The 108,027-nt window shown below is 69.5% G+C and carries 125 protein-coding genes, 3 tRNA genes, 2 pseudogenes and 1 riboswitch (1 of these 131 only partly in view); of the genes and pseudogenes, 55 read left to right on the top strand and 75 right to left on the bottom strand.

Annotated features, from left to right (window positions below; translation table 11 throughout):
• Nucleotides 1-506 precede the first annotated feature (506 nt).
• Together AB0J69_RS31375 and mgrA are read left to right on the top strand one after the other, a co-directional pair.
• A complete protein-coding gene (locus AB0J69_RS31375; protein WP_364124404.1) occupies nt 507-2,597 on the top strand; it encodes a S9 family peptidase in 2,091 nt (696 codons plus the stop codon).
• Nucleotides 2,594-3,592 carry an L-glyceraldehyde 3-phosphate reductase gene (mgrA, locus tag AB0J69_RS31380; RefSeq protein WP_364124406.1) on the top strand — a complete coding sequence of 333 codons (999 nt, stop codon included), beginning with the start codon at nt 2,594-2,596 and terminating at the stop codon, nt 3,590-3,592. Before AB0J69_RS31375 ends, mgrA begins: the two co-directional genes overlap by 4 nt.
• On the opposite strand, the gene AB0J69_RS31385 is transcribed toward mgrA, so the two are convergent.
• Nucleotides 3,561-5,936: a lysylphosphatidylglycerol synthase transmembrane domain-containing protein gene (locus tag AB0J69_RS31385; RefSeq protein ID WP_364124409.1), complete on the bottom strand. Its 2,376-nt coding sequence runs from the start codon at nt 5,934-5,936 to the stop codon at nt 3,561-3,563. The two genes, mgrA and AB0J69_RS31385, sit on opposite strands and share 32 nt — an antisense overlap.
• 215 nt (nt 5,937-6,151) lie before the next feature.
• Here AB0J69_RS31385 and AB0J69_RS31390 point away from each other — a divergent pair, with 215 nt between their 5' ends.
• Nucleotides 6,152-8,164, top strand: a complete 2,013-nt coding sequence (locus AB0J69_RS31390; RefSeq protein WP_364124412.1) for a molybdopterin oxidoreductase family protein — start codon at nt 6,152-6,154, stop codon at nt 8,162-8,164.
• 42 nt (nt 8,165-8,206) lie between these two features.
• Here the strand turns inward: AB0J69_RS31390 and AB0J69_RS31395 are convergent, their stop codons facing one another.
• Nucleotides 8,207-8,674: a GNAT family N-acetyltransferase gene (locus tag AB0J69_RS31395; RefSeq protein ID WP_364124843.1), complete on the bottom strand. Its 468-nt coding sequence runs from the start codon at nt 8,672-8,674 to the stop codon at nt 8,207-8,209.
• Nucleotides 8,675-8,716: 42 nt separating this feature from the next.
• A pseudogene (locus AB0J69_RS31400) lies at nt 8,717-9,130 on the bottom strand (GNAT family N-acetyltransferase); the annotation flags it as partial.
• Nucleotides 9,131-9,205: 75 nt separating this feature from the next.
• Between AB0J69_RS31400 and AB0J69_RS31405 the strand changes: the two are divergent.
• Nucleotides 9,206-9,655: a hypothetical protein gene (locus AB0J69_RS31405; RefSeq protein ID WP_364124415.1), complete on the top strand. Its 450-nt coding sequence runs from the start codon at nt 9,206-9,208 to the stop codon at nt 9,653-9,655.
• A gap of 7 nt (nt 9,656-9,662) precedes the next feature.
• Here the strand turns inward: AB0J69_RS31405 and AB0J69_RS31410 are convergent, their stop codons facing one another.
• From AB0J69_RS31410 to AB0J69_RS31420, 3 genes are all read right to left on the bottom strand, one after another.
• Nucleotides 9,663-10,049: a VOC family protein gene (locus AB0J69_RS31410; protein ID WP_364124418.1), complete on the bottom strand. Its 387-nt coding sequence runs from the start codon at nt 10,047-10,049 to the stop codon at nt 9,663-9,665.
• 32 nt (nt 10,050-10,081) lie between these two features.
• Nucleotides 10,082-10,396, bottom strand: coding sequence for a multidrug efflux SMR transporter (locus AB0J69_RS31415; RefSeq protein ID WP_364124421.1), 315 nt, complete (start codon nt 10,394-10,396; stop codon nt 10,082-10,084).
• A gap of 30 nt (nt 10,397-10,426) precedes the next feature.
• Nucleotides 10,427-10,487, bottom strand: a riboswitch (guanidine-III (ykkC-III) riboswitch).
• Nucleotides 10,488-10,512: 25 nt separating this feature from the next.
• Complete coding sequence (locus AB0J69_RS31420; RefSeq protein WP_364124424.1) at nt 10,513-11,310, bottom strand: methyltransferase domain-containing protein; 798 nt, start codon at nt 11,308-11,310, stop codon at nt 10,513-10,515.
• Nucleotides 11,311-11,412: 102 nt separating this feature from the next.
• On the opposite strand from AB0J69_RS31420, the gene AB0J69_RS31425 reads away from it, so the two are divergent.
• The 3 genes from AB0J69_RS31425 to AB0J69_RS31435 all read left to right on the top strand — a co-directional run bounded on the left by AB0J69_RS31425 (nt 11,413) and on the right by AB0J69_RS31435 (nt 14,578).
• Nucleotides 11,413-13,218: an acyl-CoA dehydrogenase gene (locus AB0J69_RS31425; RefSeq protein ID WP_364124427.1), complete on the top strand. Its 1,806-nt coding sequence runs from the start codon at nt 11,413-11,415 to the stop codon at nt 13,216-13,218.
• A gap of 125 nt (nt 13,219-13,343) precedes the next feature.
• A complete protein-coding gene (locus tag AB0J69_RS31430) occupies nt 13,344-14,282 on the top strand; it encodes an MBL fold metallo-hydrolase (protein WP_364124430.1) in 939 nt (312 codons plus the stop codon).
• 32 nt (nt 14,283-14,314) lie between these two features.
• Nucleotides 14,315-14,578 carry a hypothetical protein gene (locus AB0J69_RS31435; protein WP_364124433.1) on the top strand — a complete coding sequence of 88 codons (264 nt, stop codon included), beginning with the start codon at nt 14,315-14,317 and terminating at the stop codon, nt 14,576-14,578.
• Here AB0J69_RS31435 and AB0J69_RS31440 read toward each other — a convergent pair.
• From AB0J69_RS31440 to pdhA, 4 genes are all read right to left on the bottom strand, one after another.
• Nucleotides 14,575-14,868, bottom strand: coding sequence for a Dabb family protein (locus AB0J69_RS31440; RefSeq protein ID WP_364124436.1), 294 nt, complete (start codon nt 14,866-14,868; stop codon nt 14,575-14,577). The genes AB0J69_RS31435 and AB0J69_RS31440 overlap by 4 nt on opposite strands.
• 130 nt (nt 14,869-14,998) lie before the next feature.
• Nucleotides 14,999-16,492: a dihydrolipoamide acetyltransferase family protein gene (locus tag AB0J69_RS31445; RefSeq protein WP_364124439.1), complete on the bottom strand. Its 1,494-nt coding sequence runs from the start codon at nt 16,490-16,492 to the stop codon at nt 14,999-15,001.
• Nucleotides 16,493-16,502: 10 nt separating this feature from the next.
• The gene (locus AB0J69_RS31450; RefSeq protein WP_364124442.1) at nt 16,503-17,483 is read right to left on the bottom strand and encodes an alpha-ketoacid dehydrogenase subunit beta; all 981 of its coding nucleotides are present in this window, start codon (nt 17,481-17,483) and stop codon (nt 16,503-16,505) included.
• Entirely contained in the window at nt 17,480-18,571 is a 1,092-nt protein-coding gene (gene pdhA / locus AB0J69_RS31455) for a pyruvate dehydrogenase (acetyl-transferring) E1 component subunit alpha (RefSeq protein ID WP_364124445.1), read from the bottom strand. Before pdhA ends, AB0J69_RS31450 begins: the two co-directional genes overlap by 4 nt.
• A gap of 222 nt (nt 18,572-18,793) precedes the next feature.
• On the opposite strand from pdhA, the gene purS reads away from it, so the two are divergent.
• The 4 genes from purS to purL all read left to right on the top strand — a co-directional run bounded on the left by purS (nt 18,794) and on the right by purL (nt 22,709).
• Nucleotides 18,794-19,039 carry a phosphoribosylformylglycinamidine synthase subunit PurS gene (gene purS / locus AB0J69_RS31460; protein WP_364124448.1) on the top strand — a complete coding sequence of 82 codons (246 nt, stop codon included), beginning with the start codon at nt 18,794-18,796 and terminating at the stop codon, nt 19,037-19,039.
• Between the two features lie 219 nt (nt 19,040-19,258).
• The gene (locus AB0J69_RS31465; protein WP_364124846.1) at nt 19,259-19,645 is read left to right on the top strand and encodes an ATP-binding protein; all 387 of its coding nucleotides are present in this window, start codon (nt 19,259-19,261) and stop codon (nt 19,643-19,645) included.
• 134 nt (nt 19,646-19,779) lie between these two features.
• The gene (purQ, locus tag AB0J69_RS31470; protein WP_364124451.1) at nt 19,780-20,463 is read left to right on the top strand and encodes a phosphoribosylformylglycinamidine synthase subunit PurQ; all 684 of its coding nucleotides are present in this window, start codon (nt 19,780-19,782) and stop codon (nt 20,461-20,463) included.
• The gene (gene purL / locus AB0J69_RS31475; RefSeq protein ID WP_364124453.1) at nt 20,460-22,709 is read left to right on the top strand and encodes a phosphoribosylformylglycinamidine synthase subunit PurL; all 2,250 of its coding nucleotides are present in this window, start codon (nt 20,460-20,462) and stop codon (nt 22,707-22,709) included. The genes purQ and purL overlap by 4 nt, the downstream gene beginning before the upstream one ends.
• A 58-nt stretch (nt 22,710-22,767) precedes the next feature.
• On the opposite strand, the gene AB0J69_RS31480 is transcribed toward purL, so the two are convergent.
• Entirely contained in the window at nt 22,768-23,571 is an 804-nt protein-coding gene (locus AB0J69_RS31480) for a hypothetical protein (protein ID WP_364124456.1), read from the bottom strand.
• Nucleotides 23,572-23,826: 255 nt separating this feature from the next.
• Between AB0J69_RS31480 and AB0J69_RS31485 the strand changes: the two genes are divergently transcribed.
• The 3 genes from AB0J69_RS31485 to AB0J69_RS31495 are packed head-to-tail and all read left to right on the top strand — an operon-like array spanning nt 23,827 to nt 28,014.
• The gene (locus tag AB0J69_RS31485; RefSeq protein ID WP_364124459.1) at nt 23,827-25,794 is read left to right on the top strand and encodes an adenylate/guanylate cyclase domain-containing protein; all 1,968 of its coding nucleotides are present in this window, start codon (nt 23,827-23,829) and stop codon (nt 25,792-25,794) included.
• Nucleotides 25,795-25,827: 33 nt separating this feature from the next.
• Nucleotides 25,828-26,490, top strand: coding sequence for a Crp/Fnr family transcriptional regulator (locus AB0J69_RS31490; protein ID WP_364124462.1), 663 nt, complete (start codon nt 25,828-25,830; stop codon nt 26,488-26,490).
• Between the two features lie 54 nt (nt 26,491-26,544).
• Nucleotides 26,545-28,014: an MFS transporter gene (locus AB0J69_RS31495; protein ID WP_364124464.1), complete on the top strand. Its 1,470-nt coding sequence runs from the start codon at nt 26,545-26,547 to the stop codon at nt 28,012-28,014.
• Here the strand turns inward: AB0J69_RS31495 and AB0J69_RS31500 are convergent.
• Complete coding sequence (locus AB0J69_RS31500) at nt 27,975-28,721, bottom strand: methylenetetrahydrofolate reductase (RefSeq protein ID WP_364124467.1); 747 nt, start codon at nt 28,719-28,721, stop codon at nt 27,975-27,977. The two genes, AB0J69_RS31495 and AB0J69_RS31500, sit on opposite strands and share 40 nt — an antisense overlap.
• 10 nt (nt 28,722-28,731) lie before the next feature.
• Complete coding sequence (locus tag AB0J69_RS31505; RefSeq protein ID WP_364124849.1) at nt 28,732-29,385, bottom strand: TetR family transcriptional regulator; 654 nt, start codon at nt 29,383-29,385, stop codon at nt 28,732-28,734.
• Between the two features lie 72 nt (nt 29,386-29,457).
• Here AB0J69_RS31505 and AB0J69_RS31510 point away from each other — a divergent pair, with 72 nt between their 5' ends.
• Nucleotides 29,458-30,870, top strand: a complete 1,413-nt coding sequence (locus tag AB0J69_RS31510; RefSeq protein WP_364124470.1) for a DHA2 family efflux MFS transporter permease subunit — start codon at nt 29,458-29,460, stop codon at nt 30,868-30,870.
• Here AB0J69_RS31510 and AB0J69_RS31515 read toward each other — a convergent pair.
• Entirely contained in the window at nt 30,831-32,711 is a 1,881-nt protein-coding gene (locus AB0J69_RS31515) for an ABC transporter ATP-binding protein (RefSeq protein ID WP_364124473.1), read from the bottom strand. The two genes, AB0J69_RS31510 and AB0J69_RS31515, sit on opposite strands and share 40 nt — an antisense overlap.
• Nucleotides 32,712-32,745: 34 nt before the next feature.
• Complete coding sequence (locus tag AB0J69_RS31520; protein ID WP_364124476.1) at nt 32,746-34,821, bottom strand: PhoX family phosphatase; 2,076 nt, start codon at nt 34,819-34,821, stop codon at nt 32,746-32,748.
• 129 nt (nt 34,822-34,950) lie between these two features.
• Here AB0J69_RS31520 and AB0J69_RS31525 point away from each other — a divergent pair, with 129 nt between their 5' ends.
• Nucleotides 34,951-35,373, top strand: a complete 423-nt coding sequence (locus AB0J69_RS31525; protein WP_364124852.1) for a sterol carrier family protein — start codon at nt 34,951-34,953, stop codon at nt 35,371-35,373.
• Here the strand turns inward: AB0J69_RS31525 and AB0J69_RS31530 are convergent.
• A complete protein-coding gene (locus AB0J69_RS31530) occupies nt 35,370-36,413 on the bottom strand; it encodes a hypothetical protein (RefSeq protein WP_364124479.1) in 1,044 nt (347 codons plus the stop codon). The genes AB0J69_RS31525 and AB0J69_RS31530 overlap by 4 nt on opposite strands.
• A gap of 142 nt (nt 36,414-36,555) precedes the next feature.
• Here AB0J69_RS31530 and AB0J69_RS31535 point away from each other — a divergent pair, with 142 nt between their 5' ends.
• From AB0J69_RS31535 to purM, 4 genes are all read left to right on the top strand, one after another.
• Nucleotides 36,556-36,978: a MarR family transcriptional regulator gene (locus AB0J69_RS31535; protein ID WP_364124482.1), complete on the top strand. Its 423-nt coding sequence runs from the start codon at nt 36,556-36,558 to the stop codon at nt 36,976-36,978.
• Nucleotides 36,979-37,048: 70 nt separating this feature from the next.
• Nucleotides 37,049-37,792 carry an SDR family NAD(P)-dependent oxidoreductase gene (locus AB0J69_RS31540; protein WP_364124485.1) on the top strand — a complete coding sequence of 248 codons (744 nt, stop codon included), beginning with the start codon at nt 37,049-37,051 and terminating at the stop codon, nt 37,790-37,792.
• Nucleotides 37,793-37,843: 51 nt separating this feature from the next.
• The gene (gene purF, locus AB0J69_RS31545; RefSeq protein WP_364124488.1) at nt 37,844-39,280 is read left to right on the top strand and encodes an amidophosphoribosyltransferase; all 1,437 of its coding nucleotides are present in this window, start codon (nt 37,844-37,846) and stop codon (nt 39,278-39,280) included.
• Complete coding sequence (purM, locus tag AB0J69_RS31550; protein ID WP_364124491.1) at nt 39,277-40,302, top strand: phosphoribosylformylglycinamidine cyclo-ligase; 1,026 nt, start codon at nt 39,277-39,279, stop codon at nt 40,300-40,302. The genes purF and purM overlap by 4 nt, the downstream gene beginning before the upstream one ends.
• A 44-nt stretch (nt 40,303-40,346) precedes the next feature.
• On the opposite strand, the gene AB0J69_RS31555 is transcribed toward purM, so the two are convergent.
• Nucleotides 40,347-40,907, bottom strand: a complete 561-nt coding sequence (locus tag AB0J69_RS31555) for a CGNR zinc finger domain-containing protein (protein WP_364124494.1) — start codon at nt 40,905-40,907, stop codon at nt 40,347-40,349.
• Between the two features lie 226 nt (nt 40,908-41,133).
• Here AB0J69_RS31555 and AB0J69_RS31560 point away from each other — a divergent pair.
• Both AB0J69_RS31560 and AB0J69_RS31565 read left to right on the top strand, forming a co-directional pair.
• A pseudogene (locus AB0J69_RS31560) lies at nt 41,134-41,511 on the top strand (alpha/beta fold hydrolase); the annotation flags it as partial.
• Between the two features lie 95 nt (nt 41,512-41,606).
• Nucleotides 41,607-41,837, top strand: coding sequence for an alpha/beta fold hydrolase (locus AB0J69_RS31565; protein ID WP_364124861.1), 231 nt, complete (start codon nt 41,607-41,609; stop codon nt 41,835-41,837).
• 91 nt (nt 41,838-41,928) lie between these two features.
• Here AB0J69_RS31565 and AB0J69_RS31570 read toward each other — a convergent pair whose 3' ends face one another.
• Both AB0J69_RS31570 and AB0J69_RS31575 read right to left on the bottom strand, forming a co-directional pair.
• A complete protein-coding gene (locus AB0J69_RS31570; RefSeq protein WP_364124497.1) occupies nt 41,929-42,159 on the bottom strand; it encodes a DUF3073 domain-containing protein in 231 nt (76 codons plus the stop codon).
• 151 nt (nt 42,160-42,310) lie between these two features.
• Complete coding sequence (locus AB0J69_RS31575; protein ID WP_364124500.1) at nt 42,311-43,390, bottom strand: Glu/Leu/Phe/Val dehydrogenase dimerization domain-containing protein; 1,080 nt, start codon at nt 43,388-43,390, stop codon at nt 42,311-42,313.
• 108 nt (nt 43,391-43,498) lie between these two features.
• Here AB0J69_RS31575 and AB0J69_RS31580 point away from each other — a divergent pair, with 108 nt between their 5' ends.
• Nucleotides 43,499-44,362, top strand: a complete 864-nt coding sequence (locus AB0J69_RS31580; RefSeq protein ID WP_364124503.1) for a hypothetical protein — start codon at nt 43,499-43,501, stop codon at nt 44,360-44,362.
• A 322-nt stretch (nt 44,363-44,684) separates the two neighbouring features.
• Nucleotides 44,685-44,888, top strand: a complete 204-nt coding sequence (gene bldC / locus AB0J69_RS31585; protein ID WP_013133571.1) for a developmental transcriptional regulator BldC — start codon at nt 44,685-44,687, stop codon at nt 44,886-44,888.
• Between the two features lie 163 nt (nt 44,889-45,051).
• Here the strand turns inward: bldC and AB0J69_RS31590 are convergent, their stop codons facing one another.
• A complete protein-coding gene (locus AB0J69_RS31590) occupies nt 45,052-45,702 on the bottom strand; it encodes a TetR/AcrR family transcriptional regulator (RefSeq protein WP_364124506.1) in 651 nt (216 codons plus the stop codon).
• 245 nt (nt 45,703-45,947) lie between these two features.
• On the opposite strand from AB0J69_RS31590, the gene AB0J69_RS31595 reads away from it, so the two are divergent.
• From AB0J69_RS31595 to AB0J69_RS31610, 4 genes are all read left to right on the top strand, one after another.
• A complete protein-coding gene (locus AB0J69_RS31595) occupies nt 45,948-46,919 on the top strand; it encodes a LacI family DNA-binding transcriptional regulator (RefSeq protein WP_364124855.1) in 972 nt (323 codons plus the stop codon).
• A 121-nt stretch (nt 46,920-47,040) separates the two neighbouring features.
• A complete protein-coding gene (locus tag AB0J69_RS31600; protein ID WP_364124509.1) occupies nt 47,041-47,289 on the top strand; it encodes a hypothetical protein in 249 nt (82 codons plus the stop codon).
• A gap of 77 nt (nt 47,290-47,366) precedes the next feature.
• Nucleotides 47,367-48,194: an N-acetylmuramoyl-L-alanine amidase gene (locus AB0J69_RS31605; RefSeq protein WP_364124511.1), complete on the top strand. Its 828-nt coding sequence runs from the start codon at nt 47,367-47,369 to the stop codon at nt 48,192-48,194.
• Nucleotides 48,191-49,783 (top strand): beta-N-acetylhexosaminidase, encoded by a 1,593-nt coding sequence (locus tag AB0J69_RS31610; protein ID WP_364124514.1) that lies wholly within the window; start codon nt 48,191-48,193, stop codon nt 49,781-49,783. The genes AB0J69_RS31605 and AB0J69_RS31610 overlap by 4 nt, the downstream gene beginning before the upstream one ends.
• A 3-nt stretch (nt 49,784-49,786) precedes the next feature.
• Here the strand turns inward: AB0J69_RS31610 and AB0J69_RS31615 are convergent, their stop codons facing one another.
• Genes AB0J69_RS31615 through AB0J69_RS31625 form a run of 3 tightly spaced genes read right to left on the bottom strand, consistent with a single transcriptional unit; the run spans nt 49,787 to nt 52,080 of the window.
• Nucleotides 49,787-50,341 (bottom strand): GNAT family N-acetyltransferase, encoded by a 555-nt coding sequence (locus AB0J69_RS31615; RefSeq protein ID WP_364124516.1) that lies wholly within the window; start codon nt 50,339-50,341, stop codon nt 49,787-49,789.
• 29 nt (nt 50,342-50,370) lie between these two features.
• The gene (locus tag AB0J69_RS31620) at nt 50,371-51,423 is read right to left on the bottom strand and encodes a quinone-dependent dihydroorotate dehydrogenase (RefSeq protein ID WP_364124519.1); all 1,053 of its coding nucleotides are present in this window, start codon (nt 51,421-51,423) and stop codon (nt 50,371-50,373) included.
• 6 nt (nt 51,424-51,429) lie between these two features.
• Nucleotides 51,430-52,080, bottom strand: coding sequence for a response regulator transcription factor (locus AB0J69_RS31625; RefSeq protein WP_364124522.1), 651 nt, complete (start codon nt 52,078-52,080; stop codon nt 51,430-51,432).
• A 34-nt stretch (nt 52,081-52,114) separates the two neighbouring features.
• Between AB0J69_RS31625 and AB0J69_RS31630 the strand changes: the two genes are divergently transcribed.
• From AB0J69_RS31630 to AB0J69_RS31640, 3 genes are all read left to right on the top strand, one after another.
• Nucleotides 52,115-52,489 (top strand): tautomerase family protein, encoded by a 375-nt coding sequence (locus AB0J69_RS31630; RefSeq protein WP_364124525.1) that lies wholly within the window; start codon nt 52,115-52,117, stop codon nt 52,487-52,489.
• A 39-nt stretch (nt 52,490-52,528) separates the two neighbouring features.
• The gene (gene lpdA / locus AB0J69_RS31635) at nt 52,529-53,908 is read left to right on the top strand and encodes a dihydrolipoyl dehydrogenase (RefSeq protein WP_364124528.1); all 1,380 of its coding nucleotides are present in this window, start codon (nt 52,529-52,531) and stop codon (nt 53,906-53,908) included.
• A 179-nt stretch (nt 53,909-54,087) separates the two neighbouring features.
• Complete coding sequence (locus AB0J69_RS31640; RefSeq protein WP_364124531.1) at nt 54,088-54,618, top strand: helix-turn-helix domain-containing protein; 531 nt, start codon at nt 54,088-54,090, stop codon at nt 54,616-54,618.
• 82 nt (nt 54,619-54,700) lie between these two features.
• On the opposite strand, the gene AB0J69_RS31645 is transcribed toward AB0J69_RS31640, so the two are convergent.
• A complete protein-coding gene (locus AB0J69_RS31645) occupies nt 54,701-55,471 on the bottom strand; it encodes a hypothetical protein (protein WP_364124534.1) in 771 nt (256 codons plus the stop codon).
• A gap of 46 nt (nt 55,472-55,517) precedes the next feature.
• Nucleotides 55,518-56,240: a HemK2/MTQ2 family protein methyltransferase gene (locus AB0J69_RS31650; RefSeq protein ID WP_364124536.1), complete on the bottom strand. Its 723-nt coding sequence runs from the start codon at nt 56,238-56,240 to the stop codon at nt 55,518-55,520.
• Nucleotides 56,241-56,404: 164 nt separating this feature from the next.
• Here AB0J69_RS31650 and AB0J69_RS31655 point away from each other — a divergent pair, with 164 nt between their 5' ends.
• The 3 genes from AB0J69_RS31655 to AB0J69_RS31665 all read left to right on the top strand — a co-directional run bounded on the left by AB0J69_RS31655 (nt 56,405) and on the right by AB0J69_RS31665 (nt 58,451).
• Nucleotides 56,405-56,959, top strand: a complete 555-nt coding sequence (locus tag AB0J69_RS31655) for an exonuclease (RefSeq protein ID WP_364124539.1) — start codon at nt 56,405-56,407, stop codon at nt 56,957-56,959.
• Nucleotides 56,960-57,057: 98 nt separating this feature from the next.
• Complete coding sequence (locus AB0J69_RS31660) at nt 57,058-57,549, top strand: hypothetical protein (RefSeq protein WP_364124542.1); 492 nt, start codon at nt 57,058-57,060, stop codon at nt 57,547-57,549.
• Nucleotides 57,550-57,650: 101 nt separating this feature from the next.
• Nucleotides 57,651-58,451: a hypothetical protein gene (locus AB0J69_RS31665; protein WP_364124545.1), complete on the top strand. Its 801-nt coding sequence runs from the start codon at nt 57,651-57,653 to the stop codon at nt 58,449-58,451.
• Nucleotides 58,452-58,475: 24 nt separating this feature from the next.
• Here AB0J69_RS31665 and AB0J69_RS31670 read toward each other — a convergent pair whose 3' ends face one another.
• The 3 genes from AB0J69_RS31670 to AB0J69_RS31680 are packed head-to-tail and all read right to left on the bottom strand — an operon-like array spanning nt 58,476 to nt 60,638.
• Entirely contained in the window at nt 58,476-59,336 is an 861-nt protein-coding gene (locus AB0J69_RS31670; RefSeq protein ID WP_364124548.1) for a fructosamine kinase family protein, read from the bottom strand.
• Nucleotides 59,333-59,905, bottom strand: coding sequence for a class I SAM-dependent methyltransferase (locus tag AB0J69_RS31675; protein WP_364124550.1), 573 nt, complete (start codon nt 59,903-59,905; stop codon nt 59,333-59,335). The genes AB0J69_RS31670 and AB0J69_RS31675 overlap by 4 nt, the downstream gene beginning before the upstream one ends.
• Before the next feature lie 25 nt (nt 59,906-59,930).
• Nucleotides 59,931-60,638 (bottom strand): HAD family hydrolase, encoded by a 708-nt coding sequence (locus tag AB0J69_RS31680; RefSeq protein WP_364124553.1) that lies wholly within the window; start codon nt 60,636-60,638, stop codon nt 59,931-59,933.
• A 186-nt stretch (nt 60,639-60,824) separates the two neighbouring features.
• Here AB0J69_RS31680 and AB0J69_RS31685 point away from each other — a divergent pair, with 186 nt between their 5' ends.
• The 3 genes from AB0J69_RS31685 (at nt 60,825) to AB0J69_RS31695 (ending at nt 64,321) form a co-directional block, all read left to right on the top strand.
• A complete protein-coding gene (locus AB0J69_RS31685) occupies nt 60,825-62,864 on the top strand; it encodes a cellulose binding domain-containing protein (protein ID WP_364124556.1) in 2,040 nt (679 codons plus the stop codon).
• A gap of 396 nt (nt 62,865-63,260) precedes the next feature.
• A complete protein-coding gene (locus AB0J69_RS31690) occupies nt 63,261-63,686 on the top strand; it encodes a hypothetical protein (RefSeq protein WP_364124559.1) in 426 nt (141 codons plus the stop codon).
• 320 nt (nt 63,687-64,006) lie between these two features.
• Nucleotides 64,007-64,321 carry a hypothetical protein gene (locus AB0J69_RS31695; RefSeq protein WP_364124561.1) on the top strand — a complete coding sequence of 105 codons (315 nt, stop codon included), beginning with the start codon at nt 64,007-64,009 and terminating at the stop codon, nt 64,319-64,321.
• A 435-nt stretch (nt 64,322-64,756) separates the two neighbouring features.
• On the opposite strand, the gene AB0J69_RS31700 is transcribed toward AB0J69_RS31695, so the two are convergent.
• The 6 genes from AB0J69_RS31700 to AB0J69_RS31725 form a co-directional block, all read right to left on the bottom strand.
• On the bottom strand, nt 64,757-65,164 hold the full coding sequence (locus AB0J69_RS31700) for a PIN domain-containing protein (RefSeq protein WP_364124564.1): 408 nt from the start codon (nt 65,162-65,164) through the stop codon (nt 64,757-64,759).
• A complete protein-coding gene (locus AB0J69_RS31705; RefSeq protein ID WP_364124567.1) occupies nt 65,149-65,409 on the bottom strand; it encodes a type II toxin-antitoxin system prevent-host-death family antitoxin in 261 nt (86 codons plus the stop codon). The genes AB0J69_RS31700 and AB0J69_RS31705 overlap by 16 nt, the downstream gene beginning before the upstream one ends.
• A 264-nt stretch (nt 65,410-65,673) precedes the next feature.
• A tRNA-Phe gene (locus tag AB0J69_RS31710) sits at nt 65,674-65,750 on the bottom strand.
• Between the two features lie 5 nt (nt 65,751-65,755).
• Nucleotides 65,756-65,830, bottom strand: a tRNA-Asp gene (locus tag AB0J69_RS31715).
• A gap of 99 nt (nt 65,831-65,929) precedes the next feature.
• Nucleotides 65,930-66,002, bottom strand: a tRNA-Glu gene (locus AB0J69_RS31720).
• Nucleotides 66,003-67,505, bottom strand: coding sequence for a metallophosphoesterase (locus AB0J69_RS31725; protein WP_364124570.1), 1,503 nt, complete (start codon nt 67,503-67,505; stop codon nt 66,003-66,005). It lies immediately after the preceding tRNA gene.
• Between the two features lie 102 nt (nt 67,506-67,607).
• Here AB0J69_RS31725 and AB0J69_RS31730 point away from each other — a divergent pair, with 102 nt between their 5' ends.
• Together AB0J69_RS31730 and AB0J69_RS31735 are read left to right on the top strand one after the other, a co-directional pair.
• Entirely contained in the window at nt 67,608-67,949 is a 342-nt protein-coding gene (locus AB0J69_RS31730) for a metallopeptidase family protein (RefSeq protein ID WP_364124858.1), read from the top strand.
• 110 nt (nt 67,950-68,059) lie between these two features.
• Nucleotides 68,060-69,343 (top strand): MFS transporter, encoded by a 1,284-nt coding sequence (locus AB0J69_RS31735; protein ID WP_364124573.1) that lies wholly within the window; start codon nt 68,060-68,062, stop codon nt 69,341-69,343.
• Here AB0J69_RS31735 and AB0J69_RS31740 read toward each other — a convergent pair whose 3' ends face one another.
• A complete protein-coding gene (locus AB0J69_RS31740; protein WP_364124575.1) occupies nt 69,344-69,631 on the bottom strand; it encodes a PspC domain-containing protein in 288 nt (95 codons plus the stop codon).
• A 91-nt stretch (nt 69,632-69,722) separates the two neighbouring features.
• On the opposite strand from AB0J69_RS31740, the gene AB0J69_RS31745 reads away from it, so the two are divergent.
• A complete protein-coding gene (locus AB0J69_RS31745; RefSeq protein WP_364124579.1) occupies nt 69,723-70,877 on the top strand; it encodes an acyl-CoA dehydrogenase family protein in 1,155 nt (384 codons plus the stop codon).
• Nucleotides 70,878-71,354: 477 nt separating this feature from the next.
• Here the strand turns inward: AB0J69_RS31745 and AB0J69_RS31750 are convergent, their stop codons facing one another.
• Both AB0J69_RS31750 and AB0J69_RS31755 read right to left on the bottom strand, forming a co-directional pair.
• Entirely contained in the window at nt 71,355-71,672 is a 318-nt protein-coding gene (locus AB0J69_RS31750; protein ID WP_364124582.1) for a winged helix-turn-helix domain-containing protein, read from the bottom strand.
• 74 nt (nt 71,673-71,746) lie between these two features.
• Nucleotides 71,747-72,010, bottom strand: coding sequence for a GntR family transcriptional regulator (locus AB0J69_RS31755; protein WP_364124585.1), 264 nt, complete (start codon nt 72,008-72,010; stop codon nt 71,747-71,749).
• 178 nt (nt 72,011-72,188) lie between these two features.
• Here AB0J69_RS31755 and AB0J69_RS31760 point away from each other — a divergent pair, with 178 nt between their 5' ends.
• The 14 genes from AB0J69_RS31760 to AB0J69_RS31825 all read left to right on the top strand — a co-directional run bounded on the left by AB0J69_RS31760 (nt 72,189) and on the right by AB0J69_RS31825 (nt 81,452).
• Complete coding sequence (locus AB0J69_RS31760; protein WP_364124587.1) at nt 72,189-72,470, top strand: hypothetical protein; 282 nt, start codon at nt 72,189-72,191, stop codon at nt 72,468-72,470.
• Nucleotides 72,467-72,715, top strand: coding sequence for a hypothetical protein (locus tag AB0J69_RS31765; protein WP_364124590.1), 249 nt, complete (start codon nt 72,467-72,469; stop codon nt 72,713-72,715). The genes AB0J69_RS31760 and AB0J69_RS31765 overlap by 4 nt, the downstream gene beginning before the upstream one ends.
• Nucleotides 72,716-72,794: 79 nt before the next feature.
• The gene (locus tag AB0J69_RS31770) at nt 72,795-74,090 is read left to right on the top strand and encodes a hypothetical protein (protein ID WP_364124592.1); all 1,296 of its coding nucleotides are present in this window, start codon (nt 72,795-72,797) and stop codon (nt 74,088-74,090) included.
• Nucleotides 74,087-74,554, top strand: a complete 468-nt coding sequence (locus AB0J69_RS31775) for a transcriptional regulator (RefSeq protein WP_364124595.1) — start codon at nt 74,087-74,089, stop codon at nt 74,552-74,554. Before AB0J69_RS31770 ends, AB0J69_RS31775 begins: the two co-directional genes overlap by 4 nt.
• Nucleotides 74,551-76,653 carry a hypothetical protein gene (locus AB0J69_RS31780; protein ID WP_364124598.1) on the top strand — a complete coding sequence of 701 codons (2,103 nt, stop codon included), beginning with the start codon at nt 74,551-74,553 and terminating at the stop codon, nt 76,651-76,653. The genes AB0J69_RS31775 and AB0J69_RS31780 overlap by 4 nt, the downstream gene beginning before the upstream one ends.
• A gap of 209 nt (nt 76,654-76,862) precedes the next feature.
• A complete protein-coding gene (locus AB0J69_RS31785) occupies nt 76,863-77,078 on the top strand; it encodes a hypothetical protein (RefSeq protein ID WP_364124601.1) in 216 nt (71 codons plus the stop codon).
• Entirely contained in the window at nt 77,078-77,275 is a 198-nt protein-coding gene (locus tag AB0J69_RS31790; RefSeq protein WP_364124604.1) for a hypothetical protein, read from the top strand. Before AB0J69_RS31785 ends, AB0J69_RS31790 begins: the two co-directional genes overlap by 1 nt.
• 14 nt (nt 77,276-77,289) lie before the next feature.
• A complete protein-coding gene (locus AB0J69_RS31795; RefSeq protein ID WP_364124607.1) occupies nt 77,290-77,463 on the top strand; it encodes a hypothetical protein in 174 nt (57 codons plus the stop codon).
• Nucleotides 77,464-77,548: 85 nt separating this feature from the next.
• Entirely contained in the window at nt 77,549-78,727 is a 1,179-nt protein-coding gene (locus AB0J69_RS31800; RefSeq protein ID WP_364124610.1) for a helix-turn-helix transcriptional regulator, read from the top strand.
• A 142-nt stretch (nt 78,728-78,869) separates the two neighbouring features.
• On the top strand, nt 78,870-79,145 hold the full coding sequence (locus AB0J69_RS31805) for a hypothetical protein (protein ID WP_364124613.1): 276 nt from the start codon (nt 78,870-78,872) through the stop codon (nt 79,143-79,145).
• Nucleotides 79,142-79,414 (top strand): hypothetical protein, encoded by a 273-nt coding sequence (locus tag AB0J69_RS31810; protein ID WP_364124614.1) that lies wholly within the window; start codon nt 79,142-79,144, stop codon nt 79,412-79,414. The genes AB0J69_RS31805 and AB0J69_RS31810 overlap by 4 nt, the downstream gene beginning before the upstream one ends.
• Before the next feature lie 279 nt (nt 79,415-79,693).
• Nucleotides 79,694-79,936, top strand: coding sequence for a hypothetical protein (locus tag AB0J69_RS31815; RefSeq protein ID WP_364124617.1), 243 nt, complete (start codon nt 79,694-79,696; stop codon nt 79,934-79,936).
• Entirely contained in the window at nt 79,933-80,235 is a 303-nt protein-coding gene (locus AB0J69_RS31820) for a hypothetical protein (protein WP_364124620.1), read from the top strand. The genes AB0J69_RS31815 and AB0J69_RS31820 overlap by 4 nt, the downstream gene beginning before the upstream one ends.
• A 53-nt stretch (nt 80,236-80,288) precedes the next feature.
• The gene (locus tag AB0J69_RS31825; protein ID WP_364124622.1) at nt 80,289-81,452 is read left to right on the top strand and encodes a methyltransferase domain-containing protein; all 1,164 of its coding nucleotides are present in this window, start codon (nt 80,289-80,291) and stop codon (nt 81,450-81,452) included.
• 71 nt (nt 81,453-81,523) lie between these two features.
• Here the strand turns inward: AB0J69_RS31825 and AB0J69_RS31830 are convergent, their stop codons facing one another.
• From AB0J69_RS31830 to AB0J69_RS31855, 6 genes are all read right to left on the bottom strand, one after another.
• A complete protein-coding gene (locus AB0J69_RS31830; protein ID WP_364124625.1) occupies nt 81,524-81,895 on the bottom strand; it encodes a hypothetical protein in 372 nt (123 codons plus the stop codon).
• Nucleotides 81,896-82,023: 128 nt separating this feature from the next.
• Nucleotides 82,024-82,686 (bottom strand): CHAP domain-containing protein, encoded by a 663-nt coding sequence (locus AB0J69_RS31835; RefSeq protein WP_364124628.1) that lies wholly within the window; start codon nt 82,684-82,686, stop codon nt 82,024-82,026.
• Complete coding sequence (locus tag AB0J69_RS31840; protein WP_364124630.1) at nt 82,683-82,832, bottom strand: hypothetical protein; 150 nt, start codon at nt 82,830-82,832, stop codon at nt 82,683-82,685. Before AB0J69_RS31840 ends, AB0J69_RS31835 begins: the two co-directional genes overlap by 4 nt.
• The gene (locus tag AB0J69_RS31845; RefSeq protein WP_364124633.1) at nt 82,813-83,154 is read right to left on the bottom strand and encodes a hypothetical protein; all 342 of its coding nucleotides are present in this window, start codon (nt 83,152-83,154) and stop codon (nt 82,813-82,815) included. The genes AB0J69_RS31840 and AB0J69_RS31845 overlap by 20 nt, the downstream gene beginning before the upstream one ends.
• The gene (locus tag AB0J69_RS31850; protein WP_364124636.1) at nt 83,141-83,350 is read right to left on the bottom strand and encodes a hypothetical protein; all 210 of its coding nucleotides are present in this window, start codon (nt 83,348-83,350) and stop codon (nt 83,141-83,143) included. The genes AB0J69_RS31845 and AB0J69_RS31850 overlap by 14 nt, the downstream gene beginning before the upstream one ends.
• Complete coding sequence (locus AB0J69_RS31855) at nt 83,347-83,688, bottom strand: hypothetical protein (protein WP_364124639.1); 342 nt, start codon at nt 83,686-83,688, stop codon at nt 83,347-83,349. The genes AB0J69_RS31850 and AB0J69_RS31855 overlap by 4 nt, the downstream gene beginning before the upstream one ends.
• A 156-nt stretch (nt 83,689-83,844) precedes the next feature.
• Here AB0J69_RS31855 and AB0J69_RS31860 point away from each other — a divergent pair, with 156 nt between their 5' ends.
• Nucleotides 83,845-84,597 carry an MmpS family transport accessory protein gene (locus tag AB0J69_RS31860; protein ID WP_364124641.1) on the top strand — a complete coding sequence of 251 codons (753 nt, stop codon included), beginning with the start codon at nt 83,845-83,847 and terminating at the stop codon, nt 84,595-84,597.
• A 2-nt stretch (nt 84,598-84,599) separates the two neighbouring features.
• Here AB0J69_RS31860 and AB0J69_RS31865 read toward each other — a convergent pair whose 3' ends face one another.
• The 32 genes from AB0J69_RS31865 to AB0J69_RS32020 all read right to left on the bottom strand — a co-directional run.
• The gene (locus AB0J69_RS31865) at nt 84,600-85,124 is read right to left on the bottom strand and encodes a hypothetical protein (RefSeq protein ID WP_364124644.1); all 525 of its coding nucleotides are present in this window, start codon (nt 85,122-85,124) and stop codon (nt 84,600-84,602) included.
• The gene (locus AB0J69_RS31870) at nt 85,125-85,574 is read right to left on the bottom strand and encodes a hypothetical protein (RefSeq protein WP_364124647.1); all 450 of its coding nucleotides are present in this window, start codon (nt 85,572-85,574) and stop codon (nt 85,125-85,127) included.
• Between the two features lie 6 nt (nt 85,575-85,580).
• Entirely contained in the window at nt 85,581-87,974 is a 2,394-nt protein-coding gene (locus tag AB0J69_RS31875; protein ID WP_364124650.1) for a hypothetical protein, read from the bottom strand.
• Nucleotides 87,971-91,336 (bottom strand): hypothetical protein, encoded by a 3,366-nt coding sequence (locus AB0J69_RS31880; protein WP_364124653.1) that lies wholly within the window; start codon nt 91,334-91,336, stop codon nt 87,971-87,973. Before AB0J69_RS31880 ends, AB0J69_RS31875 begins: the two co-directional genes overlap by 4 nt.
• A gap of 173 nt (nt 91,337-91,509) precedes the next feature.
• Nucleotides 91,510-91,857 carry a hypothetical protein gene (locus AB0J69_RS31885; RefSeq protein ID WP_364124656.1) on the bottom strand — a complete coding sequence of 116 codons (348 nt, stop codon included), beginning with the start codon at nt 91,855-91,857 and terminating at the stop codon, nt 91,510-91,512.
• Nucleotides 91,858-92,424 (bottom strand): hypothetical protein, encoded by a 567-nt coding sequence (locus tag AB0J69_RS31890; RefSeq protein WP_364124659.1) that lies wholly within the window; start codon nt 92,422-92,424, stop codon nt 91,858-91,860.
• Nucleotides 92,425-93,456: a phage tail tube protein gene (locus AB0J69_RS31895; RefSeq protein ID WP_364124662.1), complete on the bottom strand. Its 1,032-nt coding sequence runs from the start codon at nt 93,454-93,456 to the stop codon at nt 92,425-92,427.
• The gene (locus AB0J69_RS31900; RefSeq protein ID WP_364124665.1) at nt 93,456-93,677 is read right to left on the bottom strand and encodes a hypothetical protein; all 222 of its coding nucleotides are present in this window, start codon (nt 93,675-93,677) and stop codon (nt 93,456-93,458) included. The genes AB0J69_RS31895 and AB0J69_RS31900 overlap by 1 nt, the downstream gene beginning before the upstream one ends.
• Nucleotides 93,678-93,691: 14 nt before the next feature.
• Nucleotides 93,692-94,156, bottom strand: coding sequence for a hypothetical protein (locus AB0J69_RS31905; RefSeq protein WP_364124668.1), 465 nt, complete (start codon nt 94,154-94,156; stop codon nt 93,692-93,694).
• On the bottom strand, nt 94,153-94,965 hold the full coding sequence (locus tag AB0J69_RS31910; protein ID WP_364124670.1) for a hypothetical protein: 813 nt from the start codon (nt 94,963-94,965) through the stop codon (nt 94,153-94,155). The genes AB0J69_RS31905 and AB0J69_RS31910 overlap by 4 nt, the downstream gene beginning before the upstream one ends.
• A complete protein-coding gene (locus tag AB0J69_RS31915) occupies nt 94,962-96,446 on the bottom strand; it encodes a hypothetical protein (protein WP_364124673.1) in 1,485 nt (494 codons plus the stop codon). Before AB0J69_RS31915 ends, AB0J69_RS31910 begins: the two co-directional genes overlap by 4 nt.
• Before the next feature lie 26 nt (nt 96,447-96,472).
• Nucleotides 96,473-96,772: a hypothetical protein gene (locus AB0J69_RS31920; RefSeq protein ID WP_364124675.1), complete on the bottom strand. Its 300-nt coding sequence runs from the start codon at nt 96,770-96,772 to the stop codon at nt 96,473-96,475.
• 2 nt (nt 96,773-96,774) lie between these two features.
• A complete protein-coding gene (locus AB0J69_RS31925; protein ID WP_364124677.1) occupies nt 96,775-97,176 on the bottom strand; it encodes a hypothetical protein in 402 nt (133 codons plus the stop codon).
• A 63-nt stretch (nt 97,177-97,239) separates the two neighbouring features.
• Nucleotides 97,240-97,473, bottom strand: a complete 234-nt coding sequence (locus tag AB0J69_RS31930) for a hypothetical protein (protein ID WP_364124679.1) — start codon at nt 97,471-97,473, stop codon at nt 97,240-97,242.
• A gap of 4 nt (nt 97,474-97,477) precedes the next feature.
• Nucleotides 97,478-97,885 carry a hypothetical protein gene (locus tag AB0J69_RS31935; RefSeq protein ID WP_364124682.1) on the bottom strand — a complete coding sequence of 136 codons (408 nt, stop codon included), beginning with the start codon at nt 97,883-97,885 and terminating at the stop codon, nt 97,478-97,480.
• A 15-nt stretch (nt 97,886-97,900) separates the two neighbouring features.
• Nucleotides 97,901-99,145 carry a phage major capsid protein gene (locus tag AB0J69_RS31940; protein ID WP_364124686.1) on the bottom strand — a complete coding sequence of 415 codons (1,245 nt, stop codon included), beginning with the start codon at nt 99,143-99,145 and terminating at the stop codon, nt 97,901-97,903.
• Between the two features lie 60 nt (nt 99,146-99,205).
• The gene (locus AB0J69_RS31945) at nt 99,206-100,006 is read right to left on the bottom strand and encodes an HK97 family phage prohead protease (protein ID WP_364124688.1); all 801 of its coding nucleotides are present in this window, start codon (nt 100,004-100,006) and stop codon (nt 99,206-99,208) included.
• A 2-nt stretch (nt 100,007-100,008) separates the two neighbouring features.
• The gene (locus tag AB0J69_RS31950; protein ID WP_364124691.1) at nt 100,009-101,265 is read right to left on the bottom strand and encodes a phage portal protein; all 1,257 of its coding nucleotides are present in this window, start codon (nt 101,263-101,265) and stop codon (nt 100,009-100,011) included.
• Nucleotides 101,262-101,480 (bottom strand): hypothetical protein, encoded by a 219-nt coding sequence (locus AB0J69_RS31955; RefSeq protein WP_364124694.1) that lies wholly within the window; start codon nt 101,478-101,480, stop codon nt 101,262-101,264. Before AB0J69_RS31955 ends, AB0J69_RS31950 begins: the two co-directional genes overlap by 4 nt.
• A 13-nt stretch (nt 101,481-101,493) precedes the next feature.
• Nucleotides 101,494-102,984 carry a terminase TerL endonuclease subunit gene (locus AB0J69_RS31960; RefSeq protein WP_364124697.1) on the bottom strand — a complete coding sequence of 497 codons (1,491 nt, stop codon included), beginning with the start codon at nt 102,982-102,984 and terminating at the stop codon, nt 101,494-101,496.
• A 6-nt stretch (nt 102,985-102,990) separates the two neighbouring features.
• Nucleotides 102,991-103,551: a P27 family phage terminase small subunit gene (locus AB0J69_RS31965; protein WP_364124701.1), complete on the bottom strand. Its 561-nt coding sequence runs from the start codon at nt 103,549-103,551 to the stop codon at nt 102,991-102,993.
• A gap of 222 nt (nt 103,552-103,773) precedes the next feature.
• Nucleotides 103,774-103,914 carry a hypothetical protein gene (locus AB0J69_RS31970; protein ID WP_364124704.1) on the bottom strand — a complete coding sequence of 47 codons (141 nt, stop codon included), beginning with the start codon at nt 103,912-103,914 and terminating at the stop codon, nt 103,774-103,776.
• Nucleotides 103,914-104,687, bottom strand: a complete 774-nt coding sequence (locus tag AB0J69_RS31975; RefSeq protein WP_364124707.1) for an AAA family ATPase — start codon at nt 104,685-104,687, stop codon at nt 103,914-103,916. Before AB0J69_RS31975 ends, AB0J69_RS31970 begins: the two co-directional genes overlap by 1 nt.
• 206 nt (nt 104,688-104,893) lie before the next feature.
• Nucleotides 104,894-105,112 carry a helix-turn-helix domain-containing protein gene (locus AB0J69_RS31980; protein WP_364124709.1) on the bottom strand — a complete coding sequence of 73 codons (219 nt, stop codon included), beginning with the start codon at nt 105,110-105,112 and terminating at the stop codon, nt 104,894-104,896.
• Nucleotides 105,109-105,327: a hypothetical protein gene (locus AB0J69_RS31985; protein ID WP_364124712.1), complete on the bottom strand. Its 219-nt coding sequence runs from the start codon at nt 105,325-105,327 to the stop codon at nt 105,109-105,111. Before AB0J69_RS31985 ends, AB0J69_RS31980 begins: the two co-directional genes overlap by 4 nt.
• 4 nt (nt 105,328-105,331) lie before the next feature.
• On the bottom strand, nt 105,332-105,469 hold the full coding sequence (locus AB0J69_RS31990) for a hypothetical protein (protein WP_364124714.1): 138 nt from the start codon (nt 105,467-105,469) through the stop codon (nt 105,332-105,334).
• A 12-nt stretch (nt 105,470-105,481) separates the two neighbouring features.
• Nucleotides 105,482-106,189: a hypothetical protein gene (locus tag AB0J69_RS31995; protein WP_364124717.1), complete on the bottom strand. Its 708-nt coding sequence runs from the start codon at nt 106,187-106,189 to the stop codon at nt 105,482-105,484.
• A gap of 32 nt (nt 106,190-106,221) precedes the next feature.
• Complete coding sequence (locus tag AB0J69_RS32000) at nt 106,222-106,626, bottom strand: hypothetical protein (protein ID WP_364124719.1); 405 nt, start codon at nt 106,624-106,626, stop codon at nt 106,222-106,224.
• A gap of 186 nt (nt 106,627-106,812) precedes the next feature.
• A complete protein-coding gene (locus tag AB0J69_RS32005; RefSeq protein WP_364124722.1) occupies nt 106,813-107,187 on the bottom strand; it encodes a hypothetical protein in 375 nt (124 codons plus the stop codon).
• Between the two features lie 151 nt (nt 107,188-107,338).
• Nucleotides 107,339-107,599: a hypothetical protein gene (locus AB0J69_RS32010; RefSeq protein ID WP_364124723.1), complete on the bottom strand. Its 261-nt coding sequence runs from the start codon at nt 107,597-107,599 to the stop codon at nt 107,339-107,341.
• Nucleotides 107,596-108,003: a DUF6221 family protein gene (locus AB0J69_RS32015; RefSeq protein ID WP_364124726.1), complete on the bottom strand. Its 408-nt coding sequence runs from the start codon at nt 108,001-108,003 to the stop codon at nt 107,596-107,598. The genes AB0J69_RS32010 and AB0J69_RS32015 overlap by 4 nt, the downstream gene beginning before the upstream one ends.
• A protein-coding gene (locus tag AB0J69_RS32020) for a hypothetical protein (protein WP_364124729.1) crosses the window boundary here: on the bottom strand, nt 108,000-108,027 show its end. The gene runs 332 nt beyond the window's last position; 28 of the gene's 360 nt are visible here — the last part of the coding sequence; its start codon lies off the right edge, out of view; it ends in the stop codon at nt 108,000-108,002. Before AB0J69_RS32020 ends, AB0J69_RS32015 begins: the two co-directional genes overlap by 4 nt.

A 108,027-nucleotide genomic window follows, 5' to 3' on the forward strand; every position in this document is an offset into this window, starting at 1 on the left:
CCACGATGGACATCAACCAAAGGAATCCGTCACAATCAATCCATGACGGGGTTGTGCATCATGCACTGGCTTTTAACACACTGTTGAGTTCTCAAGAAACGGACGCGTACACCCTCACCAGAACCACTTCACGCGGTCCCCGCTCGGAGGCGCTCATTTCGTTTTGTTGTGCTTCGTTCGTTGTGTCTTAATTCTTTCAGCCGTTCAAGTCCCTGTCAAATTGACCGGACCCGCTCGACCTGCAGGAATTAAGCCGCGCCCCCTTTCGGAGACAACCCCTCTAACTTACCAGCCCGTTGACCGATCTGCGAATCGATCTCCGGACCCGCGAGTCTGAAGGGATTGCCGACGACCACGACACAACACACCAAAGTCACCGGAGTGAAGGAGGAGGGTTGCGCCGCACCGCGTCGGCTCCTAAAGATTAGCAGCGCTCCCGACCTCTCGTGCCGCTTCGCCGCGTTCTCCGGCAACAGAACGATCACGACCGAACATAGACTCCCCCCGTGAGCAGTAACACGCCGCCAGTGGCGAAGAAGGTCCCTACGGAGCGCACCCATCACGGCGACACCGTCATCGACGAGTACGCCTGGCTGAGCAACAAGGAAGATCCAGACACCACCGCCTATCTGGAGGCGGAGAACGACTTTCTCAAACAGGAGACCGCTCACCTCTCCGAGCTCCAGGAGCAGGTGTTCCAGGAGATCAAGGGCCGCACCCAGGAAACTGACCTGTCGGTGGCCAGCCGGAAGGGCGCGTGGTGGTACTTCACCCGCACCGAGGAGGGCAAGCAGTACGCGGTCTCCTGCCGTGTCCCCGCCGACAGCGACGCGCCCCCGGAGATCACCCCGGGCGTGCGGCTCGAACGGGAGCAGGTGATCCTCGATGGCAACGAGCTCGCCGGCGACAGCCCGTTCTTCTCGATCGGCACCAGCTCCGTCACCCCTGACGGGACGATGCTGGCCTACTCGACCGACTTCAAGGGCGACGAGCGTTTCACGCTGAGGTTCAAGAACCTTGAGACGGGCGAGCTGCTCCCCGACGAGATCGCCGACATCTTCTACGGAGGCGCCTGGTCGGCCGACGGCTCGGCGTTCTTCTACACCCGCGTCGACGACGCCTGGCGTCCCTACCAGGTCTACCGGCACACCCTGGGCACCCAGGAGGACGTGCTGGTCTACGAGGAGAGCGACGAGCGTTACTGGGTGGGCATCGGGCTGACCCGCAGCGAGCGGTACCTGGTGCTGGGTGCCGGCAGCAAGATCACCAGCGAGGTGCGCATCCTCGACGCCACCGACCCCACGGGCGAGTTCCGGGTGGTCCGTCCCAGGACGACCGGCGTCGAGTACGGCGTCGAGCACGCGGGCGACTTCTTCTACGTGCTCCACAACGAGAACGCCGAGAACTTCGAGCTGGCCACCGCCCCGCTCGACGACCCGGCCTCCTGGACCCCGCTGATCGCGCACAGGGACGACACCAGGCTCCTGGAGATCGACGCGTTCTCCGACCACGCCGTCGTGCACTTCCGCCGCGACGGCCTGACCGGCCTGCGCGTGCTCCCCTACAGCTCCGCCGGGGACACCTGGCGCGAGCGGGTCGAGGCGTCGGAGCGGAACGCGTACGAGATCGACTTCCCCGAGCCGCTCTACGACGTCGGCCCGGCCGGGAACCCGGAGTTCACGACCAGGCGGCTGCGCCTGGCGTACACCAGCATGGTCACCCCGCCCAGCGTGTACGACTACGAGCTGGACACCCACGAGCTGATCCTGCTCAAGCAGCGGCCGGTGCTGGGCGGCTACGACGCGAACGACTACGAGCAGTTCCGCGAGTGGGCCGTCGCCGAGGACGGCACGAAGATCCCCGTGTCCATCGTCAAGCGCAAGGACGCCGCCAAGCCCGCGCCGACCGTGCTGTACGGGTACGGCAGCTACGAGACCTCGATCGACCCCGGGTTCTCCGTCCCGAGGTTGTCGCTGCTCGACCGCGGATTCGTGTTCGCCGTCGCGCACGTGCGGGGCGGCGGTGAGATGGGCCGCCGCTGGTACGAGGACGGCAAGCTCACCAGGAAGCGCAACACGTTCACCGACTTCGTGGCCGCGGCCAGGCACCTGAAGGCGACCGGCTGGAGCGAGCGGGTCATCGCCAGGGGAGGCTCGGCGGGCGGCCTGCTGATGGGCGCGGTGACGAACCTGGCGCCGGAGGAGTTCGCGGGTGTCGTGGCCGAGGTGCCGTTCGTGGACGCGCTGAACACCATCCTCGATCCGTCGCTCCCGCTGACCGTGATCGAATGGGACGAGTGGGGCGACCCGCTGCACAACCCCGACGTATACGCGTATATGAAGAGCTACTCACCGTACGAGAACGTGGACGGCCGGCCGTACCCGCCGATCCTGGCGATCACGAGCCTGAACGACACGCGCGTGCTCTACCACGAGCCGGCGAAGTGGATTGCCAGGCTGCGGGCGACCGCGAGCGGCGGGCCGTTCCTGCTGAAGACGGAGATGGGCGCGGGGCACGGCGGGCGCAGCGGGCGTTACGACGCCTGGCGGGAAGAGGCATTCGCGCTCTCCTGGATCATTGAGAGGGGCACGTCATGACGTATCAGGCCGACGAGGGGCGCTACGAGCGCCAGCCGTACAACCGCAGCGGGCGCAGCGGGCTCAAGCTCCCCGCGGTGTCGCTGGGCCTGTGGCACAACTTCGGCGACAACCGGCCGATCGAGAACTCCCGGGCGATCCTGCGCCGGGCGTTCGACCTCGGGGTGACGCACTTCGACCTGGCCAACAACTACGGCGTGCCGTACGGCTCGGCGGAGCGGAACTTCGGCCGGATCCTGCGCGAGGACTTCCTGCCGTACCGTGACGAGCTGATCATCTCCACCAAGGCCGGCTACGACATGTGGCCCGGCCCGTACGGCGAGTGGGGCTCGCGGAAATACGTCCTGGCCAGCCTCGACCAGTCGCTCCAGCGCATGGGCCTGGACTACGTGGACATCTTCTACAGCCACCGTCCCGACCCGGAGACGCCGCTGGAGGAGACCATGGGCGCGCTGGACCGGGCGGTGCGCTCGGGCAAGGCGCTGTACGCGGGCATCTCCAACTACTCGGCCGAGCAGACCGCCCAGGCCGCGCGCATCATGCGCGAGCTGGGCACCCCGCTGCTCATCCACCAGCCGTCCTACTCCATGATCAACCGGTGGATCGAGGGCGGGCTGCTGGACGCGCTGGAGGAGGCGGGGATGGGCTGCATCGTGTTCTCGCCGCTGGCGCAGGGGCTGCTGACCGACCGCTACCTCGACGGGGTGCCGGCCGACTCGCGGGCGGCCACCAGCAGGTTCCTGAGCGAGGACAAGATCGACCGGGAGCTGGCGCGCGACCTCAACGAGATCGCCGGGGCCCGGGGGCAGACGCTGGCTCAGATGGCGCTGTCGTGGACGCTCAGGGATCCGCGGGTGACCAGCGTGCTGATCGGGGCCAGCAGCGTCAGGCAGCTGGAGGACAACGTGGCGTGCGTGGACGGCCCGGCCTTCACCGAGGACGAGCTGCAGGCCATAGACAAGATCACAGGGCTTCGGACCGCTGGAGGTAGGTGAAGGCGGCCCAGCCGGGCAGCACCGGCAGCCAGAAGGTGAGCAGCCGGTACAACAGCACGGCCGAGGTGGCCAGTTCCTTGGGCACCCCGGCCAGCACCAGGCCGCCCACCAGCGCCAGCTCGACCGCGCCCAGACCGCCCGGTGTGGGCGCGGCCGAGCCGATGGCGTTGGCCGTGAGGAAGACGACCGCCACGGCGGTGAAGCTGATCTCGTAACCGAACGCGGCGATGCAGGCGTCCAGGCACAGCACGAACATGAGGGTGATCATGAGTGTGCCGAAGGACGCCTCGATCATCTTGCGCGGCGACTGCAGCACGTCGAGCAGCCTGGGAAGCACGTTCGAGAAGAGCTTGCGCAGCCGCGAGGTCACCAGGCGGCGCAGCGGCGGCACGCCGAGCACCGCCACGACCAGCACCGCGACCGCGAGCAGCACCAGGACGAGCCCGCGCGACGGCGTGAACGAGGTGGCCGTGTTGGAGCCGGTGATGTAGGCGAACAGCGCCAGCAGCGAGATGTGGAAGACCAGCATGATGAGCTGCGAGGCCCCCACGCTGGCCACCGCGCTGGCCGGCGTGATGCCGCGTTTCTGCAGGTAGCGGGTGTTGATCGCGACACCGCCCACCGCGGCGGGCGCGACCAGCTTGACGAAGGAGGAGGCGAACTGCACGAGCACCGTGCGCCAGAGCGGCAGGTGCTCGGGCACGAAGCCGCGCAGCATCAGCGCGGCCGCCACGAAGCTGGCGAACGAGGCCACCAGCGCCAGCCCCGACCAGGCCCAGTTGGCCGTGGTGAGGACGTGGTAGACGTCCACCTGGCTGAGCTGGGAGAGCACGATGTACGCGGCCAGCGTGCTGGCGATGATCGTGATCAGGGTGCGCGGGCGGAACCGTTCGAGGCGGATCTCCTCGACCTTGTTCTGGGGCTTGAGCGCGACGATGTGCTCGCGGATGCCCGGCAGGACGTTCTTGGCCTTCGCCAGCGCCGCGCGGGTCTCCCTGGTCAGCGCGATGCGCTGGAGCAGCGGCATGGCGGCGGCCAGCGCGTCGGGACCCATCACGGCCGCCGCGGCGCGCACCGAGCGCTCGGGGCCCACGCGCAGTGACAGGTAGGTGAGGAGCTGGGCGACGTCGAGCCGCAGGAGCAGGTCTCCGGCGGCGACCTCGCCGCTGCGCGCGTCGGTGAGCACGACCCGGCCCGACCGGTCGAGGTGGATGCTGTCGCCGGTGAGCCTGCGGTGCGCCAGGCGCTGGATCTGCAGCAGCTCGACCTGCTCCCAGATCTGCGCGAGCAGCTCGTCGTCGATCTCGGAGTCGGGCACCTCGTCGAGCGGGCGGGTCTCGATGTGCTCGTAGGCGAGCAGCGCGGCCTCGGTGCCGATCTCGCTGGTGCCGAGCAGGCGCGGTGTGCTGGCGCCGGCCGCCTGGGCCGCGTACGCCATGAGCGCCTCGCGTTCGAGCTCTGCCCGCAGCGACCTGATCGCCCGGCGCTTGGTCTCGGAGTTGAGCCGGAAGCGCCGCCACAGCCGGTACGGCAGCCCGGCCACCTGCCGGTCGCGGTCGAGCACGGTGACGTCGAGGCTGGAGCCGTCCTTCAGCCCGATGGCGTAGCGGCGGCTGCCCTGGTGGTCGTCCTCGATGCGGCGGGCGGAGATCGGCGCGAACGACAGCTTGCGCAGCGCGGCCACCACGGCGCTGCCCGGCGGCCTGGTGTTGGGGCTGCCGACGCCGTACAGGGTGGCGTAGCCGATGGCCATGCCCACCAGCACCGTGACGATGGCGCTGGGGATCGTGATCTGGCGGCCGGAGAAGAAGGCCAGGATGTAGAGCGCGATGGTGGCCCACATCAGCATCCGCCAGGTGGGGCGGCGGGAGATGCGGACGGCGGTGGCGTACGCGATCACCGAGGTGAGCAGCGTGTTGAGCGGCTCGATCGTCCTGTCGCCGGTGAGCAGCACGCGCAGGTCGTCGACGTTGCCCGCGACGAGCCACTGCCCGAGCAGGAACGACCCGGCCATGCCCACGATGGCGGCGATCAGCCCTTCGGCGACGCGCAGCCCGTCACGGTGGAAGACCCGCTCGACGGCGAAGGCCACGGGCACGATGAGCACGGCCGCCCCGCCCAGGAACGCGGCGATCCTGCTGAGCAACGGTACGAGCTCCGCGCCCTCCTTGACGTCGGCCTCGAGCCCGATGAGCGTCTGCTTGGCGACCAGGGCGAGCAGGATGACCGCGCCGAGCACGAAGAGCGTGGCGAAGAAGCGCAACAGGTCGGACGGACGGCGCAGGCGCTGGGGCAGCAGCGGCTCTACGACGTAGACGTCGGTTTCCGCGCGTGACTCAGCCACGGCTGGATCCCCCTCCGCGAGGTCCTCCGTGTCATCTCGTTCCCTGATATCGGCCACCGACAGCGATTCTGCACCTTCCCGGCCGAGACCGTACGATCTCTAACTTCCAGTGTCCTCAATCGTCCCCGCAGTAGTCGCACCGGGCAGGCTACACGCTGGAGTTCCCACTGTTCACCTCCGAATTGTTGTAGACGCGTAGACGTAAGCTGTGACCCATGTCGGGCGAATTGAGGGTTTTGGGGGCATGTCCACTGGACTGCCCGGATACCTGCTCATGGGTGGTGACCGTCGAGAACGGCCGGGCCGTCAAGATGCGCGGCAACCCCGACCAGCCCTACACCAGGGGCGCGCTCTGCGTGAAGGTCAACCGCTACCTGGAGCACACCCGCGCCGACGACCGCATTCTCCACCCGATGCGCCGCACCGGGCCGAAGGGCTCGGGCCAGTTCGAGCGGATCACCTGGGAAGAGGCGCTCGACGAGATCTCCGTACGGCTGCGCGGCATCGTCGAGGAGCACGGCGGCGAGGCGATCTGGCCGTACCTGGGCACCGGCACGCTGGGCTACCTGCAGGGCTGCGAGGGCGTGGCCGGCCGCCGGTTCTGGAACCTGCTGGGCGCCTCCAAGCACTGGCTCAACATCTGCTCGGCGGCCGGCAACAGCGGCCTGCGGCGGACGAACGGCACCGCGGCCGGCATGGACCCGGAGAACTTCGCGCTCTCCAAGCTCATCCTGCTCTGGGGCACGAACACGCTGACCAGCGGGCACCACCTGTGGAAGTTCATCCAGGACGCCCGCGCGAACGGCGCGCACGTCGTCGCCATCGACCCGATCCGCACCAGGACCGCCGACCAAGCCGACGAGCACCTGGCGATCAGGCCGGGCACCGACGCGGCGCTCGCGCTCGGGCTGCTCAACGTCGTGCTGGCGGAGAACGCGCAGGACGAGGAGTTCCTGGCCGAGCACACCGAGGGCTGGGCCGAATTCCGCGAGGAGATCCTGCGTCACCCGGTCGAGCGAGTGGCGGAGATCACCGGGATCCCGGCAGAGGCCGTCCACAGGCTGGGGACGAGGCTCGCCCACACGCGCCCGACCGCGCTGCGCGCCACCCACGGACTCCAGCGGCACGCGGGCGGCGGGGCCGCGCTGCGCACGATCGCCGCGATCCCCGGCGTCACCGGCGACTGGCGCCACCCGGGCGGGGGCATGGCCTTCTCCACCAGCGACCACGTGCACCTCAACGTCGACAAGCGCGACGACCTGCTGGCCGAGCCGGTGCGCACGCTGGTCATGACCAAGATCGCCTCGCAGCTCGAATCGGTGAAGTGCCTGTGGGTGTACGCGGCCAACCCGGCCGGCTCCTCGCCCGACTCCAACGCCATCAAGCGGCAGCTCGCCCGCGAGGACCTGTTCACGGTGGTCATGGAGCACTTCCCGACCGACACCGTGGACTACGCCGACATCGTGCTGCCCGCGACCATGCAGACCGAGCACCACGACCTGCACGCCGGCTACGGGCACCTCTACCTGCTGTGGAACGAGCAGGCCGTGCAGCCCCCGGGCGAGTGCCTGTCAACGACGGAGACGTTCCGGCGGCTGGCGGCGCACATGGGGATGACGGAGCCGTCACTGTTCGACTCCGACCTGGAGCTGGCCGAGCAGCTCCTGACGAGCGGGCACCCGTCGCTGGAGGGCATCACGCTGGACCGGCTGCGCAAGGAGGGCTGGGTACGGCTGAACTACCCGCGCCCCTTCGCGCCGTTCGCCGAGGGCTTCCCGACGCGTTCCGGGCGGCTGCGCTTCCCTCCGGCCGGCCAGGCGTACGTGCCGCCGCACACGGCCGCCGCGGCGGGGCGCTCGCCGTACCCGCTGGCGCTGGTCACGCCCGCCTCGCACACGTTCCTCAACACGACCTTCGGCAACAACCCGGAGCTGCGGCGCCGCGCCAAGGACCCGGTGGTGCTGGTCAACCCGGCCGACGCGGCCGACCGCGGGCTGGTGGCCGGCCAGCGCGTACGCGTGGCCAACGACGGCGGCGAGTTCCTGGCCGACGTGGAGATCAGCGACCGGGTGTCGGCCGGGGTGGTGGCCTCGACGAAGGGCCACTGGCCCAAGCTCAGCCCCGGCGGCGCCAACCCGAACGCCGTCGTGGCCGAGCGCGACGCGGACATGGGCCGGGGCCCCGCCTTCCACGACAACCTGGTGGAGCTCACCCCGTACGCTCCCTGACCGGCCCCGCACCCGCCGCCCGCGCATCCCTCCGGGGATGGCTTACAGAACCAGCTTGTAGCCCACGTGGGAGTCGGTGAAGCCGAGCGAGTCGTAGAAGCGGTGCGCGTCCGTACGTGACTTGTCGGAGGTGAGCTGCACCATCGCGCAGCCGCGCGCCCGCGCCCGGCCGATCGCCCACGTGATCATCCTGCGGCCCAGACCCTGCCCTCGGGTCGAGGCGGCGACTCGGACGGCCTCGATCAGGCACCGCTCGGCCCCCAGCCGTGACAGCCCGGCGAGGTACGTGAGCTGCATCGTCCCCACCACCTTGCCGTCGACCTCGGCCACGATCAGCTCGTCGGCGGGGTTGGCGTCGATCCGCTCGAACGCGGCCAGATACCGCTCGTCACCCGGGTCGCCCTCCCGCGCGGCGCCCAGCGGGTCGTCGGCCAGCAGCGCCACGATGGCCGGCACGTCCTCCCGGCGCGCCGGCCGGAAGATCAGCGACAGCAGGTAGTGGGACTCCATGAGGGCGGGGTTCGACGGCAGGGCCATGACCTTGCCGCTGGGCGTGAAGCCCTTGCGCGCGTAGAGGGCGCGGGCGGCGTGGTTCCGGTCCACGGCCCAGAGGCCGGCCTCCTCGGCGCCGGCGCTCCTGGCCCACTCGACGCCCGCGTCCACCAGCCGGGAGCCCACCCCCGCGCCTCTGGCCTCGGGCGCGACCCACATGGACAGCACGTGCGCGTGCCGCGGCTCCTCCAGCATCATGCACACCATTCCCACGTCGGCGCCGTCGCGCGTGGCCACCCAGTAGCGCGCGTCCGGGTTCGCCAGCCGCTCCGCCCACTTCTCGGGCGGGAACTCGACCTCGCGTCCGTACGAGGACCCGAACGCGTCCGGCGAGTCCCGCAGCGCGCGCAGGCGAACCTCCCGCAGCCGCGCGCCTTCGTCCGGACCGAGCTGCACAATGTCGATTTCCCTCATGTCCGAATCATGTCAGGGACAGTTCAGGGTCCGTCCCCGATGCCCCCAGGGTGGGACAAAAGGCAGCATGACGGTATGAACGAAATCAGTCGACGCGATGAGGTCTCGCTGTCCGGCGCCGCTCTCCGGGGCGCCCCTTGGAAGACCGCCGCCATCGGCGGCGGTGTCGTGTCCGCCGCCAGCTTCGGCATGGGCGTGCTCACCGGTGGTGGCGACCTGGTGTGGGCCCTGGGCCTGGGCGTCAGCCTGTTCGCCCTGATCGCCGCCATCGGTTCGGTCTCCAAGCCGAACGAGGGCGACCGGGTCACCCGCCAGGCCCGTCTCTGGTCGCTCAAGCATCCGTGGAAGTTCGCGCTCCTGCCGGCCGGCATCACGGCCGTGCTGGACTATCCGGTGCAGCTCGTGCTCGACGGCGAGGGCGTGTTCGGCTCGGCCGTCGACGCCCTGTGGCACGGCGCGCTCGTCTACCTGATCGCCGGCATCCTGACGCTCACGATGCAGGGACGAGCGCGATCGAGCCAGTGACCCCCGATCAACCCGCGGTGGCCTCCCTCTCGGCCTGGCTCCTGCAGACGCAGAACTCGTTGCCCTCGGGGTCGAGCATGGTGACCCAGCCGGTGCCGTCGGGCTTGCGCAGATCGTCGAAGACCGTCGCGCCCAGCCCGACCAGCCGCTCGACCTCCTGGTCACGAGTCCTGCCCTCGGTGCCGTTCACGTCGAGGTGCACCCGGTTCTTGACGGTCTTGCCCTCCGGCACGCGGATGAACAGCAGGAACGGATCCTGCTTCGTACGCAGCATGACCTCGTCGTCCCCCGGTTGGTCCCCCTCGCCCAGGGGCAGGCCCGTGGCCTTGCTCCACCAGCTGGCGATCTCGTACGGGTCGGCGGCGTCGATGGTGACGGCATGAATCTCGATCATGAGGCCACCCAATCGCGACACCACCAAAGGCGTCAAGCCAGTGTTCGCAGTCCGATGACGCCGGCCAGGATCAGGGCGATGGAGATGAGCCGCGGCAGCGACACCTCGTCCCCCATGGCGATCATGCCCAGGATCGCGGTGCCCGCCGCGCCGACGCCGGTCCAGACGGCGTACGCGGTGCCCACCTCGAGCGACTTGAGCGCGTACGAGAGCAGCCCGAAGCTCAGCACGGCCGTGACCAGGAACGACAGGGCCCACCACAGATGGGTGAAACCGTTGCTGAGCTTGAGCGAAAGGGCCATGGCGACCTCGAGGACGCCGGCCAGGACAAGGACGATCCACGCCACGATGCAACTCCCTGAAGACGAGACTGACTCGGTGCGTCGTCTTGGCGTTCCGGGTACGGCGCGTCTCGTCCGGGAGCCTTTTCAGCTCATCTGAGTGAACGTCGCAGGTAGGGCGGTCATTCCCACCAGATCGTGACCCACCGGTCACGAGGCACCGGCCACATGCCGAGCTCCAGCACCGTCGCCGCCATCTCGTCCGCCCTGGAAGGGTCGAGGCAGACCCGCCGGCACGCGCTGGCGGCCAGCTCCTCCAGCGACGTGAAACGTTCCAGAGGGGCTTCCCTCTCCTCCACCCGCACCGCGAACCCGAGCGCCGCCGCCAGCGCCACGCAGTCCTCCGCGATGGGCCGCACCGGCCGGTCGACACCGTGGAAGTGCTGCCACAGGGGCGTCATCCAGCTCATCGGATGGCGGTGCGGCAACTCCAGGACCACCCTGCCCTGCGTACGGGCGTCGAGCGCGCGCAGGAAGTCGGCCAGGTCGGGCACGTTGTAGACCACGTGCGCCGCCACGGCCGCGTCGGCCATCGGGACCTGGTCGGACACGTCGGGCCAGCGGCCCACGACCGTCGTCACCGGCACGCCCAGCTTCTCCGCCCGGGCCGTCAACCCCTCCAGCATGGAGGCCGAGGTGTCCACCGCGTAGAGATGCCCGATGCGCCCGTGCAGCGGCAGGGACGCGGCCCCCGGGCCGGAGCCCACGTCGAGCAGCGTGCCCTTGTGGGGAAGGCCCTCGGACAGGCGGGTCATGGTCGGTCCGTCGTCAGGCTCGGTCAGCGCCCGGTCGGTACGGGTGCCGAACCTTTCGGGCGAATGACTCCACGGGTCCACGGGAGCCTTGGCCAGGATCTCGTCCGGAATCGCCCAGGATTCCAGTCGCTCTCGCCATCGTGCGGCGAGTTCTTCGGCGTCCATGGAGACGAGCATGCCATGCATAGCGTGGGTTACCCGCGGGTAGCATTTCAGAGTAAGGTTACTCACCAGTACAGAAGCCTCGGTTCAAGGAGATCGACGCCCATGGGCCACTACAAGAGCAACGTGCGTGACCTGGAATTCAACCTTTTCGAGGTGTTCGGGAGACGCGAGATCCTCGGCACAGGGCCATTTGCCGAAGTGGACGAGGATGTCGCCCGCAGCGTTCTGGACGAGATGAGCCGGCTCTCCACCGGCGTGCTCGCCGACTCCTTCGAAGAGGGCGACAGGCACCCGCCCGTGTTCGACGCGGCCACCGGCTCCGTGAAGGTCCCCGAAGGTTTCAAGAAGTCCTACAAGGCGCTGGTGGAGGGCGGCTGGGCGCACCTCGACCTGCCCGCCGAGCTGGGCGGTCCGGGCATCCCGCGAAGCCTGGCCTGGGCCACGGCCGAGATGGTGCTCGGCGCGAACCCGGCGCTCTACATGTACGCCGCGGGCCCCAACTTCGCCTACACCCTGTGGAAGGTGGGCACGCCGGAGCAGAAGCGCTTCGCCGAGCTGGCCATCGAGCACAACTGGGGCGCCACCATGGTCCTCACCGAGCCCGACGCGGGCTCCGACGTGGGCGCCGGGCGGACGAAGGCGGTCCAGCAGCCCGACGGCACCTGGCACATCGAGGGCGTCAAGCGCTTCATCACCAGCGCCGAGCACGACATGTCCGACAACATCTTCCACCTGGTGCTGGCCCGGCCCGAGGGCCACGGCGCCGGCACCAAGGGGCTGTCGATGTTCCTGGTGCCGAAGTACCACGTGGACCTCGAGACCGGCGCGCTCGGCGAGCGCAACGGCGTCTACGTCACCAACGTCGAGAAGAAGATGGGCCTGAAGGTCTCCACGACCTGCGAGCTGACCTTCGGCGACAAGCACCCGGCGATCGGCTGGCTGGTCGGCGACGCGCACGAGGGCATCAAGCAGATGTTCATGGTGATCGAGCACGCCCGCATGATGGTCGGCACCAAGGCCATCGCGACACTCTCCACCGGCTACCTGAACGCCCTGGAGTACGCCAAGGCCCGCGTGCAGGGCGCCGACCTGACGAGGATGACCGACAAGACCGCTCCCCGGGTGACCGTGACCCACCACCCGGACGTGCGGCGCGAGCTCATGCTGCAGAAGGCGTACGCCGAGGGCATGCGCGCGCTGGTGCTCTACACGGCCACGTTCCAGGACACCCTGCTCATCGACCCGGACGACCGGCACGCCCAGCAGATGAACGACCTGCTGCTGCCCATCGTGAAGGGCGTCGGGTCGGAGCGGTCGTACGAGCTGCTCTCCCGCTCCCTGCAGACGCTGGGCGGCTCCGGCTACCTGCAGGACTACCCGATCGAGCAGTACATCCGGGACGCCAAGATCGACTCCCTGTACGAGGGCACGACCGCGATCCAGGGCCTCGACCTGTTCTTCCGGAAGATCCTGCGCAACCAGGGCGCGGCGGTCGGCTCGCTGCTGGCCGAGATCAACGAGTTCGCCGGCTCCGAGGCGGGCAACGGCCGGCTCAAGGAGGAGCGCAAGCTGCTCACCGAGGCCGCCGCCGAGGTCAAGGCCATGGGCGACACGATGGCGGGCTGGGCGCTCGGTTCGCTGGAGGTGCCCCAGGAGGTCTACAAGGTCGGCCTGAACACCACCAGGTTCCTGCTCTCGCTGGGCGACCTGGTCATCGGCTGGCTGCTGCTGCGCCAGGCCGAGGTGGCCCTGGCCAAGCTGACCGAGGACGAGGACCCGTTCTACCTGGGCAAGGTCGCCGCCGCCTCGTTCTTCGCCAAGACCGTGCTGCCCCGGCTGTCCGCCGAGCGGCGCGTGCTCGCCTCCACCGGTCAGGAGCTCATGGAGCTCCCCGAGGAAGCCTTCTAGGACCACCACCTCTGCCACCCGCGGCAGTCACACCGGCCGGGCGCCCGCATCCGTGCGGGCACCCGGCCGTCGTTCTGTCGGACCGGACACAGTCACCGGATCCGGGGGCGAGTAACGTCCCGGCCATGAGTTCGTCTTCGCATGACCATCCGCTGCCTCCTCCGCGCATCGAGGAGGTGTCGGACGGCGTGTACGCATATCTCCAGCCTGACGGGAGCTGGTGGATCAACAACACCGGGTTCCTGGCGGGGCGGCGCGGCGTCGTCGTCATCGACGCCTGCTCGACCGAGCGCCGCACACGGGCCTTCCGTGAGGCCATCGGCAAGGTCAGTGACCGGCCGATCACCACTTTGATCAACACCCACCACCACGGGGACCACACGTTCGGCAACTGGCTGTTCCCCGAGGCCACGATCGTCGGGCACGAGGGCGTACGCGAGCAGATCATCGCCGACGGCGTCCCCGCCTACCGCGCCGCGTGGTCGCCCGAGGTCGAGTGGGGGAAGATGGAGATCGCGCCGCCGTTCCTCACCTTCACCGACCGGATCACCCTGCACTCCGACGACCTGCGCTGCGAGATCCGGCACGTCGGGCACGCCGCGCACACGACCAACGACTCCTACGTGTGGATCCCGGAGCGGCGGCTGCTGTTCGCGGGTGACCTCGTCTTCAACGGCGGGACACCGTTCGTGCTGATGGGCTCGGTGGCCGGGGCGCTGCGGGCCGTCGAACAGCTCAGGGAGCTGGGAGCGGAGACCATCGTGCCGGGGCACGGCGAGGTGTGCGGGCCGGAGGCGTACGAACCGGTCGAGGGCTATCTGCGCTTCGTGCAGGAGACCGCCCGGCGGGGCAAGGAGGCGGGGCTGACGCCGCTGGAGACGGCCAGGGAGACGGACCTGGGCGAGTGGGCGGGGCTGCTGGACGCGGAGCGCATCGTGGGCAACCTGCACCGCGCCTACGCAGAACTCGACGGGCAGCCCCTCGGCGCGCCGATCGACCTGGTCACTGCCGTGCTGGACATGATCACCTACAACGACGGGAAGCCCTTGTCGTGTCTCGCCTGAGATGCGACGGGTGTGATCAACGATAGTCGGGTATGACCGAGGCTGTACTCGCCGTTTGCCTGGAGGTCGTCATGGGTGTCGGGGTCAGCATCTTCTTCCTCACGCTTGGCGCCATCCTGAGGTTCGCGATCGAACCCGACGTGTTCGGTCAGAGCGTTCACATGGACGTCGTGGGCATCATCTTCATGATCGTCGGCGGCGTGGGAGTGGTGCTGAGCATCGTGCTGGCCCCGAGGCGGGGCCAGACGTCCGACAACAGGCTGATGCACCGCGAGAACAACCCGCCTGACCTCTAGAGGCTCAGCTGCACGGCGGCGCGGGTCGCGAGGATCGGCTTGATGTGCTGGGCGATCACTGCCTGGTGGTCGGGGTGGTCGCGGTAGACGAGGTAGTCGTCGAGGCTGTCGAAGTCCGCAACCACGCCGTAGTCGTGGTTGCCCTGGTTGATGAGCGCGTCGGCGCCCACCGTGTAGGAGCGCAGCTGCGGGATGAGGCCCGGCAGCTTGCGCAGCTCGGCCGTCACCGCGGCCTTCTGCTCGTCGGTCGCGTCCTTGGTCCAGGTGAACAGCACGATGTGGCGAATCATGCGGGTCACTTTATCGATGTATCTGATCCGGGCCTCGCGCACTCTGACGTGATCGGGGTGCGGGCGTCCCCACCGTACGGCGATCGCCGGGGGAGGGGTCCTCCCGGCGGTCGCCGTACCCGGTTCGGGGTCAGCTCCAGGCGAGCATGCGGATGGGGTCCTCCAGCATGGCGCCCACGTCGCGCAGGAACAGCGAGCCCAGCTCGCCGTCCACGATCCGGTGGTCGAAGGAGAGCGACAGGGTCGTCACCTTGCGGACCGCCAGCTCGCCGTCCACCACCCACGGCATGTCCCTGACCTGGCCGAAGGCGAGGATGGCCGACTCGCCGGGGTTCAGGATCGGGGTGCCGCCGTCCACGCCGAACACGCCGACGTTGGTGATGGTGATGGTGCCGCCGGACATCTCCGCCGGTTGCGTACGGCCCGCCCGGGCCGTCTCCGCGAGCTGGGCCAGCTGCCTGGCCAGGTCGGGGAGCGACAGGGCGTGCGCGTCCTTGACGTTGGGCACCACCAGGCCGCGCGGCGTGGCGGCGGCGATGCCCAGGTTCACGTAGTGCTTGACGACGATCTCCTGGGCCGCCTCGTCCCAGGAGGAGTTGATCATCGGGTGCCGTCCGACCGCAGTGAGGACGGCCTTAGCCACCAGGAGCAGCGGGGAGACCTTGACCTCGGCGAAGTCGGGGAGCGCCCGCAGGCGGCGCACCGCGTCCATGGTGCCGGTCATGTCCACCTGGAGGAACTCGGTGGCGTGGGGAGCGGTGAAGGCGCTGGTGACCATGGCTTGGGCGGTCATCTTGCGTACGCCCTTGACGGGGATGCGCTCTTCCCGCTCCCCCGGCCGCGGAGCCGCCACGGGCGCCTGGGCGGGGGCCTGGGCCGCCGTCTGGATGTCCTCGCGGGTGATCGAGCCCTGCGGGCCCGTGCCGGTGACGGCCGTCAGGTCGACGCCCAGGTCCTTGGCCAGCTTGCGGACCGGGGGCTTGGCCAGGACGGCCACCCGGCTGGGCACCGGGGCCGCCGGTGCGGGGGCCGGTGCCGGTTCAGGGGCCGGAGGGCCGTCCACCTCCACCCGGGAGGGGTTGGCGACCGGGTTGGCCGGGACGCCGGGGGACGGTTGCCTGCGGGGGCGGCGTTTGGTGGCGCCGGTCTTGACGCCGTAGCCGACCAGGACCGCCTGGCGTTCCTCCTTGGGCGCTGGGCTGCCGTGGGCGCCGGGCTCGACCGCGCCCTCCGCCGGCGGCTTCGGGACCATGTCGTCCGCCAGGGCCTCCAGCCGGTCCGCGGCACCGCTCTCGGTCCCGGCGCCTGAAACGGCGGCCGGAGTGGCCTCGGTCGGACTGGTGGCGGCCGGGGCGGCGGCTGCCGGAGCGGGGGTTTCGCCGGGCTCGGTGGTGTCGACGGCGATGATCGGGGCGCCGACGTCGACCGTCTGGCCCTCCTCGGCCATCAGGCCCGCCACCACGCCGTCCCACGGGATCGGCAGCTCGACGATCGACTTGGCCGTCTCGATCTCCACCACGATCTGGTTGACCTTGACGTCGTCACCGGCCTTGACGTGCCAGCGGACGATCTCCGCCTCCGTCAGGCCCTCACCGACGTCCGGGAGCTTGAACTCGCGTCGCATTGACAACCCCTCAGTATCCGAAGGTCCGGTCGACGGCGTCGAGCACCCGGTCCAGGTCGGGCAGGTAGTGCTCCTCCAGCTTCGACGGGGGGTAGGGGGTGGAGAAGCCGCCGGTCCGCAGCACGGGCGACTCCAGGTGGTAGAAGCACTGCTCGGTGATCCGGGCCGCGAGCTCGGCGCCGAAGCCGCTGTTGACGGGCGCCTCGTGCACGATCACGACCCGCCCGGTGCGGCGCACGGAGTCCATGACGACCGGCTCGTCCAGCGGGTTGAGCGAGCGCAGGTCGATGACCTCCAGCGAGCGCCCGTCGTCCTCGGCGGCCGCGGCGGCCTCCAGGCAGGTCTTGACCATGGGCCCGTACGCCAGCAGCGTGACGTCGCTCCCCGGCCGCACCACCTTGGCGGCGTGCAGCGGCGGCCACCAGTCGGTGGAGGCGGTGTCGATGTCGGCCTTCTCCCAGTAGCGGCGCTTCGGCTCGAAGAAGATCACCGGGTCGTCGCTGCGGATGGCCTGCTGGATCATGGTGTACGCGTCGGCCGGGTTGGAGCAGGCGACGACGCGCAGGCCGGCCGTGTGGGTGAAGTACGCCTCCGGCGACTCGCTGTGGTGCTCGACCGCCCCGATGCCGCCGCCGCACGGGATGCGTACGACGACGGGCAGCTTGATCGCGCCGAGCGAGCGCATCGGCATCTTGGCCAGCTGGGTGATGATCTGGTCGGCCGCCGGGAAGACGAACCCGTCGAACTGGATCTCGCACACCGGGCGGTAGCCGCGCAGCGCCAGCCCGATCGCGGTGCCGATGATGCCCGACTCGGCCAGCGGCGTGTCGATGACGCGGTCCTCGCCGAAGTCCTTCTGCAGGCCGTCGGTGACCCGGAAGACGCCGCCCAGCTTGCCGACGTCCTCACCCATGATGAGGACCTTGGGGTCGTCCTCCATGGCTTTGCGCATGCCTTCGTTCAGTGCCTTTGACAAGCTGAGAATGGTCACTTCTCGAACCCCTCCAAGTACGCGGCGAACTGGGCGCGCTCCTGGTCGATCAGGGCGTGGGGCTCGCTGTAGACGTGGTCGAAGATGTCGAGCGGCTCGGGGTCGGGCATGGCCAGGCAGCGCCGGCGCAGGTCGGCGCCGAGCTGGTCGGCCTCGGCGTCCACCGAGTCGAAGAATGCCTGGTCGGCCTGCTCGTTCTTGAACAGGAACGACTTGACCCGCTCGATCGGGTCCTTGAGCTTCCACGCCTCCAGCTCGCTGGCCACCCGGTAGCGCGTGGGGTCGTCGGTCGTGGTGTGGGCGCCCATCCGGTACGTGTACGCCTCGATGAGCGTCGGCCCCTGCCCGGTGCGGGCGGCTTCGAGCGCCTTGCGCGTCACCGCCAGGCAGGCGAACACGTCGTTGCCGTCGACCCTGATCCCGGGGAACCCGAAGCCGGAGGCCCGGCGGTAGAGCGGGATGCGGGTCTGCTTCTCCAGCGGCTCGGAAATGGCCCACTGGTTGTTCTGGCAGAAGAACACGATGGGGGCGTTGAAGACGCTGGCCCAGATGAAGGACTCGTTGACGTCGCCCTGGGAGGTGGCGCCGTCGCCGAAGTAGACGATGGTCGCGGCGCTGGCGTCGTCGCGCTGGATGCCCATCGCGTAGCCGACCGCGTGGAGGGTCTGGCTGCCGATCACGATCGTGTACAGGTGGAAGTTGTGCTCCTTGGGGTCCCACCCGCCGTGGTTGACCCCTCTGAACAGGCCCAGCAGCCTCACCGGGTCCACGTCCCTGCACCACGCCACGCCGTGCTCGCGATAGGTGGGGAAGGCCATGTCGGAGTCGGTCAGCGCGCGGCCCGAGCCGATCTGGGCCGCCTCCTGGCCCAGCAGCGAGGCCCAGATGCCCAGCTCGCCCTGCCGCTGCAGCGCCACCGCCTCCAGGTCGATGCGCCGGACGAGCATCAGGTCGCGGTAGAGCGACCGGATCTCCTCCGGGGTCAGGTCTATGTCATAGTCGGGATGCTCGACCCGCTCGCCCTCCGGGGTGAGCAGCTGGACGAGCTCCGGGGGTGCGTCCGCACCGCGAGAGGCGTCGATGGTCATGCCACTCCTGCTGGTCGGGGCCGGTGTCGATGGGGTTGCCACGTGGCCGGCCTGCCTTGCGACGAACCGGGAGGTGGAGGTTCGTCAGCGTTTGGGGCCATCGTGGCAGACGTCACAGCCCTGTGCGCAAGCCCCATGTCCTCCCCGTTCCCGTTGTGTTCGCAGCCACACGCGCCGGTAGGCTGTGCTTCCCATTCACCCACCGCTCCCAGGAGGAACGCAGTGGCCCGCGTCATCGTGGACGTCATGTTGAAGCCCGAGATCCTCGATCCGCAGGGCCAGGCGATCGCCAGGGCGCTGCCCAGGCTCGGCTTCTCCGGCGTCTCGGCCGTGCGTCAGGGCAAGCGCTTCGAGGTCGAGATCGACGGCCCGGCCGACGATGCGGCGCTGGACGAGGTCCGCAAGATGGCCGAGACGCTGCTCGCCAACACCGTGATCGAGGACTACAGCGTCCGGGTTGAGGGCTAAGTCACATTTGGCGCCCTGTTTTCCCCCGGGGCGGTTAAAGTGAGGTTCCGACGTGCCACAATGCCACGGGCGTGCCAACACTAAATAACAACAACGTGATTTTGCGGTTAGCCCCGATTTCTCAGGGAAACCTACTCCAGGTGACATTCTGGCGCCCGGAGGAGTCCGGTGGATATTGAGTTCTCGTTGGCACTGCCCCGGGATGCGATCGGCATACCGATGGTCAGGCGAGTGCTTGGTGATGCCATGCGTTCACTCAACGTGAGCGAGACGTGCATCTCCGACATGCTGCTCGCCGTGTCCGAGGCGTGTTCCAATGCGGTCCGGCATGGAGGGCCGGCCAACCGCTACGAGGTTACGGCGGCGATCGGGTCCGGCCAGTGCGACGTGCGCGTCGCGGACAACGGTGACGGCGTCCCGTCGATGCCACCGCACTTTCCCCCTCCCGACACCGAGAACGGCCGCGGCCTGCTGATCATGCGCTCCGTGGTCGACGAGATCTCCTTCGGCGTCACGCCTGGCCGCGGCACCACGGTCCACCTGCGCAAGCTGCTCGCCTGGGACGACGGCGCCGAGGCCCGTCCCCGCGAGCTCGCCGCGGTCTGACCTGGTCGTTCGATCGGCGGCTGCGCTGCTCCGGGCCGATGCGGACCATGTGTGAGCACCCGATAACCTGATTACACCGCCGTCCACCCCGATCGGACGGTGGCGCGCGCATTCCTCCGGAGGGGACGACTGTCATGAGCGCTGCCCGTGTGGGCGTAGTCACGTTTCCAGGAACTCTCGACGACCAGGACGCAGCCAGAGCCGTACGCCTCGTGGGCGCGCAGGCGGTCCCGTTGTGGCACGCCGACCACGACCTCAAGGGGGTCGACGCCGTGTTCCTGCCCGGCGGCTTCTCCTACGGCGACTACCTGCGCTGCGGCGCCATCTCGCGCTTCGCGCCGCTCATGGACGAGCTCGTGCCCGCCGCCAGGGCGGGGCTGCCGGTGATCGGCACCTGCAACGGGTTCCAGATCCTGTGCGAGGCGCACCTGCTGCCCGGCGCGCTGACCCGCAACGCCTCGCTGCACTACGTCTGCCGTGACCAGCGGGTCAGGATCGAGCAGACCGCGACCGCGTGGACGAACTCGTTCGAGCAGGGCCAGGAGATCGTGCTGCCGATCAAGCACGGCGAGGGCCGCTACGTGGCCTCCGAGGACACCTTGGCCGCGCTCGAAGCGGGCGGTCACGTGGTCGTCCGCTATGCCGGCGGCAACCCGAACGGCTCGCTCAACGACATCGCCGGCATCCGCAACGAGGCGGGCAACGTGGTCGGCCTCATGCCGCACCCGGAGCACGCCGTCGAGGAGCTGGTCGGCGCCCCGAGCACCGACGGGCTCGGCTTCTTCACCTCCATCCTGAAGAACCTGGTGAACGCATGACAGACAGTGTGAAGCGGGCGGCGGAGACTCCCGACGAGCCGATGCCCTTCGCCGAGCTGGGGATGAAGCAGGACGAGTACGACCGGGTCAAGGAGATCCTGGGCCGCCGTCCGACCGGCTCCGAGCTGGCCATCTACAGCGTCATGTGGTCCGAGCACTGCTCGTACAAGTCCTCCAAGGTGCACCTGAAGCAGTTCGCCACCAAGGCGCCCAAGTCCGAGGCGCTGCTCGTGGGCATGGGCGAGAACGCCGGCGTGGTCGACATCGGCGACGGCTGGGCGGCCACGTTCAAGATCGAGTCGCACAACCACCCGTCCTACGTCGAGCCGCACCAGGGCGCGGCCACCGGTGTCGGCGGGATCGTCCGCGACATCATGTCGATGGGCGCCCGCCCGATCGCCGTCATGGACGCGCTGCGCTTCGGCGCCGCCGACGCCGTGGACACCCGCCGGGTGCTGCCCGGCGTGGTCGAGGGCATCAGCAGCTACGGCAACTGCCTGGGCCTGCCCAACATCGGCGGCGAGGTCGCCTTCGACCCCTGCTACATCGGCAACCCCCTGGTCAACGCCCTGTGCGTGGGCCTGCTGCGCAAGGACCAGATCAAGCTGGCCACCGCGCCCGGCCCGGGCAACAAGGTCGTGCTGTTCGGCGCGTCCACCGGCCCCGACGGCATCGGCGGCGCCTCGGTGCTGGCCAGCGCCACGTTCGAGGACGAGTCGCAGGCCAAGCGCCCCGCCGTGCAGGTGGGCGACCCGTTCATGGAGAAGCTGCTCATCGAGTGCTGCCTGGAGCTGTACGCGGCCGACGTGGTCGTGGGCATCCAGGACCTCGGCGCGGCCGGCGTCTCCTGCGCCACCACCGAGCTCGCCGCCAAGGGCACCGGCGGCATGAAGGTCGACCTCAACCTGGTCCCGCTCCGCGACCCCTCGCTCAGGCCCGAGGAGATCCTCATGAGCGAGTCGCAGGAGCGGATGATGGCCGTGGTCCGGCCCGACGACATCCCCGCGTTCATGGCGATCTGCGAGAAGTGGGACGTGCCCGCCACCGTCATCGGCGAGGTCACCGACACCGGCCGCCTGGTCATGACCTGGGACGGCGAGACCATCGTGGACATCCCGCCGGGCACCGCCGCCGACGAGGGCCCCGTCTACGAGCGCCCCTTCCACGAGCCCGCCGGACAGACCGCGCTCAACGCCGACACGCCCGACCGGCTGGAGCGGCCGACGGACCTGCGGGAGACGCTGCTCAAGCTGCTCGCCTCGCCCAACCTGGCCTCCAAGGAGTGGGTGACCTCCCAGTACGACCGCTACGTCCGCTCCAACACCGTGCTGGCCCAGCCGGCCGACGCGGGCATGGTGCGGATCTCCGAGGTCATGGCGGGCGCCGAGCCGACGACGCGCGGCATCGCGCTGTCCACCGACGGCAACGGCCGCTACGCCAAGCTCGACCCGTACGCGGGGGCGCAGCTCGCGCTCGCCGAGGCGTACCGGAACGTGGCCGTGACCGGCGCCAAGCCCCTGGCCGTCACCAACTGCCTCAACTTCGGCTCCCCCGAGGACCCGGAGGTCATGTGGCAGTTCGCCGAGGCCGTACGCGGCCTGGCCGACGCCTGCAGGGCGCTGGGCGTGCCGGTGACCGGCGGGAACGTGTCGTTCTACAACCAGACCGGCTCGACGGCCATCCACCCGACGCCGGTCGTGGGCGTGCTCGGGGTCATCGAGGACGTGGCCAAGCGAGTGCCGTCCGGATTCGTCGCCGAAGGGCTGCGGGTCGTGCTGCTCGGGGACACCCGCGAGGAGTTCGGCGGGTCCGAGTGGGCGCACGTCGCGCACCACCACCTGGGCGGGCTGCCGCCGCAGGCGGTCCTGGAGGCCGAGCAGGCGCTGGGCACCGTGCTGGTGGAGGCGGCGCGCCGGGGGCTGCTCGAAGGGTCGCACGACCTGTCCGACGGCGGCCTGGCCATCGCGCTCGCCGAGTCCTGCCTGGCGAGCGGCGTCGGGGCCAGGGTGGAGCTGAGCGGTGACGCATTCACCGACCTGTTCAGCGAGTCGGCCTCGCGGGCGCTCGTCGTGGTCCGGCCGGAGGCGTACGACGAGTTCGCCTCGCTGTGCGGGCGCCACGAGGTGCCTTGTTACGGCCTCGGGGTGACCGGCGGGGCGTCGCTGGTGGTCGAGGGCGTGTTCGAGGTCTCCGTCGAGGAGCTGCGGGAAACGCACTCGGCGGCGCTTCCGGCGCTGTTCGGCTGAGTTCTTCCACAAGAGGGCCGGTACGGGTCATCCGTGCCGGCCCTTTCGTTCCGGTGCGTTACGCCTTCTTCATGCAGACGACGTAGACGGTGCCGTTGACGCTGGTGCCGTTGTTCCCGCCGCCGTAGGTCTTGGCCTCGGGCGCGGGCGTCTCGGTGGAGGTGGTGCTGGCGTAGGAGTTGTGACCGTTGTCGTCCTTGGACACGGAGACCGTCCAGCCACCGTTGGTGGGCTTGCTGGCCATCACGACGGCGTTCTTGAGCGTGCCGAAGGAGAAGCCGCCGCCCGTCATCATCCCGCCGGGCCCGCAGTAGGCGGTCTCCGAGCCGAGCGAGTTGATGGACTCGGTCTTGGTGTAGGTGATGTAGGAGCCGCCGTTGCCGGGCTCGCCCTTCTCACCCTTGTCGCCCTTCGGGCCCTGAGGACCCTGGGGACCCGCCGGGCCGGTCGCACCGGTCTTGCCGGGCTCACCCTGCTCGCCCGGCTTGCCCTGCGGACCGGCCGGGCCCGTGTCGCCCTTGGGGCCCTGCGCGCCCTGGAGACCCTGCTTGCCCTGCGGGCCGACCGGCCCCATGTCGCCCTTGGGGCCCTGCGGGCCGGCGGGGCCGCGGTCGCCCTGCTGGCCGGTCTGGACGGTGGTCGTGGACGAGCCGCCGCCGATCAGGATGCGCTCCTCCGTCTTCCGGCACTTCGTCGTGGGGTTGACGATCCGGGCGTACCGCGACTTCTTGTGCACGCAGGCGTGCACCTCGGCGGCGGCGGACGAGGCGGTGGCGACGCCACCGACGGCGAGAAGCGAGGCGGCCAGCGCTCCGACAGTGGCGAGCGTGATCGTGCGCCCGCCGCGAACCTTGATAGCCACGGCTTTCCTTCCAGAGGAACGAGTGATGCTCATGTTGTGCATGAGATTCACGTTTCAAACGTTCCAAGGGATGGCAGAAACTACATAACGTATCCATCACGAAACGGAGGGTTACTGACCAGATTGACGGATTGTCGGCGACTTCGGTGAGTAAAAGGACGCATCGAGGACATCGATCTCGCGTGGATAATCGGGTCTGTGTCAACGCCCGGTCGCCCTCCCTACCTCCCACCGGCCACTCAGCCGGTGCGTGGTGTGGTCTGGGCCATCCATCTGGTCCTGCCCCTGCTCGGACTCTGGCTGCTGCTGTCGCAGCCGGACGTCAACGTCTTCTGGCAGCACAACGCCGGCCACTTCTGGATGATCATCCTGGTCGCCGGGGTCAACGTCGTGCTCGGCGTCCTCATCAGCGAGGCGTCGCGGCGCCGGCAGGACGCTCGGCTGTTCCTGGTCTCCATGGTCTTCCTGAGCAGCGCCGGGTTCTTCTTCCTGCACGGCCTGGCCACACCGAAGATCATCCTGCCTACCGGTTCCGTGGGGTTCGACCTGGGGCAGCAGGTGGGGCTGACGATCGCGTCGGCGTTCGCCTTCGCCTCGGCGCTGCCGCTGGACGCCAAGGCGGCCAAGGCCGTGCTGGGCTCGCAGCACTTCATCCGCGCCGTGCTCCTCGGGTTCATGATCCTGTGGGGCCTCGCGTCGCTGATCCCCGGCCTGACCCCCCTCAGCGAGCCGCCGATGGTCTCGCCGATCGACTGGCTGGTGTGGGCGTCGGTGCCCGGCCTGCTGCTGTACGCGGCGGCGAGCGTGATGATGTTCCTGCTGCACCGGCGGCGCCCGTCGGCCATGCTGATCAGCCTGATCACCGCGTACGCGCTGCTGGCCGAGTCGATGATCGCCGGGATGTCGCAGCTCAACTGGCATCTGTCCTGGTGGGAATGGCACATCCTGCTCACCCTGGCCTTCGTGTTCGTGGCCTACAGCGCCTACCTGCAGTTCCGGCGGGAGGGGTCGAGCGCGGGCCTGTTCGACTCGGTGACGCTGTCGGCGACCGTGGCCCGCATCCGGCGTGACTACGACGAGGCGCTGGAGGAGCTGGTCGAGCACGTACGCCGGGGCGAGCCGCTGGCCGCGACCCGGCTGTCGGGCAAGTTCCGGCTCAACGAGAGCCAGGCCGCCGTGCTCGACCGGGCCGGCGAGGCGCTGGCCAACGAGCGGGAGCTGTCGGAGCGCCTGTCCGCCCTGGTGGCGGTGAGCGCGCAGACCAGGATCGGCCTGCCCGAGGACCAGCTGCTGACAACGTCGCTGGAGCGGGTGCGGCAGGCGTACGGCGATGTCAAGATCGCCCTGGTCGCCGACGGCCGGACGCAGATCGGCTCGCGCGACTACCAGTTCGCCGACGGTAACCCGATCAAGCGCGACCAGCTCCTGGCCTTCCCCCTGACCGTCAAGGGCAACCTGGCGGGCGTGCTGGAGGTGCCCATCGGGCGGACGAACCAGGACGAGGCGCTGGCCGCGACGCTGGCCGGGCAGCTGTCCATCTCGCTGGAGAACGCCCGCCTCTACCAGGAGCTGCACACGCTCTTCCACCAGTACATGTCGCCCGACGTGGCGCACGCGCTGCTCGCCGATCCGGGGCAGGCGGCGCTGGGCGGCGAGCTGAAGGAGCTGACCGCGCTCTTCGCCGACCTCAAGGGCTTCACCACGTTCTCGGAGAAGGTCACGCCCGGCGAGATCGTCGAGATGCTCAACCGCTACCACACGGCCGCCGTCCCCTGCATCCTGAACAACGGCGGCACGATCGTGCAGTTCGTCGGTGACGCGCTGCTGGCCCTGTTCAACGCCCCGGCGACGCAGACCGGGCACGCGCGGGCGGCCTGCCGGGCGGCGCTGGAGATGCAGCGGGCGGCCGCCGAGGTGGCCGAGGAGATGGCCTGGAAGCGGACGGACGACGTCGAGTGGCCGACGTTCCGGGTGGGCGTCAACACCGGCCCCGCGCTGGTCGGCAACATCGGCAGCCCGGAGCTGCGCGGGTTCAACGCGATGGGCGACTGCGTGAACGTGGCCGCCCGGCTGCAGGCCGTCGCCGAGCCCGGCACGGTCGTGATCGGCGAGACGACCTACCGGCAACTGGGCGATGGCGTGTCCGTGAATCCGTTGGGGCAGCTCAACCTCAAGGGCAAAGAAGAGCTCGTGGCGGCCTACGTTCTGACCGAATTGAGATAGAAGGGTGGTGCAGGTACCGACATAATCGGGCGCATGGATTCAGAGCCCGGTGAGTTCCTGACCCTTCTCACGGACCAGGAGGTCGAGACCCTGCGCGCGGCCGGTCGGCAGCGGCGCTGGGATCGGGGCACGACCATCATGACCGAGGGCGACACCTCCGACTGGGTGCTGGTGCTGCTGGAAGGCCGGGTCAAGTGCTCGTCGCACACGAGCAGCGGCACCGAGGTGGTGCTGGCCGTGCGCGGCCCCGGCGCGCTCCTGGGCGAGCTGTCGGCCATCGACGGGTCGCCGCGCTCGACCACGGTGACCGCGCTGGAGCCGATCTCCGGCATCGTGGTGCGCGACTTCCCCGCCTTCCTGGAGGCCCACGGGCGCATCGCCGTCCTGCTCATGCAGCTCATCAGCGGGAAGCTGCGCGACGCGGACCGCAAGCGCATCGAGTACGGCGCGTTCGACACCACCGGCAGGGTGGCGACGCGGCTGCTGGAGCTGGCCGAACGCTACGGCGAGAAGACCAACAGCGGGGTACGCGTGGCGCTCCCCCTGTCCCAGGACGAGCTGGCGGGCTGGACGGGCGCCTCCCGCGAGGCCGTCAGCAAGGCGCTGCGCACGCTGCGCGACCGGGGCCTGATCGAGACCGGCAGGCGGCGCGTGGTGATCCACGACCTGGAGGGGTTGCGCAAGCGCGCCAGGTGACGTAGGTGACCCTGGTGACAAAACGGACGTACGTCGTACGTCATAGTGGAGGGCATGGTCGCGGTCACCCCCCAGGACGACACCCGCATGCGCTACGCCTGGCAGGTGTGCGCGGTCACCAGCCTGGGTCTGGTCCTCATCGGCATCGCCGGCAGCACGCTCAACGTGGCCTTGCCCACGGTGGTGCGGCACTTCCACGCCGACGCGCTTGAGTCGGGCTGGATCCTGCTGTCGTTCCTGCTGGTCAACACCGCGAGCCTGGTGTTCTTCGGCCGGGTGGCCGACCTGCTCGGCAGGCGGGAGGTCTACCTGACGGGCTTCGCCCTGTTCACGCTGGCCTCGCTGCTGGCCGGGCTGTCGCCTGACGTGTGGTTCCTGATCGCGATGCGGGTCCTGCAGGCGATCGGCGCCGCCATGATCCTCGCGAACGGCACCGTGATCATCACCGACGCCTTCCCGCCCGACCGGCTCAGCCAGGGCATGGGCGTCTACATCGGCACGTTGTCGGTGGCCCAGCTGGCCGGGCCCACGCTGGGCGGGCTGATCGCGGAGACGGCCGGCTGGCAGTGGATCTTCTGGGTGAACGTGCCGGCCGGGCTGGTGGCGCTCGGCGTCGGAGCGGCGATCTTACGCAAGATGCCCAGGCAGCCGAAGGTGCCGGTGGACGCGCTGGGCAACGTGCTGGTGTTCGCGGCGCTGTCGGCGCTGCTGCTGGCGCTGTCGGAGGCGGGCTCCGGCGGGTTGTCCAGCCCGGTGGTGCTGACGGGGGCGGGCGTGTTCGCCGTGCTGCTGCCGGTGATCTTCCTGACCGCGCGGCGCTCCCCGAACCCGGTGCTGGACTTGCGGCTGTTCGGTGGGCGGCTGCTGACCTACGCGAACCTGGCCTCGTTCTGCAACGCGCTGGCCCGGTCGGCGCTGATCCTGGTCGTGGCGCTCTACTTCCAGGCGGCCAGGGGGGTGGACGCGTTCGAGGCGGGACTGAGCGTGCTGCCCGTGCCGGTCGGGATCGGGCTGGCCTCGCCCATCGTGGGCATGCTGGGACGGAGGGTGTCGCCGTACGCGCTGTCCATCGGGGGCGCGCTGCTGAGCGCGGCCGGGCTGGGCACGCTGATGCTGACGGCCGATCCGGCGACGCCGTACTGGGTGATCGGGATCGGGCTGTTCGTGGCGGGCTGCGGCAGCGGGACGTTCCTCACGGGGAACACCACGCAGGTCATGCGGGCGCTGCCGAGCGGGAGCCTGGGGGTGGTCAACGGGTTCCGCGTCATGGTGATGAACGTCGGCATCGTGATCAGCGTCGGCCTGTCGCTGAGCGTCCTCACCGGCTCGGTGGGACCCGCGTTGCGGGAGCAGGTCTACGCGGGGACGCTGTCCACGTTGTCGCCCGTGGCGGTGGGGCAGCTCATGGACGGCTTCCAGCGGGCGTACGCGGTGTTGTTCGCGGTCGCCCTGGCCGGAGCCGTCCTGGCGGCGCTGGCGCGCCCTCAGAGGGCGGTGGCGAGCCGGGACTCCACGTCCCGGTAGCGGGAGACGGGGACGAGGTGGACGCCGGCGAAGGCGCCGGTGTCGCGCAGGGCGAGGACCTGCTCGCAGGCCGCCTCCACCCCGGCCATCCGGTCCGCGGCCACCTTCTCGATCAGCTCCTCCGGCAGGGCGATGTCGGGGATGGCGGCGGCCAGGGTGCGGGCGTGGCGCTCGCTGGCCAGGACCATGACGCCGGCGTAGACGGGGACGTCGACCGGGTGGGCCTCGCGCCACGCGAGCTGGGCCTCCACCGAGAAGCTGACCTGGGAGAACAGGAAGTCGGCGGTACGCTTCCAGGCCGGCAGCGGGCGCAGCGCGGCGGCCGCCCCCAGCCGGACGCCCGGCGTGAACTCCCGCGCCTCCTCGATCATCGACCGCACCGTCAGGTCACTCGTCCGGTTGCCGCTGGTGGGCTTGTCACCGTAGACGAAGAGAAACTGGTCGACCCCGTAGGCGGCCGCCGTCAGCAGGTCGCGCCGGAAGCCGAGCAGGTTTCGGTCGCGCGAGTTGAGACAGGCGATGCCGCGCCCGCCCATCGCCTCGACCTCGTGGGCCACGGCCACGCTGGACACGGTCGCGCGGCCGATGTGGTTGTCGGGGATGAGGAACGCGCTGGCGATCTTGCTCATGGTGCCGATCTGGTGCCTGACGTGCTTCAGATCGGGCTTGGTCGGGGGTTCGATCTCGCAGATCAGCTCGAAGGACATGATCACGAGCCTATCGCCTGGCCGCGAGCGCCTCTATGCCGCCCAGCACGAGGTCGACGCCGAACGTGTCGTACAGCTCCGGGGCCGTGCCGCTCACCATCGGCCCGGCCATCTCCACCAGGTAGGGGTATTTCTCCACCGGCAGCGACTGCAGCCCGGCCCGCTTGGCCCTGACGATCTGGTCGATCTCCTCGCCGGAGCGGCCGGCCTGGTGGTGGACCGGGGCGTCGGCGATGGCGATGGCGCTCTGCAGCAGATATTTGGTGAGCAGGCAGCTCTCCTCCACGTCGAACCCCGCCTCGCGGGACAGCCGGAGCGCCTGGTCCCAGACGGCCAGGAAGTTCGGCACAGCGACCGGGTCGATCTGCTCGATCACGTTCTTGGCGCAGGGATGCGTGCGCAACGTCCTGATCAGGCCCTCGGTCAGGTCGCGGAGCTGGTCCTGCCACGGGCGCTCGTCGGCGGGCTTGGGCGCGAAGCCGCCGATCAGGTGGTCGGCCATGCCGACCAGGAGCTGCTCCTTGTTCTTGTAGTGCCAGTAGAGGGCCATCGGGGTCACGCCGAGGTCCGTGGCCAGGCGGCGGATGGTCACGGCATCGATCCCTTCGGCGTCGCCGATCTCCAGGGCCCGCTCCGCGATCGCCTTGGCGGTCAGTTTTCCCATCACGGTTGACAACTATACGTCGTACAAGTTCCACTATACGGCGTACAAGTACGTTGTATAGGGGGAAATATCATGCGATGGTGGGCGCTGACTGCGGTGACCCTGGGCACCTTCATGACCTATCTGGACAACAACGTCGGCAACGTCGCCTTGCCGACGATCCAGCGGGACCTGGGGCTGACGATCTCGGGGCTGGAGTGGATCGTCAGCTCGTACATCCTGGTCTTCGCCGGCCTCATGCTGGCCGGCGGTCGGCTGGCGGACGTGTTCGGGGCCCGGAGGGTGTTCCTCGGCGGGCTGGCGATCTTCACGCTGTCCTCGCTGGTGGCCGGGCTGGCCACCTCCGGCGGGATGCTGATCGCCGCGCGGGCCGTGCAGGGGATCGGGGCGGCCCTGCTCACGCCCACCTCGCTGTCGCTGATCAGCCAGATCTTCCCCGATCCCGCCGAGCGCGGCCGGGCCGTGGGCATCTGGAGCGCCTCGGGGGCGCTCTCCATGGCCCTCGGCCCCGCCGCGGGCGGCTTCATCAGCGAGAACCTGCACTGGGGCTGGATCTACCTGATCAACGTGCCGATCGGGCTGCTGACGTCGGGCCTCGCGCTCTGGGCCGTCAGGCCCGCGTTCCAGCGCGTGCGCCACAGCCTCGACCTGCCCGGCCTGGCCACCTCGGCGCTGGCCCTGTTCGCCCTGACGTACGCGCTCATCGAGGGTGAGACCGCCGGCTGGACCTCACCGGTGATCCTGGCCGCGTTCGGGGTGTTCACGGCGGCGGCCGTGGCGTTCGTGCTGGCCGAGTCGCGGGCGGCCGAGCCGATGATCGTGATGTCCCTGTTCAGGTCGCGGGTGTTCACCGGCGGGCTGCTCACCAGCGGGATCTGGTCGTTCGGCGTGTTCGGGATCTACTTCTTCAGCGCCCTGTGGCTGCAGAACGTGCTGGGTTTCTCCCCCACCGAGGCCGGCGTCTCGTTCGTGCCGATGGCGCTGGTCATGGCGGTGATGGCGCTGCTGTCCCAGCGGATCAGCGCGCGACTCGGCATCGGCCGCACGGTGGCCCTCGGCATGGCACTCATGGGGGCGGCGATCTACCTGATCTCCCGTGTCGGCGCCGACGGCGACTACGCGGACGTGGCGCCCTGGTTCCTCCTGTACGGCCTGGGCGGCGGCCTCCTGGTCCCCCTGACGGCCGCCATCCTCGGCGGCATGCCCAAGGACAGGTCGGGCGTGGCCTCGGGCATGCTCAACGTCTCGCGGGAGGTGTTCGGCCTGCTCGGCATCACGGTGCTGGGAGCCCTGCTGAGCTCCAGGCAGGGCGCCGGGGACCTGCCGCCGCTGCCGGCCTTCCTCGACGCCTACCAGTTCACGTTGGTCGTCGCCGCGGTCATCGTCCTGGCGGGGATCCCGGTCGCGCTCTACTCGCTGCGCGACCGGGAGACGCCCCCCGAGCCTCAGGCGGCCGCCCCCGTCACCGTGGGGTCCTCGAACTGAGTCCGGTACAGCTCCTCGTAGCGGCCGCCGGCGGCGAGCAGCTCGGCGTGGGTGCCACGCTCGACCACCCGGCCGTCCTCGATCACGAGGATCACGTCGGCGGCCCGGATCGTGGAGAGCCGGTGCGCGATCACCACGGCGGTCCTGCCTTCGAGCGCCTCGCCCAGCGCCGCCTGCACGGCCGCCTCGGAGGTGGAGTCGAGGGCCGCGGTGGCCTCGTCCAGGATCACCACCCGCGGCCTGGCCAGCAGCAGGCGGGCGATCGTCAGCCGCTGGCGCTCCCCGCCCGACAGCCGGTAGCCGCGCTCGCCCACGACCGTGTCGAGGCCGTCGGGCAACGACTCGATGAGCGTGGCCAGCCGGGCCCGGGTGAGCGCGTCCCAGACCTCCTCCTCGCTCGCCTCCGGCCTGGCCAGCAGCAGGTTGGCGCGGATCGTCTCGTGGAAGAGGTGGCCGTCCTGGGTGACCATGCCGAGCGTGGCCCGGATGGAGTCGGCGCTCAGGTCGCGTACGTCCACCCCGCCGAGCCGTACGGCGCCGGAGTCGACGTCGTACAGCCGGGGAAGGAGCTGGGCGATCGTGGACTTGCCCGCCCCCGACGAACCGACCAGCGCCACCATCTGCCCCGGCTCCGCCCGGAACGAGACGCCGTGCAGCACCTCGACCCCGCCGCGCGAGTCCAGCGTGGCGACCTCCTCCAGCGAGGCCAGCGAGACCTTGTCGGCCGAGGGGTAGGCGAAGCGCACGTCGTCGAACTCCACCGAGACCGGGCCCTCGGGCACCTCACGGGCGTCGGGCTTGTCCTGGATGAGCGGCTTGAGGTCGAGCACCTCGAAGACGCGCTCGAAGCTGACGACCGCGCTCATCACGTCCACGCGGGCGCTGGCCAGGGCGGTCAGGGGCGCGTACAGGCGGGTGAGCAGCATGGCCATCGACACCAGCGCGCCGGGGGCGAGCTGGCCGCGCAGGGCGTAGAAGCCGCCCAGGCCGTACACCAGGGCCAGGGCCAGCGCGGACACCAGCGTCAGCGCGGTCACGAAGGCCGACTGGGTCATGGCCGAGCGCACGCCGATGTCGCGCACCCGCCGCGCCCGGCCGGCGAACTCCGCCGACTCGTGCGCCGGCCGGCCGAACAGCTTCACCAGCGTCGCGCCCGGCGCCGAGAAGCGCTCGGTCATCTGCGTGCCCATGGCCGCGTTGTGGTCGGCCGCCTCGCGCCGCAGCCGGGCGATCCGGACGCCCATGCGCCGGGCCGGCAGCACGAACACCGGCAGGAGCAGCAGCGCCAGCAGCGTGATCTGCCAGGAGATGCCGATCATCGCGACGAGCGTCAGCATGAGCGTCACGACGTTGCCCGCCACGCCCGACAGCGTGTCGGTGAAGGCCCGCTGCGCCCCGATCACGTCGTTGTTGAGACGGCTGACCAGCGCTCCCGTGCGGGTTCTGGTGAAGAAGGCGATCGGCATCCGCTGCACGTGGTCGAAGACGGCCGTACGCAGGTCGAGGATCAGGCTCTCCCCCAGCCCCGCCGACAGCCACCGGTTCAGCAGCCCGAGCCCCGCCTCCGCGATCGCCAGGCCGGCGATCAGCAGCGCCACCACGACGACCACCTGGACGGGCTCGCCGGTGAAGATCGCGTCCACCACCCGGCCGGCGAGCAGCGGCGCCCCCACCGCCAGGGTCGCCATCACCACGCTGAGCACCAGGAACAGCGTCAGCCTGCGGCGGTGCGGGCGCGCGAACCCGCCGATGCGCCGCAGCGTCGCCCTGGATACAGAGCGACGCTGCGGCTGGTTGTTCATCGAGTAAAGCTGGTGCCAGGCGGTCACTTCCATGCTCATGGCACGGACGCTATGCCCTCAAGTTAAGTTGAGGTCAAGCGCCGATCTTCTTGCCGGCGCCGTGCCAGACCACGGCCACCGACGGGCGCGGCTGGCTGCCCTCGCCGTCGGGCCAGCGGCTGCTCGGGTTGTCCGGGGTGGCGTCGTCGGTCTCGCCCGGGTGCTGCACCGCCACGAAGACGCTGCGCTGGTCCGCGGTGACGAGCGGGCCGCAGGTCTCGGCGCCGACCGGCACGGTGAGGAACTGGCGCAGGTGGCCGCGCTCCTTACCCGTGACCGGCATCACGAACAGGCCGTCGTTGGTGAGGAACGCGTTGCCGTCCGTGGAGATCCACAGGTTCCCGTCCTTGTCGAACGTGACGTTGTCCGGGCAGGAGATCCGCGAGACCTTGGTCTTGTCGTAGCCGGCGAAGTACGTGGCCGGGTCGCTCGGGTCGCCGCAGACCAGCGGGAGCGACCAGGCGAACGTCTTCTCGCCCGCGTCGTTGCGCCGCTCCACGATCTCCAGGACGTGGCCGTGCTTGTTCGACGGGCGCGGGTTGGCCTCGTCCACCTGGGCCGGGGTGCGGTTGCTGTTGTTGGTCAGGGCCACGTAGACGCCGCCGGTAACCGGGTTGCGCTCGACGTCCTCGGGGCGGTCCATCTTCGTCGCGCCCACCTTGTCGGCGGCCGTACGGGTGTAAACGAGCACCTCGGCGGCGGTCATGCCGTCCACGAACGACTTGTTGCCCGAGACCAGCGGGAGCCACTTGCCGGAGCCGTCGAACTCACCGTCGGAGGGCAGCTTGCCGGAGCCGTCGATCTCGGCGGCCGGGCTGTCGCCGGTGAACTTGGCCACGTACAGGGTGCCCTCGTCCAGCAGCGTCCGGTTGTGCCGGTCGAATCCGGGGATGTAGCGGTCCTTCGAGACGAACTTGTAGATGTACTCGAAGCGCGAGTCGTCACCCATGTACACGACCAGGCGGCCGTCGCGGGCCAGCGTCGTGGTGGCGGCCTCGTGGGCGAAGCGGCCGAGCGCGGTGCGCTTGACCGGCGTCGAGTCGGGGTCGAACGGGTCGATCTCCACGATCCACCCGAACCTGTTGACCTCGTTCGGATGCTTGGCCAGGTCGAACCGCTCCTCGATCCGGTCGAACCGGCGGTTGTCCGACGGGGTGCCGATCGTGATCGCGTAGCGGGTGATGTACGGCTTCTGCGCCTCGGGCACCTTGTCGCCGTTGATGAAGTACTGGTTGAAGTTCTCCTCGGCGGTCAGCACCGTACCCCACGGGGTGGTGCCGCCCGCGCAGTTGTTCAGCATGCCGAGGGGCGTGCGGCCCTTGGGGTCGGCGGCCGTCTTGAGCAGGTCGCTGCCCGCGGCGGGCCCGCTGAAGGTCATCCTGGTCTGGGCGGTGATGCGCCGGTTGTAGCGGCGGCGGCCCTTGGTGACGAGCTTCCACTCACCGCTGCCGCCGGAGCGCTCGATCTCCACGACCGAGCCGCCGTGCGCCGCCAGGCCGATCTTGAGCTGCTCCTCGGTGGCCGTCGCGCCACTGGTGTAGCCGCGGAACATCAGGCTCTCGTCGCTGTACTCGTGGTTGACCCACAGCAGCGCCCGGTCGCGGCCCATCGGGAACAACGTCACGTAGTCACAGTTGTAGCCGAACTGCTTGCTCTGCGCGTCCGCCGTCTGGTTCTCGAAGTCGAACTCCGGCGCGCCGGGCAGCACCGGGTCACCCCAGCGCACGACCACGGACGACTTGTAGCCCTCCGGGACGCGCAACGCGTCTTCCGTGTTCGGCGGCACGGGAGTGAAACGGAGGTCTCCGCTGCCGCCACCGTGCCATCCACCCTTCGCGGCGGCGGTCTCGGGCTCGTCGGCCAGGGCCGGCGCGGCCCCCGCCACGCCCACACCCGCCACAAGAGCGCCGAGCGCGCCGGCGCGCAGCACGCCACGCCGCGACAACGCCTCCTTCACCACATCGCCGAAGTAGGCGTTGCCGGTGGTGTTGGCCACGTCATGCGCGCACGCGTTGCCGCAGCGGAACTGACAGGTCAGCGCGGAACGGCCACCTTTGTGCGGGGTGGAAAGCAGCGGTAGCAGCCGTCCTCCCGCGTTGGGGTTCGCCACAGGTCCTCCATAAATGTGCGCGGTTGTACGGCGGGGAGGCTACGGTCGTCGTCGAAACCCGAGGTGAACGACGACCTCCGTCTCGATGAACGCTGCCCGGGAGACAATGGTGGGGTGCCACCACGCAAGATGGACCCGGAAAAGCTGAGATCAGCGCTCGACGCCCAACTCGTCGCCCTCGACGAGCCTCCCTACGACGGCCCCGCGTCCGCCCTGCCCGGCGCGCTCGTGGCCGCCGTGCTGGCCGCCTACGACCGGGGGCTGCAGCCGGAGCGCGACGCGGCCAGGCAGGCCGTGCGCCATCTGCTGGAGCGGCTGGCGAGCGCCGCGCCCGGAAGGACGGTCGAGGTGCGCGTGCCCCCGTACGCCGCCGTACAGGCGATCGCCGGGCCCCGTCACACCCGCGGCACCCCGCCCAACGTCGTCGAGATGGACGGGCGCACCTGGATCGAGCTCGCGCTCGGCCGCCTGACGTGGGACGAGGCCCACGCCAAGGGCGCGATCTCCGCCAGCGGCTCCCGGGCCGACCTGTCAGCTCACCTGCCGCTCTAGCGGGTGCCGCTCATCCAGGGAAACCTCTCCTCGAAGCACCGGTCGGCGAGCTGGCCGGGCAGGTAGGCGCATTCCTGGACCACGTTCCAGAACCACACGGCCACGATCGCGAAGAGGATCAGCGACAGGACGCTGATCACGATGCCGGCGATGGCGCGGCCCTTGCCGACGTGCTTGGCCAGGGCCACGCAGCCGAAGACGATCGACAGGATGGCGGTGATCAGGCCGGTGAAGCAGACGAACACGAGGAAGGGGCTGGCCACGCCGAGGACGAGCGAGGCGGTGGCCAGGCCGCTGCCGAGCTGCTGCGGCTGGTACTGCGGGGTGGGGATCCCGTAGGGGGCTCCCGGGGGCGGTGGCGGCGGGTAGCCGGGCGGGCCGCCGTACGGGCTGGAGGGCGTGGTGCCCGGCACGGTCGGCTCCTGGTCCTGTCGCGGTGCGTAGGCGCCCGGCGCGCCCTGGTACGGCGGCGTGGAGCGCGGCTGCTCCCCCTGGTCCCCCTGCTCGTAGCGGGAGGGCGTCTGCCGGGGCGGCTGCTCCTCGCCCTCCCGCGGAGCGCCTCCCCAGCCGGGGTAGGGCGGGGTGGCGCCGGGGATCGGGTACGCCTGGGTCGTCTCGGCGTCGCTCGGCCTCGGGGTCTCCGGCGAGGTCGGCAGGTCGGGATGGGTGGGCTCACCGGTCGGCCTGGGCTCGTGCGTCGGCGGCACGTCGGGCCGCGGCACCACGGGCGGCACGGGCGCGATCGGCTCCTCCTCGCCCGGCTCCCTGCCACCCGGCCGCTCACCGGGCCGCTCACCCGGCCGCTCACCCTGCCGTTCGCCGGGCTCCTCACCGGGCCGTTCGCCGGGCCGCTCACCCGGCTCCCCGTCGCCGGGCCGCTCGGACGGCTCGGGCGGACGCTCGTCCTCCCCCAGCGTCCCTTCGCTCCACCACTCGGGCTGGTGCTGCGGGGGTGCGGGACGGGGTTCGCCCTCCTCGGGGCGGCCTTCGCGCGGGTCCTGCCCCGGACGGGGCTCGTTCGGGTCCCCAGGTGTGGTCACGTCTGCGTCTCCCGACGGGTCAGCATGCCGGATACTTCACCCTTTCGCGGAAGCCATCCGCTAAACCGCGCGACACGGTAAGAGGGTGCTCATCCTTGGGTCACCATGCGCCAAAGCGGCAGGCGGAGGGCAAGATGAGTGCATGCTGGACGAGACCCTGACGTACGCGCTGATCAAGGTCATGAAGACGCACCGCAACCAGCTCGCCGCGGCGTTGGTCCCGCTCGGCCTGCACGTGGGCCAGGAGTTGCTGCTCAACCAGCTGTGGCGGGAGGACGGCCTGACGCAGGGCGAGCTGATCGCCAGGCTCGGCGTCGAGCCCCCGACCGTCACGAAGACCCTCCAGCGACTGGAGCGCGCGGGCCTCGTCTATCGCGCCCCCGACCGCGAGCGGCCCCGGGTGGGCCGGGTGCACCTCACCGACGCGGGCAAGGCGCTGCGCCGGCCGGTGGAGGAGATCTGGAACCGGCTCGACCAGGACCTCCTGCGAGGCTTCACCGCCGAGGAGCGCGATCTGCTCACCCGTCTCATCCGTGCCATGCCTCACAGTCGCCTTCACTCGTAGCGAAACGCCCTTGCCGTCCGGGATCGACTCCTATTAGCTGGCTAATTAGTCGGCTAATAGGAGATTCGAGATGCACGTACTGATAACCGGTGGATCGTCCGGCATCGGCGCCGCCACCGCGCTCGCGTACGCCAGGACCGGCGCGCGGGTCACGATCACCTACAACACGGGGGCCGACCGGGCGGCCGAGGTCGTCAAGCGGATCGAGGCGGAGGGCGGCCAGGGCGCGGCCGTACACCTGGACCTGGAGGACCACGCCACCATCGCCCCCGCCGTCGCCGAGACGGGCCCCGTGGACGCGCTCGTCGCCAATGCCGTCCGCTGGGGGAACGTCCTGCCGGGCAGCGTCCCCTTCGAGGGCGTCCCGGCCGCCGAGTGGTCGGCCATGATGCACGCCAACGTGGTCGGCAACGCGCTGCTGGTGCAGGCCGTGCTGCCCGGGATGCGGCGCAGGGGATGGGGCCGGATCGTGTTCGTGTCGTCCGGCATCGGCGAGGAGGGGGTGCCGGGGCCGGGCGCGTACGGGACCGCGAAGATGGCCCTGCACGGCATGGCCCGCGCCCTGGCCTGGGAGGCCGGCAAGGACGGCATCCTGGTCAACGTGGCCGTCGCCGGCCTCACGATCACCGGCGTACGCCCGTTCCCGCAGGAGCTCCTCGACCGGCTCGCCGCCCGCACGCCCAGCCGCCGGCTCTCGACGGCCGACGACATGGCCGCGCTCATCCTCTTCCTCGGCTCCGAGGCCAACCGCAACCTGACGGGAGAGGTGATCCGCGACGGATCGAATGCGGGCAGGTCAGCCCATGCCCTCTGATATCGCCCCCGGGTGTGCGAGCACAGAAGTCGTCAACCTAGACTGAGGCATGTGCTGAAGGGCGACGGCCGACTCGGCCATGACCTGGACCCCAACGACCGCGCACCTAAAGACGCCTGTGGCGTCTTCGGCGTTTGGGCTCCGGGCGAGGAAGTTTCCAAACTCACCTACTACGGGCTGTACGCGTTGCAGCACCGCGGTCAGGAGTCCGCGGGCATCGCGGTCAGCGAGGGCAGCCGCATCCTCGTCTACAAGGACATGGGCCTCGTCGCCCAGGTCTTCGACGAGTCGGTGCTCAGCACCCTGCGCGGCCACCTGGCCGTCGGTCACTGCCGCTACTCCACGACCGGATCCAGCGTGTGGGAGAACGCTCAGCCCACGCTGAGCTCCACCGACGTCGGCGGCCTGGCGCTCGCCCACAACGGCAACCTCATCAACACCCCTGAGCTGGCCCAGCGCCTGGCACCGGGCTCCACCCGCGCCACCACCGACACCGAGGTCCTGACCACGCTGCTCGCGCAGGACCGCAGCCGCTCCATCGAAGACTCGGCCGCCGAGCTGCTCCCGCAGGTCAAGGGCGCCTACTCGCTGGTCTTCATGGACGAGAAGACCCTCTACGCCGCCCGCGACCCGCAGGGCATCCGCCCGATGGTCCTGGGCCGCCTGGAGCGCGGCTGGGTGGTGGCCTCCGAGACGGCGGCGCTCGACATCGTGGGTGCCACGTTCGTCCGCGAGATCGAGCCCGGCGAGCTGCTCACCATCGACGAGCGCGGCGTCAGGTCCCGCCGCTTCGCGCTGGCCGAGCCGAAGGGCTGCCTGTTCGAGTACGTCTACCTCGCCCGCCCCGACACCACCATCGCCGGGCGCGGCGTGCAGGTCACCCGGGTCGAGGTCGGCCGCGAGCTGGCCCGCGAGCACCCGGTGGAGGCCGACCTGGTCATCCCCACGCCGGAGTCCGGCACCCCCGCCGCCGTGGGTTACGCCCAGGAGAGCGGGATCCCCTACGGCCAGGGCCTGGTGAAGAACTCCTACGTGGGCCGCACGTTCATCCAGCCCTCGCAGACCATCCGCCAGCTCGGCATCCGGCTCAAGCTCAACCCGCTGCGCGAGGTCGTGGAGGGCAAGCGGCTGGTGGTCGTGGACGACTCGATCGTGCGCGGCAACACCCAGCGGGCGATCGTCAGGATGTTGCGCGAGGCGGGGGCGCGCGAGGTGCACGTACGCATCTCCTCCCCGCCCGTGGCCTGGCCGTGCTTCTACGGCATCGACTTCGCCACCGGGGCGGAGCTGATCGCGGGCTCGCTGACGGTCGAGGAGATCCGGGCCTCGCTCGGTGCCGACACGCTCGGCTACATCTCCCTGGAGGGCCTGACCAAGGCCACCACCATCCCCGCCGACCGCCTCTGCCGGGCCTGCTTCGACGGCTCGTACCCGATCCCCATCGACCAGGACAACGTGGGCAAGTTCGTGTTGGAGAGCAAAGCGTGAGCACCTATGAGGCTGCCGGGGTCGACATCGAGGCCGGGGAGCGTGCCGTCGCCCTGATGAAGGACAAGGTGGCGCGCTCCCGGCGGCCCGAGGTGGTCGACGACGCCAGCGGCTTCGCGGGCCTGTTCGACGCCTCGGCCCTGCTGCGTTACCGGCGCCCGCTGCTGGCCTCCTCCACGGACGGCGTGGGCACCAAGGTCATGATCGCCCAGCGGTATGGCAAGCACGACACGATCGGCATCGACCTGGTCGGCATGGTCCTCGACGACCTGGTGGTCTGCGGGGCCGAGCCGCTGTTCATGACCGACTACATCGCCTGCGGGAAGCTGGTGCCCGAGCGCATCGCCGAGATCGTCGGCGGCGTGGCCGAGGGCTGCCGCCTGGCCGGGGCCGCGCTGGTGGGCGGAGAGACGGCCGAGCACCCGGGGGCGATGGGGCCGGACGAATACGACCTTGCGGGCGCCGGGACCGGCGTGGTGGAGGCCTCCGCCATGCTCGGCCCGTCGCGGGTGAGCGCCGGTGACGTGGTGCTGGGGATGGCGTCCTCCGGGGTGCACTCCAACGGCTACTCGCTGGTGCGCCACGTGCTGCGCGAGGCCTCGCTCTCCCTCGACACCGTGCTGCCCGAGCTGGGGCGGGCGCTGGGCGAGGAACTGCTGGAGCCCACCCGGATCTACTCGCTCGACTGCCTGGAGCTGGCCAGGGCGGTCGACGTGCACGCTTTCGCGCACATCACCGGCGGCGGCATCGAGAACAACCTCTCGCGCTCGCTGCCCGCGCACCTCGACGCGCTGCTGGACCGGGCCTCCTGGACACCGCACGCGATCTTCGGGGTGCTGGCCGGCTACGGCCGGATCGCCCAGCGGGACATGGACCGCACGTTCAACCTCGGGGTCGGGATGGCCGCCGTGGTGGCCGCCGACTCGGCGGACGAGGCGATCAGGGTGCTGGCCGGCCGGGGCCTGGACGCCTGGGTGCTGGGCGAGATCGTCCCCGGCGGGGGCCAGGCCCGCTACCGCTGACCTCAGGCGTCAGCACGCGCTGCCGCCGCCCGTCCACGGGCGGGTCACGTGGATTTGTGACGCTGGTAATAGCGGGCCACGCGGACCCGGTTGCCGCACAGGTCCGGTGAGCACCAGCGGCGGCGCGGGTGGGCCGGGAGGAAGAGCATCCGGCAGTCCGGCGCCTCGCAGCCTCGCACCTTGCCCACGTTCGGGTCGGTGAGCAGGGCCAGGGCGGCCTCGGCCAGCTCCGTCAGCAGGCGGGTCAGCGGCGTGCCGTCCCGCCGGCTGCCGCGCGCGAGCACGGCGCCCCGCGCCTCCATGCACGGGTACGCCGGCGCGCCCCGCAAAGCCTCGTTGAGCGCGGCCACCGATCCGGGCGGCGGCGGGGTCGCCTGCCGCACCGCCTCCAGCGTGGCCGCCACATGCCCCCGCAGGTCACGCACCGCGGCCAGGTCCGGCGGCCCGAGACGGGCCCCGGGCGCCGTGAGCCGGCCGGACTGCCGCTCCAGCCACGCGTGGAAGTCGTCCACCTCGTCCAGGGCGTCGTAGTCGGCCCCCGAGGGCAGGCGGGCACGCGTGTTCACCAGATCCAGCGCCAGCGGCTCACCCGTCAGTAACTCCATGGCCTAATGCTACATGCGTGGATTGACACATTAGGTAGAACTCGCGCTATAACTAATGCCTCCTCATCGAAAAGAGGCATGTGACATGGACATTCCGCAGGTCCGGCATGGGTTCGTGGACGTCGGCGGCGTACAGGTCTTCTACCGGGAGGCCGGGCCCGCCGACGGCGAGCCGGTGTTGCTGCTGCACGGATTCCCGTCGGCGTCGCACCAGTACCGGCGGCTCATGGACGCGCTGGGCGGCGGCCGGCACCGGCTGATCGCGCCCGACTACCCCGGGTTCGGGCACACGCGGGCACCCGAGGGCTTCTCCTACTCCTTCGAGCGGCTCGCCGACGTCATGGAGGGGTTCGTGGAGCAGGCCGGGCTCGCGCCCTTCGTGCTGTACGCCTTCGACTTCGGCGGGCCGGTCGGGTTCCGGCTGGCCACGCGGCACCCGGAGTGGATCTCGGCGCTGATCGTGCAGAACGCCAACGCCTACGACGAGGGGCTGTCGGAGCTCGCCAGAAGGACGATCCACGCTCCGGCCGAGGAACTAAGCGGGCTGTTCACCCTGCCCGCCACGCGCGCCCAGTACGAGGACGGCACCACAGACCCCTCGCTGGTCTCACCGACGGATGGACGCTCGACCAGCACTTCCTGGACCTGCCCGGGCGGAAGGAGGCACAGCTCGCCCTGGCGCTGGACTACCGGAGCAACGTGCGGCTCTATCCCGCCTGGCAGGCATGGCTGCGCCGGCACCGGCCGCCCACGCTGGTGCTCTGGGGACGGGGCGATGCGATCTTCCTCGAGCCGGGCGCCCACGCCTACCGGCGGGACGTGCCCGAGGCGGAGGTGCGCGTGTTCGACGCGGGACACTTCGCGCTGGAGGAGAAGCTGCCCGAGATCGCCCCTGCCATCGAGGCCTTCCTCAACCGCCCGACCACGTGACGAAAGCCCCACGGTTACCCGTGGGGCCCGACGAGCGTGAGCGAGGATCCGGCATCCTTCGCCGGGTCCTCGGCCACGTCAACCGAAACGGCTATCGGCGACCGGACGTACGGCCGTCGTCGTCGTCTCCGGTCCCATAGTCATCGGCGTAATCGGCATAGCGATCCGCCAGCTCATCATTGAGGTCGTCGGCGTCGTCATTGCGGCTGGAGTCTCCGACCCCGAGTTCGTCGCGAAGACGGTCAAGATCCGTGCCACCGCTGTTGTACTTCAGCTGGCGAGCAACCTTGACCTGCTTGGCCTTTGCTCGGCCGCGCCCCATTGGCTCGACCCCCTCGTGTGGGGTCGTCCCCGACCCCTCGTCGCTAACGCACCACACACTGACGCCGCCTGACTTTGGGCGTCAGCCTATCGTTCGCCTATTACCGTACCTGTTTTGTGCCCAGCTCGGTACGTCGTATGGGCGCGGGGCGTCAGTGGCCTAGCCAAATGCCCCGAATACGCCCGACTTCCGACATTCTGCGCTCGGCCAGCCTATCCGCTGCGACCGCGGGAGGAACGCCCTCGTCGGCCGCGATCCCGAAGATCTTCAGAGTCGTGTCATAGATCTGGGTCGCCTTCGACCTGGCACGATCCATGTCGAAGCCCTCGATCTCGTCCGCGACCTGGATCACGCCTCCGGAATTGACGACATAGTCGGGCGCGTACAGGATCCCCCGCTCGGCGAGTTGCTTCTCGACGCCGGGGTGGGCGAGCTGGTTGTTCGCCGCGCCGCAGACGATCTTCGCCCGGAGCCCGGCCACCGTGACGTCGTCGAGTGCGCCGCCGAGCGCGCAGGGCGCGAAGACGTCGATGTCGGACGTCATCAGGGCTCGCGCGTCGGCCACCACGTCGACCTCGGGACGGCGCAGCCGCACCCGCTCCACCGCCTTGGGGTTCACGTCGCAGATCACCACCTCGGCGCCGTCCTCGCGCAGGAGCTCGACCAGGCGGTGACCCACCTTGCCGACCCCTTCGACGCCGACCCGCCTGCCGTGCAGCGACGGCGTGCCGTACACCCGCTCGGCCGAGGCCCGCATGCCCTGGAACACGCCGAACGCCGTGAGGATCGAGGAGTCACCCGCGCCGCCGTGGAAGAGCGAGCGGCCGGTCACGAAGCGCGACTCGCGGGCGATGACGTCCATGTCCTCGCTGTAGGTGCCCACGTCGCAGGCGGTGATGTAGCGCCCGCCGAGCGACTGGACGAATCTGCCGTAGGCGCGCAGCAGCGCCTCGCTCTTGTCGCGGGCCGGGTCGCCGATGATGACGGCCTTGCCCCCGCCGTGGTCGAGGCCGGCCAGCGCGTTCTTGTAGGCCATGCCCTTGGCCAGGTTGAGCACGTCGGCCAGGGCCGCCTGCTCGCTCTCGTACGGATAGAACCTCGTGCCTCCCAGGGCCGGGCCCAGCGCCGTGTTGTGGATGGCGATGATGGCTCGAAGGCCGCTCTGCTCGTCAGCGCAGAAAACGACCTGCTCGTGGGCGTCTTTGTGGGACGCTCCGAAGACGTCGGTCACGGTAGTGACTCCCTGTCCGGTCCGCCGCTCCGTCGCGGGCGGAGATCACCTCACAGAGTAGTAAGCCACAACGATGCACGCAGGTTCGCTTCGTGACACGATGCCTCCGTGCTGCCCTATGCCGCCTACCTCCGTGTCTATGAGCCACTGACCGCGTTCGCCGAGTCCGAGCGCAAGGTGTGGGCCGACTATGCCGACTCGCGTGATCGCCCTCGGCGCGCGAACGCGCTCAATGCGGAGCATGGCGAGTCCGTCATGCGCCTGCTCGGCATGCCCCCTCAACCCGTTCCCGCCCAGGAGAGCCCCAACGCCTATCTACGGCGTGTTGAGGATCGCCTGTACGTGTGTCCTTGGCAGACCCGTTTGCGTTCGTGGCTGGCGTTCTCACGGCTTCGTGGCACCACACCTGTGAAACTGATGGACCATCTCGTGCCCAAGACGATCGCCGACCAGACGGCCGACGACTTCGACCGGTACAAGCGGAAGGCCGGTTCGGCCGCGTTGCGCACGCACATTCGCACCACGGCGTGGCATGTGCCGCCATCGTGGTTCGTGCCGTTTGATGGAAACGAGCGCTGGCTGGTGCTCGGCTCCGCGAACCCGGGACAGGACGTGACCACCACTACGGGGCGTAATCTGATCTACGTCACCTCCATGGCACAGGCCAGGAGGCGGGCGGCCCGCGCGCTCAACGTGCTGCGCCGCCACTTGGGCGACGTCTCGGCCAACTTCGACGTGGAGGACATCGCCAGGTGGCTGGAGGAGTTCCACCCGCACTCGCTGGTGGAGCTCGACTACGGCGGGCTCGTGCACCTCATGGACGACGACGCGCTGCAGGCCGACCAGTCCGTCGCCGAGCTCTCGGCGGCCCTGACGGGCCTGGACACGGGTCAAGAAGAACTTGCCTACGCCATGTACCAGAGGGTCATCCTGCGGTGGAAGTCAATGCAACTGCTGGAATCTGCCAACTGAACCCCAATACGGCCGTCTGACCTGCATGAGTAGGTCACGTCTCGCGGCTGCTCTCTTCTGCGAACTGAGTAGTTTGCCGTTTTCACTGCGATACCACGAACCGTGTCGCTAGAATCACCGAGCGTGACATCGCCACGGGGGCGGGCAGTTGGGTCAAAGAAGGGCTCGCCAATCGCTCTGCGTGGCGGTATGGTCACATCGGGTGATGCCGCATATGGCTCAGAAAAGCCGCACGCTCTGCGCCATAGGGGGACATCCGTGACACGCGCAAAGGCAGTCACAGGATCGCTAAGCCGGTCCACACGGAGGAGAGGCCGCACAAATGTCAGCTCGTACACCCGAGGCCGAGCCACTGCTCACGCCCGCTGAGGTCGCGACCATGTTCAGGGTCGACCCCAAGACCGTTACGCGGTGGGCCAAGGCGGGCAAGTTGACGTCGATTCGTACCCTCGGCGGTCATCGGCGTTACCGGGAGACCGAGGTTCGCGCACTGCTCGCGGGGATTCCGCAGCAGCGTTCCGAGTAGCTGGAGGGTCGTCACGGACCTCAGGGGGGTTTGAAGGGGTGGACCAGGCCGTCAGTGGGCCGGGTCCACCGCTGTGACGACTTGACGTCGCACGGGAAGTTGGCGCCGCCCGCCCGGCGCCACTCTTCCCACCGCTTCCGTCGCCGTGCCGGCTCTTCCGGCGCTACGCCAGCTGATCGAGCAGCCTGGCGACGTCGCCGTCGTGGGCGGCGGCGACACCGAGCAGCGCGACCATGTGCTCGACCAGCAGCTTCTCGAGGGTCGGGCGCTCGATGTCGCGATGTTCCAGCCAGTCGAGGCCGGCGGTCTCGACGGAGGCGATCCACGACCGCAGAGTCGTGCGAAGCACCGGGCTCGGCTCTTCGACGCCCATTTGCTTCTGGATGAGGCGGAACAACCGTCGGCGCACGCCGTCGACGATCTCGCCCACCTCACCGGTCCTGTTGGCCGGGCCGCCGCGCAGCAGCGCGGCGAAGCCGGCGGCGTGCTCCTCGACGAAGTCGAAGTAGCGCTTGAGCCCGGAGGCCAGCTCGTCGAGCGGCCGGCCGCCCTCGTGCGGGCGCAGCCGGGACTCCAGCTGATCCGCCGCGCTCCTCAGCGCGGCCACGTAGAGCTCCTGCTTGCCGCCGAAGTAGTGATAGACCAGGGCCCGCGAAGCTCCCGCCGCCGAGGCCACGTCGTCGATCGAGACGTCTTCCGCGTCGCGGGTGCTGAACAGCTCCAGCGCCGCCGCCATGAGCTCTTCCCGACGCCGGTCCACGCTGAGCCTGCGCCGTGCCGGCCGTGCCGTCTCGGCTGACTTCCCGGGTGTCACACCTGCACATTATCCGACGCCGTGCCCAATAGCTGACGTGCGACTGTGCAGTCAATATCCGCCTTTGGGGACGGAGGTTAAGCCAATCCGTAACGAAGGCCGTACCCTGCGGCTAACTCGATCGTTTGGTCAGACAGGTGCCCATATCCGCATCGCGGGGGAGACACATGTCAGGACCGCCCGTCAACACTTCGACCATCGCTGAGCTCAGAGAGGTAGACGCACTGCCTCGGCCCAGACCGACCATCCGTAACGTCGCCGAACGAGCCGGCGTGTCCAAATCGCTGGTCTCTCTCGTGCTGCGCGGATCCCCGCACGTGAGCGAGCACCGGCGCCAGGCCGTGCTGCAGGCCGCCCGCGAGCTCGGCTACCGGCCGAACGCGGTCGCGCGGAGCCTGGTGGAAGGCCGTACGCATCTGGTCGGCGCGCTCGTGGCCGACCTGCACAACCCGTTCTACGCCGAGTTCCTCGACGGTCTGCAGGAGAGCCTGCACGGCGACGGCCTGCGCATGCTGATCGGGAACAGCCAATGGGACCCCGCGTTCGAGGACGAGGCCGTGGAGGCCTTCCTCGAGCTCAGGGTCGACGGGCTGGTCCTGCTCGGCATCGCTCCGACCAGCGAGACGCTGATCGAGGCCACCGCCTACACCCCGACCGTCGTCGTAGGGGAACGTGACATCGAGCTCGACGGCGTCGACATCGTGGTCGACGACGACCAGCTCGGCGCCCGCCTGGCCATCGACCACCTGGTCGAACACGGCCACAAGCGGATCGCGCACATCGAGGGCCGGCGGTCGTCGCGCTGCGAGGGTTATCTCGTGGCGATGCGCAGGCACTCGCTGGCGCCGTACATCATGGTCGAGGCCGCGGACTCGACCGAGGACGGCGGCAGGGAGGCGGCGATCGCGCTGCTGAGCCGCGACCCCAGGCCCACGGCGATCTTCGCCGCCAATGACGTGGTCGCGCTCGGCGTGCTCTCCGCCGCCAGCGAGCTGGGCCTGCGCGTCCCCGAAGACCTCTCGGTGGTGGGCTACGACAACACGCACCTGTCGGCCTCCCGCCAGATCTCGCTCACCTCGGTCGACCAGCCTCGCCGGACCATGGGCAGGTCGGCGGCCGCGCTGCTGAGCGACCGGATCGGAGATCCGGCCAAGGGCGCGCGCCTGCGGGAGGTGCGTCCTGAGCTGATCGTGCGACGAAGCACGGGTCCGGTCTAAGAGCCGGTTAAAGCTGGGTCAAGCCGTGTGGAGGCGCGGCCGCACGGCGGTTTACTCGTCAGGGTCATGCTAATTGTGGCCGGATTCGGTCCGGTCACGATCTGATCCAGGGGGAACAGTCATGCGTGATCCGGAACTGGTGTCCTGCGCCCAGCGCGCGGCCGCCGAACTCGAACGCGCCTGGGGACACTGGCGGGCGGGCAGGGGGCGGGGCACCGATGGCGGCGCGGAGTCGGTCGCCAGCTATGTCGCCCACTCGCTCGACCATCCGTGGGGCCGCCCCCGCGTCGTTCTCGGCCTCGACGCCGAGGACGCGCGGGAGCTGGCCGCCCTGCTCGAACGGCAGGAGGTCGGCGAACACGTCTGGTGAGGACGTACGGTTGGCGCCCTGCGCCACGCTTGGCATAAGACGGGCTTGAGCTCCTGGTTTGCCGTAAGTTGGACGGCATGCGTGCTCTACCAGCCACAGTCCTCGCCGTTTGCGGCCTGATCGCCTCCGCGTGTGGCGGCACCGGCTCCGGTGGCGCCGCGGCAGGTCAGGCCGCCCCCGCGACCGCGGCGGGGCAGGCTTCTCCCTCCTCCGCCACCGCGAAGGGGGCGCCGCCGGCGGCCAAGCCGCTCGACGGCAAGGTCATCGTCATCGATCCCGGCCACAACGGCGCCAACTACCGCAACCCGAAGGTGATCAACCGCCAGGTCGACGTGCTGACCCAGAAGAAGGCCTGCGACACGACCGGTACCTCCACGAACAGCGGCTACAGCGAGGCCGCCTTCACGTGGGACGTCTCGAACCGGATGGTCAGGATCCTCGAACGCCGGGGCGCCACGGTCAAGCTGACCAGGACCAGCAACAACGGCGTGGGCCCGTGCATCACCGAGCGGGCCGCGATCGGCAACGAGGCCAAGGCGGACGCGGCGATCTCCGTGCACGCCGACGGCTCCGCGCCGGGCAACCACGGCTTCCACGTCATCATGCCCAAGAAGATCAACGGGCCGGTGGACAAGGTGGTGGGCGCCTCCAGCGAGCTCGGGATCGCCGTGCGCGACGCGTACCGGAAGGGCACGGGGATCGCCTACTCCACCTACATCGGCCGCAAGGCGCTCGACTACCGCAACGACCTCGGCGGGCTCAACCTGTCCACGGTGCCGAAGGTCTTCATCGAGACCGGCAACATGCGCAACGCCGGTGACGCGGCCAAGCTGCAGAGCCCGGCGTTCCGGCAGAAGATCGCCCTGGCGCTGGCGAACGGATTGCAGCACTATCTCGAAGCATGATTCCTCGTCCAGAGCTGCTCGCTGATCTTTCCGCTTCCTACGTGCTGACCTCGGGCGCGACGGTGTCCGGCGACCTGGTCGACGCCGTACGCCCGGCGCTTCCCGGGCTCGACCTCCGTCCCGGCGACTCGGGCGAGATCGACGTCCGGCGGGATCCGGGGCTGGGCGAGGAGGCGTACCGGCTGGCTGTGGGGTCGCGGGGCGTGGAGATCGTGGCCGGCGGGCGGGCGGGGGCGTTCTACGCGGCGCAGTCGCTGCACCAGTTGCTGCCCGACGCCTCCTACCGGTTCTCCGAGGCCACGTCGTGGCCCGTGCCGGGGGTGCGGATCGAGGACGCGCCGCGGTTCGCCTGGCGGGGGCTGCACCTGGACGTGGCGCGGCACTTCTTCCCCAAGCGGGAGATCCTCCGCCTGATCGACCTGATGGCGATGCACAAGCTCAACCGGCTGCACCTGCACCTGGTGGACGACCAGGGGTGGCGGGTGGAGAGCCGGGCCTACCCGCTGCTGCACGAGGTGTCCTCGCACCGGCCGCGGACGGCGACCAACTACTACCGCGAGCCGGACGCGTACGACGACGTCCCGCACGGCGGCTACTACACGCTCGACGACCTGGCCGAGATGGGCGCGTACGCCCGCTCCCGCTGCGTCACGATCGTCCCCGAGATCGACGTGCCGGGGCACGCGTCGGCGATCCTGGCGGCCTACCCGGCGTTCGGGGCCACCGGGGAGCGGCACGACGTGCTCGACCGCTGGGGCATCTCCCCCGCGATCCTGTCGCCGCTGCCGCCGACCGTGGAGTTCCTGACCACGATCTTCGACGAGCTGATCGGCGCCCTGGGCGAGGCCCCGTACGTGCACATCGGCGGCGACGAGGTCGTGCTCGACCACTGGGCGGCCTCGGCGGAGATCGGCGCCTACCGCGCGTCGCTCGGGCTGGAGACGGCCAACGACCTGCAGGCGTGGTTCCTGCGGCGGCTGGCGGACGCGCTGGCCGAGCGGGGCGCGCGGGCCGTGGTGTGGGACGAGGCGTTCGTCAGCGGCGGGCTGCGGCAGGACACGATCGTCATGCCGTGGCGCGGCATGGGCGTGGGCCGGCGGGCGGCCGCCGCCGGGCACGACGTGGTGGCGACGCCGGTGTTCCCGCTGTACTTCGACTACGCCGAGGCCTCCTCCCCCGACGAGCCGATGGCCATCGGGGACGCGATCACGGTGGCGGACGTGGCGGCGTTCGAGCCGGCGCCGGGCGACTGGACGGAGGCGGAGCGGGCGCGCGTCATGGGCGTGCAGGCGCAGCTCTGGACCGAGCGGGTGCCGGACGCGCGCACGGTGGACTACCGCCTGTGGCCCCGGGCCTGCGCGCTGGCGGAGGTGGCCTGGGCGGGCCCCGGCCCGTCGGGGTTCGACGACCGGCTGGCGGGGCACCTCGGGCGGCTGGACGCCATCGGCGTCGAATATCGTCCCCAGGCGGGGCCGCACCCCTGGCAGCGGCGGCGGCCGCACCGGCCCAGCGGGGTACGGGTCGTGGACGTGATGGCCCGCATCGACGAGATGACGCACGACGCCGAGTCGACCCGGCCCAGCATGTGACGCCTAGAAGGCCGGGCGGTCGTTGAGTATGCGCTGGAACAGGTGGTGGTCCTGCCAGCGGCCGTCGATCTCGAGGTAGTGCCGGGCGGTGCCGTACCGTTCGAAGCCGCACTTGAGCAGGACGCTCTGGGAGGCCACGTTGTCGACCAGGGTGCTCGCCGCGATCCGGTGCAGGCCCAGCTCCTGGTCGGCCAGCCGGCACACCTCCTGCGTGCCCCTGGTGGCCAGGCCGCGGCCGGTGTAGCCGGCGTCCGTCCAGTAGCCGAGGTCGGCGCTGAGCCACGGGCCCCGGACGATGTTGCTGAGCGTCATGCGGCCCACGACGCGGTCGCCGTCGGCGAGCACCCACGCCACCGCCTGGCCCGCGGCCTGCTGCGCGAGCAGGCTCTTGAGGCGTTCGGCCTGGCCCGGCAGGGTGTAGAACTCCTCGGGCCGGCGGGGCTCCCAGCGCTTGAGGTGGTCGCGGTTGCGGAGGTAGGCGGCGAGCAGGGGCTCCGCGTCGTGCTCGGTCGCCGGGCGGAGTGTGACGTCGCCCGCGAGCACCACTTGTTCGATCATTCGTCCCACGATAGGAGATGGTTCGGGCGTCACGCCGTGCGGCCGATGGCCTCCGTGATGGACTTGAGGCCGTGGCGGCGTACGCGGCGCTGGAGTTGCCGGTGGATGCGCGCGGCCCAGAAGGGGCCGCCGTAGATCCAGCCCGTGTAGCCCTGGACCAGGGTCGCGCCCGCGAGGATGCGCTCCCAGACGTCGTCCACGTCCTCCACCCCGCCCGCCGACACCAGCGTGAGGCGGTCGCCGACCTTGGCGCGCAGGCGCCGCAGGACCTCCAGGGAGCGGCCCTTGAGTGGCCGGCCCGACAGGCCGCCGGTCTCGCCGCCGTGCCTGATCGTGGTGTTGGTGGCGATGATGCCGTCGAGGCCCAGCTCCATGGCCAGCTCGGCGACCGCGTCCACGTCCTCGTCGGCCAGGTCGGGGGCGATCTTGACCAGCAGCGGGGTGCGGCGGGGCGTGGCGTCGGCCACCTCCTTGACCGCGGTGAGCAGCGGGCGCAGCAGCGAGACCGCCTGCAGGTTGCGCAGCCCGGGCGTGTTGGGCGAGCTGACGTTGACCACCAGGTAGTCGGCCAGCGGGGCCAGGGCCTTGGCGCTGGCCACGTAGTCGGCCGCGGCCTCGGCCTCCGGGATCACCTTGGTCTTGCCGATGTTCACCCCGACCACGACCGGCACGCCGCGCGGGCGGCGCAACCGGCGGGCGGCGGCGAGCGCGCCGGAGTTGTTGAAGCCCATCCGGTTGATCACCGCCCGCTCCCGCACCAGCCGGAACAGGCGGGGGCGCGGGTTGCCCGGCTGGCCGTGGGCGGTGATGGTGCCGACCTCGACGTGGCTGAAGCCGAGCGCGGCGACGGCCTCCGCGCAGGCGGCGTCCTTGTCGAAGCCGGCGGCCAGCCCGAGCGGCCCGGGGAAGTGCACGCCGAACGCGGTCACCCGCAGGGCCGGGTCGCGCGGCGCGAGCACCCGGTGCAGCAGCCGCTTGAGCAGCGGCAGCCGGGCGAGGAGCGCCAGGGCGCTCACGGTGAGTCGGTGCACGGCCTCGGCGTCGAAACGCCGCAAGACCTGCGAGAACACGAGGTGATACATCACGGGTCAGGCTACCAAGCCGGCCTCGTGGGCGATGATCGCGGCCTGCACGCGGTTGCGTACGTCGAGGCGGGTGAGGATGGCGCTCACGTACGCCTTCACGGTGCCCTCCACGATGTGCAGCTCGCGGGCGATCTCCGCGTTGGACATCCCGGCGCCGACCAGGGCGAGGACCTCCCGCTCGCGCTCGGTGAGCGCCTCGATGCGGTCGCGGGCCACCGCGCCCCTGGCCATCCGGCCACCCGCCAGCTGGCTGATGACGCGCTGGGCGACCTTGGGCGACAGGTACGCCGCGCCGTCGGCCACCGCGTGGATCCCGGCGATGAGCTCGCGCGGGTCGCCCGACTTGAGCAGGAACCCGCTGGCCCCGACGTCGAGCGCCTTGGCGATGTAGTCGTCCTCGCCGAACGTGGTCAGCATCACCACGGCCGTGCCCGGCGCGACCCTGCGCATCTCGGCCGCGGCGGCCAGCCCGTCGAGCCTGGGCATGCGGATGTCCAGGAGCGCGACGTCGGGGCGGTGGCTGATGGCCAGGTCCACCGCCTGCCTGCCGTCGCCCGCCTCGGCCACGACGTCCAGCTCGGGGTCGGACTGGAGGATCGCCCGGACCCCCGCCCTGATCATGGCCTCGTCGTCGGCCAGGAGTATGCGGATCACGCCCTCTATATTGGCCGACCTAGTATGGGTCGGCATGGCTCAGGTGAAGGTTTACGGGCGCAGGGACGTGTGGGCGGGGCGGCAGCGGGAGGTCTCCGACCTGCTCCAGTCGTGCCTGGTGAGCGCGTGGGGATTGCCCGAGGAGAAGCGGTTCCACCGGTTCCTGTTGCTGGAGGCCGACGACTTCGTCTGCCCGCAGCGGAGCGAGCGCTATCTGATCATCGAGGTGGTCTGCTTCACGGGCCGCAGCGACGACGCCAAGCGGGCGCTGATCCGGGAGATCTACGAGAAGTCGGGGTACGACCCCGAGGACGTGGAGATCACGATCATTGAGATGCCCAAGGTCAACTGGGGAATCCGCGGTGTTCCCGCTGATGAGCTCAGTCTGTCGTACAAGGTGGAGGTCTGAGTTCAGGGGCGGCCACGGCCGGACGGTATGGTCCGACTCATGAGCACTCACTATGACGTCGTCGTTCTCGGCGCGGGTCCAGGAGGATATACGGCCGCGGTCCGCGCCGCCCAGCTCGGACTGCGCACCGCGGTCGTCGAGGAGAAGTACTGGGGTGGCGTCTGCCTCAACGTGGGCTGCATCCCGTCCAAGGCGCTGCTGCGCAACGCGGAGCTCGCCCACATCTTCACCAGCGAGGCCAAGACCTTCGGCATCAGCGGCGAGGTCACCTTCGACTACGGCGCGGCCTTCCAGCGCAGCCGCAAGGTGGCCGACGGGCGGGTCAAGGGCGTTCACTACCTGATGAAGAAGAACGCCATCACCGAGTACGACGGCCGGGGCACGTTCCTGGACGCCAACACGATCCAGGTGAACGGCGAGACGATCACCTTCTCCAACTGCATCATCGCCGCCGGGGCCGGCACCAGGCTGATCCCGGGCACGCAGTTGTCGGAGCGGGTCGTGACGTACGAGGAGCAGATCCTCACCGAGGAGCTGCCGGGCAGCATCATCATCGCGGGCGCCGGCGCCATCGGCGTGGAGTTCGCGTACGTGCTGCACAACTACGGCGTCAAGGTGACGATCGTGGAGTTCCTCGACCGGGTCGTGCCGCTGGAGGACGAGGAGGTGTCGGCCGAGCTGGCCAAGCGTTACAAGCGGCTCGGCATCGAGGTGCTGACCTCGACCCGCGTGGACGGCATCGAGGACACCGGCTCCTCCGTCAAGGTCACCGTCACCCGCGGCGACCAGACGCAGGTGCTCGAGGCGGACAAGGTGCTGCAGGCCATCGGGTTCCAGCCGCGCGTCGAGGGCTACGGGCTGGAGAAGACCGGCGTGGCGCTGACCGACCGGGGCGCGATCGCGGTGGACGGGCGGCTGCGTACGAACGTGCCGCACATCTTCGCCATCGGCGACGTCACCGCCAAGCTGATGCTGGCGCACGCCGCGGAGTCCATGGGCATCATCGCCGCCGAGACGATCGCCGGCGCGGAGACCATGGAGCTCGACTACGTGATGATCCCGCGGGCGACCTACTGCCAGCCGCAGGTGGCCAGCTTCGGCCACACCGAGGCGCAGGCCCGGGACCTGGGCTATGACGTGAAGGTGGCGAAGTTCCCGTTCACGGCCAACGGCAAGGCGCACGGGCTGGGCGACAGCGCCGGCTTCGTCAAGATCATCAGCGACAACACGCACGGCGAGCTGCTCGGAGCGCACCTCATCGGGCCCGAGGTGACCGAGCTGCTGCCCGAGCTGACCCTGGCGCAGCAGTGGGACCTGACCGTGCACGAGGTCGCGCGCAACGTGCACGCGCACCCGACCCTCGGCGAGGCGGTCAAGGAGGCCATCCACGGGCTGGCCGGCCACATGATCAACATGTGAGAGCTTTTTTCCGGTTTCAGTGATCGGTACGGCTGGGCCGTACCGATCACATTTGCACTCTCTTATCCCATTGAGTAAGTGGGGGTGGGGGTGTTCACGGGGTCGACGTGGCAGTCTGGGCTGACATGGAGATGCCCGCGAGGCGCCTCGCGGCTTCCGAGAGGCGCAAGGACCAGATCGTGTCGGCCACGATCGCGGTGCTGGCGCGGCGCGGTTACGCGGGGACGACGTTCGAGGCCATCTGCGCGCACGCGGGGCTCAGCAGCAAGCGGTTGATCTCCTATCACTTCGCGGGCAAGAAGGAGCTGCTCGCGACGGTGGGCCGGGTGGTGCTGGCGGAGGCGGCGGCCTTCGTGCGTCCGGCCCTCGACGCGGCCGCGAACCGTGCGGCCGGCGCGCAGGGGTGGGAGCGGGCGGGGCTGGCGGCGTACATCAGGGCGAGCCTCGACTTCGCCGCCGCCCGGCCCGAGCACGTACGGGCGCTGCGGCAGATCGCCTGCAACACCGGTGAGCAGGCGGCGGACGGGTGGCTGGCGGAGCTGTTCGAGGGCGGGCAGCGGGCGGGGGCGTTCCGGGAGTTCGACGCCGAGCTGATGAGCACGGTGCTGCGGGCGTCCATCGACGGGGTGGCCGAGCGGCTCGACCCCGAGGGCTGCGCGGACGAGCTCGTCGAGATCTTCGACCGGGCGACGCGGGACGGATCGTCGTAGGCGGGCCGTCGTAGGCGGGCCGTCGTAGGCGGGCCGTCGTAGGCGGGCCGTCGTAGGCGGGCCGTCGTAGGCGGGCCGCGGATCAGGGCGGGGGCCGGGTGGCCCCCAGGGTCTGGCCGGCGGTGATGGCTTCGCGCAGGATCCTGGTCAGGATGTCGGCCTGGGCGGTCAGGGCGCGCAGGCCGTCCGTGTCGCCGGTCTGGGCCAGGAGGTCGACGTACCTGTCGTTGCTCTTCTGCAGATCGCTCGCCCGCAGCGCCGCGTCCGCCGCGCGCACGCGGGCCGCGTACGACTCCAGCTCCCACACCCGCTCCGTGACCGCCGCCACCGAGCGGCTCAGCGCCTCCCGCTGGGGCTCCAGGACCGCGGCGAGTTCGGGGGTCATCACCTCCTCCATCGCCTCCGCCTGCTCGGCCCGCAGGTCGGCCTGGACGCGTACGAGGCGGGCGACGTCCCAGAGGCGCTCCGGCAGCACGATGTCGTTGGCGATGACGTCGAGGAGGCCCCGGCGGTGCACGCGGGAGGCGGACACGTCCGCGATCGCCTTCCTGGCCCGGGCCACCAGGTCGAGGGCGGGGTCGTCCAGCTCGGCGGGGATGACGTAGCGGCCGGCGTACTGGCGGCTCAGCCGGCTGCCCAGGTTCGGGCGGGAGACGCCGACGAACAGGAGCGAGGTGAGGAAGACCATCATGGCGGCCAGGCCGGCGCTCTCGTGGCCGGTGTCGAACGCGACCGCGGCGAGCACGGCGCCGACCGCGGCGGCGCAGGCCGCGCCCACGGCGAACAGGCGGCGCGCCCATCGCGGCGGCTCGGGGTCGGGCCGCCCGAGCAGGAGCAGCGGCGCGCCGCTCATGCGCCGGCGATCCCGCGGGGGGACGGCGGGATCCACGATCGGCTGGTCAATCCAATTCGCCACCAGCGGCACCCACCCTCATGCGGAATGTGTAGTAATCGACCTGCCAGCCGTCCCGTAAGAGTCCCTTTCGCGCCACGACCTCGGCGGCGAAACCGGCCTCGCGCGCCAATGTCCGCAGATATTCCAGGTCCCCGGAGGTGCCGAAGAACACCAGCATCCGGCCGCCCGGCGCGAGATGGCTCCGGACGTCCTGGAAGAACTCGGTAAGGGCCCGATAGTTCTCGTCGGTGATGGCGGCCTCCAGCAAATCCCGGGGCGCGAACCAGCGGAACGGCGGGTCGAAAACGATCAGGTCGAATTCGCCTTCGACCGCGCTGAAGACATCGCTCTCCCGCACGGTCACGGAGACGCCGTTGCGCTCGGCGTTGGCCCGCGCCGTCTCGACGGCCAGCGGGTTGATGTCCACGGCCAGCACCTCGGCGGCCGTCGAGGCGGCCAGGACGGCGTTGACCCCGCTGCCCGTGCCCATGTCGAGCACGCGATCACCCTCCTTGACCTCGGCCAGCACGGCCTCGCCGAGAAGGTGCGACATGCCGGTGATGGGCTGCACGCCGGGCGGCACCACGAGGGTCCGGCCCAAATAGCGGAAAGTCCGCTCCGCGGCGCCTTCCTCCTGGGCCGCGCGATAGGCGTTCTCGTGCCAGCGGCGAATCCGCTCGGCGTACTCCGGAGAAACCAGCGGAATATGGTGGCTCTTTTCCGTCATGACGTCACTCTTCAGCACGCCCCCAGGAGCATGCCAGCGTATTTCGCACGAATGCCTCCCTTGACGAGACGGTGTCACTTCCGAGCACACCCCGTGCAGCCCACCCGATCCACCAGGCCCGTGTGCGGATGTCGTGAAGATGTCGTGCAGCTATTCTTTCGGCCGTGTCCGAACTTCCTGAGTTGTACGTCGCCGTGGACGTCGAGGCCGACGGGCCCATTCCCGGGCCGTACAGCATGATCTCCCTCGGCATGGCCGTGGCCGGGCGGGAGCACCTCACGTTCTACACGGAGCTGCGGCCGATCTCCGACGACTTCGTGCCCGAGGCGCTGGCCGTCTCCGGGCTCGACCGCGACCGGCTGCTGCGGGAGGCGCCGCCCCCTGAGGTGGCGATGGCGGCGGCCGCCCGCTGGGTGAACGGCCTGCGCAAGATCGGGCGGCCGGTGTTCCTGGCCGCCCCCGCGGTGTGGGACGGCATGTTCGTGCACTGGTACTTCCTGCGGTTCACCGGGAAGAGCCCGTTCGGGGTGACCGGCTCCGGGGTGGACCTGCGGAGCTACTGGATGGGGCTGACCGGCTGCGAGTGGGTGGAGACGCACAAGGGGAAGATCAAGCGGCGGCTGGGCCTGGAGGGGGTGCCGCACACGCACCACGCGGGCGAGGACGCCGCCGAGCTGGCCCAGGTGTTCGACGCCGTGCTGAGGCGCGAGGCGACCTGAGTTCTCACCAGATCTTCAGAATTCGCTGAGACTACTCTGAGGATGCGCGGAGACGTTGGAGGCGAAAGAGACCCTCGCACCGGACGGTGGTCCCGCACATGACCTCAACTCCCCCTCAGACCGCCCAGCGGCCGACGCGCCGGCTCGCCCCCGCCGGCACCGCGGCCCTGCGGCTCGGGCTCCTGGCGCTGGTCGCGATCGGCATCGTGGGCGCCGCCCTCGAGCTCGCCTTCGAACGCCACTGGCAGAGCCCCGTCCAGTTCATCCCCTGGGTGGCCCTGGCGCTGCTCGCGGTGGCGCTGGTGCTGCTCGCCCTGCGCGACTCCGGGCGCGCGCTCACCGTCGTACGCGTGCTCGCGGCGGTCGTCCTGATGGCCTCGGCGTACGGCGTCTTCATGCACGTGTCCGTCAACCACGGCATGGGCGCGATGGACCCCGACTGGGACTCGTTCTCGCCGCTCACCCAGTGGTGGTACGCGCTGACGAAGTCGGTCGGGGCGGCCCCGCCGCTCGCGCCGGGCATGCTGGCACAGAGCGCGCTGCTCCTCCTGCTGGCGAGCCTGACCTCGAAGCGAAGGGGAACTCCGTGAACACGCGCTGAACGCACCGGCACCATTTCGGAACCTTCTCCTCATTTTTCGCGTCACATCAGGGCAATAGCACTGCGACTGATGAGGCTGGTGAGGTTGGAGTGGCGTTACGACGGATATTCGTCGCGGCGGTCGTGATGGCGGCCACCGCGGTAAGCGCCGAAGGGGCGGCGGCCAGGGTCGCGCCCCGCCCGGCGGTCCAGACGGCCACCGTTGCCGAGTCGGCCCGACCGGCCGGGCTGGACGCGCCCACGGTGGCGTCCACCACGGAGACCGCCGAGGCCGAGCCGGTGTGCGCCCGGCTCAAGGGCGCGGAGGCGTGTGTGGGCCCTGACGGCAGCGACCGGCCCGGCATCACGATCGAGGACACGGCAAACGACCGCCGCCACCCCGCGGTCGAGTACTACCTGAACGGCTACCTCGGTACCAAGTACGTCATCCACAACCTGGGCCGCGACGGCGAGGTACGCGGCAGCCGCGAGATCGGCAGGACCGTCACCTTCCGCGCCGCCCTCTACCAGGGCGACCGCCGGGTCAAGTACGGCCGCTGGAAGACAGTCCGCAACGTCGCGAAATATCCGGTTAATCGGGACACCCGCACCACCCCCGCCGCCGCCCGCGCCAAGTCCAGGGTGTGCACCTCGACGAAGGGCGCCGCGACCACCTGCTTCTCCGAGCGCAACACCCACATCTACGCCTGCGACACCGCGGCCGACGAGTATCAGGCCCGCGCCGAGTACTTCGTCGCCGGCGACCCGACCGCCCGCTTCGAGATCCACCAGCTCGCCGGCGTCGGCACCTGCGGCAAGGCCGAGCACGGCGACCTGTCCATCAGCATGTACCGCGCCTCGGTGTTCGACCACGGCCGCCGCAAGGCCACGAGGCTCTACAAGTACAACTAGACGGGCGCGACCAGAAGGGTGCGACTAGAAGGGTGCGACGGTCTCCCGCACGACCTGCGCGCACTCCTTGGCGTTGTCGTCGTGGGCGATGCTGCTCAGCAGCTCCCGCAGGTGGAACACCCGCATGCGCTCCTGCCAGCCGCGCGGCAGGGGCGCCAGGGCCGCGTACACCTCGAAGAAGCGCTCGGAGGCCGGCGGGCGCGGCGAGCACCACAGCATGCTGAGGTCGGCCTCCGCCCAGCTGTAGGAGACGGCCGGATCGATCAGCGCCGGGCCGCCCGCCCGCGCGGAGAGGATGTTCTCCAGCCACAGGTCGCCGTGCGTGAGCACCGGCGGGGCCGGCGGCAGCAGCTCGGGCAGGGCGGCGCAGAGGCGTTCGAGCGCGCGGCGCTCCTCGCGGTCCAGCGCCGCCGCCACTTCCGGCTCGCTCAGCCAGCGCAGGATCCGGCGCTCGGCGAAGAAGGCGTACCCGTCAGCGTCCCAGGTGTTGTCCTGCCGCAGGCGGCCCAGCCAGCCGTCCCGGTGCCAGCCGAACCGGTCGCCGGTCGTGGCGGTGTGCAGGGCGGCGACCGTACGCGCCAGGTCCTCCCAGAACCGCTCCCCGTCGCCGCGCGGCGGGAGCGGTTCGAGCACGAGCAGGTCCGGCGTCACCGCCAGCACCTCGGGGGTGGCCACGCCGCCCAGCTCACGCAGCGCGCGCAGCCCTTCGGCCTCCACCTCGAAGAGGTCCGAGCCGGCCGTGCGCAGCGTCTTGGCGAACACCTCCGAGCCGTCGCGCAGCGTCACCAGGCCCGCCAGCGCCACCACGCCGCCGGGAGCCACGCGTACGGACTCCGCCTCGAACCCGGCGGCCCGCACGCGGGCCAGCAGCAGCTCCACGCTCACCGCCCGTACACGAGCAGGTAGCGCCAGAAGAGCAGCCTGCGGACGGTGGCCCCGGGCAGCAGGACGGCCGCCTCCCGCCGGATCTCCGCCAGCGACATCTCCGGCTGCTTGACCGGCGCCGGGCTCGGGGTGCCCCGCCCCGCCATCGCGAGCCTGGCGGCCGCGTTGACCGGGATGGCGGCCAGGGACCAGGCGTGGTCCGTCGCCGACACCTCGGAGTAGCAGCCCAGGACGGCCAGGACGCCGCCGGGGGCCAAGGCGTCCCGCAACCTGGCGACCGTGCCGAACGGCACGTGGTGGATGCTCGCCAGGCAGGAGATGTAGTCGTAGCGGCCCGCGGGCAGCTCCATCTCCGTGATGTCGGCGTGGTGGTAACGCACGCCCGGCGCGGGGCCGGCCGCCTCGATCACCTCCGCGGCCGGGTCCACCGCGTCCACCTCCAGCCCGAGGCCCGCGAGCCGGCGCGCGAACCCGCCGGTCCCGCAGCCGACGTCCAGCGCTGTCCTGGCGCCGCGCGGCACCAGGCGCAGGAGCCGTCCGTGGTAGTGGTCGTTGTGGCTGAAGGCCATTCAGCACCGCCTCACGATCATCCGCTCAGTGAGCGGAGGCTAGCAGCCGGCCCGGCAGGTCGAACACGGATCCGAGCCGCCGCTCCTCCGGGACCGCCGCCCGCCGGTACGGGTCGATGAGGTACGCCGCCATGCCGCAGCGCTCGGGCCCCGCGAAGTCCGGCCCGTAGGTGTCGCCCACGAAGACGGCGGACGACGCCTCGATGCCCAGCACGTCGAGGGCGGTGGCGTAGATCTTCGGATGCGGCTTGCGCCAGCCGACCTCGACCGAGGTGATCACGGCGTCGAACGACTCCAGCAGCCCCATCGCCGCCAGGTGCCCCGGCACGAGCGTCGCCAGGTGCGTGTTGGACACGACGGCGAGCCGGTGCCCGGCCGACAGCTCCTCGACGAGACCCGCGAGGCCGGGCAGGTAGTGGACGCCGGTGTTCCATTCCGCCACGTAAAGGGTGACGAACTCCTCGACCTCGGCCGGGGCCGGCCCGTGCGGCAGTACCCGGCCGAGGAACGCCGTGCCGGCTTCGGCCATCGAGAACTCGTGGTCGTCCAGGTCGCTGAGCCGGTCGAACTCGGCCGAGGTACGCGACCAGCCGTCGAGGAACTCCTCGTACGGCAGGGTCGCCCCGAGCCGGCGCAGCAGCGCGTAGGTGGAGTGGTAGCCCTGCTCCGTCCGGCTGGGCGAGTACTCGACGAGCGTGCCGAAGAAGTCGAAGAGGATGTGTGTCCGACGCATGGAGCCTCGCCCGCCCGCCCGTCCGTCCGTCCGTCCGAGTAACCGGTACGCCCGGCCGGTCCATCATGGCATCCGGCCCCGGGCCTGAAAGTTTCAGCCGTAATTGACGGGTGCCAGGCCACACCCCATGATCATGATGCTTCGAGGCAATACCACTATCCATGCGTTTCATGGCGAGGTGCGCCGATGCCGAAAACCCCCTTACGAGCCGCGTTGGCCGTCCTGCTGACGCTGACCGCCCTGAGCACCCCCAGCGCGTACGCCGACGACCCCGCCCCCGTCGCGGTGACCGTCAACGCCCGCGCCGCGCTCGCCGCCGTCCCCGAGACGGGCCTCGGCACCAACCACGCGATCTGGGACTCGAACCTGGGCACCGATGCGACCGCCGACCTGCTCAAGGACGCGGGCATGAAGCTGCTGCGCTACCCCGGCGGCTCCTACTCCGACATCTACCACTGGGCCGACCACACCGCCCCCGGCGGGTACGTGGCGCCCGACACCGACTTCGACACGTTCATGCGCGGCGTGCGCCGTACCGGGGCGCAGCCGATGGTGACGGCCAACTACGGCACCGGCACCGCCGAGGAGGCCGCGGCCTGGGTCCGGCACGCCAACATCACCAAGGGGTACGGCGTCAAGTACTGGGAGATCGGCAACGAGAACTACGGCAACGGCCACTACGGCGCCGCCTGGGAGGCCGACGACCACGCCGACAAGAGCCCGAACGAGTACGCCCGCCACGTCGTGGCCTACGCGGACGCGATGAAGGCGGTCGACCCCACCATCAAGATCGGCGCGGTGCTGACCACGCCCGCCAACTGGCCCGACGCCATCGTCGCCGAGGGCGACAGCGGCACCTGGAACCAGGTCGTCCTGTCCGCCGCCGGATCGAAGATCGACTTCGTCATCCTGCACTGGTACCCCGGCGCCCTGGACAGGACCGGCCACGTCCCCGACATGATCCAGCTCACCCGCGACCAGATCGCCAAATACGCCGGGCCCGGCTCGGAGCGGATCGGCATCGCGATGACCGAGTTCAACACCGGCAGCAGCAGCAACGGCACGAACACCCAGCCCGGCGCGCTGGCCGCCGCCGACGCCTATGCGACGCTGCTGGCCAACGGGGTGTTCACGGTCGACTGGTGGAACGTGCACAACGGCATCGGCGCCGTCACCGAGGTCGAGGGGCACACCGACTACGGCGACTTCGGCCTGCTGTCGAGCGGCGGGTGCACCTCGGACGGCAGCGTCTGTGAGCCGCCGCTCAACACGCCCTTCGCCCCGTACTACGCGCTGCAGATGATGAGCAAGTTCGCCCGCCCCGGGGACCGGTTCGTCCGCGCCGCGACCGACCAGCCGAAGGTCACCGCGCACGCAGCCCGCCGCCCCAACGGCGACCTGGCCGTCATGCTGATCAACACCTCGTCCGACACGTCGTACCCGGCCGCGATCAGCTACTCCGGCTTCACCCCCACCTCCGGCGCGCCCACCGTGCTGACCCACACCAACGGCGCCCAGAGCATCACCACGTCCACCACCGGGAGCGCGACCGCCCAGACGCTGCCGCCACTCTCCCTGACCACGATCGTCCTGCACCCCACCACCCAGCAGGCCGGCCGCCCCGGCGCCCCGGGCCAGCCCACGGCCACCGGCGTGACGGACAGGTCCGCCACGATCACCTGGCCCGCCGCCGCCCCCGGCTCGCGCCCGATCGCCAAGTACGAGATCCACCGCCAGAACGGCGCCGTCACCGAGCAACTCGGCGAGACCGCCGGCACCAGCCTCACCGTCCACAACCTCAAGCCCGGCACCCGGTACACCCTCAACGTGATCGCCCGCGACAGCGGCGGCACGCAGTCCTGGCCCTCACCCCCGGTGACCTTCACCACCGGCACCCCCGCCACCAGCTCCTGCTCGGTCCGGCTCACCGTCCAGTCCGACTGGGCCAGCGGCTACGTCGGCGCCATCGACATCACCAACAACGGCGCCCCCGTCAACGGCTGGACCCTGACCTTCGGCTGGCCGAGAACGTGGCAGAGCCTGGGCAGCGGCTGGAGCGCCGTCTGGACGCAGGAGGGGTCGCAGGTCAAGGCGGTCAACGAGCCAGGGAACGGCATACTCGCCACCGGCGCCTCGACCACGATCGGCTTCGTCGGCAACTACACCGGCCCGAACGTCCTCCCGTCCGTCTTCACCCTGAACGGCACCGTCTGCACCACCCGCTGACAGCACCCGGGGCCGCCTTCCGGCGGCCCCGTTCGCTGCGGCGATCAACCCCGCACACTCGGAAAACCACACATCTCCCGATCTTCCGGGATCAGGGCCGGCACCGGCTCGACCTTCCCTGTCCGAGGTCGGTCCGGTAGCGGTCGCTGGGCCTCTAACCGAAGGTGCGGACCACGAACGTGTCCGCCCTTTCCCAGCGCTTCGCTGCCGCCTGCCCACGAACTCACCGATTTTCGGGCAGGCGGACCAACCACCCTGTCAGGTAGCGGGAACCCGCGGTCAGAGGGTGGTGGACGGTGGTCGGGGTGAGCCCGCGTGCGAGGAGGTGCTGTCAGCGCTGCTGTCACCACTCCACCTAGACCACTTGATCGTTTCGATCTATAGGACCATGCCCTCATGTCAGTGACCGAGTTCGCCGGCGTGACCAAGGACAATCGTGGCATCACTTCCAACGGAGGTCTGTACGAGTTCTGGACCGATGAGGGTGCTCACATCTACCTCCACGACACCGACTTCCGGCGCCTGGCCTATGAGCCCGGCAGACCACCGACGTTGGAGCTGGAGTTTCTCTACGACTCGCAGTGGACTCCACCCGAACTGTCGAAGACGCCTGTCGTGGTCTTCCGGTTCGAGGACGTCCGCCTCGTCGAGTGGCACGAGGACCAGGAGGGCCATGACTGCGTGAACGCCAACCCTGATGCCCCGCCGGGACAGGTCAGGCAGTTTGCCTGGGACGGTACCGACCTGTTCACACTGGACACCTTCATACTGCGCCTGATTTTCCATGCCCGACGAGCGGAAGTAACCGTGCGCACGAAGTAGTCCGAAATTCCACCATGACCTATGCGCTTCACCCTCAGAACCCATCATGACGAGTCAACGGCAGCAGCATGGTCGAAGGGTTGTGCGGCTGGCCGGGAGGGTGCTGGTGTACGAGGCGACCCGATGCTGTGACGACGTTGCTGTACTCGTGCGCTGTAGCAACCATCATGACCGGTGGCAATCCCGCAAGATCGCGAAGTCTCACTGGAGTACTAGCTGGATAGTTCACGGGTTGGGCCGGCTCTTGGCGTGCCGGGACGTCCGGGCCAATGGCGCGAACCGCACTCGGGCATGCCCGCGTGCCGTGGAAGGATCTCCGTATGTTGGAAGGGAAGCTCGACGCGCTCTCGCAGATGATGGCCGAGCACAGGGCCATGAAGTTCCCGCCCGGCTTCCGCGGCCTCGACATCGGGGACCGGGACATGGTGACGCTCGACGCGTACACCTACGGCTGCGCTGCCAACGTCCTCAAAGGCCCGCTCAACGAACAGCACCGCTCTCTCCTGACGCGGCTGAAGTCGGTAACCGAGGAGGTCCTCCCGCAGATCGACGACGAGTATGCAACCGAGTACTACACCCATGTGCGCGACATGGCCGTGTTGGCTGCAGAAATCGAGAGCCTGCGCCAGAAGTAGTCCTGCGGCTAGGACCCTCGGCGCTAAGACGTGGAAAGAGTAGTGCGGTCAACAACCCGGCGGACGTATGCGGTCACAGCACAAGCGGTCCCGCTTCCAGCCAGATCCGAGGTGAACAGCCGGTGCCGGCGTAGCCTGGCGAGCTGGCGGCGGGAGCTGCTGGTCGACTCCCGCTGAGCGGTCCGGCTCTGGGATGCGGAGACAACCAGGACGTCGCTGTCACTGGTGCTGTCAGAGGAGATCAAAAAGCTCCGAACGGATATCCGTCCGGGGCATCTTTGCTGGTGAAGTGTGGTGGTCAGGGGCAGGGTCGAACTGCCGACGTTCCGCTTTTCAGGTGTAGCAATCAGCCTGTTGGCAGGCCGCGACCAGGAGGTGGGGGGCCGCCTGTGGTGCCTTCCGTGTAGGACCGGTGGCTGACGTTGCCGTCGACATTCAGCGGGGGACCACCTGAGCACGGACGCCTGGAAGATCATCGAATGCGGCCGGGGCGTCCATTGTGATCACTGTTCTCGCGGTGGCCGCGGCCGTCGCCGCAATCAGGAGATCGTACGCGCCACGAGACTGACCTTCTCGTCGAACATGCGCCATAAGACGAGCATGGACTCTGGCGACGTCTGTCGTGTATTCCTCGACTGGAATCAACGCCAGGACTTCATCCACGAAGGCCTGCCGATTGGGCCGGCGAGCCGCATCGGCCATTTCCACACCGACGAGCAGCTCCGCCACAGTGATCGCCGCGATCGCCACATCATCGGGGTCTTCGATCACCGCGTCCACGGACGCCCTGCCCCGCTCGGCTGCGATGAGCACACCCGTGTCCAGGATCAGGCGTCGGGCCACGTGCCCCTCATCTCGTCGTCGATTGCCTCGCGGGCCGCCGCGACATCAGCCTCGAAATCCGCGTCCAGCGTCCCCGCCCTTCTGGCCAGAAACGCCTTGACCATACGCCCTGGTGCAGTGGGCGCAGGGCCGATCACGGCGATTTGCTTCCCGCCACGAGTCACTACGATGGTCTCCCCGTGCTCCGCCTCGTCTAGGACCGCGGCGAAGCTCCGAGACGCTTCAGTGGCAGTCATCACCTTCATAGAATCAGATTATCTGATGATGTCGACCCCTGTTCAGTGAGTCGAAGCGTGCCCTTGCTCTCGTGAAGTCACTGACTTCAGCCAAGAAGGGATCAAGGCGTCACATGGCGATGCATAGGCGCGACAGCCGTGGCGATCTGCCAGCCGTTCATCCAGTGCTCACACCCCGACTGCAGATGACCGTCCGCTTCCTTTGTTGCCGTCAGCGGACACAAAAACGCCCCGGAGCGATCTTCGCTTCGGGGCATCTTGGCTGTTCAAAGCTGGTGGTCAGGGGCAGGGTCGAACTGCCGACCTTCCGCTTTTCAGGCGGACGCTCGTACCAACTGAGCTACCTGACCCAGAGCGGTCCTGACGGGACTTGAACCCGCGACCTCCACCTTGACAGGGTGGCGAGCACTCCAAACTGCTCTACAGGACCTTGCTTGTCTTGCGTTTCGTGCTGTTTGCGCTCGCTTAGCTTACCAGCTCTTCGGTGGTCTTGGACCAGCCGTTTTGCGGGTGCGCCAGGCGCTCGCAGTGCCCCCAACGGGATTCGAACCCGTGCCGCCGCCTTGAAAGGGCGGTGTCCTAGGCCGCTAGACGATGGGGGCTCAGGATTCCCTGTCGCCTTCCGTCGGAGACCTCTGAAGCATAGGGGACGATTGCCCTTGATGCCAAAGTGGCGGACCGGCGGCCGGCGATGGTGGTGTGCCGCCGACCGTTCCCGTTGGCGACGGGGCGCTCGTTGGCTCTGGGGAAATCATACGTTGCGGGTCGGGCTCCACGTGACGCTGGATGTACACCGACTGCTCCCCCAGCCCGCCGAGCGTGATGTCGTCCCAGGCCTGCAGGCGCTTGGTCTCCTTGTCGAAGTACAGGACGGACGCCTGGACGGGGGTGGGCTGGGCGTGTTCGAGGGCGCGCAGGCCGGCCCCGCCGGTCGAGCCCTGGATGAGCATGCGGGTGCCCGTCGGCAGCATGGTCGTCTTTCGCTCGTGCGTGTGGCCGGCGAGGATCATGGGAGCCGCGCCCGAGAAGCCACGTCCGACGTCCGGATCGTGTACGGCGATCAGGTCCGCCTTGCCCACCTTGGCCAGGTGGGAGCGGGCGAAACGGCCGAGTGCCGCCGGGTCGGAGTCGACGGTGACGGATTTGTCCGGGGTGAAGCGCGGGTCGCCGAGGCCGTAGATGTTCAGGCCGGCCACCTTCTCGGCCCTGTTGTCCAGGACTATGGCGTTCTTCTGCTTCTCCACGGCCTTCTGGGTGGTCATCGAGTCGTGGTTGCCGCGGACGAACACGTACGGGATCTTGAGGGTGCTGATCTCGTCGACGAACTTGTTCTCGGCCTTGGTGCCATGGTCGGAAATGTCGCCCGTGTCGACGATCACGTCCACGGCGAACTGGTCCTTGAGCGAGCGGATGACGTTCCAGGCGATGGGATTGATGTGGATGTCGGAGATGTGCAGCACCCGGATGCTCTTGGGGTCGGCGTCATAGAGAGGCAGGGTCGAGACCGTGTCGTACAGCTTCGAGACGTTCGTGACGAGTTTGGTGAGCTGAGACCGGTACGACTCGAACTTCGTGACGATCGACTCCGCGCTGCCGACGAGTGACGGTGCCGCGGCCACCAGCCCCGAGTAGCGCGGCTCGACGAGCGAGCTCGGACGGAAGGTGAGAGCGGCCAGGACCCCGGTGCCCGCAAGGGCCACAGAGGCCGCCAGGAGCCCCAGGAGAGCCACTCTCGGGCGCCTGAAGACCATCAGGACGGCGATCAGGGCCCCGGCCCCGGCACAGAGCAGTGAACGGATGACGAGGGCGCGTACGCCGTCCAGGAGGTCACTCTCGATCACGTCCGGCAGGCGGTCGGCCAGGCGCGGGTCCTCCAGGAGCGCTTTGGCGCGGTCCTGGTCGATGTTCTCCAGCGTGATGCGCAGCCGGAGCGGCGCGTCGTGGGTGCGGAAGGTGAGGGTGCCGAGCGGGCTGGCGTCCACCACGGTCTCGCCGTTCCAGGCCGGTCGGAGGGACATCCCGGTCTCCACCGGCCCCACCTGGGAACGTACGGTGCCGCTGAAGAAAATGCCCAGCCAGGCGCCCACCGCGGCCACGAGGAGCACAGCCGCGATCCTCGCACCGCGCGATCGAAGGATTGCCTTTGACCTGTGTACGAACTTCATACAGCTTCTTGCTTACCTGACTGAGGGGGCAGAATGGCAACTGTGATCGAGGTTTCGCGGGAGAAGTTCGAGGAACTCGTGGCCGAGGCATTGGACACGATTCCTCCGGAGCTCACGCGCGCCATGAGTAACGTCGTCGTCACTGTCGTCGATGATCCGCCGGAGCCCCACCTGCTCGGCCTGTACACCGGTGTCCCCCTCACGGAACGCGGCGACTGGTACTCAGCAGTCCTGCCCGACCGCATCGAGATCTACCGCAATCCGATATGCCAAATTTGCGACACCGAGGACGACGTCGTCGACGAGGTCCGCATCACGGTCGTCCATGAAGTCGGGCATCACTTCGGCATCGACGACGCCAGGCTTCACGAATTGGGCTGGTAACCCTTTGCTTTTGGTTGGCTGCTTTGGGTTGCGGCCCGCCCCGTCAGTCGGGCACCTTAGGTGACATAGCGAGCACCCTGAGTCAGGCACAGCGGAGTCCAATGGGGGCCATGCGGGCGCGACGGCCGCCGGGACGGCATCGCCGTGCCGGAGAAGCACCACAAGTCACATATCGCGAAGTCATCGCCGTCAGGGAGTTCCGGGCGCTCTGGTACGGCCAGGGCCTCTCGCTCCTCGGTGACCAGCTCGCGCAGGTGGCGCTCGCCGTGCTCGTCTACGACCGCACGCGTTCGCCCCTGGCCACGGCGGCGGTGTACGCGCTCACCTACCTCCCCTCCATCGTCGGCGGGCCGCTGCTGGCCGGGCTGGCGGACCGGTTCGCGCGCAGGGGCGTCATGCTGACCTGCGACCTCATCCGGGCCGTGCTGGTGGGCGCGATGGCGATGCCGGGCATGCCGTTCCCGGTGCTGTGCGCGCTGGTGTTCCTGGTGGTGCTGCTCAGCGCGCCGTTCTCGGCCGCCAGGGCAGCGCTGCTGCCGGAGGTGCTCGAAGGCGACGCGTACGTCATGGGCTCGGCTCTCCAGAACATGACGAACCAGGCCGTTCAGATGCTCGGCTTCGCGGCGGGCGGAGCGGTGATCGCCACCATGGGCCCGTACCGCGCCCTGGCCCTGGACGCCGCCACGTTCCTCGGATCGGCGCTGATCCTGATCTCCGGCGTGCGCCGCCGCCCCGCCGCCCACCGCGACGGCACCAGGCCGTCCATGTGGACGATGACCAGGGGCGGGGCCCGGCTGGTCCTCCGGTCGCGGAAGTTGCGCACGCTGGTGCTCTTCGCGTGGCTCTGCGGCTTCTACATCCTGCCTGAGGGCATCGCCGCGCCGTACGCGGCCAAGCTGTACACCGGCGGGCTGCCGGTGCCCGTGATCACCGGGCTGCTCATGGCGGCGATGCCGGCCGGGACGGTGGTGGGGGCGTTCCTGTTCAGCAGGTTCGTGCCGCCGGCGCGGCGGCTGCGGCTCATGGGCTGGATGGCCATGCTGAGCTGCGCGCCGCTGATCGTGACCGCGATCCGGCCGCCGCTGGCCGTGGTGCTCGCGGCGTGGGTCCTGTCGGGGATCGGCGGGGCGTACCAGCTCGCGGCGAATGCCGCATTCGTGCAGTGCGTACCGGCCGAACGTCGCGCCCAGGCGTTCGGCCTCGTGCAGTCAGGGCTGATGGCCGTGCAGGGGATCGGCATCCTGGTGGGCGGTTTCGCGGCGGAGAGACTCGGCCCCGAGCCGGTGGTCGCGCTGGCGGGGATCGCCGGGGTGATCAGCGCGGCCGTGCTCGCCATGATCTGGACCGAGTCTCGCGACAAGCCCGCCCGGGTGCGTGCCCAGGCCACCGCCTGATCACTGCTGCGGCTTCTGCTCGCCGCTCCAGTCCGTCGCCGCCTTGTTGGCCTGCTGCTTGTTGATGAGGTCCTGGACGATCGAGGTGTCGTGCTCCTCGTCGGGCATGAGGAGCCAGCCGATCGCGTAGATCCCGACGCCGACCCCGCCGAACAGCGTCGCGATCGCCAGCGCGATCCGCACCAGGTTGGCGTCGATGCCCACGTACTCGCCGACACCGGAGCAGACGCCCGCGATGATCCTGCCCTTGTGGGTCCGACGCAGCTTCTTGACGTTGTATTCGCTCATGCCTCAAGACTGCCCGCCGGCCCGGTGTTCGCACATCAGGATTGCCCCTGGTAGAACCCTGGTAGTCCCCTATATGAGGAGAGGACCCGCGATGGACGACCTGCTGCGCCTGGACGACCGGCTCAACCCCGACCAGCGGCTCATCCGCGACACGGTCCGGTCGTTCGTCACCGACCGCATCCTGCCGCACGTCGGGGACTGGTTCGAGGAGGCCGTCTTCCCGGCGCGCGAGCTGGCGCCCGCGCTCGGCTCGCTCGGACTGCTGGGGATGCACCTGGAGGGGTACGGCTGCGCGGGGACGGACGCGATCTCGTACGGGGTGGCCTGCCGCGAGCTGGAGGCCGGCGACTCCGGCCTGCGCTCCTTCGTGTCGGTCCAGGGGTCGCTGGCCATGTTCCCCATCTGGCGGTACGGCTCGGACGAGCAGAAGGACGAGTGGCTGCCCCGGATGGCCGCCGGCGAGGCGATCGGCTGCTTCGGCCTGACGGAGCCGGACCACGGTTCGGACCCGGCCAACATGCGGACTTATGCCAAGAAAGACGGATCCGACTGGATCCTCAACGGCTCCAAGATGTGGATCACCAACGGCTCCATCGCCGACGTCGCCGTGGTGTGGGCCCAGACCGACGAGGGCATCCGCGGCTTCGTCGTACCGACCGCCACGCCCGGCTTCTCCGCCCCTGAGATCCACAAGAAGCTGTCCCTTAGGGCCTCGATCACCTCGTCCCTCTACTTCGACGACGTACGCCTGCCCGCCTCCGCCGCTCTCCCCGGCGTCACCGGCCTGCGCGGCCCGCTCTCCTGCCTCTCGGAGGCGCGCTTCGGCATCATCTGGGGCGTCGTCGGCGCCGCCCGCGCCTGCCTGGAGGCGGCCGTCGACTACTCGAAGACCCGCGTCCAGTTCGACAAGCCGATCGGCGCCTTCCAGCTCACGCAGGAGAAGCTCGCCTGGATGTACGTCGGCACCGCCCAGGCCGGCCTGACCGCGCTCCACCTGGGAGAGCTCAAGGACGCCGGGCAACTGGATCCGAGGCAGATCAGCTTCGGGAAACTGGCCAACGTACGCGCGGCCCTGGACATCGCCCGCCAGGCTCGCACCATCTTGGGGGGTAACGGGATCACCCTGGAGTACCCTGTGATCAGGCACATGAACAACCTGGAGAGCGTGCTGACGTACGAAGGCACCCAGGAAGTCCATACGCTGGTGCTGGGGGAGGCGCTGACGGGCCTGGCGGCTTACCGGTGATGGAGGCGTCGCGGACAGGGCGGTAATCTCTGTACCCTTGCTGGTGCGAGGGGCGTTAGCTCAATTGGCAGAGCTGCGGACTTTTAATCCTTTGACCGTTTCTGTGTGTGCCGACCTGCGTTTTTGCTGGTCGGCTTTTCTATGTGTGCGTTGAATCCGTGGCTGTCGATTTCCTCTTGTTGGAGGTCTGCGCGGTAAGGGACCTGTCACCCGGACGCCACCCCCGCTGCTCGTTTTCGGGCTAGACCGAACCGGGGATGAACTGTCCCCCAAGCAGTGACAGCAAGCGATTGGTCAGCTACCATCCGAGATCGACGCTCCGGCAAGGCGTGGGGGCACGGTCGCCGCACCGGCCCGGAGAGTCCATCCCGAGGCTCGGCAATTCCGAGCCGGTGCGGCCCCGAAAGGGGGCGGGGACCATGGCGGCCAAATCACCATGGTCCCCTGTCCCTCTCGGACAACCTCGAGATGGGGGCCCTACTTTTTCGAGGCGTCCGATTCATCCCCGTGGGGATGATCAGCCACGAAGTTCCCGAGATTGGGCTTGGTATACACCAGTCCTTCGTCCCGCAGCCGGTGAACGGCCTTTCGCGCCGTCTTCTTCGCGACGCCCAATTCCTGCTCCAGCTGCGTCTCTGACGGCAGCGGCGAGTGGGGCGCGTAGGTGCCATCGAGGATGCGCGCCTTGAGCACGTCGTAGACCTGCACCCATCGGTACTCGTTAGCCCTGAACTCGATCGCCACGGCACGAGCATGCTCGGGCATGCCGGAGGATCCCCGGGCGGGCAGCGGCATGCCCCGGCCTCCCCCGGCATGCCCCGGCAAGACGACTAAGCAGTTCACCGCGGGAAGAGCTGGAGACGCCGGCGCTACTCGCTCTCTGGTCCCGCGCCCGCGGCGCTCCGGTCGACCACGAACGTCCCCCGAGCCTTCACCGTCACCAGCAGACCTTCGTCCTTGAGAATGCCCACCGCGCGCCGCACCGTGTCCCGGCCAAGCTCGTGCCTCTGCATCAGCTGGACCTCGGTGGGGATCGGCCGGTTCGGCGGCAGTTCACCGCTCTCGATCTGCGCCCTCAGGATGTCGGCCAGCTGCTGGTAGAGCGGCGTCGGGCCCTCGTGATCGATCTGCATGGGCACGGACGGTAAATGTCCGCCATCGTGGCCCATCACTCGCCCCTGTTGGCGAACGTTGCCCTTCGTAGTCGAATGTTGGGCAACGTTTGGTCTACTCTCGAAAGAAAAGGGCGGGCCCGCCACCGGTGCGCTAACACCAGGACGGGCCCTTGATCGGACGATGGAGGTCCGACCCATGCAGAATCCTACGAGCGACAGCCCACCTCCGGCACCGCTCCTGCGCTACGAGACGTGGACCGACACAGACGGCTTCCACGCGCGCTACACCAACCCGCTCAGCTCCGGAGCCCTTCACTACGGCTGCAGGCAGACCATCACCGCCGCCACCGAGCTGGAGCTACGGCAAGAGGCCGTCCGCAACAGGATCCTCATCTCGGTGTGGGACACGCATCAGCGCTTCCTCGCCGCCGAACAACTCAGCAACCTCGAGGACAGGACCGAGCCTCCGGCCGAGTGACCGCCGTGCCGGCCTGGGAGCCGCACCGGCCCCGCAGCCCGCGACCCATCCGCAGCATCGAGCTGTCGTGCTGCTCGGCCTACGAGTGGTGCTCCGAGGGCGGCCTCTACTTCGTCCTCCGGCGCGCCGGCGACGGCTACGAGGAGACGGGCCGCGGCATTTACGCCCGCGCCCGCGAGGTGTGGGACGAGCTGACCGAGGAGCACGCACGCCGGCACCGGCTGGCGAAGTCGAAAGACCTCTAACCGATCAAGGGACCACCCGCCCGGCGGCCAGGCCGGGCGGGGGCCCTACACATACGGACCTGGATGAGAGGCCCGCACCATGAACGTATTCGAGTTACCTGACCTTGTCGTCCCCTACCTGGACGAGATCCAACTCGGCATCCAGATCGCTGGCACGCTGCTCGGCCTCTGGATCCTGAGGCGGCTCTACCGATGGGGCTGGCCCCGCTTCACCGCCGCTCCCGAGCACGCACTCACGATCGTTGCCGCCGCCATCGCCACCGGCGTGTCCGCGCAGGGCATGTGGCGGTTCACCGGCGACGTCCTCGGCCTCGACGGGCCGCTGCGGATCCTGCTGTTCGCGTTCATCGAGGTCGCGATCATCACGTCGGCGGTACGCGCCCGCCGCAACATGCGCGAGAACTTCTCCGCCGGCATCGACGGCATCGCCGTGTGGGCCCTCACCGTGCTCACCGCCGTCCTGTCCAGCATGGACGCCCGCTCGCTGCCCGAGGCCGTGTTCCGGCTCGCCGCCCCGCTCGTGGCCGCGTGGCTGTGGGAGCGGGGCATGGCCATCGAGCGCCACCGCATCCGCGGCACCAAGGGCATTAACTGGCGGGTCACCCCGGAGCGGATCCTGGTACGGCTGGGGCTCGCCGAGCCCACCGACCGCACGGCCACCGAGGTGGACGCCCAGCGCCGCACCAACCGCATCGCGCTCGCCGTCCTACGGGCGGATGACCTCCAGGCGGGCGACGCCTCCGAGCGTCGCCAGCGCCGCGCGGTGCGCGCGTTCCGCAAGGCGCTCGCCCAGGGCGTCGAACACATCAACCTCGCCAGCGACCCCGCCCAGCAGCAGGCGGTGCTCGCCAAGATAGACACCCTGCGCAGCACCGACGCGCTCCTCGCTCGGCGGCGCGTGGCCGACTGGGCAAGCCCTGCCGAGGACACCCCGCCGGAGCTGCCCGCGGCGGCGCCGGCGCGGCGGCTGATCGTCGTCCGTACGGAGCGGCGTACGGAAGCGCCACCTGCCGTAGTCCAGATCTCGCGCCGGTTTGAGTTCACGAGGCGACCGGCGCCGGAGCCGGTGCGGGTGCTGCGCCGGGCGTTCACCTTCCAGCCGGGCGCGGCCCGTACGGCGCCCGTACGGCGGCTGATCGTGGTCCGTACACGGCCCGTACCCGCTGCTCCCGAGCTCGTTGACCGATCCGTATTCGTACGGGAGATCACCGCCGACATCCTGGCCGCCGCTGCGCGGAACGAGAAGTGGACGCCGAACTACGACGCCCTCATGACGCGGAGCGGGCGGCGCCGGTCGTGGTGCGAGAAGGCCGTCGCCGATGCCCGTAAGGCCGTGTTCGGTACGGACGCGCGTACGGAAGGAGCGGCAGCATGAGCCCCGCCGTCGCGACCTTCGCCGCCGTCTTCGCCGCGCTGTACGCCGCCCACAGCTTCGGCGACCACTGGTACGGCCAAACCCACCGCCAGGCCCTCGGCAAGGGCGCCCGCACCACACAGGGCGTCCGCCACTGTCTCGCTCACGTGCTGCTGCTCGCCGCGCACAAGTTCCTCGCCCTGGTCGCGCTGGCCATGGTGACCGGGCTGTGGCCGTCCCTCGCCCACGTGGCCGTCGCGCTGGCCGTGGACGGCGTCAGCCACTACTGGGCCGACCGGCGGTACACCCTGCAGGCGCTGGCCGAGCGCACCGGCAAGGGCGACTTCTACCAGCTCGGCCAGCCCCGCCCCGGCCGAGACGACGCCCACCACCTCGGCACCGGCGCCTACGCCATGGACCAGTCCTGGCACGTCGCCTGGCTCTTCGTCACCGCCCTCATCATCGCGGCAGGTGCGACCGGATGAACTGGGCCAAGCGGCCCGCCCAGCCCGACCCGCAGATAATGCACGGCGAGGACGGCGTGGAGCGGGTACACCGCACCGCCGAACTCGCCGTGCCCACCCCGGCCGACCTCGCGCCCACGCAGGGCGAGCAGGAACTCCGGCCGGTGTTCCCGGCCTGGCTCGCCGACCGGCACACCGCAGTCGCGACGGTCCGACACAAGGCACGCCGCGGCGGCCGGATCATGGCCTCCCACCTCGTGCGCTCCCCGAAGTACGCCTGGCGGCTCGTCCCATGGGCGCTGCGCGGCGGCTGGCTCGGCCTCCAACTGCTGGCCGAGTACGTCAACGCCAACGAATACCGCGACGTCGTCAAGGACGCGAAGGCCGCTGGCGACTCCGACAAGGTCAAGGCCGAGCGTCAGGAACGCCGCACTCAACGCACCGTCCGGCTGCGCCTGGTCGGCGTCGTGCTGCTCGCCGTCGCGTTCGTCCTGCGGATGGCCGCCTACACGTGGGGCGCCATCACCCTCTACATCACCGGCGCTGCCCTGTTCCTCGTACTCGTCGTCATGGGGCGCCTGAGCGTCGAGGACAAGCCGCCCCTCCTGGACCAGCCCCAGATGCCCGTCCAGGAGGACCTGGCGCCTGAGCACCTCACCGCGGCGTTCCGCGCCGCCGGGCTGCTGAAGGACAGCGCTGTCCTCACGCTCGGGTTCGAGGGGATCTGGCGCGACGGCAACGGCTGGGCCGCCACCATCGACATGCCCCGAGGCGCCGGGAAGACCGCCGCCGACGCCATCGCCAAGCGCGACGTCCTGGCCGCCGAGCTCGGCGTCGACGAGATCCAGCTCATCATGGACCGCGTCCGCGCCCACGCTGGCGGCCACGGCCGGCGCCTGTCGATCTGGCTGGCCGACGACGACCCGTACCTGCTGCAGGGCGAACCGAAGAACAACTCTCCGTTGATCGGCCTGGAGAGGTTCAACCTCTGGGAAGGGCCGATCCCGTTCGGGCGGGACGCCCGCGGCCGACGCGTCGACCTGGACATCAAGTGGCAGTCGGTGTTCTTCGGCGGGCTCATGCGCCGCGGCAAAACGTTCACTCAACGGCTGCTGACCGCAGCCGGTGTCCTCGATCCGTACGTCGATGAGTATCTGGCCGATTTCAAGGGCGGCGCTGACTGGGTCCCGATCCGCCAGGTCGCAGTCCGGTACGTGACCGGGGTCGAAGACGATGCGCTGCGGGCGTTCGACGCGATGCTGGACGAGCTGCTGGCCGAGATGAACCGCCGGTTCGCCCTGCTGCGAGACCTGCCGACGTCGGTCTGCCCTGAAGGCAAGCTGACCCCGCAGATCCAGAAGAAGTACGGGCTCAACTGGATCCGGCTCACGGTCGACGAGCTGCAGGAAGCGCTGGTCGCCTACGACAAGGACAAGCGCGAGGAGGTCATCAACAAGCTGGCCCGCATCGCCCGGCGCGGCCCGGCCGCCGGGTTCATCCCCGACTACGCATCCCAGCGACCGGACGCCGACTCGGTGCCGGCCAAGCTGCGCGACATCGTCTCCATCCGCTCGTGCACGCAGGTCGGCGACCGAACCTCGTCGGACATGGTGCTCGGCAAGGGGAAGGCGGCCTTGGGCGCGGACGCCTCGGTGCTGTCGGAGGAGCACAAGGGCGTCAACGTGCTGGTCACAGGGCCCACGAACTGGGTCACCGTGATCTGCGACTACCTCGACGGGCCCGCCTTCCTGGAGATCTGCCTGCGTGGGCGCGCCCTCCGTATCGAGGCCGGCACGCTCAAGGGTGAGGCGGCCGGGGACGTGGCGGCGCTCGCCGAGGCGGCCGGGCAGACCATTCCGCCGCTGCTAAACGACGTGCTCATGGTGATGCGGCACTCCGACCGGATGCACACGCACGTCCTTCTGTCGGCGCTGGAGAACCTGGACCCCGAAGCGTACGGCGACTGGGACGCCGACCGGCTGGCCGCCGAACTGGTCACGCTCGGCGTGGAGCGGTCGGGCCGGCAGGTGAAGGTCGACGGCGTGAACCTGTCCGGCTATCGACGGGCGGACATCGAGGCAGCAGTGCCTCCGCTGGCGTGGGAACAGGTGCCTCGGTGAGGCCGGGAACGCCCTCGGAGCGGGGCCCGCCGAACCCCCGCTACCTCCCGCTACCTCCCAGCTCGAAGACCGCTACCGGTCGCGCTACGCCGGTAGCGGCCCCCCGCTACTTGATCGTGATCGGTAGCGGCCCTCCGAACTCCGTTCGGATCTTGTTCGGGTAGCGCCCCTCCCCGCTACCCGGTAGCCCCCAACCCTTGGAGATGACCATGGTCAAGACCCCGGCCCGGAAGCCGGCCGCGAAGAGGAAGACCAAGAAGCGCCGGAAGATCGTCACGGTGACGTTCGCGCTGTTCCGGTGCTCGCGGTGCCGCCGCAACTACAACATCCCGTGGCGGCACGTGTGCATGATCGGGTTCACGGCGGCCGAGGCTCGGCGTGCCCAGCGGCTCGCGACGCAGGCACGCAAGGCGAAGAAGCCGTGATGAGCGACGCCGCGATGGGCGGCCTGTGGTTTGCGCTGATCGTATTCATGGTGGTGTTCCTGCTGGCCTGGGATCGAGCCCGGCACCGGTTGAGCACATGCCGCCGGTGTACCGGCGGTCGTATCTACAGCCCGTTTTCGGACCGTTGGCGCGACTGCCCGCTGTGCAACGGCACAGGCGTGCGCGGCCGACGGTGACCAGGAGGACCGAGATGAACCCCAAGGACAAGGACATCAGCCTCGGGTGGCTGCTCGTGCTCGGCATGGCCCTCGCGGGACTGTTCGCGATGCCCGCCGAGGATCCCCAGAAGCAGCAGACCACGCGACCGGCGACCACAGCCGAGCGGATGTGTCCGGACGATCCCGAGCACTGCTGGTGGAAGTGACAGCCGATCCGCCAGATCCATGGCATGAAAAAGGCCCTGCGCCGTAGCCTGTGGTTGACGAGACACACAGGGAAGGCCAGGGCCTATGCCTGAAGGTAGCACGATCGGCGCACGACTCCGAGCCGCACGCAAATCTCGCGGACTCACCCAAGAAGAGCTCGCCGAGGCAGCCGACCTGTCCCGTGACCTGATCGCGAAACTGGAACAGGACCAGCGCAAATCCGCAAGGCTGACGTCGCTGGTGAAGCTGGCCAACGCTCTCGACGTCGACCTATCGACACTCGTCGGCAAACGCGACCAGCTCGGCACCGACCGCGACGGCGGCAGCGTCCTGGCGCTCCGCAACGTCCTGCTCTCGCCGTCCCTCCTACCGGACGTCGACGACGGGCATGATGGCGAGCCCACCCCGCTCCCTGAGATCACCACAGCGGTACGCAACGCCTGCTCCGCGTACTGGAACGGGCAGTTCTCGACCCTCATCGCTGACCTGCCCAGCCTGATCACCGAAGCTCGGCTCACCCGCGACGCGCTCGGGCCGGAGGCCACATACCCGCTCGCGATGGCGTACGACCTGGCTGCCAGCCTCATGATTCACCTCGGCCGCGACGATCTCGCCGCCATCGGGTCCGAGCGCGCCATCACGACCGCCCGCACCGGCACCGACGAGCTCCTCTGGGCCACCTTGCACGCGACCTACGCGTGGGTACTGCTTCACCAGGCACGGCTGCAGGAGGCCGAGCAGCTGGCCGCTGGCATGGCCGCCCGCATCGAACCTTCCTTCAGCGCGCCCACCGAGCACATCGCGGCTTGGGGGAACCTGCTCATCACCGCCCTCGCGCCCACGGCCGCGGGTGGTGGGGATGTGGGTGACTACGTGGCCATGGCCGCCGCCGGCGCAGAGCGGCTGCGCGGGACGGTGCGCATCTACAACAGCTCGTTCGGCCCGGCGCGTGTCGCTGAGCAGGAGACGCACGCGTACACCGTCTTGCGAGAGCCGGGCAAGGCGCTGCAGGCGTCCAGGCGCGTCCACCCCGGCGACTTGGCGGGGATCGCCTACGGTCGGCACCTCCTGGACGTCGCTCAGGCTCATCTCGATGCCCGGCATCGGAAGGCCGCCACGGAGCGGATTGTGGAGGCCCGCGCCACGTCTGGGGTGTGGTTCCGTCATCAGGTGATCGCGCGTGACCTTGTGGAGAGCATTCGGGAGGAGGAGGCGCGGCCCTCGTCTGCCATCAAGTCGCTCGCGCACTCCTTGGGCATCTGACACGGGAGTAGGACACTGTGTCCTCATGGGGCGTTGATCCCCTGGCGAGGTAGGACACCACGTCCATGGAGCGCCGTTACAGCACGTCATAGCTTCGTTACATGGTTACCAAGGACTCGGGGCACAGCCGTGAGGCCGGTCCATGAGGCCGGCGAACCCCGATGGCACCCTCTACGCCTGGACTGCCACCGACAAGAGCGGATGCGGCTCGTGCGGCATCACCACCGAGCCTGGCGCGGCAAGGCGGCGCGCATGGGCTGCGTTGGCCGCGCTTTCTCCAGGCGCCAGTGGCGTGATCGAGGAGGTGGTCCTCGACCAGGACGCGCGTCAGCCGGCCTATGTCCACGGCCGGGTCGTGGCGCGGCTCAACAGGTTCCGGGATGCCGTGCGCGAGGCCGACGGCGGTGAGCCCGCATGAACCGCGAGCTGAGCGACATCCTGGCAATGGCTGAGCGGGAACGGCAGCAATCGGTGCTCCGTATCTCCTTCCCCGGCTGGGAGCACGAGCCGCGCCCGGCCGGGTGGACGTCCACACTCCGCCGGCCGGTGACCGAAGAGATGGCCGAGGCCGGGATTCTCCAGGAGATCCGCCGAGACAGCTATCGGGACCTCATTCAGGCGCTGTCGGCGCAGGCCCTTCTGATCGAGGGTGTCCGCAGATCCGCAAGATCGGGCTCGGGCACATGAGGCGGCCCGGCCCGTCCGTCTGCGAACGGCTGGCGGGCCGGGCAATTGTCGGGCCCCGCGCGTACCCCTCCGGGCGCGGAGCCACCACAAGCAGGCGCGGCGGCAGTCCAGGAGCCGCCACCGCGCCATCGATCGGCTCTCGCCCCTGCCGCGGGCGGGGGCCATGCAACCGCCCGGCGCCTGGGCAGGCTGCCGGGCGCGGGGGCCGGGGTCCACCCTCACGCCGATCTGCAGGACCCCGGCCCCTCCCTCGCAGCACCCGACCCAGGAGACCCCCGGATGGAGCTGATCATGCTGGTACTCATGGAGACAAACCCCTGGCTCCCGACCGCCACACCCTCCCAGCAGCCGCCACACCAGGCGTACCGTCAGACCGCGGGCAAGGGCGACGACGACGAAACCCCAGCCGTATGCAGCGTGTGCCTCGGAGCTCAAGGTGAGTGGATCGAGATGAACGGCAAAAAGGGCCAGGAGCGCAAGTGGGTGCCCTGCAAGGCGTGCAACGGGACCGGCCGTAGGTGACTGACCCCATCACCTGCCCCGAATGCCACGGCCGCCGCGGAGAGCAGCTCGGCGACCTGTTTCTCGCCTGCCAGTTCTGCGGCGGCCGTGGCTGGGTCGGTGGCGACAACGAGCCCGCCGAGCGAGGTCATGGTGAGCCGCCTCCGCCGCCTCCGGCCTCGGAGCACAAGGTGTGGTCCGACCCATGGATCGCCGCCCAACTCGGCTGCCGTTACTGCCTGGGGTCCAAGCAGGTCTCCCACATCGACGAGGACGCCGGGACGCTGGTGACCGTGCCCTGCGTCTGCGTCACGCAGTGACCCCACTCCCCCGTCAGAATCCTCGAACCTCAAGAATCCAAAGCGAGGCCACAGTGACGATCGATCCCTGGGTCGACGGGCGCATTGACGCCCTGAACGAATACCTGATCGCCGCGGGCGTGCTCTCCCCCAGCTCTCCCGAAAGCCGCTTCTGGCGCGGCACGCTCAACAGGGTCCCCCGCCACCTGTTCGTCCCGCGCCGCGCGTGGATGCAGCCGCAGGACGACCGGGAAGAAGGGCTGATCGACCGGGACACCGATCCTGCATTCTGGTACCACACCGTCTACAGCAACACCGCGCTCATCACACAGAGGGGCGATGGGACCGCCGACGTGGCCGACAGGAGCGGACCCCCCACCTCCTCCACGTCGTCTCCTCACGTCGTGTTCGAGTTCCTGCGCCTGCTCAACCCTCAAGACGAGCACCGGGTCCTCGAGATCGGCACCGGCACCGGGTGGACCGCTGCTCTGCTCGCTGAGCGGGTGGGTGACAGCCAGGTCACCACGGTGGAGGTCGACAAGAGCATCGCGGAGGTGGCCGCTGAGAACCTCAAGGCGGCTGACTACGGGCCGACACTCCTCGTCGGTGACGGCGCCCTGGGCGCCCCGGACCATGCGCCGTACGACAGGGTGCACGTCACCTGCGGTGTGCGGGACATCCCGTACGCGTGGGTCGAGCAGGCCCGGCCCGGCGCGGTGATCGTCATGCCGTGGATGCCAGCACACGGCGGCTGGGGTCAGCGCCTGCGCCTGGACGTCCTCGACGACGGCACCGCGGAGGGGAGTTTCCACGGCACCTGCAAGTACATGATGATGCGCGCTCAGCGGCCGGAAGCGTGGCCGCCCTACCCGGACGACGGCGTCAACGGGACTACCTGGGTCGACCCTCGCGAGCCGTGGAACGCGCTCGATGAAGGTTTCGGCCTCCACCTGGCCATCGTCGCCCCGAACCTCACCATCACCACCGCAGGCTGGGAGGGTCAGGAAGACGCGAGCTCAGCGTGGGTAATGCGGCTGCGGGACATCGCGCACCGCGATGCCTGGGCCAACATCACCGCCCGCCCCGGCCAGGACGCGCAGGTCTCCCAGAGCGGCGGCCGCCAGCTGTGGCACACGATGGAGGCGACCTACATGGAGTGGCTGAGGGCAGGCCGGCCTGGACCCGGCGCGTACCGGATGACCGTCACACCGAGGCGCCAGGACGTGTGGCTGCGCTGAGGCGTCCTCAACGCAGAAAGGCGGCCCCCGCCCTCCCGAAGGAGAGCGGGGGCCGCCGACTGTCCAGCTCTCTACCCCGAGTGCACGCCCGGGTGATACGCCGGCCCCGGAGTGGCCGCCGGCGACACATTCGACCGCAGCAGCAGACCCAGCACCGCGGAGACGAGCGCGACTGCCGCGCCCGACTGCTGCTCCGTCAACGGCAGCCCGAACGACGCCAGACCGGCCAGCATGGTGCTGAGCGCGCCGGTGAGGGCCGACACCACCCACGGCCGGGTGAGCAGCGCGCTGACGAGCGCGACCGCGCCGGAGGCGATCGTCATCACGTAGCCGGAGGTCTCGGCGGTGAGGCCGACGGCGGGGATGGTGACGAGGAACGCCACGACGGCGTTGATCACGTAGAGCCAGACCGCGGGCTCGTGCCCGAAGATCCGTACCTGCATGTGCCCCTCCTTTTGGGAGCGACCGCCCTCGGCCGAGGACGGAGACAAAGAACCCGCCGCGGTGTGCGGCGGGTGAGGGGTGGCCCGTGCCGTCCTGGTCAGGTACAGCCGGGCCAAGTGGTCGAGCATCAGCCGAGGCGAGCGAGTACCTGGTCGAGCTTGTCGCTCAGCGCGTCGAGCTTGCTCTTGATTCGGTCCTGCTCGGTCTCGATCTCCTGTAGGTACGCGGCCGGGCTGATGTCCTTCTCGCCCTCCTGGCCCTTGTTCACGCGCACCTTGGCCTTGTGCCACACGTCGTTGACGTCCACGTCGTCCTCCTCGGGGTAGTCCGGGTTCCAGAACCCGGCGATCACGTTGCTGGCCCTCACGCGCCTCTTGCAGGCGTCCGCCGTGTTGCCCTCGATCGTCTGCACCCGGCCGTCACCGAGGTTCTTCTCGACGATGCCGACGTGGTCAATCGCGTCGATGTCGTCCCGGCCGGCCCAGTCGAAGAACACGATGGCGCCGGGCCGGGCGTGCTCGCGCAGGTTGGCGGCGGTGCCCTTGTACCAGCGGCCCAGCCGCTCCCCGTCCTGCGCGTGCCACACCGTGTACGCCCTGTCCCCGCGCGGGAGGACGACGTCGGCGTTGCCGGACTGGCGGGCCCAGTGCGTCACCGACATGTCGCACCAGGGCGCGCGCAGAAACTCCGCGCCGTTGCGGGAGGCGTAGTCCTTCGTGATGGCGTTCGGCCGGCCCGCCATGCCGAGGTCTCGCCGGGCCTCGGCCAGCATCCGCGCCGCCGCCGTCACTGGCCAGCCTCCACACCGCGGTACACGCCGTCGGCGTCGGCCGGCCCGTACAGCTCCGCGAGCAGCTGCTCCTCGTCGTCCTCCGTCGGCCCCCAGGCGTGCCGGTCCACGCGGCCCACGGTCAGCTCAGCCTCGTTCTGTCTCACCCCGTTGCTCCTTCCGTCGTCGGCGGCTGCGCCGCCACGTCTGCACGATCACCACGAGCCGCCACCCGAGCACCACCGGGACGCCGGCGAACGCCACCAGGCGCGCGGCCAAGAACCAATCGCCCTCGGGGACGGCCAACCTGACGGCCCACAACGTCAGCGAGAGGGCGAGCACCGCCTCGAACGTCCACGCGTGCCTGCCCGCAGGAGTCCGCCACCAGCGGGCCAGCATCTGGTGCGCCACCACCACGGCCAGCGCCAGCAAGGCGGAGATGGTGATGAGCACGCTGCCCACGGCCTGGGCCAGGTCAGCCACGTCCACCCCCGAACGCCTCATCGAACAACGCAGCGAACCCGTTCTCCTCACGGAGATGCCTCAGCCGCTCGGCCAGTGAGACCCACCGGCGAGCCCGCTCCCGGGCCTGGCTCATGTCCTGCTCGGCGCGCCGCCGGGACTCCGCGACGGCCTCGCGGGCGTCGTCGATGTCCGGCCGGCGCTCGCCCTCGTGCGGCGTCATGTGCCTGCCTCGATCTGCTTCTCGCGGATCTCTTTGAGCAGGACGGCGGCCACCTGCGCGCCCTCCGTGCTGGCCAGCAAGGCGGCGCGGGTCTCCTCGGCGTGCGCTCGCCGGGTGAGCTCGTGGGCTTGGCACTCGGAGACGTACAGGGCGCGCCACTGTTCGGCGTCCTCGTTGGCCTCGGCCACGCGGGCGTCGCGGTCTGCTCTGACGTCATCGAGCGTCGAGCGCGGCACCAGCTTGCTCGGGACGAGGTGGCCGTTGAAGACCATCCACAGCACGCCGAGGAGGACGCCGAACGCTCCGAGGTTGACGATGGGGAGCTGGGCCCACTCCAACGGCGCACCTGCCTCTCTCAACGGGGGTGTGCCGCCCGCCGGAGCACTAGCGGGCGGCACGATCAGGGGTGTCCGGAAATGGACACACGATCTTTGCCAACCGGGCGCATGCTTGGAACGTCCCACAGCGTCCGCTCACATCTCTGGAGCCGCTCCATGGGTTACCCGCCCCAGCCGTCGCAGGACCCGTACGGGCAGCAGCATCAGTCCGGGCCGCAGTACCAGCAGCCGTACCAGCCGCAGCCCTACAGCCAGCCCGGCCACGGAGGCGGGTACGAGCGGCCGCCCGAGACCAAGACCAACGGTCTCGCTGTCGCAGCCCTCGTCACTGGGCTGACCGGTTTCCTGACCTGCGGATTCACGAGCATCCTTGCCGTGATCTTCGGCCATGTCGCGTTATCCCAGATCCGCAGAGACGGCACCGACGGGCGCGGCATGGCCGTGGGCGGAGTCGTCCTCGGCTGGGTTCTCACCGGCTCGTGGCTGCTGTTCTGGGCTCTCAGCTGGACGGGCGTGATCTCCTCGTTCCTCTACGCCGCCGCCAGCCCCACGGCGGTGGCCGGCCCTGCCAGGAGCCGGCTCGATGTGGACCAGCAGCCGGGCGGGACGAATGCCCCTGCCCAGGGCGATCAGGCGGTCGTGTTCGAGGTGACCGGCGACGGCGGAGCTACGAGCATCGGCACGCTCACCTACATGAGCGGGCTCGAGCTGAAGCAGGAGAGCGGCGTGCCGCTGCCGTACACCAAGGAGCTCACCAGTTCGGATCCGTTCCCGCTCTCACTGATCGCGCAGAACGCTGGCCAGGGCGGCACCATTACGTGCCGAATCAAGGTGGCCGGCAAGGTCGTTCGCGAGTCCACCGGAACGGGCGCGTACGGGGTGTGCAACGTGCGAGCTGACACGCCGTAACGTCAACTGCTGGTCCATTCGAGGTCGAAGTGCGTGTTGGGAGCGGTGATGTCCAACGCGGCGCCTGATGCCTGGTTGCCGTGCACTTCGAGGTAGTCGCCTACAGACAGAAAGATCAGCCCCACGGCGGTGGAAGATCCATTGTTCCCGTCAGCGTCTCCGAAGCCCGAGGTGAGGAAGTAGGCCTGGGCCGCGCTTCTGACGAAGTTGGTTTGGCGGATCTTCGCGGTGAAGTTCGCGTTCCACACCAGGTGCGCCACCACGCGGTACCATCCCGCCGTTTGCGAGGTGTACCTGCTGTTATTGGTGGCGTTGTCGTGGCCGCCGTCGCGGTCGATGATCTCGGAGTTCCACGTCACGACCGTGAATGTGGAATTGGGCACCGATTGGTTCGTCGTTTTCGCCAGGGACGCCAGCGGCTTGCCCGAGAGCAGGAAGTTCAGGCCGTTACGAAGATCAGCGTTAAGCTTCGCGGCGGTCAGCAGCTCCCCCACGGTCCAGGTTCGTGGAACGGGGACGGTCGCCATTCAGACCTCCTCGCCGCGCATGCCTCGGCACGTCTTGCACAGTTCGCCGCCGCCGAGGCGCGGCAGGCAGGGCGTGCACGGCCAGAACTGCAGCATCGACGGCAGGCTTTCCAAGTTGACCGTGAGCCGGTCCATGCTGGTCGGCCACACCAGCACGGCGGTGAGGCCGAGGCCTCCGCCGGCGCATTCCGTGCACCACATCCAGGGCGCGCCGGCGGGCAGATTGAACGCGGCACCGCAGCCCCATGGACAGTCAGCGATCCACCGTCCATCATCGACACGCGCGTACGCCGTCCGTGCGGGATCGTCTCCGGTCGGGCGCGGCACCGGGCCCTGCTGAGTGGCGGCGCGGCGCGAGTCGGCGAACTCCCAATACGCCGGCCAGCTCGTCAACGGTTGCGGTGCCGGTATGCAGTCCTGCAAGAAGCGCAGGCGAGCGCGAACGGCCATGTCACGTCACCAACCCAGATAGTTGTTGTCCAAGGTGCCGTAGACGGCGTGGTCGAGAATGAAGACGGGCGTGTCCCTCAAGGGGGAGGTGTCCAGGCGGAAGGTCCACGTCGAATCGGTGATCACTTCCTCGACGCCCTCACACCACAGCTCCGCGCTGGTGGCCGCTGCCTCCGCTGGCAGGCCCGTGATGGAGATGCGGTGGCCGATCTCGCTCGCCAGCATCTGCGGCCACACGGTGCCGAGCGAGTGGGCGTCGACCGTGAGCTGCCCGGCCCGCGGCTGTGGGTTTCCGTAGGTGCTCACGGTGTAGGCGGCTCGGTCGAGCGCCTCGGTGTCCAGGTACAGCAGGGTGTCGATGGGGGTGGCGTAGGAGCCGTGCGTGTTGATGCTGGCCTGGTCCAGGACGCGGGTGACGGTCTTGCCCGAGCGACTCACCGTCACGTCGTTGATCATGAGCTGGTCGTCCATGGTGAACTGCAGGTCCGGCCCCAGCTGATCGGCGGTGAAGGTCATCGTCGGCGGGGTGCCAAGCTGCCTGCGGTTGCGGCTGTGGAGGGTGGCGACGTCATCTCCGGACATGAAGAACAGCCCGGCCTCGGCGAACGCCACCGCCTTGAAGGCAGCCAACGGCGACTGCTCGGCGGCCGGGTGCCGGTCCATGAGCGAGGCGCCGGTGTCGAATGCCGTCGCGGGCACGCCCGCCCAGGAGGCGATCCGCGCGGCCCGGGCGCCGGACAGATCGCCCGCGAACCCGTCTCTGGCGCTGAACAGCGCCTGTGCCTGCGCCTGTGTCAGCACGCTGTTCCAGCCGGCCACGTGGCTGACGAAGCCGCCCATGAGCTCGGCTGGGTCCAGTGCGGTGATGGGTAGTCCACCGACGCGAACCCGCGGCATCGAGGACCAGGCCGCGCCGGACAGCGCCGGGGAGGTGTTGATGACCATCGTGCCGTCGATGTAGACGCGCAGCCGCATCGTGCCCGCCACGTACTCGGCGGTGGCCACCATCAGGTGCAGGCGGTTGTCGTCCACGTTGACCGAGGTGGTCGAGCCGGCCGCCGCTCCCGCTGGGGTGCGCACGCCGATGGACAGGCTGTTCGTCGAGGGCGCGTAGTTCACCCTCATGTGGATGCTGTCGCTGCCGTTGTCCACGTAGATGATGCGGTTCTGGCCGGTCACCGGCGCGGACCTGAAGTTGATCCACGCTGCCAGGGACACCCCGGCCGAGCCGCCGAGCGGCGTGGACAGCGACGTGATGAGAAAGTTGCCGTTGTTCACGGAGGTGGGTGTCAGGAGCACGCCCGTCGAGGTGTCCGGCCCGCCGGCCTCTCCGAACTCCAGCGCCCCTCCGCTGCCGGCGACACCGATCGTCATGTCGGGCTGCGAAGTGGTGGCCTGGTTGCCGGCAGTCAGCGATCCCTGCGGCTCCGTCAGCGGGTAGTAGAAGACGGGCGTGGTGGCGAGGGTTTCCTCTGCGACGGCCTGACGGATCTTGTCTCGGGAAAGCAGTTTCTGCCGGTCGGTCGCGGCGAGTCTGACCGTGCCGAGCACCCCGTTGGTCCACTGATGCGGCCACCGGTCGACGAACCCCGTGAACCGCCGATATTCAACGCCCGGCGCCGCCCACGTCGTGGCGGACGAAGCCTGCTCGAACTGGAGCGCGCCCGTGTAGATGATGACCGCTGACGCTGTGGTCGTCGTGTTCGCGATCGCCACCCGCGCCCACACCGCGTTCGCCGGTGCCGTCGCTACACAGGTCACCGCCTGGAACGCCGTCGTCAGCGCGACCGCTGATCCGGCCGTCTGTGTCAGGAACACGCCGGCGGCGTCGTACCAGCGGATCCTGGCGCTGACGCTCACCGCGACGGACGCGTCCCGCCGCACCCGCGCTGAGAACGCGTACGTGGCCCCCACTGCTACGGGGAGGGCTTGGTCGGTCGCTGTGGCGATGTCGGGCCCAGGCCGGACGTTCTGCCCTGTGCTCGCCAGCGTGCCGGGATTCCACCGGATGCTGGTCGTCTGCCCGGCCGGGAAGACCCCGGCGTCCACCGCGACGCTGCCCTGTGACGTGGAAAACAGGCTGGCGTCGGAGGCTTTGCCCTGCTTCTCCAGCAGCATGTTCACACTGACCGGCCAGCGTGCACGGATCCGAGTCGGCCGGTTGATGGTGACGTGCGGATAGTACGGGCTCGACGTCCGACCCGCCGTGAAGCGGCCGTCACTGTTGTCGAACACCGCCGAGAATGTGCCGGGCTGGACCTCGTCGAGCTCGTGCGAGCGGCGACGGGAGATCCGGACGCCCTGGTCCCATTCGACGTAGTTGGAGACGTCCCGCCACAGCGGGTACCCGGACGCGTCCTTGGTGAACGCGATCTCGCACCACACGCCGGGCATGGTCACGAAGTCACCCCCAGGTTGCCGAGGTTGAAGCCCCTGCCCTTGGCCTGATTCAGGGCGGCGATCAGGAACCTGATGATCTCGTCCTCGCCCACCAGCGGCTGACCGTTGAAGTAGAAGTTGAACGTCGTGGCCTGCGGCGCGAGCGGGATCATCGCCGGTCCGCCAGCAGCGAGCGACGGCGTGAGCGACACCGACGCGGCCCCCATCAAGCCGGCCGCCGCCTTGGACACCCGCCCAGCGCCGCGGGCGAGGCCTTCGGCGAGCCCCTCGGCCATCGACTGGCCGCTGAAGAGCGTCCAGCCCCGACCGGAGAACGGACCCTCGCGCGCCGGGCTGAACGGGAACAAATTCCTAATCTGGCCGAGGATGTCGCTGGCGGCGTTGTACGCGCCCTGCAGCATGCTGTACAGGCCGTCGATCAGGCCCTGGATGATGCTCCGGCCGCTGTCGTACAGCCACGAGCCCACGTCCCCCAGCGCGCCGACCAGCCGATCCTTCAGACCGGCCGCCCAGTCGAGCATCTCCTGGAACTTATCGATCGCGGCGTCCTTGGCCTTGCCGACCCACTCCAGGAAAAGCCCTGGCAGCTTGCCGATCCAGTCGCCAATGCCGTTGATCAGATCAGGGATGATGCTGTGCCCGACGAGCTTGTCGTAGAGCTCGGTGAACTTCGTGATCACGCCGGTGACCACGCGGGCCACCACCGCGAGAAACTCCGCCAGCGGCGGCAGCAGCTGCTGCGCGATCACAGAGGCGAGCTCCAGGAACAGCGGGATATGCGGAGCCATCTCCTTGAGCAGGTCGGCGAAGATGGGGATCAGCGGATACAGCGCCTGCTGCAGCTGGATCGTCGACATGATCAGGCTCGGCAGGTGCGGCAGCAGGCCTGTCACGCTGTCGATAAACCGCGGCAACAGCGACGCGACGAGGTCCGTCAGCGGCGGCAGCAGGTTGGCGATCGCGGGCAGCGCCGTGAGGAAGGCGCCGATCAGCAGCGGCAGGTGCGGCAGGAGCTGCTGCAGCGCGGACAGCAGCGCCTCGCCGAGGATGACCGCCGTCTGGGAGAGCGGCGGCAGGATCTGCAGGACCACGCCGACCAGCTGGGCGAGCACGTCGACGAAGCCCTGCCCGATCACGCTGACGAGCTCGCCGATGATCGGGAGCAGCGGCATCAGCGCGGGCACCAGCCCGCCGATGAGCTGCGTCACCAGCTGCGCGAGCTGCGGCAGCAGCGGCGCCAGCGCCGGCACGAGGTTACCGATGATCGACGCGGCGAACTGGAACAGCAGCGGCAGCGCGGGCGCCAGCGCGACCAGCATCTGGCCGAACGACTCCACCAGCAGCGCCACCGACGGCAGGATCGACAGCAGCGCCTGCCCAAGCGACAAGATGACCGGCCCGGCCAGCTGGGCGAGCTGCGGCAGCAGCCCGGCCACCGCGGGCAGCAGCCCGTTCAGGATGGTCGCGGCCGTCTGGTAGATCACCGGGACCAGCGGCATGAGCGACTGGAGTGCTTGCGAGAACCCGCCGACCAGCAGCTGCAGCGACGGGATGACCGACCGGAGGGCGATGCCGAGCTGCGTCCCGGCCGCGCCGATCAGCTGGCCGAGCACCGGCAGCAGCGGCGCCACCGCGGTGAGGATGCCGCCGAACGCGCGGCCGAGCGACACCAGCGCCGGCGCGATCGCGGCAAGCCCGGTCGACAGCGAGCGGACGAAGTCCTGGACCCCCGGCAGCAATGCCTCGATGCCGCTGACGAGCCCGCTGAACAGGGGTCGCAGCGCGCCGAAGACGTCGGAGATCGCGGCGCCGAGCGGTACGAGGGCGGGCCCAAGCGCCGCCAGCCCGGCCGCGACCACGCGCAGGAACACCTGAAGGCCGGGCAGCGCCGCGGCGACCGCCTGCCCGATCGACGCGAACAGCGGGCTCAGATCGCGCAGCGCGGCGCCGAGCGTCCGGCCGAGCGGCTCCAGCGCGGGCACGAGCGCCTCGACCCCGGCCCGGAGGCCGCCGATCACCGCGGTGATCCCGGGCACGAGCGCGGCCAGCGCGGGGGCGACCGCCTTGATGGCCGTGGTGAGCAGCGGACCGACCGCGGTAGCGAGGGCGGCCACGCCGGGCGCCAGCTCCCTGACCGCGCCCGCGACCGCCGTGAGGACGGGGAAGAACGCGGACGCCGCTTGCGACAACGCTGTGAAGACGGCGACCAGCGTGTCCTGGCCCTGCGCACTGTCCAGGAAGGCGTGCAGCTTGTCGAGCACGCTGCCGAGCACGCCGAGCGTGTCGCCGGCTGCCGACTGCATGGCCCGGAACACCGCGGCGACGATTCCGCCCAGGTCGGCGAGGATGGCGCCGAGCTGCTGGAAGACGTCCTTGGCGTTCTCCACCCACTGCAGGGCGGTGCCGGATGCGGCCACCGTAGTTAGCCAGACGCTGAACCGTTCGGCGAGGGTGTTGACGGCGTCGCCGAGCCCGTCGAACGCGGGCAGCGTTGAGTTGGCGAAGTACGCCATCGACGCCAGGAGGTCCCGCAGGGTGCCCTGCTGAATGTCGCCCAGGATCTGGTGCAGCGACTCGAACGAGTTGCGCGCCAGGCTGATCGCGGACGCGGACTGTCCGACGCTGAGGATCTCGGCGGCGATCCGGCCGAAGTCGCCGGCGACCTCGCCGATGCCCTGCCGCAGCGTCTGCAGCAGCGGGAACAGCTGGTGCAGCTGGCCGACGAGCGGCTGGAAGAACGAGTCCTGAGCGGCGGTTTTGAGGCCGGTGAACGCGCCGGACATCTGGAACAGCTCGTAGGCGACATCGCCGGCGCTGCCGGACAGGTCCTCGATGCCGGCGATGAACGTCTCGTAGTCGCCGCTGAGCGCCGCCTTGAAGGCCTCGCCCACGCCGGACAGGGCCAGCTTGAGCGTGCCGAAGGCGGCGCCGCCGAGCGCGGCGGCGGCCGGCAGCGCGGCCAGCGCGCCGGCGGCCGGGGCGAGCGCGACGACGAGCCCGCTCACGCTGGAGGTGGCCGAGGCCGCGGCGCCGGCGAACGCCCCGAGCTTGGTCGCGGTGCCGACGACGGACACGCCGAGGCTGGCCAGGCTGCTGCCCGCAGCCGTGAGGGGCCCGGCCAGGGAGGAGAGGCGACCGCCCAGGCCCGAGACGTTGCCGACGAGGCCGCCGAGCCGGTCGCCGAGCCCATCCAGGTGCCCGCCGAAGGCGGACGCGGCCTTGGCGGCCCCGTCGAGGTCGCCGCGTAGACCGCCGCTGGACTTCCCGACGTCGGTGAGCCGCCGCTGCAGGCGTTCGGCCGAATCTCCGACCTGGTCGAAAGTCTGGCTGGCGTGGTCTCTGGCGAAAATGTCGAACGCCATGTTGGCCAAGGGGAGGAACCTCCCCTCAGCTCACACGGATGCCTGATCCGCCTGCTTATTCAGTTGGTCGACCACCTGGCAGCACTCCTCGAACTGCCACCACGTGAGCCGGTCGAGCTCCCACGGTTTGATGCCGAAGTGGTACGCGATCCCGGTCGTGTAGCGCCGCCGCTTCAGGGCGAGGGGCTCGCCTCGGCGGCGTCGCCGGAAGGGACCGGCTCCTCACCGCCGCCCTCGGCCGGCTCCGGCTCGCCGTCGTCGATGACGATGTCTTTCCGCAGGCTGATCGGGTACCGGCCGGTGATGAGGTCCTCGTAGGTGAGGTCCTCGTGCAGCCGGAACTTGAGGATCAGGTACACCAGCGCGGCGATGGCCTTCATCCGCTGCGCCTGCAGCTCCTGGGCCATCTCCTTCATGGTCCAGCCGGTCTCGTCCTCGAGGGCGATCGCCTCGTGCAGGGCCAGGTCGTCCAGGTCGATCTCGACCGGGGGCCCGCCCTTGATGGAGATGGTCTTCTTCACCTATGTGCTCCGTTCGATCTTGCTCGCGATGTCGTCCATCGCCTTGAGAATTTGCGTCCGCACGGCGAGCGCGTGCTTGCGGATGGTGACCTCGAACCACGGCTGACCACGCTGATGCACCCATGGCTTCTCGCCGAACGTCGGGTGCCGCCACCCCTTCGCCGAGTTCAGGTGGCGCGGCAGGGTCCGCTGGTCCTCGGGCAGCTTGGAACCGTCGACCTCGATCCGCACCAGCGGCGTCCGGCTACCGGTCTTGACCACCAGCCGCAGCGACCGGGCGATCGAGTCGCGCAGCCCGGCCGCCCGCTTCGCTCTCGCCCGCCGCCGGTCCTCCTCACCCTTGGACCGGTCAAAGTGGTGCTCCTCGCGCTTCCTCGTGCCGCCGCCGTGCGACCCCGTCACGGGGATGTTCTTGACCGCCTTCCGGGTGTCGGCCAGCGCCGGTTTCGCCCCGGCGCGGACCGCCTTGAGCAGCTCCTTGCGAAGCTTCTTGCCCTCCGGGCCGGCGTCCTTGAGCCGCTTGGCGAGTTGGCCGAGCTGGTCGGCGCCGGTGATCCGGATGTCCATCTACAGCGTCGTGTCGGCGGACACGATCTTGACCTGCAGCGGCGCATTCGTCTCGTCGTCGTAACCCTCGAAGGCCGAGGTCATCTGCACGATGTCCGGGCCCTCGACGCTGGGCGCCGCTTCCTTCAGCTTGCACGCCGGCAGGATGAAGCTGACCAGGTTGGTGTTGCCGCCGCCGCTGGGGATCGCCGAGCCGGTGAGCGCGAAGTCGAACGCGAACGTCGTGTTCGACTTCAACAGGTCGTAGAGCTCGGTCCTGTTGAACTCGGCGCTCAGGCTGCCGGTGATCTTCGGGAAGTCGTTCTCCAGCTGCTCCTTTTTCACGCCGGACTGGCCGATGCCGTACCGCTCGGTGGCCATCGGCGTCTCGCCCTTGATGCTGAGCTCCTTGATGACGGTGGACACCGCGGTGCCGCCGGCCACGCTCATCTCGCCGGAGGCGGTGCTCGCGGTGCCGCCGAGCTTCAGGGTGCCCTGTTGGAACGAGTACACCTCGCTGCCGGTGACGTAGCTCGCGGTGGCCAGGGCGGTGGCGGTCGCCTCGTCCCAGCCGTCCACCTCCAGCGACAGCGTGAGGATCCCGTCAGCAGCGAGCTTGATCTCCCACGACTTGATCTTGCAGCCGCGGAACGTGTGCGGCCGGACGGTGCCGGACGGCTCCGGCCGGCCCGCCTGGATCGTCAGGCTCTTGCCGACGAACCCGCCAGGCACGTGAATCTGGCTATACGCCGACGTCGCGGCGATCTGCTGCGGCGTCGCCGCGGACCCGAGCATGTGCGCGACGATGAGGCCGATGCCGCGCGTCGGCCACTCCAGCTCGATCGAGCCCTCGACGGTCTGCCTGCTCTGGACCAGCCGGCTCGCGCGCTTGAACTTCTTCCCCGCGCGAAGGCCGGTCGGCTCGACGAACGTCGGCTTCCACGCCAACGACTCCTTGTTGAACTCCAGGAAGCGCGTCACCGTGACCGCGGTACCGACCACGCTCTCGGCCGCGAAACCGATCTGCGCGTCAAGACCCGAACCCGTAGGCATCACTCACCACCCGCCTTCACACTGCTCTTCGGCTCCGACACGAGCTCCCACGTGGCGCGGGGCCACGCCCGCGCGTCGTCCCCGGCGCCGACGATGTACGCCTCGTCGGTCTGCTCCGTCACCTCGCCGTCGACCGCGATGACCTTTCCCGCCTCCACGACGCGGCCATCGGTGCGGCCGACGTGCACATCCGTGCCGCTGATGTTCTTGAACCTGGCCACCGGCCACCTCTCCACTAGATCCGCGTCTTGACCTGGATTTGAAACGGGATGCGGCACTCCATGCCGGACTGCCTCTGCGACTGGTACAGCTGGCCGGACGCCCAGGCCGCCACGGTCGGCGGCGGCAGACCGAGTGACGGATCCGCGCGCAGCGCGTTCTCCACCTCGGCCAGCAGCTCGTAGGTGCGCAGTCGCACCGGTCGCACCTTCGTGTCGCCGCGCCACACCACCACAGCGCACGTGATGAGGATCGTCTCGTCGCGGGCCCGCTGGCCGATCGACGCCCACTCCTGCGTGACGTCGGCCGCCTGGCCCTCGCCGTCGGGGTCGCCGTCGTACCCCACGTAGATCGCTTCCTTCAGCGGGGCGTTGGTGACGATCGGACCGTCCACGATCTTCACGGCGGCCAGCCCAGTCGCAGCCTCGAAGAAGTCGACCAGGCCGTCGATGACCGCCGGCACCCGCGACGTCGTCGTCATGCGATCCCCGGAGGCTGCTCGCCCAGGAGCTCGATCACCCTGCGGGGGATGGTGAACCCGAACCGCGGGTCGTACACCTCATCTGAGCCGCCGACCCGGACGCCGCCCATCGTGCCGCGCTGCGTCTCCCACAGGTGCTGGACCTGGATTTTCGCCGCCTGCGTCACGTTGGCCGGGATCTCTGTACGGCCGGCCACGTACGTCACCCGCACCGGTCCGCACATCCTGCCGCCGTCCAGCCGGGTCACGATCCCGGTCGGCCCGTCCAGGTCGAGATCCGTGACCGCCTGGTCGACGCCGCCGGTCTGGATCGCCACCACGCTGACCAGCTCGAGCACGGGCGCGTGGTTGAGCGCCAGCCCGTACCCGCCCATGTGTTTCTCCACGTGCGTGGCCCGGACCAGCGCGCCCGCGTACCGCTCGCACACGGCCGTCGTCGACCGGATGTGGTCGGCGATCTCCTCGTCGTCGTCGTGGTCGTCCTCGTCGATGTTCAGCTGCTTCTTCGCGGCGCGCATCGAGATGACCCCGGCCCCGGCCCACTGCGCGGAGACGTCGAACGTCTCCTCGTCCGCGCCGACCGGGCCCGTGGTGACCCAGCGGGCGATGTGCCGCCCGGCCTGCGTCGGGGTGAAGTCGTAGTGGTAGGCGCCGCCGCCACCGTCCGAGACGGGGACAAACGGGCCGTCGACGCTGCCGTCGGGAAGCATGATCGACAGGGTGATCGTCGTCGGCGTGACGGGCGCCCCGGCCAAGTCCTTGACCGTGGTGGCCAGGTGTACGGCGGCGCCGAACGCGTACGTGCTCATCGACCCTCCAACCTGATCAGCGGAACCGACGAGCTCGACATGACCCCCAGCGGGGACGCCGTGGCGTCGAGCTCAACGGACGGACGAGACGAGGCGGACAGGCGAGCCGGCCCACCGGACGCCACCGCGACGACCAGGCTGGCCGTGGCCTGAAGGTGGGCGGCGGCGTACACGGTCACCACGCCACGAGCGGTCAGATCGGACCGGCCGGAGGCCTGCACCGCAGCGAGCTGGCGGACGAGCCCGGCCGCGACCAGACTGGCCACGGCCGACAGGGAAGCGGCCCCCGAGGTTGCGCCGGTCCTGACCGTCAACGTCGCCTGCGCGGACAGCGCGGCGGCGCCCAGCCGCACGGCAACACCCCGAGCCGCCAGCGAGCCGGTAGCCGACATCGGAGCCGCGGCCAACGCCCGCACCCTGGCCGCCGCGTTCAGGCCCGTCTGCGCCGACAGCACCACCGCGCCGGTCACAGCCCCGCCAGCCGATGCCGTGAGCGATCCGTTGCCGCTCATCGCGGCGGCCGCGATGACACGAACCCGGGCCGCACCGGTCAGGGCTGATACGCCGCTCAGGTGCGCACTGGCCCGGACGCGCACCCTGCCCGTGACCACGGCGCCGCTCGTGCCGGACAACGCCGCCGCGGCCCGGACTACGACCCTGGCGGCCGCCGCGAGCGCCGACGTGGCCGACATGGACGTCGAGGCCCGCACCCGGGCACGGGCGGCAGCCGCCAGCGTTCCGTGAGCCGTGAACGCCGCGGCGCCGCGTACGACCCGGCGGGCCTGCACGGTCATGGCGGCGGACGCGGACAGCGCTGCCGCCCCGGTCACGACGGCCGCGCCGCTCGTGGCGGAGATGGCCACGGTGACCGCAGCATAGGCGCGGCCTGCGTTGATGGTCGCCGTGCGGGTGCCTGTGGGCCCCGACGACGTCAGTGCTTGGCGGGCCGACCCTAGCGTGGAGAACGCCGCGTCCTCGACCTCCGTGAGGTCGGTCATCCCGGCGGCTGCGGTGAAGTCGACGCGGGTGTGTGGTGTGCCGGTCTGCCAGGCGCACAGCAGCAGGTCGTCCGCGCCGCTCGGTGAGGCCCCTGGCGCCACCGGCGATGTGGTCGCGGTGGGCGAGCCGGACCCGGCGGCATCGTCCACCGCGAGGCTGTCACCGACGATCACATAGGTGATCTGGTAGGTCTCTTCGTTGTTGATCGGGGCCACGGTGACCGTCTGGGCGCCGCCGACCGTCACCGGCCGGCTGAACGCCTTCAGGTGGGCGTTGTCGGCGCCCGCATCGCCGCTGGCCTGCTCCGTCCACGTGCCGGCGGTGCCGGTCGGCGGGCCTGGCCAGTTCGCGATGTTGTAGTAGTTGCTGCCGTGGAAGGTGACCAGCAGGTCGTTGGCTTGAGTGCCTGCCCCGGTGACCACGGTGGCGGGACCGCCGCTGACGGCGGCCGACACGACTTCACGGACCGTGGGAGTAGCCATCCAGCCTCCCCGTCACCCTCGCGCGGTCAGTAGACCCCGACTCCGATGAGCCGCCGGGCGAAGACGCGGTAGTCGTGCGGCAACGTGGCCGCCGGTGCGCCGCCCGCCCAGATCGCCACGAGGTCGGCGAGGTCCGCGTACGCCGACTTCAGCACGTTCGCGTCGTCGGCAGAGAAACCGTAGACCGTCTCCAGATCGTTGACCGAGATGGTGTCCAGCCAGGCCTTGAACTCCTCGACGTTCTGCAGCGCCGAGAAGACGGACGCCGCGATGGCCCCGGCCTGCGTGTTGATCCGATCCTGGTTGATCGGGATACCTGCAGTCACATCTATCCCAACGTGAGGTCGAGATCACCGGCGGGGATCTCGAACGTGTCGCCCAGGTTGACCGTCTTGCTCGCGACCAACGCGCCGTGCCAGATCCGGACCGGCGAACCGGCACTGTCCCAGATCTCCACACCGACAACCGTGCAGGCCGGCATGTTGGCGAACGAGAGCGTCGAGGTGTTCGACGTGGCGCCGCCAGCCACAGAGGCCGCGGCCACGGTGACGTTCTGCGAGGCGTAGGTGGAGCCGCCGGCGTTGGCCACCTCGGTGCCGGCCGCCGTGTCGCTGCCGTTGGCCGTCATCAGCCGGCACTTCAGCGGCGCCGTGGGACGGGTTGGCGTCCCAACAACGTTGATCCAGTCGAGCAGCAGGTTCTCAGCGGTATCAGTCAGGTTGTCGGCCACGGCCCACCTCCAGGCGTATGTGAATGGAGGGGCCGCCCCGCGCTAGCAGCCCCTCCACGTTGATCAGCCGGACTTCCGCGCCCGGCCGGCCCGGGACCGCGGAGACGCGGTCTCCGGCTCCGGCGCAGCCGCCGTCTCGGGCGTCTCGGGCGTTTCCGGCTCCTCGCCGCGCACGAGCTCGGCCATGCCCGACTCGACCCAGGACGCCGCGGTCGAGCCGGGCAGCTCGACCACGTCGCCCCGCACGTAGTTCACGTCCACGCCGGACACGCCGGTCAGGATCCGCACCTTCGGCATGGCGTCAGTTCCTCACCACAGGCGCCACCGCAGGCGAACCGAGCAGCACGGCTGCGCCGAACAAGCCGCCGGTCGTCGCACCCGCCGTGGTGACAGCCACCCGCAGATAGCGCTTCAGCCCGAGGTAGCCGATCGCGTAATCCTTGTTGTCGTCGGCCGCCACGATGGCCGGCTCCGTGCCCTGCAGGAACGCATCGGCGACGGCCGTGAAGTTCGTGCCGTCGTCGGAGTCCTGCACCTCGATCGTGTGCGTGCCGTCCGTAATAGTGCCCGCCGTAACCAGCACGAGCGCGGCCTGGAAGTCGCAGCCATCCTCCTTGCGGTCCACCACGCTGCCGTTGACCGTGCCGTTGGTGCGCGTCGCCGGCAGCAGCGACTGCTTGAGCAGGACGTTGCTGTACAGGTCCTTCACGATGCTTCTCCTCTCCTAGCTCGCGGCGCCGTGCTGGAACACCCTGAACGCCGCAGCGTCGTCGATGCGGCCGTCGAGGCGGGCGAAACCGTGGAACCCCACCTGCAGATAGTCCGCGTACCGCTCCCGCATGATCATGACCTGGACGTCGCGCACCTGACGGACGATGTAGCCCCGCTTGAAGTCGCCGAACGCGATGCTCTTCGCGCTGACAGCCGGGTCGGGCATGTCGTCGTCGACCGTGTAACCGAACCCGTTGATCGTGGCCGGGAAGCCGGGAGCCGGGATCGGCTGCCAGATCGGGCGCCCGTCGGCGTCCTTCAGCTTGCGCAGCAGCTTCAGCATGCTGTCCGCGAACACATACCGGGCGTTGCCCCGATAGGCCGAGTTGACCGAGTGCTCCAGATCCACGGTGTCGTCGTAGGTGATGACCGCCGTGGCCGACACGGCGCCGGTCTTCCCGACGGTGCCGCCCACGGTGACGCCCTCGGGCTCGTCGATGCCGGTGCCGACACACAGGTCCTCGGCCACCGCGCGACCGATCCGGGTGCCGAGCACGCCCGGCAGCCAGCTCTCCAGGTCGAACACGCTGTCCTGCAGCAGGGCCAGGTGAACCAGCACCAGGTCGGAGGTGTAGGTGTGCGCCGACAGCTTGCGCTGCCCGAACGTCACAGGCCTCTCGACGATCTGCGTGTTCTGGGCCAGGATCCGGCCCTTGTTGGCGGTGTCGTCGTTCGTCGGCCACGGAAGGTCCTGCCCGGTGCCAGTCGTGATCACGTTGGCGACATTCATCAGCCCGCCGAACGCGACCATCGTCTCGGTCATCGTGGCGCGGAACCCCTCGGGCACCAGGTAGCCGCCTGCGGCGTCGACGACCGTGCCCTGGGCGCGGACCTCGCCGAACCCCTCGGCCAGCAGCTCGCGCTGCTCCGGGGTGAGCCTTTCCAGGCCGCGCCGGATGAAGCCGTAGAACGCCTCGGCGTAGCGCTGCTCGCGCTCGCCAGCGTCGCCCCGCTGGGCGTCGTCGTCCTGGCGGCCGGTCGCGGTGACGATCTGCGAGCGGTCGATCTGCTGGCGGGAGTCGTCCCGCTGCAGCCGCTCGATGTCGGCGCTCACCTGGGTCAGCCTGGTCTCGGCGGCGTCCCAGTTGGCCCGCTCCTCAGCGGTCATGTCACGGTCGTCCAGACCCTGCCGGATTTCCTGCATCCGGGTCCAGATCGTGTTCTGCTCATCAATGAGCCGGTTGAGCGCAGCGCTCACGGATACCCTCCTCGGGCATGCCGACGGCCCCGACAGCGCGGGGTCGTTGATCGGATTGGGTCAGGCGGTGGGCAACTTCAGCCCGGGGAAGCGGGCCGCCAGCCCCCGCAAGGCCAGGTCGATCTTCTCGACGTGCCTCCGAGTGGTCTCTCCCGGCTCGGTGGATTCGTCAGCGCGAGTGGACTCACCCGGCTCGCGCGGTGCGATGACCTGCAAAATGTCCCGAAGTTCGGGACGGTGTACGGCGCGGCGCTCGACCGCGCCAACGTCGGCCCTCAGTGCGAGGGCAGACGCCACGCTCTTCAACTCGGCCTCCGTGTCGACGAAGGCCGGGAAGGTGACCGCGGAAACCTCGATGAGCCGCACCTCCTGAATGGTGCGCAGCTCGGCCTCGTACACGCGGATCTTCCCGTCGTCGCCTTCCTCCTCGACCTCGATCAGGCTCCACTGGTCCTTGACCACGTAGAAGCCGATCGACATGCCGGTGATGTTGCCGTTGCGCAGGTTGGCCTTCAGATCCCGCACGTACGACAGGTCGTTGTCGAGCGCCGAGTCGACCTCCAGGCCGCGTGCCGACTGGGCCAGCGTCAGCGTGCCAGCCGACGCCCTGGAGACGACGTAGTAGGAGTCGTGGTCGATCAGCATCCGCTGATCGCCCTCGGACAGGGTCTTGGTGTAGCAGCCCGGCGTAAATTCCTCGAAGAACCCCCACGTCTTCGGGTTCCCGATCGCCGCCCTGGAGTTGAACGGCGAGGCCAGGCCAACGAACCGCTCGGCGCCCGTGTCGTCAGCGCGCAGCTCGGCGCCGGTCGCTGCAAGGGCAAGCCGCCGGCGCTCCTCGGTGGTCACGGTCAGCGTCATCTCTACTCGCCGCCCTCATCATCGTCATCGTCGTCAAGGTCGTTGTCGGCCGGCTCATCAGGGCTCGTGGGGTCGCTGCCGAGCGGCGCCATGTTCATCGGCTGCAGGTAGGTGTCGCCGCCGTCGACCGGCGGGAGGTCCTCGAGGTCGCGGATGTCGTTCGCGGAGAACGCGCCGACCTCGCGCATCACCCGGTAGAACTCGGCTCGGGCCCGCGAGTCGCCGCGCAGCAGGCCCTCGATCTTGTATCGGGCCTCAGTCGCAGCGCCGAGGAGCTCCTTCGTGATTCGCTGCTCTGTCGGCGCCAGCCATGTCGGATGGAGATCGAATTTGACCCAGCCGATGGCCTGCTGCTCGAGCCCGGTGCCCCACGAGGTGCTCTTGGACGTGAGCCCCATCAGGAAGCTCGGCACGCCGAACCAGCGCGCGATCTCCTCGACCTCGAACGTCCTGCTCTCCAGGAACTGCGAGTCCTTCGCAGGCAGCGACACCGGCTGAAACGACGCCCCGCTGTCGAGCACTGCGACCTCGTGCGCCTTGTCCAGGCCCGACATCTTGGCCTTCCACCGCTGCTTGAGTGCGTCGGCCTGGTCGTTCTCGAGCCGCTGCTCCGTCTGCAGGATGCCGGACATGAGGTTGCCGGAGCCGAACAGACGGGCCCCGTACTCTTCCGCGGCGAGGCCCAGCCCGATTGCCGCCTGCGCCGCCCGAACCGGCGACACGCCGCACACGCCGTCGTAGCCCATCCCCGGCAGGTGCAAGATTTCGCGGCGCGTCAGCCGATGTACCTGCCCCCAGTCGTCGGTGACCCAGAAGACTTTCCCGGACGGGTTCGCCGGCGTGGGCCGCTCCTTCTCCACCCGCACCCGGTCCGGTGTGATTGGCCACAGCTCCCGAATCCGGCCGCCCTGGTCACGCACCTTCTGCGAGTAGCTGTTCCCCCACAAGCAGCGGTGCACGAACGTGAGCCGCCACAACTCCAACCGTGTCAGCTCAGGATGCGGATCCTTCAGCAGCGGCGAGGATGCCCGCTCGTGGCCGCCGTCCTTGTACGGATGCAGCGGCAGCGCCGAGGACACGCCGGAGATCAGCGCAGTACTGCGCCATACCGCGCTAAACGTGAGCGAGCTCTTCTCCGACACCTGCACGCCAGCGGCAGTCCGTGTCCCGCCCATCCAGTCGAGCAGCGTCGCCGAAGTCAACGGCACCGCGGGATTCTCCGGGGACCGCATCTCCGACAGGCCGCGCAGGATCGTCACGGCTGCGAGCCCTTCGACGCCAGCCACGCCCGCACCAACCGCTCAACCCGCCCGGGCGCGACCGAGCCCTGCGCGCGCGCCTTCCGCGCGCTGCGCACGTTCGCCACCACCAGGAACCCGACACCGGCCACCAGAAGCGCGGCCGGCGGCCACACGAACCACGCGAACGAGATCACCAGGCAGAATCCGAGCGCCTCGATCAGGTTGTCGGCCACGCACGCTCCCCCTTCACCACAGGTTCGGCGGCGCCGCCACCACGGCAGGCACCTGAGACAGGAACAGCGCCATCACCATCGCGATGCACGCGTCGATCTTCCGCTTCGACCGGCCCTTGCTCAGCCGCCACCCGGTGTCCGTCTCCCGCACCGCCGCACTGAGCACGTGGTCCGTCAGCACCGGATCGTCGCCGTGCACCACCAGGCCCTCGCAGATGAGCCGGTAGGAATCCTGGCAGGCCGGCACCATGCTGGCCGCGCCCTGCGAGAACTCCGCCATCGGCAAGCCCTCATCGAGCAGCACCTCCGCGCTGCGCTGGAAGTACGCCGGGTCGTACGCCACGGTGGTCACCTGCAGATCGCGGTGCAGCTGGCGGAGATGGTTCTCCACCGCGGCCACATCGATGACGTCCCCGGCCGGATCCCACACTCGCGATTGCACGGCCACCCGGCCGTCGTCCTGTTGCTGCGCCACCACCACGGCGACCGAGTCGTGTTTGAGCGCCATGTCCACCGTGACCACGCACGGCCGATCTGGCCGGATCTCCACCTCGCCGGCGCACGACTCCCACGCGCCAGGCGGCAGCCAGCACTCATCCGCCCGCGTCCACTGCCCGAGGTGGTACCGCCGGTACTCGAACTCCGGGATCTGGTAGAAGCGCGCAACCACGTCATCGGTGCGCAGGAACGTCCCGGCCGCCGGGTTCGCCGCCAGCACCGCGGCGAGCAGCTGCTCCTCCACCGTCAGGTCGTACAGCCCGTCCGGCACCCCGTAGTGGACGAACATGAACCTGGGGTCGTCCACCTCGCCGGCGTTCACCCGGTAGCCGTACAGGTGCTTCCGCCCGGCCATCGTGTCCAGGTTGCTGCCCGGGGTGGTCGTGTTCACCACCAGGCTGTTGGCCCGCTTGGACATGCCGTTCACGAGCACCAGGTGCACGCGCTCCTTCGGCCCCAGCCACTCGTGGATCTCGTCGGCGCCCATCGAGCTCGGCCTCTGGCCGTCGTTCGTGCCGGCCACCGCGGCGACCCGGTACGAGCGGCCCGGCCCTGACCGGACGAGGATCTCAGTGTCGTAGGCGTCGACGTGATGCCGCAGCGTCGGCGACTCCCGGCACGCGTGCTTCATGTCGCCGAACAGCAGGTCGGCCTGCTCGAAGCTGGCGGCCGCCACGGGGATGAGCGGCGACCCCTTCTGTCCGAACAAGGCCGGGCCGAGCAGCTCGAACAGCTGGATCCACCCGTTCAGCGGGGTCTTGCCCTGCCCCTTGGGCACCTCGATGAGCGCCTCACGGAAGCGCCGATCGCCGGTCGCGGGGTTGTACTCGTACAGCCAGTAGATGATCTGCTTCTGCCAGCGCTGCAGCCGGACGGGCTGGCCGAAGTAGTCGCCCTCGCCGTACACGCAGTGCCGTTCGATCCACGCGCACACGATCCGGCCGTGGGACGGCCAGCCGAGGTTCCGGGGCGCCGACAGCGGCCGGCATGCGATGGCCAGGCTCATCGGGCCTCAGCCGGCGTCGTCGACCACCTCGGCGTCGACGACGTCCAGGCGTGGGTCATCGCGGGGGTCATCGTCATCACCCCCGGCGTCCAGGAACGGCGCGTTCAGGTCGGCCAGTGACTGGGCGGCCTGGCCGAGGGTGAGGTTGAGCGACAGCCGGGCCCGCGGTGACAGTCCGAACCGGTCCTCAAGTTGGCGAGTCTCGGCTGCCTGCGTCTGCATGTGGCGGAGCAGGGGGTTCATGACCGTCTGGCCTTTGGACCCCTTGATGACGTGGCCGGTCTCGGCGACCGCCTGGCGGCTGCGCTCGAGGTCGTCGTACAGCCAGAACAGCCGCTCGAGCGCGGGCAGATCGGAGACGGCGTCGACGAGCTTGGCCACCGGCGAGGTCCAGTAGGTCGCCCATCGTTCCTTCGTCATCGGTAGCAGGTAGTCGGGCGCCGCCGGATGCCCGTCGTCTTCCGCCGCCTGGAGCTCGGCGCCGGGCATGACGAGTTCCAGGTTCTTCGGCGCGTTCCGGCGCTGCCTCTCCTCGGGGTCCTTGGGCGCCGGCCCGCGACCGGCCATCAGGTATCTGCCGCCCGGATCTCGTCAGGCTCGTACACCAGCGCCTGGGAGACCCCGACAAGGATCACGACGTGCACGCCGGGCAGCATGCGCTCAATGTGCGCCTTCATCTCTGCGCGTTGCTGCGCCGATGGGTTATCAGGGGTGCACAGGACGAGTGTCTCGCCTGGGCGGACCACTGTCGCGCCGAGCTCCGTCCGCACGTTCACCACCGCGTCCGCGCTAGCCATCGAGCAGCCCCGTCTCACCGAGCACCAGCAGGGTCGCGCCCGCCGCCAGCAGACACACCGGCCACGCCCGCTGGATCGCCGCCCAGATCGCCGACGCGAGGAAGCACACCAACGCCAGCAGCTCGATCACCATCACGACCTCCCAGCCGTCTCCCGGATCACCGTGTCCCGCTCGTCCGGCTCGTACGCCGCGAACCAGCCCCGCACATGGCCCCACCACGCCTGCGGCCGCTCACCCATCGCCCGTCGCAGGCACACCTCCTCGGGCGCCCACACCACCACCACATCGGCCGCGTACCGGCGCCTGTACGACTCCCGCACCGCCCGCTTCGCCGCGGTCGCCATCACCCACACCCGGCGCACGCCGTGGTTGCCGAGGATCACCCGATCGAGCACCGCGTCCCTCGCCTCGGCCACGAACGGCCGGTGACTGTCCAGATGCGCGTACATCTCGCCATCAACCCGCAGCGCAGCCGCCAGCCGGTCGTAGTCGACCACCAGGTCACTCGCCAGCGCGTGCTCACGCACGTACGAGCTCTTGCCCGAGCACGGCGGGCCCGCCACCAGCGTCACGCTCACGCCCACCAGCTGCGGCGTGTCCAGCTCGGCCCGCCTGGCCGAGTTGCACGGCCGGCACAGCACGCGCAGCGGCCCGGCCGGATCGCCGCCGCGCGCAGTCGGCTGGACATGGTCCGCGGTCAGGTCCTCGGACGCATGCGGCGCCCGCTGCCAGCCAGGGCACACCCACCCGTGCTGCTCGACGTGCACCCGCACGACGTCCGCCCGCCGGCGCCTCTCGTCACGCCCGTACCCGGCTCGCTGGCGAAGCCTCCGCGGGCCCGGCTGGTCGCAGATCGGGCACTTGCCGACCACTCGCTGGCGGCATCCGGGGCAGATCCGGGGCATCTGAGCCATCGTCACCGCCCCTGACGACACGCTCACCAGGCGAAAGGCGGCTCGCAGGGCCCCAAGATCGCCAGACCCGTACAGAAAAAAAGGGGACTGCGAGCGGGGTCACTAACGATCATCTTTTGAAGATCGACATGCCCCCTACCTGCGGAAACGTGCATCGTCGCAGGTCAAGCGGGGTGTGTGCCGATATGTCAGGCACGTTATTGCTGATGATCGGCCATTACGGGGGTCTTTGGCAAGCGTCGTCGGCCGTGTCGTTGGTCTGTGAGCTGGTCGAGTTCGTCGCAGGACCACAGTAGGGCTCGGCCGTGGCGTTGTGCGGTGATGCGTCCTTCGTTGTGCCAGCGTGTGAGGGTGCGGGGTGGGATTCCGTAGAGGGTGGCTGCGTCGCTGGTGGTGATGCGGTTGGCTGGCGTCATGGCATGAGCTCCTGGATTCGCTCCAGGTGGTGACGCTCGTCAGAGCCGTCGCCTCCGAATACCCACGGTTCGGTTCCATCGCCAAGCAGGGTGAAGCTTCCATCGGACGGCTTGTATGCGAGGGCATAGCCGCGTGGGTGGAAGACGGTTCGGTTGATCAGCCAGAGGAGGCTGTCGCCTTGTAGATCGACTGGCTTGCCCTCAGTGGTGCCCATGTTCTCAGGGTAGGGCGAGCCATTCTCGGACGGTGAGGTCGAGGGCTGTCGCTGGGATGTGGAGGGGTAGGACATGGGGGATGACGAGCACGCCGTCGGCGACGGGCATGACGTCGCAGGGCAGGGTGGGGGCGGCTGTCATACGCTGATTATCTCAGCTGGACAAGTGGTCAACGCGCGTCGTGTGATTGTGCAGGTCCGTTGCCCACCTACCGCCATCTTCGTCGGAGAAGTGGATACTGGCGTTCTGCTGTACTAGCTCGCGTTCATGTGGGCCGAACCATACGTACCAGGCTGCTGTGCCTGGCGCGAGTTGGTCGATTTCGTAGATGTCGAGGAGGACTGCAACGCTCTCTCGCCAGACCCATGTGGATCGTGGCAGTGCGTCGCCATGGCAACTGACGTTGTGGATCACCGTTCCGCTTTGATTATCCACTCGGATGGCCGCTGCCTCCCACTTGAGCCACTGGTGTTCTTCGCCAACGTCGGCGTGATGTTCATCGTCAATCATCTCGGTCAGACGGCGTGAGGGAGATGTACCAGGCCGGTTACGATCGGCGGGCGTAGGCGAACGTAAGGTATGCGGATTCACTCGCACACCTTGCATCTGGCGCATCTTCAGTTCTTGCTTTGATCGTTCTGCTTCCTTACGTGCTTGTTCCTTGCTGGCTTGCAGGTCCTGAAGTTGCGTGATCTGGAGAGACAGCGCCTTGCCTTGTTGGCGAACTGTTCTGGCGATGAACAACAGCGTGAGAACGGTGCCTATGGCCATGACGGAGTCGGCGACGCCGGAGACGGCGTCCCAGTTGATGTCGTCGATGAGGGATTTGGTGTTGGGGGATGGCGTTGGCGTGGGTGTCACGCGTGTTGAGACGACGGTGGGCGCTCTGAGGTTTACGTGGACGGCGTGGAGCGCCGGTAGCCGCGCCGCTGGCTCATGGCGGTGTCCACGGTGGAGCGTCGCCAGCGCTTGACGCCGTGTTCGGTGTCGTCGGGCGGTGGGATGCGGCCGCGTGAGATGTCGGAGTCGATGGTGCTGCGGGTGAGGCCGGTGTACTCGACAATCTGGGCGATGGTGAGCAGGTCGTCGGGTCTGCCCTCGGCGGACGGCGGGTCGCGGAGGAACGCGCGGCGCACGAGCTCGTCCACGGCCTGGGCGTCGTACTCGGCCCAGCGGCCGCGTTTGCCGGTGGGGGCCGGCCAGTCGGGGTGCTTTCGCCAGACGTCTTGGACGGTGCGTAGGGCGCGGCCGTAGCGTTCGGCGATCTCGGCGGTGGTGATGCCGTGCTGTTCTACCATGTGGGTGAGCTCCTTTCGTGGGGGTCAGTCTGCGGGCCTGGCAGGGCTGCCAATTTTGGACTTCGGTCCTCTCTGCCAGGCCCTTTGGCGTTTTGTGGTGGCGGGCCTGGGCCCGCCACCGTGGCAGGGCGGATTCTCCGTGTTGAGGGGCCCGGCCCCGGGCTGGCTGCCCGGGGCCGGTGGTGACTATTCCTGGTTCCCTCGCAGGATGAGGAGGGTCAGGTGGCTGGCGAGGATCGATGTCGTGCAGATCATGTGCACGGCTTCGTATCGCCAGTCGATCCCGTCCGCGAGGGCGATCTGGATGAGATCGATCGCGGTGAGGACGGACAGGGTGGCCTGGTCGAGGTGGTCCATCGCCTCGCCGGGGATGGGTTCGTCTTCGATCAGGGTGCGCAGCCGCTCGATTGCTCCGATGAACTCCCTGGGGGGAGTGTCGGCTCCCGGGATGGGGAGGTCGATCGGGATGGGGAGTAGCTGGGCTACCGTCCTCAGGTGGGTCAGCGCGTGGGCGATGGCGTTGGCCATGTCGTCGAGGCGCTGTTCTGGGGTGTCGGCCATGTTGGCCCCTCTCTGTGGAGTTTTCAATCTGGTCGGTTGGGGCTGCCTTCCCCTTCCGACACCCCTAAATATACAGGGTTCATCCCTATATTTGCAAGATGATCGGGTGTAGAAAACGGGCCGATTCCACTGCTCGGCCCGTGGTCACTGATCAGCGAATCAGCTCCGCCTCGATCACGTGGTCGTCCACGATGGCCGCTGTGAAGCGGCGTCCGGCGAGCTCGGTGACGGGCACGCCGAGTTGCAGGGCGAGCTCGGCTGCAGGGACGCGCAGCGGGTCGGTGGTGGGGTGGTGGGCGGTGACGATCTCGGCCTGCGCGCCGTACAGGAGCAGGACGCGGGCTTCTACGCGGGCGGGCGGCTCGCCGATGGCGTTCGCGGCGTCCGGGCCGGTCTCCCAGTCGTCGGTCAAGGTCTCCATTCCTCTCGGTAGTCGTGGTGATCGGCGTACGGCAGCGCGAGGCAGCGCAGGACCAGGCACGGACCGTGCTCGGTGGTGTCCCTGGGCTCCCAGTATTCCCATGGCTTGCCATCCACGGTGGAGGCGTCGCCGCCGTCGAGCAGGCTTATGCACTCGTGCGCTTGACCATGAGCGTGCACAATCAGGCGCTTGGCTGCGATGTCGGCCAGCATCCGCTCCGGCCGAAACGCCGCCGAGTACATGTCGAGGGCCTGCTGGTCTGCGCGGCGGAGGGGTCGGACGTTGCCGCTGCCGTCGCCGGGGCGGCGGACGGGGATGGTGCCGCGCGCCCATGAGGCCATCCGTTCGGCCTCGTTGAGTCGCGCGCGCAGGAACGCCACCAGGTCGTCGCTCATCGCCGTCGTTCTCTCGCGCGTCTG

Origin of the sequence: Nonomuraea sp. NPDC049709, assembly GCF_040674815.1 — a bacterium.
In the GTDB taxonomy this organism is placed as follows: domain Bacteria; phylum Actinomycetota; class Actinomycetes; order Streptosporangiales; family Streptosporangiaceae; genus Nonomuraea.

What these genes read in the sequence shown, in the direction of transcription:
- mgrA (WP_364124406.1), top strand. Translation starts at nt 2,594, where the DNA reads ATGACGTATCAGGCCGACGAGGGGCGCTACGAGCGCCAGCCGTACAAC.
- AB0J69_RS31390 (WP_364124412.1), top strand. Translation starts at nt 6,152, where the DNA reads ATGTCGGGCGAATTGAGGGTTTTGGGGGCATGTCCACTGGACTGCCCG.
- AB0J69_RS31395 (WP_364124843.1), bottom strand. Translation starts at nt 8,674, where the DNA reads ATGGAGTCCCACTACCTGCTGTCGCTGATCTTCCGGCCGGCGCGCCGG.
- AB0J69_RS31405 (WP_364124415.1), top strand. Translation starts at nt 9,206, where the DNA reads ATGAACGAAATCAGTCGACGCGATGAGGTCTCGCTGTCCGGCGCCGCT.
- AB0J69_RS31410 (WP_364124418.1), bottom strand. Translation starts at nt 10,049, where the DNA reads ATGATCGAGATTCATGCCGTCACCATCGACGCCGCCGACCCGTACGAG.
- AB0J69_RS31420 (WP_364124424.1), bottom strand. Translation starts at nt 11,310, where the DNA reads ATGGACGCCGAAGAACTCGCCGCACGATGGCGAGAGCGACTGGAATCC.
- AB0J69_RS31425 (WP_364124427.1), top strand. Translation starts at nt 11,413, where the DNA reads ATGGGCCACTACAAGAGCAACGTGCGTGACCTGGAATTCAACCTTTTC.
- AB0J69_RS31430 (WP_364124430.1), top strand. Translation starts at nt 13,344, where the DNA reads ATGAGTTCGTCTTCGCATGACCATCCGCTGCCTCCTCCGCGCATCGAG.
- AB0J69_RS31435 (WP_364124433.1), top strand. Translation starts at nt 14,315, where the DNA reads ATGACCGAGGCTGTACTCGCCGTTTGCCTGGAGGTCGTCATGGGTGTC.
- AB0J69_RS31440 (WP_364124436.1), bottom strand. Translation starts at nt 14,868, where the DNA reads ATGATTCGCCACATCGTGCTGTTCACCTGGACCAAGGACGCGACCGAC.
- AB0J69_RS31445 (WP_364124439.1), bottom strand. Translation starts at nt 16,492, where the DNA reads ATGCGACGCGAGTTCAAGCTCCCGGACGTCGGTGAGGGCCTGACGGAG.
- pdhA (WP_364124445.1), bottom strand. Translation starts at nt 18,571, where the DNA reads ATGACCATCGACGCCTCTCGCGGTGCGGACGCACCCCCGGAGCTCGTC.
- AB0J69_RS31465 (WP_364124846.1), top strand. Translation starts at nt 19,259, where the DNA reads ATGGTCAGGCGAGTGCTTGGTGATGCCATGCGTTCACTCAACGTGAGC.
- purQ (WP_364124451.1), top strand. Translation starts at nt 19,780, where the DNA reads ATGAGCGCTGCCCGTGTGGGCGTAGTCACGTTTCCAGGAACTCTCGAC.
- purL (WP_364124453.1), top strand. Translation starts at nt 20,460, where the DNA reads ATGACAGACAGTGTGAAGCGGGCGGCGGAGACTCCCGACGAGCCGATG.
- AB0J69_RS31490 (WP_364124462.1), top strand. Translation starts at nt 25,828, where the DNA reads ATGGATTCAGAGCCCGGTGAGTTCCTGACCCTTCTCACGGACCAGGAG.
- AB0J69_RS31495 (WP_364124464.1), top strand. Translation starts at nt 26,545, where the DNA reads ATGGTCGCGGTCACCCCCCAGGACGACACCCGCATGCGCTACGCCTGG.
- AB0J69_RS31500 (WP_364124467.1), bottom strand. Translation starts at nt 28,721, where the DNA reads ATGTCCTTCGAGCTGATCTGCGAGATCGAACCCCCGACCAAGCCCGAT.
- AB0J69_RS31505 (WP_364124849.1), bottom strand. Translation starts at nt 29,385, where the DNA reads ATGGGAAAACTGACCGCCAAGGCGATCGCGGAGCGGGCCCTGGAGATC.
- AB0J69_RS31510 (WP_364124470.1), top strand. Translation starts at nt 29,458, where the DNA reads ATGCGATGGTGGGCGCTGACTGCGGTGACCCTGGGCACCTTCATGACC.
- AB0J69_RS31515 (WP_364124473.1), bottom strand. Translation starts at nt 32,711, where the DNA reads ATGAGCATGGAAGTGACCGCCTGGCACCAGCTTTACTCGATGAACAAC.
- AB0J69_RS31525 (WP_364124852.1), top strand. Translation starts at nt 34,951, where the DNA reads ATGGACCCGGAAAAGCTGAGATCAGCGCTCGACGCCCAACTCGTCGCC.
- AB0J69_RS31535 (WP_364124482.1), top strand. Translation starts at nt 36,556, where the DNA reads ATGCTGGACGAGACCCTGACGTACGCGCTGATCAAGGTCATGAAGACG.
- AB0J69_RS31540 (WP_364124485.1), top strand. Translation starts at nt 37,049, where the DNA reads ATGCACGTACTGATAACCGGTGGATCGTCCGGCATCGGCGCCGCCACC.
- AB0J69_RS31555 (WP_364124494.1), bottom strand. Translation starts at nt 40,907, where the DNA reads ATGGAGTTACTGACGGGTGAGCCGCTGGCGCTGGATCTGGTGAACACG.
- AB0J69_RS31570 (WP_364124497.1), bottom strand. Translation starts at nt 42,159, where the DNA reads ATGGGGCGCGGCCGAGCAAAGGCCAAGCAGGTCAAGGTTGCTCGCCAG.
- bldC (WP_013133571.1), top strand. Translation starts at nt 44,685, where the DNA reads ATGTCAGCTCGTACACCCGAGGCCGAGCCACTGCTCACGCCCGCTGAG.
- AB0J69_RS31600 (WP_364124509.1), top strand. Translation starts at nt 47,041, where the DNA reads ATGCGTGATCCGGAACTGGTGTCCTGCGCCCAGCGCGCGGCCGCCGAA.
- AB0J69_RS31605 (WP_364124511.1), top strand. Translation starts at nt 47,367, where the DNA reads ATGCGTGCTCTACCAGCCACAGTCCTCGCCGTTTGCGGCCTGATCGCC.
- AB0J69_RS31610 (WP_364124514.1), top strand. Translation starts at nt 48,191, where the DNA reads ATGATTCCTCGTCCAGAGCTGCTCGCTGATCTTTCCGCTTCCTACGTG.
- AB0J69_RS31615 (WP_364124516.1), bottom strand. Translation starts at nt 50,341, where the DNA reads ATGATCGAACAAGTGGTGCTCGCGGGCGACGTCACACTCCGCCCGGCG.
- AB0J69_RS31620 (WP_364124519.1), bottom strand. Translation starts at nt 51,423, where the DNA reads ATGTATCACCTCGTGTTCTCGCAGGTCTTGCGGCGTTTCGACGCCGAG.
- AB0J69_RS31630 (WP_364124525.1), top strand. Translation starts at nt 52,115, where the DNA reads ATGGCTCAGGTGAAGGTTTACGGGCGCAGGGACGTGTGGGCGGGGCGG.
- lpdA (WP_364124528.1), top strand. Translation starts at nt 52,529, where the DNA reads ATGAGCACTCACTATGACGTCGTCGTTCTCGGCGCGGGTCCAGGAGGA.
- AB0J69_RS31645 (WP_364124534.1), bottom strand. Translation starts at nt 55,471, where the DNA reads ATGAGCGGCGCGCCGCTGCTCCTGCTCGGGCGGCCCGACCCCGAGCCG.
- AB0J69_RS31650 (WP_364124536.1), bottom strand. Translation starts at nt 56,240, where the DNA reads ATGACGGAAAAGAGCCACCATATTCCGCTGGTTTCTCCGGAGTACGCC.
- AB0J69_RS31660 (WP_364124542.1), top strand. Translation starts at nt 57,058, where the DNA reads ATGACCTCAACTCCCCCTCAGACCGCCCAGCGGCCGACGCGCCGGCTC.
- AB0J69_RS31675 (WP_364124550.1), bottom strand. Translation starts at nt 59,905, where the DNA reads ATGGCCTTCAGCCACAACGACCACTACCACGGACGGCTCCTGCGCCTG.
- AB0J69_RS31680 (WP_364124553.1), bottom strand. Translation starts at nt 60,638, where the DNA reads ATGCGTCGGACACACATCCTCTTCGACTTCTTCGGCACGCTCGTCGAG.
- AB0J69_RS31685 (WP_364124556.1), top strand. Translation starts at nt 60,825, where the DNA reads ATGCCGAAAACCCCCTTACGAGCCGCGTTGGCCGTCCTGCTGACGCTG.
- AB0J69_RS31690 (WP_364124559.1), top strand. Translation starts at nt 63,261, where the DNA reads ATGTCAGTGACCGAGTTCGCCGGCGTGACCAAGGACAATCGTGGCATC.
- AB0J69_RS31695 (WP_364124561.1), top strand. Translation starts at nt 64,007, where the DNA reads ATGTTGGAAGGGAAGCTCGACGCGCTCTCGCAGATGATGGCCGAGCAC.
- AB0J69_RS31705 (WP_364124567.1), bottom strand. Translation starts at nt 65,409, where the DNA reads ATGAAGGTGATGACTGCCACTGAAGCGTCTCGGAGCTTCGCCGCGGTC.
- AB0J69_RS31735 (WP_364124573.1), top strand. Translation starts at nt 68,060, where the DNA reads ATGCGGGCGCGACGGCCGCCGGGACGGCATCGCCGTGCCGGAGAAGCA.
- AB0J69_RS31740 (WP_364124575.1), bottom strand. Translation starts at nt 69,631, where the DNA reads ATGAGCGAATACAACGTCAAGAAGCTGCGTCGGACCCACAAGGGCAGG.
- AB0J69_RS31745 (WP_364124579.1), top strand. Translation starts at nt 69,723, where the DNA reads ATGGACGACCTGCTGCGCCTGGACGACCGGCTCAACCCCGACCAGCGG.
- AB0J69_RS31750 (WP_364124582.1), bottom strand. Translation starts at nt 71,672, where the DNA reads ATGCCGCTGCCCGCCCGGGGATCCTCCGGCATGCCCGAGCATGCTCGT.
- AB0J69_RS31755 (WP_364124585.1), bottom strand. Translation starts at nt 72,010, where the DNA reads ATGCAGATCGATCACGAGGGCCCGACGCCGCTCTACCAGCAGCTGGCC.
- AB0J69_RS31760 (WP_364124587.1), top strand. Translation starts at nt 72,189, where the DNA reads ATGCAGAATCCTACGAGCGACAGCCCACCTCCGGCACCGCTCCTGCGC.
- AB0J69_RS31770 (WP_364124592.1), top strand. Translation starts at nt 72,795, where the DNA reads ATGAACGTATTCGAGTTACCTGACCTTGTCGTCCCCTACCTGGACGAG.
- AB0J69_RS31775 (WP_364124595.1), top strand. Translation starts at nt 74,087, where the DNA reads ATGAGCCCCGCCGTCGCGACCTTCGCCGCCGTCTTCGCCGCGCTGTAC.
- AB0J69_RS31780 (WP_364124598.1), top strand. Translation starts at nt 74,551, where the DNA reads ATGAACTGGGCCAAGCGGCCCGCCCAGCCCGACCCGCAGATAATGCAC.
- AB0J69_RS31785 (WP_364124601.1), top strand. Translation starts at nt 76,863, where the DNA reads ATGGTCAAGACCCCGGCCCGGAAGCCGGCCGCGAAGAGGAAGACCAAG.
- AB0J69_RS31790 (WP_364124604.1), top strand. Translation starts at nt 77,078, where the DNA reads ATGAGCGACGCCGCGATGGGCGGCCTGTGGTTTGCGCTGATCGTATTC.
- AB0J69_RS31795 (WP_364124607.1), top strand. Translation starts at nt 77,290, where the DNA reads ATGAACCCCAAGGACAAGGACATCAGCCTCGGGTGGCTGCTCGTGCTC.
- AB0J69_RS31800 (WP_364124610.1), top strand. Translation starts at nt 77,549, where the DNA reads ATGCCTGAAGGTAGCACGATCGGCGCACGACTCCGAGCCGCACGCAAA.
- AB0J69_RS31805 (WP_364124613.1), top strand. Translation starts at nt 78,870, where the DNA reads ATGAGGCCGGCGAACCCCGATGGCACCCTCTACGCCTGGACTGCCACC.
- AB0J69_RS31810 (WP_364124614.1), top strand. Translation starts at nt 79,142, where the DNA reads ATGAACCGCGAGCTGAGCGACATCCTGGCAATGGCTGAGCGGGAACGG.
- AB0J69_RS31815 (WP_364124617.1), top strand. Translation starts at nt 79,694, where the DNA reads ATGGAGCTGATCATGCTGGTACTCATGGAGACAAACCCCTGGCTCCCG.
- AB0J69_RS31830 (WP_364124625.1), bottom strand. Translation starts at nt 81,895, where the DNA reads ATGCAGGTACGGATCTTCGGGCACGAGCCCGCGGTCTGGCTCTACGTG.
- AB0J69_RS31850 (WP_364124636.1), bottom strand. Translation starts at nt 83,350, where the DNA reads ATGACGCCGCACGAGGGCGAGCGCCGGCCGGACATCGACGACGCCCGC.
- AB0J69_RS31860 (WP_364124641.1), top strand. Translation starts at nt 83,845, where the DNA reads ATGGGTTACCCGCCCCAGCCGTCGCAGGACCCGTACGGGCAGCAGCAT.
- AB0J69_RS31865 (WP_364124644.1), bottom strand. Translation starts at nt 85,124, where the DNA reads ATGGCGACCGTCCCCGTTCCACGAACCTGGACCGTGGGGGAGCTGCTG.
- AB0J69_RS31870 (WP_364124647.1), bottom strand. Translation starts at nt 85,574, where the DNA reads ATGGCCGTTCGCGCTCGCCTGCGCTTCTTGCAGGACTGCATACCGGCA.
- AB0J69_RS31880 (WP_364124653.1), bottom strand. Translation starts at nt 91,336, where the DNA reads ATGGCGTTCGACATTTTCGCCAGAGACCACGCCAGCCAGACTTTCGAC.
- AB0J69_RS31890 (WP_364124659.1), bottom strand. Translation starts at nt 92,424, where the DNA reads ATGGACATCCGGATCACCGGCGCCGACCAGCTCGGCCAACTCGCCAAG.
- AB0J69_RS31895 (WP_364124662.1), bottom strand. Translation starts at nt 93,456, where the DNA reads ATGCCTACGGGTTCGGGTCTTGACGCGCAGATCGGTTTCGCGGCCGAG.
- AB0J69_RS31905 (WP_364124668.1), bottom strand. Translation starts at nt 94,156, where the DNA reads ATGACGACGACGTCGCGGGTGCCGGCGGTCATCGACGGCCTGGTCGAC.
- AB0J69_RS31910 (WP_364124670.1), bottom strand. Translation starts at nt 94,965, where the DNA reads ATGAGCACGTACGCGTTCGGCGCCGCCGTACACCTGGCCACCACGGTC.
- AB0J69_RS31915 (WP_364124673.1), bottom strand. Translation starts at nt 96,446, where the DNA reads ATGGCTACTCCCACGGTCCGTGAAGTCGTGTCGGCCGCCGTCAGCGGC.
- AB0J69_RS31930 (WP_364124679.1), bottom strand. Translation starts at nt 97,473, where the DNA reads ATGCCGAAGGTGCGGATCCTGACCGGCGTGTCCGGCGTGGACGTGAAC.
- AB0J69_RS31945 (WP_364124688.1), bottom strand. Translation starts at nt 100,006, where the DNA reads ATGACGCTGACCGTGACCACCGAGGAGCGCCGGCGGCTTGCCCTTGCA.
- AB0J69_RS31960 (WP_364124697.1), bottom strand. Translation starts at nt 102,984, where the DNA reads ATGAGCCTGGCCATCGCATGCCGGCCGCTGTCGGCGCCCCGGAACCTC.
- AB0J69_RS31965 (WP_364124701.1), bottom strand. Translation starts at nt 103,551, where the DNA reads ATGGCCGGTCGCGGGCCGGCGCCCAAGGACCCCGAGGAGAGGCAGCGC.
- AB0J69_RS31970 (WP_364124704.1), bottom strand. Translation starts at nt 103,914, where the DNA reads ATGGTGATCGAGCTGCTGGCGTTGGTGTGCTTCCTCGCGTCGGCGATC.
- AB0J69_RS31975 (WP_364124707.1), bottom strand. Translation starts at nt 104,687, where the DNA reads ATGCCCCGGATCTGCCCCGGATGCCGCCAGCGAGTGGTCGGCAAGTGC.
- AB0J69_RS31980 (WP_364124709.1), bottom strand. Translation starts at nt 105,112, where the DNA reads ATGACGCCAGCCAACCGCATCACCACCAGCGACGCAGCCACCCTCTAC.
- AB0J69_RS31985 (WP_364124712.1), bottom strand. Translation starts at nt 105,327, where the DNA reads ATGGGCACCACTGAGGGCAAGCCAGTCGATCTACAAGGCGACAGCCTC.
- AB0J69_RS31990 (WP_364124714.1), bottom strand. Translation starts at nt 105,469, where the DNA reads ATGACAGCCGCCCCCACCCTGCCCTGCGACGTCATGCCCGTCGCCGAC.
- AB0J69_RS32000 (WP_364124719.1), bottom strand. Translation starts at nt 106,626, where the DNA reads ATGGTAGAACAGCACGGCATCACCACCGCCGAGATCGCCGAACGCTAC.
- AB0J69_RS32005 (WP_364124722.1), bottom strand. Translation starts at nt 107,187, where the DNA reads ATGGCCGACACCCCAGAACAGCGCCTCGACGACATGGCCAACGCCATC.
- AB0J69_RS32015 (WP_364124726.1), bottom strand. Translation starts at nt 108,003, where the DNA reads ATGAGCGACGACCTGGTGGCGTTCCTGCGCGCGCGACTCAACGAGGCC.